This window comes from Ramlibacter monticola (assembly GCF_016722785.1).
GTDB lineage: Bacteria > Pseudomonadota > Gammaproteobacteria > Burkholderiales > Burkholderiaceae_C > Ramlibacter > Ramlibacter monticola.
The window spans coordinates 342,501-436,277 of record NZ_JAEQNE010000004.1 but is presented as its reverse complement, the minus strand read 5'-3'; the positions used below and the strand labels follow the sequence as shown (position 1 = coordinate 436,277).

General features: G+C 69.0%; 93 protein-coding genes, 1 tRNA gene and 1 pseudogene (1 of these 95 cut by a window edge). 19 read left to right on the top strand and 76 right to left on the bottom strand.

Features of this window, described 5'->3' with window-relative positions:
• Positions 1–221: 221 nt before the first annotated feature.
• Complete coding sequence (locus JJ685_RS18675; protein WP_236599100.1) at positions 222–1,643, bottom strand: wax ester/triacylglycerol synthase family O-acyltransferase; 1,422 nt, start codon at positions 1,641–1,643, stop codon at positions 222–224.
• A 57-nt stretch (positions 1,644–1,700) separates the two neighbouring features.
• On the opposite strand from JJ685_RS18675, the gene JJ685_RS18670 reads away from it, so the two are divergent.
• A complete protein-coding gene (locus tag JJ685_RS18670; protein ID WP_201675816.1) occupies positions 1,701–1,955 on the top strand; it encodes an acyl-CoA-binding protein in 255 nt (84 codons plus the stop codon).
• 177 nt (positions 1,956–2,132) lie between these two features.
• Here JJ685_RS18670 and JJ685_RS18665 read toward each other — a convergent pair whose 3' ends face one another.
• Genes JJ685_RS18665 through JJ685_RS18655 form a run of 3 tightly spaced genes read right to left on the bottom strand, consistent with a single transcriptional unit; the run spans position 2,133 to position 5,750 of the window.
• Entirely contained in the window at positions 2,133–2,603 is a 471-nt protein-coding gene (locus JJ685_RS18665) for a polyhydroxyalkanoic acid system family protein (RefSeq protein ID WP_201675815.1), read from the bottom strand.
• A complete protein-coding gene (locus JJ685_RS18660; protein WP_201675848.1) occupies positions 2,596–3,672 on the bottom strand; it encodes an aminopeptidase in 1,077 nt (358 codons plus the stop codon). Before JJ685_RS18660 ends, JJ685_RS18665 begins: the two co-directional genes overlap by 8 nt.
• 17 nt (positions 3,673–3,689) lie before the next feature.
• Positions 3,690–5,750: a molybdopterin-containing oxidoreductase family protein gene (locus tag JJ685_RS18655; protein ID WP_201675814.1), complete on the bottom strand. Its 2,061-nt coding sequence runs from the start codon at positions 5,748–5,750 to the stop codon at positions 3,690–3,692.
• Between the two features lie 135 nt (positions 5,751–5,885).
• On the opposite strand from JJ685_RS18655, the gene JJ685_RS18650 reads away from it, so the two are divergent.
• Positions 5,886–7,019, top strand: a complete 1,134-nt coding sequence (locus JJ685_RS18650; protein ID WP_201675813.1) for an ABC transporter substrate-binding protein — start codon at positions 5,886–5,888, stop codon at positions 7,017–7,019.
• Between the two features lie 4 nt (positions 7,020–7,023).
• Here JJ685_RS18650 and argE read toward each other — a convergent pair whose 3' ends face one another.
• Positions 7,024–8,193 (bottom strand): acetylornithine deacetylase, encoded by a 1,170-nt coding sequence (gene argE / locus JJ685_RS18645; protein WP_201675812.1) that lies wholly within the window; start codon positions 8,191–8,193, stop codon positions 7,024–7,026.
• Between the two features lie 79 nt (positions 8,194–8,272).
• Between argE and JJ685_RS18640 the strand changes: the two genes are divergently transcribed.
• Positions 8,273–9,469: a M20 aminoacylase family protein gene (locus JJ685_RS18640; protein ID WP_201675811.1), complete on the top strand. Its 1,197-nt coding sequence runs from the start codon at positions 8,273–8,275 to the stop codon at positions 9,467–9,469.
• Positions 9,466–10,560, top strand: a complete 1,095-nt coding sequence (locus JJ685_RS18635; protein ID WP_201675810.1) for a M14 family metallopeptidase — start codon at positions 9,466–9,468, stop codon at positions 10,558–10,560. Before JJ685_RS18640 ends, JJ685_RS18635 begins: the two co-directional genes overlap by 4 nt.
• Positions 10,561–10,564: 4 nt before the next feature.
• Here JJ685_RS18635 and JJ685_RS18630 read toward each other — a convergent pair whose 3' ends face one another.
• From JJ685_RS18630 to JJ685_RS18620, 3 genes are read right to left on the bottom strand one after another with little or no spacing between them, the layout of a single operon-like run.
• On the bottom strand, positions 10,565–11,338 hold the full coding sequence (locus tag JJ685_RS18630; protein ID WP_201675809.1) for a type III pantothenate kinase: 774 nt from the start codon (positions 11,336–11,338) through the stop codon (positions 10,565–10,567).
• Positions 11,339–11,351: 13 nt separating this feature from the next.
• Positions 11,352–12,278 carry a hypothetical protein gene (locus JJ685_RS18625; protein ID WP_201675808.1) on the bottom strand — a complete coding sequence of 309 codons (927 nt, stop codon included), beginning with the start codon at positions 12,276–12,278 and terminating at the stop codon, positions 11,352–11,354.
• A 37-nt stretch (positions 12,279–12,315) separates the two neighbouring features.
• Positions 12,316–12,984: a helix-turn-helix transcriptional regulator gene (locus JJ685_RS18620; protein WP_201675807.1), complete on the bottom strand. Its 669-nt coding sequence runs from the start codon at positions 12,982–12,984 to the stop codon at positions 12,316–12,318.
• 57 nt (positions 12,985–13,041) lie between these two features.
• On the opposite strand from JJ685_RS18620, the gene JJ685_RS18615 reads away from it, so the two are divergent.
• Positions 13,042–14,373, top strand: a complete 1,332-nt coding sequence (locus JJ685_RS18615) for a sensor histidine kinase (protein WP_236599099.1) — start codon at positions 13,042–13,044, stop codon at positions 14,371–14,373.
• Between the two features lie 27 nt (positions 14,374–14,400).
• On the top strand, positions 14,401–15,378 hold the full coding sequence (locus tag JJ685_RS18610; protein ID WP_201675806.1) for a response regulator: 978 nt from the start codon (positions 14,401–14,403) through the stop codon (positions 15,376–15,378).
• A 150-nt stretch (positions 15,379–15,528) separates the two neighbouring features.
• On the opposite strand, the gene secA is transcribed toward JJ685_RS18610, so the two are convergent.
• Positions 15,529–18,309: a preprotein translocase subunit SecA gene (gene secA, locus JJ685_RS18605; RefSeq protein WP_201675846.1), complete on the bottom strand. Its 2,781-nt coding sequence runs from the start codon at positions 18,307–18,309 to the stop codon at positions 15,529–15,531.
• Positions 18,310–18,481: 172 nt separating this feature from the next.
• On the bottom strand, positions 18,482–19,423 hold the full coding sequence (locus JJ685_RS18600) for a M23 family metallopeptidase (RefSeq protein ID WP_236599098.1): 942 nt from the start codon (positions 19,421–19,423) through the stop codon (positions 18,482–18,484).
• Between JJ685_RS18600 and JJ685_RS18595 the strand changes: the two genes are divergently transcribed.
• Positions 19,422–19,730 carry a DciA family protein gene (locus JJ685_RS18595; RefSeq protein ID WP_201675805.1) on the top strand — a complete coding sequence of 103 codons (309 nt, stop codon included), beginning with the start codon at positions 19,422–19,424 and terminating at the stop codon, positions 19,728–19,730. The genes JJ685_RS18600 and JJ685_RS18595 overlap by 2 nt on opposite strands.
• Positions 19,731–19,798: 68 nt before the next feature.
• On the opposite strand, the gene JJ685_RS18590 is transcribed toward JJ685_RS18595, so the two are convergent.
• From JJ685_RS18590 to petA, 6 genes are all read right to left on the bottom strand, one after another.
• A tRNA-Thr gene (locus JJ685_RS18590) sits at positions 19,799–19,874 on the bottom strand.
• Positions 19,875–19,896: 22 nt separating this feature from the next.
• Positions 19,897–20,391: a ClpXP protease specificity-enhancing factor gene (locus JJ685_RS18585; RefSeq protein ID WP_201675804.1), complete on the bottom strand. Its 495-nt coding sequence runs from the start codon at positions 20,389–20,391 to the stop codon at positions 19,897–19,899.
• Positions 20,392–20,426: 35 nt separating this feature from the next.
• Positions 20,427–21,038, bottom strand: coding sequence for a glutathione S-transferase N-terminal domain-containing protein (locus JJ685_RS18580; RefSeq protein WP_061500777.1), 612 nt, complete (start codon positions 21,036–21,038; stop codon positions 20,427–20,429).
• A gap of 98 nt (positions 21,039–21,136) precedes the next feature.
• Positions 21,137–21,895 carry a cytochrome c1 gene (locus tag JJ685_RS18575; RefSeq protein WP_201675803.1) on the bottom strand — a complete coding sequence of 253 codons (759 nt, stop codon included), beginning with the start codon at positions 21,893–21,895 and terminating at the stop codon, positions 21,137–21,139.
• An 18-nt stretch (positions 21,896–21,913) separates the two neighbouring features.
• Complete coding sequence (locus JJ685_RS18570) at positions 21,914–23,326, bottom strand: cytochrome b (protein WP_201675802.1); 1,413 nt, start codon at positions 23,324–23,326, stop codon at positions 21,914–21,916.
• Positions 23,327–23,331: 5 nt separating this feature from the next.
• On the bottom strand, positions 23,332–23,931 hold the full coding sequence (petA, locus tag JJ685_RS18565) for a ubiquinol-cytochrome c reductase iron-sulfur subunit (protein WP_201675801.1): 600 nt from the start codon (positions 23,929–23,931) through the stop codon (positions 23,332–23,334).
• A gap of 139 nt (positions 23,932–24,070) precedes the next feature.
• Between petA and mscL the strand changes: the two genes are divergently transcribed.
• The gene (mscL, locus tag JJ685_RS18560; protein ID WP_201675800.1) at positions 24,071–24,520 is read left to right on the top strand and encodes a large conductance mechanosensitive channel protein MscL; all 450 of its coding nucleotides are present in this window, start codon (positions 24,071–24,073) and stop codon (positions 24,518–24,520) included.
• On the opposite strand, the gene pdxA is transcribed toward mscL, so the two are convergent.
• Entirely contained in the window at positions 24,504–25,541 is a 1,038-nt protein-coding gene (gene pdxA, locus JJ685_RS18555; protein WP_408015479.1) for a 4-hydroxythreonine-4-phosphate dehydrogenase PdxA, read from the bottom strand. The two genes, mscL and pdxA, sit on opposite strands and share 17 nt — an antisense overlap.
• A gap of 91 nt (positions 25,542–25,632) precedes the next feature.
• A complete protein-coding gene (locus tag JJ685_RS18550) occupies positions 25,633–26,391 on the bottom strand; it encodes a Nif3-like dinuclear metal center hexameric protein (RefSeq protein WP_201675799.1) in 759 nt (252 codons plus the stop codon).
• An 89-nt stretch (positions 26,392–26,480) separates the two neighbouring features.
• Between JJ685_RS18550 and JJ685_RS18545 the strand changes: the two genes are divergently transcribed.
• Both JJ685_RS18545 and JJ685_RS18540 read left to right on the top strand, forming a co-directional pair.
• Entirely contained in the window at positions 26,481–27,749 is a 1,269-nt protein-coding gene (locus tag JJ685_RS18545) for a hypothetical protein (RefSeq protein WP_201675798.1), read from the top strand.
• A gap of 78 nt (positions 27,750–27,827) precedes the next feature.
• Entirely contained in the window at positions 27,828–28,994 is a 1,167-nt protein-coding gene (locus JJ685_RS18540; protein ID WP_201675797.1) for a S1C family serine protease, read from the top strand.
• Positions 28,995–29,593: 599 nt separating this feature from the next.
• Here JJ685_RS18540 and tatC read toward each other — a convergent pair.
• The 28 genes and pseudogenes from tatC to JJ685_RS18400 all read right to left on the bottom strand — a co-directional run bounded on the left by tatC (position 29,594) and on the right by JJ685_RS18400 (position 54,151).
• A complete protein-coding gene (tatC, locus tag JJ685_RS18535; RefSeq protein WP_201675796.1) occupies positions 29,594–30,388 on the bottom strand; it encodes a twin-arginine translocase subunit TatC in 795 nt (264 codons plus the stop codon).
• 42 nt (positions 30,389–30,430) lie between these two features.
• Positions 30,431–30,889 carry a Sec-independent protein translocase protein TatB gene (tatB, locus tag JJ685_RS18530; protein WP_201675795.1) on the bottom strand — a complete coding sequence of 153 codons (459 nt, stop codon included), beginning with the start codon at positions 30,887–30,889 and terminating at the stop codon, positions 30,431–30,433.
• Positions 30,890–30,902: 13 nt separating this feature from the next.
• Complete coding sequence (gene tatA / locus JJ685_RS18525; RefSeq protein WP_201675794.1) at positions 30,903–31,148, bottom strand: Sec-independent protein translocase subunit TatA; 246 nt, start codon at positions 31,146–31,148, stop codon at positions 30,903–30,905.
• An 82-nt stretch (positions 31,149–31,230) separates the two neighbouring features.
• On the bottom strand, positions 31,231–31,590 hold the full coding sequence (locus JJ685_RS18520; RefSeq protein WP_201675793.1) for a histidine triad nucleotide-binding protein: 360 nt from the start codon (positions 31,588–31,590) through the stop codon (positions 31,231–31,233).
• Between the two features lie 7 nt (positions 31,591–31,597).
• Positions 31,598–31,951 carry a DUF4870 family protein gene (locus JJ685_RS18515; protein ID WP_201675792.1) on the bottom strand — a complete coding sequence of 118 codons (354 nt, stop codon included), beginning with the start codon at positions 31,949–31,951 and terminating at the stop codon, positions 31,598–31,600.
• Positions 31,952–31,967: 16 nt separating this feature from the next.
• Positions 31,968–32,333 (bottom strand): phosphoribosyl-ATP diphosphatase, encoded by a 366-nt coding sequence (locus JJ685_RS18510; RefSeq protein ID WP_201675843.1) that lies wholly within the window; start codon positions 32,331–32,333, stop codon positions 31,968–31,970.
• 2 nt (positions 32,334–32,335) lie between these two features.
• The gene (gene hisI, locus JJ685_RS18505; RefSeq protein ID WP_201675791.1) at positions 32,336–32,728 is read right to left on the bottom strand and encodes a phosphoribosyl-AMP cyclohydrolase; all 393 of its coding nucleotides are present in this window, start codon (positions 32,726–32,728) and stop codon (positions 32,336–32,338) included.
• Positions 32,729–32,771: 43 nt separating this feature from the next.
• Complete coding sequence (gene hisF / locus JJ685_RS18500; protein WP_201675790.1) at positions 32,772–33,551, bottom strand: imidazole glycerol phosphate synthase subunit HisF; 780 nt, start codon at positions 33,549–33,551, stop codon at positions 32,772–32,774.
• Positions 33,552–33,686: 135 nt separating this feature from the next.
• Positions 33,687–34,127: pseudogene (locus JJ685_RS18495) on the bottom strand (AAA family ATPase); the annotation flags it as partial.
• A 13-nt stretch (positions 34,128–34,140) separates the two neighbouring features.
• Positions 34,141–34,887, bottom strand: coding sequence for a 1-(5-phosphoribosyl)-5-[(5-phosphoribosylamino)methylideneamino]imidazole-4-carboxamide isomerase (gene hisA, locus JJ685_RS18490; protein WP_201675788.1), 747 nt, complete (start codon positions 34,885–34,887; stop codon positions 34,141–34,143).
• A gap of 45 nt (positions 34,888–34,932) precedes the next feature.
• Positions 34,933–35,580 carry an imidazole glycerol phosphate synthase subunit HisH gene (gene hisH, locus JJ685_RS18485; RefSeq protein ID WP_330901800.1) on the bottom strand — a complete coding sequence of 216 codons (648 nt, stop codon included), beginning with the start codon at positions 35,578–35,580 and terminating at the stop codon, positions 34,933–34,935.
• A gap of 58 nt (positions 35,581–35,638) precedes the next feature.
• Entirely contained in the window at positions 35,639–36,256 is a 618-nt protein-coding gene (gene hisB, locus JJ685_RS18480) for an imidazoleglycerol-phosphate dehydratase HisB (protein ID WP_201675787.1), read from the bottom strand.
• The gene (gene hisC / locus JJ685_RS18475) at positions 36,253–37,329 is read right to left on the bottom strand and encodes a histidinol-phosphate transaminase (RefSeq protein WP_201675786.1); all 1,077 of its coding nucleotides are present in this window, start codon (positions 37,327–37,329) and stop codon (positions 36,253–36,255) included. The genes hisB and hisC overlap by 4 nt, the downstream gene beginning before the upstream one ends.
• 151 nt (positions 37,330–37,480) lie before the next feature.
• Entirely contained in the window at positions 37,481–38,800 is a 1,320-nt protein-coding gene (gene hisD, locus JJ685_RS18470) for a histidinol dehydrogenase (RefSeq protein ID WP_201675785.1), read from the bottom strand.
• A gap of 100 nt (positions 38,801–38,900) precedes the next feature.
• Positions 38,901–39,566, bottom strand: coding sequence for an ATP phosphoribosyltransferase (hisG, locus tag JJ685_RS18465; RefSeq protein WP_201675784.1), 666 nt, complete (start codon positions 39,564–39,566; stop codon positions 38,901–38,903).
• Positions 39,567–39,681: 115 nt separating this feature from the next.
• A complete protein-coding gene (murA, locus tag JJ685_RS18460; protein WP_201675783.1) occupies positions 39,682–40,947 on the bottom strand; it encodes a UDP-N-acetylglucosamine 1-carboxyvinyltransferase in 1,266 nt (421 codons plus the stop codon).
• A gap of 5 nt (positions 40,948–40,952) precedes the next feature.
• The gene (locus JJ685_RS18455; RefSeq protein WP_201675782.1) at positions 40,953–41,198 is read right to left on the bottom strand and encodes a BolA family protein; all 246 of its coding nucleotides are present in this window, start codon (positions 41,196–41,198) and stop codon (positions 40,953–40,955) included.
• A 20-nt stretch (positions 41,199–41,218) separates the two neighbouring features.
• Entirely contained in the window at positions 41,219–41,974 is a 756-nt protein-coding gene (locus tag JJ685_RS18450) for an ABC transporter permease (RefSeq protein WP_201675781.1), read from the bottom strand.
• A 157-nt stretch (positions 41,975–42,131) separates the two neighbouring features.
• Positions 42,132–43,052 carry an ABC transporter ATP-binding protein gene (locus tag JJ685_RS18445; protein ID WP_201675780.1) on the bottom strand — a complete coding sequence of 307 codons (921 nt, stop codon included), beginning with the start codon at positions 43,050–43,052 and terminating at the stop codon, positions 42,132–42,134.
• Positions 43,053–43,112: 60 nt separating this feature from the next.
• The gene (locus JJ685_RS18440) at positions 43,113–43,385 is read right to left on the bottom strand and encodes an STAS domain-containing protein (RefSeq protein WP_201675779.1); all 273 of its coding nucleotides are present in this window, start codon (positions 43,383–43,385) and stop codon (positions 43,113–43,115) included.
• Between the two features lie 5 nt (positions 43,386–43,390).
• Positions 43,391–44,041 carry an MlaC/ttg2D family ABC transporter substrate-binding protein gene (locus tag JJ685_RS18435; protein WP_201675778.1) on the bottom strand — a complete coding sequence of 217 codons (651 nt, stop codon included), beginning with the start codon at positions 44,039–44,041 and terminating at the stop codon, positions 43,391–43,393.
• A gap of 106 nt (positions 44,042–44,147) precedes the next feature.
• The gene (locus JJ685_RS18430) at positions 44,148–44,918 is read right to left on the bottom strand and encodes an MlaA family lipoprotein (RefSeq protein ID WP_201675777.1); all 771 of its coding nucleotides are present in this window, start codon (positions 44,916–44,918) and stop codon (positions 44,148–44,150) included.
• Positions 44,915–45,397, bottom strand: coding sequence for an outer membrane lipid asymmetry maintenance protein MlaD (mlaD, locus tag JJ685_RS18425; protein WP_201675776.1), 483 nt, complete (start codon positions 45,395–45,397; stop codon positions 44,915–44,917). Before mlaD ends, JJ685_RS18430 begins: the two co-directional genes overlap by 4 nt.
• A gap of 9 nt (positions 45,398–45,406) precedes the next feature.
• Positions 45,407–46,189 carry a lipid asymmetry maintenance ABC transporter permease subunit MlaE gene (gene mlaE, locus JJ685_RS18420; protein WP_201675775.1) on the bottom strand — a complete coding sequence of 261 codons (783 nt, stop codon included), beginning with the start codon at positions 46,187–46,189 and terminating at the stop codon, positions 45,407–45,409.
• Positions 46,186–47,001: an ABC transporter ATP-binding protein gene (locus JJ685_RS18415; protein ID WP_201675774.1), complete on the bottom strand. Its 816-nt coding sequence runs from the start codon at positions 46,999–47,001 to the stop codon at positions 46,186–46,188. Before JJ685_RS18415 ends, mlaE begins: the two co-directional genes overlap by 4 nt.
• A gap of 109 nt (positions 47,002–47,110) precedes the next feature.
• Positions 47,111–48,577, bottom strand: coding sequence for a glutamate synthase subunit beta (locus tag JJ685_RS18410; protein ID WP_201675773.1), 1,467 nt, complete (start codon positions 48,575–48,577; stop codon positions 47,111–47,113).
• Between the two features lie 15 nt (positions 48,578–48,592).
• Positions 48,593–53,326, bottom strand: a complete 4,734-nt coding sequence (locus JJ685_RS18405) for a glutamate synthase-related protein (RefSeq protein ID WP_201675772.1) — start codon at positions 53,324–53,326, stop codon at positions 48,593–48,595.
• A 90-nt stretch (positions 53,327–53,416) separates the two neighbouring features.
• Positions 53,417–54,151, bottom strand: coding sequence for an REP-associated tyrosine transposase (locus JJ685_RS18400; RefSeq protein WP_201675771.1), 735 nt, complete (start codon positions 54,149–54,151; stop codon positions 53,417–53,419).
• A 117-nt stretch (positions 54,152–54,268) separates the two neighbouring features.
• Between JJ685_RS18400 and JJ685_RS18395 the strand changes: the two genes are divergently transcribed.
• Entirely contained in the window at positions 54,269–54,475 is a 207-nt protein-coding gene (locus JJ685_RS18395; RefSeq protein WP_201675770.1) for a hypothetical protein, read from the top strand.
• On the opposite strand, the gene JJ685_RS18390 is transcribed toward JJ685_RS18395, so the two are convergent.
• The 13 genes from JJ685_RS18390 to JJ685_RS18330 are packed head-to-tail and all read right to left on the bottom strand — an operon-like array spanning position 54,469 to position 67,787.
• Positions 54,469–55,323, bottom strand: a complete 855-nt coding sequence (locus JJ685_RS18390) for a class I SAM-dependent methyltransferase (RefSeq protein ID WP_201675769.1) — start codon at positions 55,321–55,323, stop codon at positions 54,469–54,471. The genes JJ685_RS18395 and JJ685_RS18390 overlap by 7 nt on opposite strands.
• Positions 55,320–55,871, bottom strand: coding sequence for a DUF1415 domain-containing protein (locus JJ685_RS18385; protein WP_201675768.1), 552 nt, complete (start codon positions 55,869–55,871; stop codon positions 55,320–55,322). The genes JJ685_RS18390 and JJ685_RS18385 overlap by 4 nt, the downstream gene beginning before the upstream one ends.
• Before the next feature lie 2 nt (positions 55,872–55,873).
• On the bottom strand, positions 55,874–56,524 hold the full coding sequence (locus JJ685_RS18380; protein WP_201675767.1) for a hypothetical protein: 651 nt from the start codon (positions 56,522–56,524) through the stop codon (positions 55,874–55,876).
• An 11-nt stretch (positions 56,525–56,535) separates the two neighbouring features.
• Positions 56,536–57,765: an MFS transporter gene (locus JJ685_RS18375; protein ID WP_201675766.1), complete on the bottom strand. Its 1,230-nt coding sequence runs from the start codon at positions 57,763–57,765 to the stop codon at positions 56,536–56,538.
• Positions 57,762–58,895, bottom strand: coding sequence for a deoxyguanosinetriphosphate triphosphohydrolase (locus JJ685_RS18370; protein ID WP_201675765.1), 1,134 nt, complete (start codon positions 58,893–58,895; stop codon positions 57,762–57,764). The genes JJ685_RS18375 and JJ685_RS18370 overlap by 4 nt, the downstream gene beginning before the upstream one ends.
• A gap of 16 nt (positions 58,896–58,911) precedes the next feature.
• Positions 58,912–60,015: a 3-dehydroquinate synthase gene (aroB, locus tag JJ685_RS18365; RefSeq protein ID WP_201675764.1), complete on the bottom strand. Its 1,104-nt coding sequence runs from the start codon at positions 60,013–60,015 to the stop codon at positions 58,912–58,914.
• A gap of 9 nt (positions 60,016–60,024) precedes the next feature.
• On the bottom strand, positions 60,025–60,552 hold the full coding sequence (locus JJ685_RS18360) for a shikimate kinase (protein WP_201675841.1): 528 nt from the start codon (positions 60,550–60,552) through the stop codon (positions 60,025–60,027).
• Between the two features lie 12 nt (positions 60,553–60,564).
• Complete coding sequence (locus tag JJ685_RS18355; protein WP_201675763.1) at positions 60,565–62,580, bottom strand: Ig-like domain-containing protein; 2,016 nt, start codon at positions 62,578–62,580, stop codon at positions 60,565–60,567.
• Positions 62,581–62,634: 54 nt separating this feature from the next.
• Positions 62,635–64,755 carry a type IV pilus secretin PilQ gene (pilQ, locus tag JJ685_RS18350; protein ID WP_201675762.1) on the bottom strand — a complete coding sequence of 707 codons (2,121 nt, stop codon included), beginning with the start codon at positions 64,753–64,755 and terminating at the stop codon, positions 62,635–62,637.
• A complete protein-coding gene (locus JJ685_RS18345) occupies positions 64,752–65,294 on the bottom strand; it encodes a pilus assembly protein PilP (RefSeq protein WP_201675761.1) in 543 nt (180 codons plus the stop codon). The genes pilQ and JJ685_RS18345 overlap by 4 nt, the downstream gene beginning before the upstream one ends.
• Positions 65,291–65,968: a type IV pilus inner membrane component PilO gene (locus JJ685_RS18340; RefSeq protein ID WP_201675760.1), complete on the bottom strand. Its 678-nt coding sequence runs from the start codon at positions 65,966–65,968 to the stop codon at positions 65,291–65,293. The genes JJ685_RS18345 and JJ685_RS18340 overlap by 4 nt, the downstream gene beginning before the upstream one ends.
• A gap of 41 nt (positions 65,969–66,009) precedes the next feature.
• Positions 66,010–66,711 (bottom strand): PilN domain-containing protein, encoded by a 702-nt coding sequence (locus JJ685_RS18335; protein WP_201675759.1) that lies wholly within the window; start codon positions 66,709–66,711, stop codon positions 66,010–66,012.
• On the bottom strand, positions 66,708–67,787 hold the full coding sequence (locus tag JJ685_RS18330; RefSeq protein WP_201675758.1) for a pilus assembly protein PilM: 1,080 nt from the start codon (positions 67,785–67,787) through the stop codon (positions 66,708–66,710). Before JJ685_RS18330 ends, JJ685_RS18335 begins: the two co-directional genes overlap by 4 nt.
• 296 nt (positions 67,788–68,083) lie before the next feature.
• On the opposite strand from JJ685_RS18330, the gene JJ685_RS18325 reads away from it, so the two are divergent.
• Positions 68,084–70,561, top strand: a complete 2,478-nt coding sequence (locus tag JJ685_RS18325) for a penicillin-binding protein 1A (protein ID WP_201675757.1) — start codon at positions 68,084–68,086, stop codon at positions 70,559–70,561.
• Here the strand turns inward: JJ685_RS18325 and cyaY are convergent.
• Positions 70,551–70,886 (bottom strand): iron donor protein CyaY, encoded by a 336-nt coding sequence (cyaY, locus tag JJ685_RS18320; protein ID WP_201675756.1) that lies wholly within the window; start codon positions 70,884–70,886, stop codon positions 70,551–70,553. The two genes, JJ685_RS18325 and cyaY, sit on opposite strands and share 11 nt — an antisense overlap.
• Positions 70,887–70,898: 12 nt before the next feature.
• Here cyaY and lptM point away from each other — a divergent pair, with 12 nt between their 5' ends.
• Both lptM and lysA read left to right on the top strand, forming a co-directional pair.
• Positions 70,899–71,156, top strand: coding sequence for an LPS translocon maturation chaperone LptM (lptM, locus tag JJ685_RS18315; RefSeq protein ID WP_201675755.1), 258 nt, complete (start codon positions 70,899–70,901; stop codon positions 71,154–71,156).
• On the top strand, positions 71,153–72,430 hold the full coding sequence (lysA, locus tag JJ685_RS18310) for a diaminopimelate decarboxylase (protein ID WP_201675754.1): 1,278 nt from the start codon (positions 71,153–71,155) through the stop codon (positions 72,428–72,430). The genes lptM and lysA overlap by 4 nt, the downstream gene beginning before the upstream one ends.
• 6 nt (positions 72,431–72,436) lie before the next feature.
• Here lysA and JJ685_RS18305 read toward each other — a convergent pair whose 3' ends face one another.
• The 5 genes from JJ685_RS18305 to JJ685_RS18285 all read right to left on the bottom strand — a co-directional run bounded on the left by JJ685_RS18305 (position 72,437) and on the right by JJ685_RS18285 (position 78,399).
• Positions 72,437–73,084 (bottom strand): protein-methionine-sulfoxide reductase heme-binding subunit MsrQ, encoded by a 648-nt coding sequence (locus tag JJ685_RS18305; RefSeq protein WP_201675753.1) that lies wholly within the window; start codon positions 73,082–73,084, stop codon positions 72,437–72,439.
• A 7-nt stretch (positions 73,085–73,091) separates the two neighbouring features.
• A complete protein-coding gene (msrP, locus tag JJ685_RS18300; RefSeq protein WP_201675752.1) occupies positions 73,092–74,087 on the bottom strand; it encodes a protein-methionine-sulfoxide reductase catalytic subunit MsrP in 996 nt (331 codons plus the stop codon).
• Positions 74,088–74,157: 70 nt separating this feature from the next.
• Positions 74,158–75,477, bottom strand: a complete 1,320-nt coding sequence (gene ccsB / locus JJ685_RS18295; RefSeq protein ID WP_201675751.1) for a c-type cytochrome biogenesis protein CcsB — start codon at positions 75,475–75,477, stop codon at positions 74,158–74,160.
• Entirely contained in the window at positions 75,474–77,600 is a 2,127-nt protein-coding gene (locus JJ685_RS18290) for a cytochrome c biogenesis protein ResB (RefSeq protein ID WP_201675750.1), read from the bottom strand. Before JJ685_RS18290 ends, ccsB begins: the two co-directional genes overlap by 4 nt.
• Positions 77,601–77,691: 91 nt before the next feature.
• Positions 77,692–78,399, bottom strand: coding sequence for a c-type cytochrome (locus tag JJ685_RS18285; protein WP_201675840.1), 708 nt, complete (start codon positions 78,397–78,399; stop codon positions 77,692–77,694).
• A gap of 71 nt (positions 78,400–78,470) precedes the next feature.
• On the opposite strand from JJ685_RS18285, the gene yihA reads away from it, so the two are divergent.
• Together yihA and JJ685_RS18275 are read left to right on the top strand one after the other, a co-directional pair.
• Positions 78,471–79,148, top strand: a complete 678-nt coding sequence (gene yihA / locus JJ685_RS18280; RefSeq protein ID WP_201675749.1) for a ribosome biogenesis GTP-binding protein YihA/YsxC — start codon at positions 78,471–78,473, stop codon at positions 79,146–79,148.
• Positions 79,145–80,035, top strand: a complete 891-nt coding sequence (locus JJ685_RS18275) for an alpha/beta fold hydrolase (RefSeq protein ID WP_201675748.1) — start codon at positions 79,145–79,147, stop codon at positions 80,033–80,035. The genes yihA and JJ685_RS18275 overlap by 4 nt, the downstream gene beginning before the upstream one ends.
• Here JJ685_RS18275 and JJ685_RS18270 read toward each other — a convergent pair.
• Both JJ685_RS18270 and JJ685_RS18265 read right to left on the bottom strand, forming a co-directional pair.
• Positions 80,029–80,895: an LpxL/LpxP family acyltransferase gene (locus JJ685_RS18270; protein ID WP_201675747.1), complete on the bottom strand. Its 867-nt coding sequence runs from the start codon at positions 80,893–80,895 to the stop codon at positions 80,029–80,031. The genes JJ685_RS18275 and JJ685_RS18270 overlap by 7 nt on opposite strands.
• Positions 80,892–81,716 (bottom strand): lysophospholipid acyltransferase family protein, encoded by an 825-nt coding sequence (locus tag JJ685_RS18265; RefSeq protein WP_201675746.1) that lies wholly within the window; start codon positions 81,714–81,716, stop codon positions 80,892–80,894. The genes JJ685_RS18270 and JJ685_RS18265 overlap by 4 nt, the downstream gene beginning before the upstream one ends.
• Before the next feature lie 138 nt (positions 81,717–81,854).
• On the opposite strand from JJ685_RS18265, the gene metK reads away from it, so the two are divergent.
• Positions 81,855–83,036 (top strand): methionine adenosyltransferase, encoded by a 1,182-nt coding sequence (gene metK / locus JJ685_RS18260; protein WP_201675745.1) that lies wholly within the window; start codon positions 81,855–81,857, stop codon positions 83,034–83,036.
• Positions 83,037–83,112: 76 nt separating this feature from the next.
• Here metK and JJ685_RS18255 read toward each other — a convergent pair whose 3' ends face one another.
• The gene (locus JJ685_RS18255) at positions 83,113–83,940 is read right to left on the bottom strand and encodes a hypothetical protein (protein WP_201675744.1); all 828 of its coding nucleotides are present in this window, start codon (positions 83,938–83,940) and stop codon (positions 83,113–83,115) included.
• On the bottom strand, positions 83,937–84,428 hold the full coding sequence (locus tag JJ685_RS18250; protein WP_201675743.1) for a hypothetical protein: 492 nt from the start codon (positions 84,426–84,428) through the stop codon (positions 83,937–83,939). The genes JJ685_RS18255 and JJ685_RS18250 overlap by 4 nt, the downstream gene beginning before the upstream one ends.
• Before the next feature lie 218 nt (positions 84,429–84,646).
• Between JJ685_RS18250 and JJ685_RS18245 the strand changes: the two genes are divergently transcribed.
• Positions 84,647–85,726: a PA2169 family four-helix-bundle protein gene (locus tag JJ685_RS18245; RefSeq protein ID WP_201675742.1), complete on the top strand. Its 1,080-nt coding sequence runs from the start codon at positions 84,647–84,649 to the stop codon at positions 85,724–85,726.
• Positions 85,727–85,777: 51 nt separating this feature from the next.
• Positions 85,778–88,333 carry a DNA ligase D gene (gene ligD, locus JJ685_RS18240; RefSeq protein WP_201675741.1) on the top strand — a complete coding sequence of 852 codons (2,556 nt, stop codon included), beginning with the start codon at positions 85,778–85,780 and terminating at the stop codon, positions 88,331–88,333.
• A gap of 33 nt (positions 88,334–88,366) precedes the next feature.
• On the opposite strand, the gene JJ685_RS18235 is transcribed toward ligD, so the two are convergent.
• From JJ685_RS18235 to JJ685_RS18205, 7 genes are all read right to left on the bottom strand, one after another.
• The gene (locus JJ685_RS18235) at positions 88,367–88,810 is read right to left on the bottom strand and encodes a group I truncated hemoglobin (RefSeq protein WP_201675740.1); all 444 of its coding nucleotides are present in this window, start codon (positions 88,808–88,810) and stop codon (positions 88,367–88,369) included.
• Between the two features lie 85 nt (positions 88,811–88,895).
• Positions 88,896–89,555, bottom strand: a complete 660-nt coding sequence (locus JJ685_RS18230; RefSeq protein ID WP_201675739.1) for a hypothetical protein — start codon at positions 89,553–89,555, stop codon at positions 88,896–88,898.
• A 61-nt stretch (positions 89,556–89,616) separates the two neighbouring features.
• Positions 89,617–90,609 carry an acrylyl-CoA reductase family protein gene (locus tag JJ685_RS18225; protein WP_201675738.1) on the bottom strand — a complete coding sequence of 331 codons (993 nt, stop codon included), beginning with the start codon at positions 90,607–90,609 and terminating at the stop codon, positions 89,617–89,619.
• 73 nt (positions 90,610–90,682) lie between these two features.
• Positions 90,683–91,702: a TRAP transporter substrate-binding protein gene (locus JJ685_RS18220; protein WP_201675737.1), complete on the bottom strand. Its 1,020-nt coding sequence runs from the start codon at positions 91,700–91,702 to the stop codon at positions 90,683–90,685.
• Between the two features lie 30 nt (positions 91,703–91,732).
• The gene (locus JJ685_RS18215; protein ID WP_201675736.1) at positions 91,733–93,025 is read right to left on the bottom strand and encodes a TRAP transporter large permease; all 1,293 of its coding nucleotides are present in this window, start codon (positions 93,023–93,025) and stop codon (positions 91,733–91,735) included.
• Between the two features lie 5 nt (positions 93,026–93,030).
• A complete protein-coding gene (locus tag JJ685_RS18210; protein ID WP_201675735.1) occupies positions 93,031–93,531 on the bottom strand; it encodes a TRAP transporter small permease in 501 nt (166 codons plus the stop codon).
• Positions 93,528–93,777, bottom strand: the 3' end of a protein-coding gene (locus JJ685_RS18205; protein ID WP_236599097.1) for a gluconokinase. It continues 254 nt past the right edge of the window; 250 of the gene's 504 nt are visible here — the last part of the coding sequence; its start codon lies off the right edge, out of view; its stop codon occupies positions 93,528–93,530. Before JJ685_RS18205 ends, JJ685_RS18210 begins: the two co-directional genes overlap by 4 nt.

Sequence of the window (93,777 nt, the reverse complement as noted above, 5' to 3'; positions counted from 1 at the left end):
CGAAGGACCGCCCCGTAAGATGCACCGACTTGCCCACCGCGGCGTGCGTTCGTCGCAAGCGACGCCCGCCGCCGTGGACAAGTCTGCCGAGCGCCTCGAACACAAAAATTCGGACAGCCCCATCGCAAAAGACGCAGAAGAAAACCTCTTGAGGTTTCCTTGTCCTTTTTGCGTCCTCTGCGTAACCTCTGCGCCCTCTGCGTTCGGCTGTTGGGTTTTCCTCAGCCCTCATCCCCCCACGGCAGCATCAGCGTCACCAGCGACAGCTTCGCGAACTCCGGCTCGAAGCGGTCGATGATCTGCTGCGGGTCGGGGCACAGTTGCGTGTCGCCCATCACGCCGAACTGCACGTTGCCGCCGTAGCTCAGGATCGACACGCCCAGGCCGATGTCGCCCGATTGCGGCACCCAGAACATCATCTGCTCGATCGTGGAGCCCAGGAAGGCCAGCGGCTCGCGCGGGCCCGGTACGTTGGTCATCACCGCGGTGGTCTTGCTGCGGAAGGTGTCCATGATCGCATCCTGCGCCGGCTTGACCAGCAGGCCCGCGAGCGCCAGCACCGCGAAGGCCAGCAGCGGCTGCGTGCTGCCCTTGAGCGCGTCCATGCGCCGCCGCACTTCGTAGACCCGCTCGATGGGGTTTTCCATGCCCACAGGCAGCACCAGCGGCGCCAGGCCGAAATGGTTGCCCAGCGCGTGCCCCTGCTGCGGCGGGCGCAGGTTCACCGGCACCATCGCGCGGATCTCCACGCCTTCCACGTCCTCGCCCCTGGCCCGCAGGTACTGCCCCAGTGCGCCGGCCACGCAGCTCAGGAGGACGTCGTTGATCGAGCAGTTGAGCGCCTTGCCGATCGCCTTCACCTCGGGCAGCGGCAGCGGCGGGCACCAGGCCACGCGCTTGCTTCCCCCGGGCTTGCCCTTGAGGGACGTGGGCGAGTCGTCGGGCATCAGCAGCAGCGCCGCCGCGTCGCCCAGGAGCTGCCACGCGCCCTGCGCCAGGTCGAGCGGGCCTTTCAGGCCGGGGGACGGCCGCTGCAGCAGGTGCAGCGAGCGCACGGCGCGATCGCCCGCCGCCTCCAGCCCCTTCAGCACCAGCGCCGCCAGCGGCCTCACCAGGCTTTCGGCCAGCCATTCCTCCGCGCCGTTGGCCTCCGCGCGGCTGGCGCGTTCCGGCGGCGGCTGGCCGCCATCGACGAGGGACAGGGTCACGCCGATGAGGGCGATGCCGTCGGCGATGCAGTGGTGGATGCGGAACACGATGGCGCTGCCGCCCTCGTGGTTCTCCACCAGGTGCAACTGCCACAGGGGCCGTCCGCGGTCCAGCGGCTGCATCGCGAGCTCGCCGATGCGCCGCTGCAGCGCCGCCTGCGCGCCGCCCCGGGTGCGCGGCAGCTTCTCGCGCACCACGTGCTGCGCCACGTCCACTTCGTGCTCCACCCAGCGGGCGGAGCCGCCGTGCTCCTCGACGCGCTGGCGGAAGCGCTCGTAGGGCAGCAGGCGCTCCTGCACGCGCGCGCACAGCTCGCGCCAGCGGATCGCGGGGCGCACGGTCCACACGCCCACGATCATCATCAGGTTGCTGGCCGAATCCATCCGCAGCCACGCGGTATCGACCTTCGACATGTTCTCGCCGGCCCGCTCCATCGCGTCCTCCTCGTGTCGTCCGCCTTAAGATAACCGGATTCATCTACCGGAGCATCCATGGCCGATCTCAACGCCGATTTCGAAGCCGCCGTCGCCAATTCGAAGAAGCTGTCCGAGCGTCCCGACAACGCCACCCTGCTGAAGATCTACGGGCTGTACAAGCAGGCCACGGTGGGGGACAACACCGAGAAGAAGCCCGGCTTCGGCGACATGGTGGGGCGCGCGAAGTGGGACGCGTGGAACGGGTTCAAGGGGACGTCCAGCGACGACGCGAAGCAGCAGTACATCGACCTGATCGCATCCCTGAGCTGAGGCGCGGGGTCGTTCTTGGGTAAAACCTGACAGCCGAACGCAGGGGGCGCAAAGGATCCGCAGAGGACGCAGAAAAATACCTTCAAAGGATTTCTCTGCGTCCTTTGCGTTCCTTTGCGCCCTCTGCGTTCGCTGTCTGGTTTTAGGGCCTAGCCGACGCGCGACGCCCTACTTCGCCTACTTCGCCTTCTTCGCCGGTGCCGCCCTGGCCTTGGCGGCGGGCTTGGGGGCCGCCTTCGTCGTCGGCTTGTGCGCTTCCGCATGCGGCTTCGCATGCTTGGGAGCGTGCTTGGGCTCGTGCTTCGCGTGCTTCGCCTCGTGCTTCGCCAGCCCCTGCTCGAAGGCGTGCAGCGGGTCCTTGTGCCCCAGCAGCTGGTCCAGGTTCCGGACGATCTCCGTCTCGATCTTGTGCTTGAACACCCCCAGCAGCATGCCCAGGCGCGCGCTCAGCTCGAAGCGGTCCCCGGTCACCTTCAGCTTGCCGTGCGCGCCCGCGCGCTTGAAGCTCACCACGTCGGCCTCGCTGCCCTCGGCGTAGGTGCACTCCATGTCGAGCTTCTTCTCCGCGACTTCGGCCCAGCGGAACGCCAGCTTGCGCGCCTGTTCGAGACCGAGCGCGTGCGCGCGAACGATGTGGATGTCAGCCAACGGAAGCCTCCTTCAATTTGCGATGCCGCTCTTCCTTGGGCAGCTTGCTCAGCTCCCGGGCCGCATCATAGAACCGCTGCCAGTCGTCGCCACCGGCGTGGAACAGCGCCTCGAAGGCGGGCACCAGTTCGTCGTAGGCAGCCTGCGCGCCGAAGTAGGCGTTGTTCGCGTCGCGCACCCAGCGGTCGTAGCCGCGCCACAGGGCGGGGTCGAAGCCGGAGCGCGCCTTCAGGGCCTCGTAGTCGGCCCGGAACTGCGCCATGATCCGGCCCTTGGCGAGGCCCTTCGCATCGGGCTCGAGACCGGGCGTGTCGTACAGCTCCTTGAGCCGCTGCCGCACCCCGCGCGACAGCTCGCGGAACATGCGGCGGCGGCCGTCGAACGCGGCGTACTCCTGCCGCGCGACCTCGCCCGCCTGCGTCTGCAGCCAGCGCGTGCCGCCCAGGCGTTCCACCGCGGTTGCGAACGACTCGTTGAAGGTCGTGTCGTTCTTCGCGTACACGACCTGGTGCGCCAGCTCGTGGAAGATCAGGCGCGCGAGTTCGCCTTCCGGATAGTTCACGAAGGTATTGAGCAGCGGGTCGCCGCCGGCCCAGTTCATGAGGCCCAGCGTGGAGTACGCGGTCACGGGGTAGACGTTGACCTCGTAGCCTTCCTGCGCGAGTTCCGAGGCCTCGCCGCGCGCCTTGGCTTCGTCGTAGTAGCCGCGGTAGCCCACGCAGCCGGTGACGGGGAAGCACCAGGTCTTGAGCTCCAGCGAGTACGCCGGGGCCGCCGTCACGTTCCAGACCGCGGCGTTGCGGTGCAGGTCGGCGTAGCGCCGGTAACTCGGGTTGTCGGGCAGCTTCAGTTCGCTGACCGCGTAGGCCCGGATACGCTGCGACAGCAGCAGGCGCTCCCGCAGGCGCGGCGAGGTCTGGGCCTCGGCGACCAGTTCCTCCACCGGCCGGGCGGAGGCCATGATGTTCAGGTGGCCCATGGCCGTCTGCCAGTAGTAGCCCAGGTTCGCGCACCCGGAGAGGCACAGCGTCGCCGCCACCGCCACCCCTGCCACCGCCGCCACGCCCATCAGGATTGCCTTCTTCCTCACGCCGGCTGGACTTCGACCAGGCAGTCGTAGAACACGGGCGCGCGGCCCAGGTCCGTGAGCTTCTGGCTGGTGAGCTGGTTGACGTTGGTCCCGGCCAGGCCCAGCTTGCGCCACCAGATGCCGAGGCCGTTGACCACCCCCGGGCGGGCGCGCGGCGACACCCGGGCCTTGCACACGTATTCGCCGCGGTCGTTGAACACGCGCACCACCTGCGCGTCGCGGATGCCGCGCGCGGCCGCGTCGTGCGCGTGCATCTCGAGGACGGGTTCGCCCTCGATGTCGCGCAGGCTTTCGACGTTGACGAAGGTGGAGTTCAGGAAGTTGCGCGCCGGCGGCGAGATCATCGCCAGCGGATAGCGCGACGAGGTGCCCGCGGCTTCGTAGTTGGGCACGTGGTCCGGCAGGCCGTCCAGGCCCTGGCGGGCAAGCCGCTCGCTGAAGAACTCGCAGCGCCCCGAAGCCGTGGGAAACCCGCCTTCGGCAAAGGGCGCGGCGGGAATGTCCAGGGTGGCGAAACCCCGCTCCAGCAGGAGCCCGAAGTCGACCTGGGCGCCGAAAGCCAGCCGGCACAGGCTCTCGTCGCTCTCGCGGAACAGCGGGTCGTCGAAGCCCATGCGCGCGGCGAGCTCGCGGAACACCTGCGTGTTGGGCCGCGCCTCGCCGCACGGGGCGATCGCCGGCCGGTTCAGCAGCACGTCCGTGTGACCGTACGAGGTGTGGATGTCCCAGTGTTCGAGCTGCGTCGTGGCCGGCAGCAGGTAGTCGGCGTAGTCCGCGGTGTCGGTGCGGAACTGCTCGATGACGACGGTGAACAGGTCCTCGCGGGCGAAGCCGCGCACCACCTGCCCGGACTCCGGCGCCACCGCCACCGGATTGCTGTTGTAGACGATCACCGCCTCGACCGCCGGGCCGAAGGAGGGCGAGGCAGGATGCAGCAGTGCGTCGCCGATCTGCACCATGTTGATGGTGCGTGGCTGGCGCCCGGCCAGCAGGTCCGGCCGTTGCAGCGCCGCCCGGTCGGCGGGATAGAAGCCGCCGCTGGAAAGCAGCACGCCGCCCGCGCGGTGGCGCCACGCCCCGGTCAGCGCGGGCAGGCAGGCCACCGCCCGCACGGCGTTGCCGCCGCCGCGCACCCGCTGCATGCCGTAGTTCAGGCGGATCGCGGCCGGCTTCGTGGTGCCGTAGTCGCGCGCCAGGTCGCGGATCTGCTGCGCCGGGATGCCGCACACCGCGGCCGCGCGCTCCGGCGTCCAGCGCAGGGCGCGCTCGCGCAGCGCCTCGAATCCGAGGGTGTGGCGCTGGATGTAGTCGTGGTCCAGCCAGTCGTTCACGATCAGCTCGTGCATCAGCGCCAGCGCCAGCGCCGCGTCGGTGCCGGGCAGCAGCTGGAGGTGCTCGTGGCACTTCTCGGCCGTCTCGCTGCGGCGCGGGTCGATGCAGACCAGCTTCGCGCCCTGCCGCTTCGCTTCCTGCGCGAGGCGCCAGAAGTGCAGGTTGCTGGCGATCGAGTTGCTGCCCCAGACCAGGATCAGCTTCGCCTCGGCGAAGAACTCCACCTTCATGCCGACCTTGCCGCCCAGCGTCTGGGTCAGCGCCTCAGCGCCGGCGGAGGCGCAGATCGTGCGATCGAGCAGCGAGGCGCCGAGCCGGTGGAAGAAGCGCGCGGCGATGCTCTCGCCCTGCACCAGCCCCATGGTGCCGGCATAGCTGTAAGGCAGGATGGCCTGCGGGTCGCGCGCGGCGATCGCCTGCAGCCGCGCCGCGATGGCGTCCAGCGCCGTGTCCCAGTCCACCGGTTCGAAGCGGCCCGAACCCTTGGGACCGACGCGGCGCATCGGCTGCAGCAGGCGCTCGGGGTGGTAGACCCGCTCGGTGTAGTGCGAGACCTTGTTGCACAGGACGCCGGCGGTCTGCGCATGGTCCGGGTTGCCCTGGACGCGGACCGCCACCCCGTCCTGCACGGTGGTCAGCAGCGCGCAGGTGTCGGGGCAGTCGTGCGGGCAGGCGCCGCGCACCGGGGGCCCGGCGGTTGCGGCAGGAAGGGAGGAAGCGGCCATGGGGCAATTTTCGTGGAGCGGCGGTCGGTCCGCTCCCCCATGCTACCGACGCCCGCCGACACCTAGGGAAATGGACTAAGTCAGCAGGCGCACACTGACAGGCATTCGACAGCCGCCCGAGCACAAAATTTGACAATGCTCAACCGTCGTAACTTCCACCGGGCCCTTGCGGGCGCCGCGGCACTCGTGGCAGTGCCCGGCCTGCGCGCCCAGGGGGATCGGATCCTGCTGGCGCAGTCCGCGCCCTTCACCGGCCCGGCCGCCCAGCTCGGCATCCAGTTCCACCAGGGCGCCCGGCTCTGCTTCGACCAGATCAATGCGCAGGGCGGCGTGCACCGCCGGACCATTGAACTCGTGCGTCTCGACGACGGCTACGAGCCGGACCGCTGCGCCGAGAACACCCGCAAGCTGCTCGCGGACGATCCGCTGGCGCTGTTCGGCTACATCGGCACCCCCACCAGCCTGGCGGCCCTGCCGCTGGCGACGGCGGCGAAGACGCCCTTCTTCGCGCCCTTCACCGGCGCGATGGCGCTGCGCCAGCCCTTCAACCGCTACGCCTTCCACCTGCGCGCCTCCTACAACGACGAGACGGGGCTGATCGTCAAGCAGCTCACCTCGCTGGGCCTGAACAAGATCGCCGTGTTCTGGCAGAACGACGCCTACGGCAAGGCCGGCCTCGACGGCGTGCAGCTCGCGCTGGCGGGGCAGAACCTCAAGCCCGTGGCGCAGGCCACGGTGGAGCGCAACTCGGTCAACGTGGCGCAGGCCGTCAAGGCGCTGGTGGCGGCGCAGCCGGATGCGATCGTGCAGATCAGCGCCTACAAGTCCTGCGCGGCCTTCATCCGCGCCGCCCGCGCGGCCGGCTACGGCGGCACCTTCCACAACGTGTCCTTCGTGGGCACGCAGGCGCTGGCCGACGAACTCGGCAAGGACGGCGCCGGCGTCGTGGTGTCCCAGGTGGTGCCCTCGCCCTACAACGCGGCACGGCCGCTCGTGCGCGAGTTCGTCGACGCCGTGAAGAAGGCGGGTGGCGAGCACCACGCCAACTTCTCCAGCATGGAGGGCTACCTCGCCGCCAAGGTGTTCGCCGAGGGCCTGCGGCGCGCGGGCGCGGCCCGGCCGACGCACGACTCGCTGATCGCCGGCCTGGAGGGCCTGGGCAACGAGATGTTCGGCGGTTTCAACGTGAGCTTCTCGCCGAGCGACCACGTCGCCTCGAAGTTCGTGGAACTGTCGATGCTGACGGGCGACGGGCGGGTGCGGACCTGAGCGCCTAGGCGATCTCGCGCACCCGGGCCAGGCCTTCCATGAAGGCCTGGCAGCGCATCAGCTGCTCCAGCGTCACGTATTCGTCCGGCTGGTGCGCCTGCGCGATGCTGCCGGGGCCGCACACCACCGAGCGGATCCCGGCGTCCTTGAACAGTCCCGCCTCGGTGCCGAACGCGACCAGCGTGGTGTGCTGCTCCCCAGCCAGTCGCAGCGCCAGCCGCGTCACCGCGTCCTCGGCCGAACCGAGGAAGCTCGGGATCTCGCAGATCGTCTCGAAGCGGATGCCCGTCTCCGGCGCCACCGCCTGCATCGCCGGCTCCAGCGAACGCGCGTACGCGACCACCTGCTGCTGCATGGCCCGGGCGTCCGCCGTCGGCAGGTCGCGGAACTCGTAGCGGAACTCGGCATCGCGCGGCACCACGTTGTCGGCGATTCCGCCGTGGAACTGGCCCACGCTGGCGGTCGAGAACGGCACGTCGAAACCCTCGTAGCGCGGTTCCTCGCGCTCGAAGGCCTCCGCCATGTCGCGCACCCGACCGACCACCCGCGCCGCCAGTTCGATCGCATTCACCGACCGGGGCGTGAGCGACGAGTGCGCCTCCTTGCCGCGCACGCAGCAGCGGTAGCGGTACACCCCCTTGTGCGCGACCGCGGGCACCATGCCGGTCGGCTCGCCGACGATGCAGGCGAGTGGCGCGATGCCCGCCTCGCGCAGGTCGGCGATCAGCTCGCGCACGCCGAAGCAGCCCACCTCCTCGTCGTAGCTGAAGGCCAGGTGGATCGCGAAGGGCAGGTCGGCCTCGAGGAACAGCGGCGCATGCGTGACCGCCGTGGCGATGAAGCCTTTCATGTCGGCCGAGCCCCGGCCGTAGAGGCGGCCGTCGCGGACCACGCCCCCCAGCGGATCGACCGACCAGTCCTGCCCGTCCCACGGCACCGTGTCGGTATGCCCCGAGAGGATCAGGCCGGCAGGCTTGCCCTCGCCCAGCGTGGCGAACAGGTTGGCCTTGGTGCGCTCCGCGTTCCAGCTCAGCCGGCAGGGCACGCCGAGCCGCGCCAGCTCGTCCCGCAGGCAGTGGATGAGCGCCAGGTTGGAGTTGGCGCTCACGGTGTTGAAGCCGACCAGGGTGCGCGCCAGCTCCAGGGCGCGGGGTGTCGCGGAGGTCACAGCCATCCACCGATTGTCACGGATATCCCCCATGCACACGCGCCGCGCCCACGGCTAGACTGCACCCCTCTTTGGCAGTACTCCCATGAAGCTCCTGGATTCCATCGTCACGCAAGCCGCGTCCATCGTGGCGCTGCGCCGCGACCTGCACGCGCATCCCGAACTTTCGTTCGAGGAGGCGCGCACCTCCGACCTGGTGGCGGCCCGCCTCGCCGAATGGGGCATCCCCGTCCAGCGCGGTCTCGGCAGGACCGGCGTGGTCGGCACCATCCGCAAGGGCACGTCCACCCGCGCCGTCGGCCTGCGCGCCGACATGGACGCCCTGCCCGTGCCCGAGGCCAACACCTTCCCCCATGCCAGCCGCCACCCCGGCAAGATGCACGCCTGCGGCCACGACGGCCACACCGCCATGCTGCTCGCGGCGGCGCGCCACCTCGCGCAGCACGGCAACTTCGACGGCACGGTGCACGTGATCTTCCAGCCCGCGGAGGAAAAGGGCGCGGGCGCGCACGAGATGATCCGCGACGGGCTGTTCGAGCGCTTCCCGATGGAGGCCGTGTTCGGCATGCACAACTGGCCGGGCGGGCAGGTCGGCAGGTTCGCCGCCAGTCCCGGGCCGGTGATGGCCTCCACCAACGAGTTCCGGATCGTCGTGCGCGGCAAGGGCAGCCACGGCGCGATGCCCCACCTGGGCGTCGATCCGGTGCCGATCGCCTGCGAGATGGTGCAGGCCTTCCAGACCATCGTCACGCGCAGCCGCAAGCCGATCGATCCCGCCGTGCTCTCGGTGACCATGATCCACGCCGGCGAGGCGACCAACGTGGTGCCGGACTCCTGCGAGCTGCAGGGGACGGTGCGCACCTTCACGCTGGAGGTGCTGGACCTGATCGAGCGCCGCATGCGCCAGGTGGCCGAGCACGTCTGCGCCGCCCACGAGGCCACGTGCGAGTTCGAGTTCGTGCGCAACTATCCCCCCACGGTGAATACGCCGGCCGAGGCCGAATTCGCCCGCAGGGTGATGGCCTCCATCGTCGGCGAGGAGAACGTGCTGGTGCAGGAACCCACCATGGGCGCGGAAGACTTCGCGTACATGCTGCAGGTGAAGCCGGGCGCCTACTGCTTCATCTACAACGGCGACGGCAGCCACCGCGGCAGCGGCCACGGCATGGGCCCCTGCACGCTGCACAACCCCAGCTACGACTTCAACGACGAACTCATCCCGCTGGGCGCGACCTACTGGGTGCGGCTGGCCGAAGAGTGGCTGGCGAAGGCATCTGCATGAACCCCGGCGAGACTTTCGCCGGGACCTACGCCCAGGCGCGGGAGAACTTCCTGCGCGCCGCCACGGAGGCCGGCCTGCCGGTGGAAGCCAAGCCGCATCCCGACCCCGGCCTGCAGGGCGAGCCGCTCGCCATGGACGTGGTGCGCGACGGCCACCCGAACGCCGCCAGGCTGCTGGTCCTCACCAGCGGCTGCCACGGCGTGGAAGGTTTCTGCGGCAGCGGCGTGCAGGTGGCTGCGCTGCGCGATGCGGAGCTGCGCCAGCGGGCGCAGGAGGCCGGCGTCGCGCTCCTGTACATCCACGCACTCAATCCCTACGGCTTCTCCCACCTGGGCCGCGCCACCCACGAGAACGTGGACCTGAATCGCAACTTCCACGATTTCACCCAGCCGCTGCCGGTGAACGAGGCCTACCGGGAGCTGCACGAGCTCCTGGTCCCCGCGAGCTGGCCGCCGCCGGAGGAGAACCAGCGCGCGGTCGGCCGCTACGTCGGCGAGCGCGGCATCGCGCACTACCAGGCGGTGGTCTCGCGCGGCCAGTACGAATACCCGGACGGCCTGTTCTACGGCGGCCGCGCGCCGTGCTGGAGCAACCTCGCGCTGCGCGAGGCGCTGCGCGCCCATGGCCGGCGCGCGGGCCGCATCGCCTGGATCGACATCCACACGGGCCTGGGCCCCAGCGGCGTGGGCGAGCGCATCCTCGCCGCCCGCGACGACGCGGCGTGCATCGCGCGCGCGACGAGCTGGTGGTCGGGCGGGGGCCGCACGCCGGTCACGTCGATCTACGACGGCAGCTCGAGCTCCGCCTTCCTCACGGGCCTGATGTTCGGCGCGGCGTACGAGGAGTGCCCGCAGGCCGAATACACCGGCATGGCGCTGGAGTACGGCACGGTGCCGGTGCTGGAAACCTTCCAGGCGCTGCGCGCGGAGCAGTGGCTGCGACGCCACCCCGAGGCGCCGGCGCCGCTGGCCGAGGCGATCCGCAGGCAGGTGTTCGAGGCGTTCTACACCGACACCGACGCGTGGCGCGCGCAGGTGTGGGCGCAGGCGCGCGAGGCCCTGCTGCAGGCCGTGGCCGGGCTCTCGGCCTGAGCCTTCAGGCCGCGCCCGCTCGCGTGCCGGCGATCACCAGCAGGCCGTCGAAGATCAGGCTTTCCACCAGCTCGAACTGCTCCAGCATGTGGGGCGCCATCTTCCAGCCCGCGCCGCCCGTCATGTAGCAGGCCGGCTCGGTGCCGCAGCGGCGCCGCACGTGCTGCACCATCCGCTCGATGGCGCCGGCGATGGCGAAGGTGCCGCCGCTGGTGAGCGCATCGCTGGTGTTGGTCGGGAATTCGCGCACCTCGCCGGTGGGCACGTGCAGGCCGGCCGTGCCGCTTTCCAGCGCGCGCAGCATGATGCCGTGGCCCGGCAGGATGAAGCCGCCCAGGAAGCGCCCGTGCTGGTCCACCGCTTCCACCGTGACCGCGGTGCCGACCATGACGACCACCATGGGGCGGATGGGCCCGTTGGCCAGCATGCGGTGGCGCGCGCCGATCATGCCGACCCAGCGGTCGGCGCCCAGGCGCGTGGGATGGTCGTAGCCGTTGATCACGCCGGCCTCGGCCGCGCTCGCCACCACCCAGTGCGCGGGCACCACCCACAGCTCCTCCATCTGCTCCTCGACCCGGCGCTTGACCGCGTCGGCGGCCACGCAGCAGCCCAGCATGCGTTCGGGCGGCCCGAGCCGGGACCACTCGCCGTCGGCCAGCTTGTCGATGTTCTCGAGGAATTCCGCGCCGGTGGCGAGCGGCTGCGCGCCCTGCTGCGCATGCGCGTACAGGGCCCACTTGAGGCGTGTGTTGCCGATGTCGACGGCGAGGAAGGTCATGGGCGCGGCACTCTCATGCGGCCGCCTGCAGCGGCTCCTGCAGGGCGGCGAGTTCGTGGCCCAGGGCCTGGTCCTGCGACTGCAGGGCGTTCGCGTCGGCGGCCCCCTGGCCCAGGGCCTCGCCGAGGCGGCGCAAGCCCTGCCGGGCCGCATCCAGCTTCGCGGCGTCGGGCGGGGTTCCCGCCAGTTCGGCCAGCGCATCGAGCTGCCGGCTCGCCTCCTTCCAGCCGGCGTCCAGCTGCTGCAGCGAAGCGGCCAGCGCGGCGCGGCGCGGCGCGGCCGCCTTGCAGTGCTCCACCATCTTCACCGCGGCGGCATCCGCCGTGCGCAGGCGCTTCAGGCGCTCCACCAGCAGTTCGCAGCGGCGCGTGTCCTCCTCGATCTTCTCCAGGGCGGCGGCGTCGCCGCCTTCGGCCCCGCGCGCCTTGAGCTGGTTGCGCATGTCCTGCAGCCAGCGGGCGCCCTGGTCCATGATCTTCTGGATCGCCCGCGCCTCCACCTCGCACTCGACCACCGAGCGCTCCAGGGCCGGCGCCTGCGCCTGCAGCCGCTGCTGCAGCGCGCGCACTTCCTTCGCCAGCGCATCGCCGGCGCGCCCGCAGCGCGCGGCCTGGCCGCGGAAGGCGGCTGCGGCCTCCTTGCCCTTGCCCGTCGCGCGCGCCAGCCAGCCCTTCGGCGCCAGCAGCGAGAAATCCAGTTCGACCAGCGCGGCGGCGAGCTCCGCGCACGCCTGCCCGGCGGCCGCGTACTGCGGATCGCCCACCTGCGTTTCCAGCTGCCGCCGCAGGTCCAGCAGGCGCCGGACGTGGCCGCTGCCGGCATCCGCGGCCAGCTGGTCCAGCCACGCCGAGGGGGACGCCGCCGGCGTGGGCCGGACTTTCAGCTGCGCCAGCCTGGCGGGCGTCATCAGGGACGCGGTGCGGTCGTCGTCGTCGCTCATGGTCGCCAATATAAACCCCCGGATGAGCTACCAGGACCTACAGCGCACCGAGCCAGCAGGCGCGCTGGATGGCCGCCAGCTTGTTGTCCGCGCGCAGCTTGTTCATGGCATTGGCCAGGTGGTAGTTCACCGTCCGCTCGGAACACTGCAGCGCCTGCGAGGTCTCCCGGGCCGTGAGGCCGCGGAAGGCGAGCTCCAGGCATTCCAGCTCGCGCGGGCTGAGCATCGAGCGCGCGCCGGCGATGGAGCGCTTCACCAGCGGCCAGATGTTCAGCGCCGACCAGGCCAGCTGGGCCACCTCGGCGCGGTCGGTCAGCTCGCGCGGGCTGAACATGAAGCACTCGAAGGCGCGGCCCGCCGGCAGCGAGAACTCGACCCGCACCAGCGTCTGGTAGCCGTGCGCCATCCAGAGCAGGCGCCAGCGGCTGGTGCCCTGGGGATCGGAGCGGGCGATGGTCTGCCAGGCCACCAGCGGCGCATCGGAATCGCGCCAGCGGGCGCCGAAGTCGCGGCTTTCGGCCAGCGCCTGGGCGGCCTCGGCCACCAGCGGCGGGTGCACCGCCACCACCAGCCGGTCCTCGTTGCCGCCGAAGGGATCGGGCCCGAGCACCACCACGGCCTCGACGGAAAACGCGCGCAGCGCCGCCACCCAGTCGCTGAGGATGCCGTCGAGGCTGACACTGTCAAAGTTAGCAGGGGTCCCCATGCATCGTCATTCGTGGCACCGCCGGGCTGTGACAATATCACCATCGGACCATCTCCAATGAACGAGGACCTGCACCGGCCCAGCTTTACGCCCGCTCCGGCACGCGCAGTGCTCGAGACGGCGCGCTACCGCATGCGCCAGTGGGCGACGCGGGAGGTGCTGGCGCCCATCGCGGACTCGGTCCTGCATCCCTCGCCGTGGCGCATCCGCGCCCTGGGAGCGTGCACCCTGGTCGGGCATCCGCTGGCCTACCTGATCTGGGTCTTCTGGCTGCCCCAGCCGTACGAGAACCTGTTCCTGCGCGTCCTGATGGCGCTCTGCGGCGCCGCCCTGCTGGCCATCGGCGCCGCGACCCGGTCCCCGCCCGGCCGCGCGGCCGCGATCGGGCTGCTGGCGCTGTTCTGGCTGACCCTGCCCTGGTTCTTCACCTGGATGTACTTCTGCAACAGCGGCTCCCCCGTCTGGCTCGCCAGCATGGCCGCGATGCTGCTGGTCTACTACCAGCTCACCGACTGGCGCCTGGCCACGGTCGGGACCTCCGCCGGGATGCTGGTTGCCTGGCTGGCGTTCGCGAACTTCGGCCCCGAGGTGCGGCCGGTGGCGCCGGGCGTCGAGGCGGTCAACGGCGTGGTGCTCGCCTGCTGCTGGTTCATGGGCATCGTGCTGGGCGTCTCCACCTCCAACCTGCGCCGCGAGCAGCTCAATTCGACCCTCGACACGATGGGCATCGTCGCCCACGAGCTGCGCACGCCGCTGGCGACGATGCAGCTGATCGGCGAGGCGCTGCGCAGCGAGGCGCCGGAGCACGGCGGCGAGAACCGCGAGCGGCTGGAACAGCTGGCCGAGCGCCTGAACAACCTGGTGCGCAACATGAACCACCAGATCGACATGCAGATGACCAACGCGCGCCTCATGCGGCTGGCGGCGAACGCCGAGCGCCTGTCCGCGGCGGACCTCGTGCAGCGGGCCATCGCCAACTACCCCTTCCGCAGCTCGCGCGAGCGGCAGTGCGTGGTGGTGCGCGTGTACAGCGACTTCCACTTCCTCGGCTCGCAGAAGCTGTTCTCGCAGGTGATCGACAACCTGACCAAGAACGCGCTGCGCTCGCTCGCGGCGGCCTTCTCGGCCAGCCGGCCCGGGGACCTGCTGATCGAAATCGGCGCGCAGGGGCCGCGGGGCCGCATCGTCTTCACCGACAATGGCGTCGGCATGGAACCCGAACTGCAGGCCCGCATCTTCCAGCCCTTCTTCTCCACCGACCGGGGGACGGGGCACGGCCTCGGCCTGGCGTTCTGCCAGCGCGTGATCCAGGCCGCACAGGGTACGATCCGCGTGAAGTCCGCCCGCCACCATGGCGCGGTCTTCACGGTCGAACTGCCGGTGGCGTAGCAAAATGCGGCTCCCACGCAAGCACTCATGACTTTTCCCCTGTTCCATCGCCCCGGCACCGTGGTCTTCCTGGATGACGATCCGGACTACCTGGAGATGCTGGCACTGGTGCTGCCGCGGCAATGGCACCTGAAACTGTTCCTGCGGCCCACGGACTGCATCGCCCACCTGCTGCAGGAGCCGCCGTTCTGGGAGGCGGATGCCTGGAACCAGCAGCAGCTGATCGCGCTGTGGCGCGAGGGCAAGCCCCTGATCCCGCAGATCCTGGCCTACTGGTCGCGCTATACCGAGCGCTACGCGCTCTCGCGCGTGTGCGTGGTGGACTTCTCCATGCCGGGCATGGACGGCCTGCAGGTGCTCTCCGAGCTCGGCGACTGGCCCGGCACGCGCGTGCTGCTCACCGGGCAGGCCGACGAGCAGGTGGCCGTGCGCGCCTTCAACCGCGGCCTGATCGACCAGTTCATCCCGAAGCAGACGCAGGACATCTCGCGCCGCCTGGTCGAGGCGGTGGAGCACCTGCTCTTCACCTCGCATTCGCGCCACGCCCAGATCTGGCGCTCCACGCTGACGCAGGAACAGAGCGCCCTGCTGCGCGCGCCGGGCGTGGACAGCTGGCTGGCCGCCTTCTGCGCCCGCAACTGGGTGGAGCACGTGGTGATCGGCGCGCCCTTCGGCGTGCTGGGCATGGACGCGGCCGGCCGGATAGGCTGGCTGCAGCTGGAGACGCCGCAGGGCCTGCACGCCCTGGCCGAACTGGCTGAAGTGGCCGGGGTGCCGTCCTCCGGCGTGGACGACATCCGCAAGGGCCTGCGCCTGGCCGACATCGAGCTGCGTCAGGCCCTGTCTTCGACGCAGCCGCCGGCGCTGGTCACCGCCGTGCCGGTCGGCGAAGGCGGCGCCCTGGTCGGCGCCCTGTTCCCCGTCGAAGCCCCCAGCGGTCCGGACCCGGACAACAGCTACAGCCGCTGGCTGGCGCGCCAGGCGAAGCGGCACGTGCAGGACTAGGTTCCAGGGAAGGCACCCTGTCAGATCTGACAGGGTGCCTTGTCACGATCTCACCACATCGGGTGACAACCGGCGCATTCACTTGCGCCGCCTGCGCTCGCCAATGAAAAAGCCGGGCGGCGCCCGGCTTTCCTGCCCCTCGAAGGACGGTCAGGTCAGCTGCCCGTGGCAGTGCTTGTACTTCTTGCCGCTGCCGCAGGGGCAGGGGTCGTTGCGGCCCACGCGCGGCAGGCCGCCGGCCATGGCGGCGGCCATCGGGCGGCGCTGCGCCGCCTGCGCGGTGGCCGTGTCGAGCGTGCTCTCCACCTCGCCGGTCTCGGTCGGCGCCGTGTAGGTGACATTGGCGACGCGCTCGGCGCGCTGCTCCATCTCCTCCGTCGCTTCCTCGATCTGCTCGGAGGACTGGATCTTCACCGTCATCAGCACGCGCGAGACCTGGTTCTTCACCGCGTCGAGCATCTGGCCGAACAGCTCGAAGGCCTCGCGCTTGTACTCCTGCTTCGGCTGCTTCTGCGCGTAGCCGCGCAGGTGGATGCCCTGGCGCAGGTAGTCCAGCGCGGCCAGGTGCTCGCGCCAGTGGCTGTCGATGCTTTGCAGCAGCACCATGCGCTCGAACTGGGTGAAGTTCTCCTCGCCGACCATGTCCACCTTGGCCTTGAAGGCCTTGTGCGCCTCGGCGACCACGCGCTCCACGATGTCGTCGTCGGTGATCGCGGTCGCGGCCTCGACTTCCTGGCGCAGCGGCACCTCGATGCCCCACTCGTCGGCCAGCACCTTCTCGAGGCTGGCCAGGTCCCACTGCTCCTCCACCGATTCCGGCGGAACGTACTGGTGCACCAGGTCGGTGAAGCAGCCTTCGCGCAGCGAGGCGATCTGCGCCGACAGGTCCTTCGCGTCGAGGATGTCGTTGCGCTGCTGGTAGATCACCTTGCGCTGGTCGTTGGCGACGTCGTCGTATTCGAGCAGTTGCTTGCGGATGTCGAAGTTGCGGCCTTCGACCTTGCGCTGCGCGCTCTCGATGGAGCGGGTGACGATGCCGGCCTCGATCGCCTCGCCCTCGGGCATCTTCAGGCGGTCCATGATCGCGCGCACGCGGTCGCCCGCGAAGATGCGCATCAGCGGGTCGTCCAGCGACAGGAAGAAGCGCGAGGAGCCCGGGTCGCCCTGGCGGCCCGAGCGGCCGCGCAGCTGGTTGTCGATGCGGCGGGATTCGTGCCGCTCGGTGGCGATGATGCGCAGGCCGCCGAGGCCCACCACCAGCTCGTGGTCCTTCTGCCATTGCGCGCGCATCTCGGCGATGCGCTGCGCCTTGGCCGCGGGGTCGATGCCCTCGTCGGCCTCGAGCGCCTCGACGGCCTTCTCCACGTTGCCGCCCAGCACGATGTCGGTGCCGCGACCCGCCATGTTGGTGGCGATCGTGATCATCTTCGGCCGGCCGGCCTGCGCCACGATGTCGGCTTCGCGCGCGTGCTGCTTGGCATTGAGCACCTGGTGCGGCAGCTGCGCGCGCTCCAGCAGCTGCGAGATCACTTCCGAGTTCTCGATCGAGGTGGTGCCCACCAGCACCGGCTGGCCGCGCTCGTGGCACTCGCGGATGTCCTCGATCGCCGCGTCGTACTTCTCCTTCGTCGTCTTGTAGACGCGATCGAGCTGGTCGTCGCGGCTGCTCGGCTTGTTGGGCGGGATCACCACGGTCTCGAGGCCGTAGATCTCCTGGAATTCGTAGGCTTCCGTGTCGGCCGTGCCGGTCATGCCGGCCAGCTTGCCGTACAGGCGGAAGTAGTTCTGGAAGGTGATCGAGGCGAGCGTCTGGTTCTCGGGCTGGATGGACACGCCTTCCTTGGCCTCCACGGCCTGGTGCAGGCCGTCGCTCCAGCGCCGGCCCTGCATCAGGCGGCCGGTGAACTCGTCGACGATGATGATCTCGCCTTCCTGCACCACGTAATGCTGGTCGCGGTGGTACAGGTGGTTGGCCCGCAGCGCCGCGTTCAGGTGGTGCATCAGCGCGATGTTGGCCGGGTCGTACAGCGTCGCGCCCTCGGCGATCAGGCCCAGGTTGGTCAGCACCTTCTCGGCCTTCTCGTGTCCCATCTCGGTGAGGAACACCTGGTGCGTCTTCTCGTCCAGCGTGAAGTCGCCGGGCTTGGTGATGCCCTCGCCGGTGCGCGGGTCGGCTTCGCCCTCCTGCTTCGTGAGCAGGGGCACGACCCGGTTCATCGTGATGTACAGGTCGGTGTGGTCCTCGGCCTGGCCGCTGATGATCAGCGGCGTGCGCGCCTCGTCGATCAGGATCGAGTCCACCTCGTCGACGATGGCGTAGTTCAGGCCCCGCTGCACGCGGTCCTGCGTTTCGTACACCATGTTGTCGCGCAGGTAGTCGAAGCCGTACTCGTTGTTCGTGCCGTAGGTGATGTCCGAGTGGTAGGCGGCCTGCTTCTGGTCCTTGGGCATCTGCGGCAGGTTCACGCCGACCGAGAGGCCCAGGAAGTTGTAGAGCTTGCCCATCCACTGGGCGTCGCGGTTGGCCAGGTAGTCGTTGACCGTCACCACGTGCACGCCCTTGCCGGAGAGCGCGTTCAGGTACACCGGCAGCGTGGCGGTGAGCGTCTTGCCCTCGCCGGTGCGCATCTCGGCGATCTTGCCCTGGTGCAGCGCGATGCCGCCCATCAGCTGGACGTCGAAGTGGCGCATCTTCATGATGCGCTTGGAGCCTTCGCGCACGACCGCGAAGGCTTCCGGCAGCAGGTCGTCGAGCGTGGCGCCCTGGCCCACGCGCTCGCGGAATTCCTGGGTCTTGGCGCGGAGCTGGTCGTCCGACAGCTGTTCCAGCTTCGGTTCCAGCGCATTGATTTGCTCCACGGTGCGCCGGTACTGCTTGAGCAGGCGGTCGTTGCGGGAGCCGAAGATCTTGGTCAGGAAGTTGGTGGCCATGGGCGCGGTGGAGGTCACGGCCCGCTGCTCGCGGGAGGGACGGCGCTGTCCTTTTTTGTTCAGCAGGTTTGGGGCCGTCGCGCGCCGAATCCGGCAGCACGACAGCCAAAGCCCCGGATTTTAGCCTTCCGGGGCCTTTCTTTCTTGCGCCCCGGAGGGGCCGGGGTACCGGCTAGCGCCCGGCGACCTGGGCGGCGTGCAGGAACCGGTGCGGATCCTGCGGCACCCCCTGCACCAGAACCTCGAAATGCAGGTGCGGGCCGGTGGAGCGGCCGGTGGTGCCCACCAGGGCCAGGCGCTGGCCGCGCTTGACCAGGTCGCCCTTCTTCACCAGCAGCCTGGAGGCGTGGGCATAGCGGGTGACCAGGTCGTTGCCGTGGTCGACTTCGACCATGTTGCCGTACTGCGGATGCGTGTCGGCCGTCACTACCACGCCGCCGGCGGCCGCCACGATGGGGGTGCCGACCTCGCCCGAGAAGTCCAGCCCGGTGTGCAGCGCCTGCCGGCCGGTGAAGGGGTCGATGCGCCAGCCGAAGCGGGAGCCGATGTCGGCGCCGGGCAACGGTTGCTGCGTGGGGACCATCATCTTCTTCAGGCGCTGGTCGATCAGGCGCGATTCCATCACGGTGAGCAGGTCGGTGCGTTCGCCGGTGAGCTGCTCCAGGTCGTTCAGTGTCGCCTGCAGTTCCTCCAGCGACAGCGGCCGGCCCTCCACCAGGGCGCCGCCGCGGGCGGCGGCCAGCTTCAGGTCGGTCGGATTCACGCCGGCGAGGCCGGACACGCGCTCGCTGAGCGCCTCGACCTGCAGCATGCGGGCCTGGATCTCGCCCAGGCGCTTCGCCATGGCGTCGAGGTTCTCGCGCATGAAGCGATCGCGCTGCTCGAATTCATCGGCCACGACGAAACGGACCACCGAGCCGATCACGGGCCAGCGCTCCCGCGCGCCCTTCAGGAAGACCCAGTGGTAGAGAGCCGCCGCGATCAGCATGAGCGCCAGCGACACGGCCAGGAATGCCGCGACCATGCGCGTGCCGCTCAGGTGGATGGCGCGGCTCCTGGCGAGCCACGCGTCCGTGATAATCAACTGCACTTCTTCCCCCTCATCGTTTTTCATGATCCGCCGCCACCACCCGGTGCCCGTGCACCAGGCCGCCGAGGAAGCGCCTTCGCTGGCGCGGCTCGCGCAATTGGCGCGCGAGTCCGGCGAACGCCTCAAGGCAGTCCAGTCGTGCATCCCGGCACCCCTGCGCGCCTCCGTGCGCGCCGGCCCCATCGACGGGACCTCCTGGTGCCTGCTGGTGGACAGCAGCGCCGCCGCCGCCAAGCTCCGACAGTTGTTGCCTGTCCTTCAAGCGAGACTCAACAGCAGCGGATGTCAGGTTACTTCAATCCGGCTGAAGCTCGGAAGCCACAAGACGTAACCCGGCGCCCGCCTGTCCCGCGGCGCAAGCCGGCCGTCCGGCGGGTCTCGGGAAGGGGAGAAAGTGGCTGGTGCCGATTGTCCGAATCGAACGGACGACCTACTGTTTACAAGACAGTTGCTCTACCAACTGAGCTAAATCGGCCTGGCGAAATTCTAGGCGCGCGTCACTTCACCCGCTTGAGCGCGGGCCGCGGGCCGCTGGGCGGACGCGGGGGCTCCTCGGGGGGCGCGGAGCCGCCTTCGGGCGTCACCAGCTGCACGACCTTGCCCTCGGCGTCGGTGGCCGCGGGCACGCTGGTCAGCGGCGAGGGCCGCGTCTCCTCCGGCGGCGCGCCCGGCACCGGCACCGGAAAGGCCATGCCCTGGCCGTTCTCGCGCGCGTAGATCGCGATCACCCGGTTGACCGGGACCATGATCTCGCGCGCGGTGCCGGCGAAGCGGGCCTTGAACTCGATGAACTCGTTGCCGAGCTTCAGGGAGCTGGTGGCGTCGTAGCTGATGTTCAGGACGATCTCGCCGTTCTTCACGTACTCGCGCGGCACCTGCACCGTGTCGTCGACCAGCACCGCCACGTACGGCGTGAAGCCGTTGTCGGTGCACCATTCGTACAGGGCCCGGATCAGGTACGGGCGGGTGGAGGTCGATTCCAGGGCGTTCATGCGTGGGGCGAGGACTTCAGCCCGACAAGTATGCGCTACTTGCGCATCACCTTTTCGGAGGGCGTCAGCGCCTCGATGTAGGCCGGGCGCGAGAAGATGCGCTCGGCGTACTTCAGGAGGGGCGCGGCGTTCTTGGACAGCTCGATGCCGTAGTAGTCCAGGCGCCACAGCAGCGGCGCGATGGCGACGTCCAGCATCGAGAAGTTCTCGCCCAGCATGTACTTGTTCTTCAGGAACACCGGGGCGAGCTGGGTCAGGCGGTCGCGGATGTGCGAGCGGGCCTTCTCCAGCGCCTTCTCGTTGCTCTTGGCCGCGCGGGATTCGAGCGTGGAGACGTGCACGAACAGTTCCTTCTCGAAATTGAGCAGGAACAGGCGCACGCGGGCGCGGTCGACGGGGTCCCCGGGCATCAGCTGCGGATGCGGGAAGCGCTCGTCGATGTACTCGTTGATGATGTTCGACTCGTACAGGATGAGGTCGCGCTCGACCAGGATGGGCACCTGGCCGTACGGATTCATCACGTTGATGTCTTCCGGCTTGTTGTACAGGTCGACGTCACGGATCTCGAAATCCATGCCCTTTTCGAACAGCACGAAGCGGCAGCGATGGGAGAAGGGGCAGGTGGTTCCCGAATACAGCACCATCATTTTGAAAGTCCTCTAAAACCAAAAAGAGTGGGTGCGACAGCAGCCCACTCTACGCGAAGAACGCGCGTCCGGCCGTAGGCCGGACCGCGTTTACGCCGTTACTTGACGTCTTTCCAGAACGCCGCGTTGAGCCGCCAGAAGACGACCAGCATCAGCGCCAGGAAGAGCATGACCCAGGCGCCCACGCGCACGCGCTGGTTTTGCGCCGGCTCGGCCATCCACTGCAGGTAGCCCACCAGGTCGCCGACGGCCTGGTCGTACTGCTGCGGCGTCATGGTGCCCGGCGTCAGCTGTTTCCAGCCCTTGAAGATCTCGACTTCGTGGCCGTGGGCCGAGGTCTTCTCGTGCTGCGGCTCCCGGTCGCCCTGCAGTTCCCACAGGACGTGCGGCATGCCGACGTTGGGGAACACCAGGTTGTTCCAACCGGTGGGACGCGTGTCGTCGCGGTAGAACGAGCGCATGTACGTGTACAGGTAGTCCGCGCCCGTGCCGCCGTGGCCCGCGCGCGAACGCGCGATCAGGGTCAGGTCGGGCGGCACCGCGCCGAACCAATCCTTGGCTTCCTTCGGATCGATCGGCGACTTCATGGTCTCGCCGACCTTGTCGCTCACGAACAGCAGGTTGTCCTTGATCTGCTGCTCGGACAGGCCGATGTCCTGCAGGCGGTTGAAGCGCATGAAGGCCGCCGAGTGGCAGTTCAGGCAGTAGTTGACGAACAGCTTGGCGCCGTTCTGCAGGGCCGGCAGGTCGTTGGTGCGGCTGGGCGCCTTGTCCCAGGCGACTTCGCCGCCTTCGGAGGCCTGCGCGCCCGCGGCCACGCCGAGGGCCAGCATCAGGGTGACGATCAGTTTTTTCATGTTGCTTGCTCCCACCCGTCAGTGCGCGAAGGTGATGCGCTCGGGCACGGGCCTGAACTCGCCCAGGCGGCTCCACCAGGGCATGAGCAGGAAGAAGCCGAAGTAGTACATCGTGCCGACCTGGGCCAGCAGCGTCTTGCCCTCCGAGGGCGGCTCGATGCCCAGGTAGGCGAGGATGACGAAGAACACGACGAAGACGCCGTACAGCCAGTAGTTCCAGCGCGGGCGGTAGCGGATCGAGCGCACCGGCGCGTGGTCCAGCCAGGGCAGGAAGAACAGGATGATCACGGCGCCGCCCATCACGACCACGCCCCAGAACTTGGCGTCGAAGGTCTTGAGCAGCACGATGGCGATCGCGGCGGCCACGACGATCGCGGCCTTGGCCATGAAGGACAGCCGGCTCTTGAAGAACGCCCAGGCGGTGGCCAGCGCGATCACGATGCAGAACACGTTCACCATCGGGTCGGTGGTGGCGCGCAGCATCGAATAGAACGGCGTGAAGTACCAGACCGGCGCGATGTGCGGCGGGGTCTTCAGCGGGTCGGCCGGGATGAAGTTGTTGTACTCGAGGAAGTAGCCGCCCAGCTCCGGCGCGAAGAAGATGATCGCGCTGAACACCATCAGGAAGACGGCGACGCCGACCATGTCGTGCACGCTGTAGTACGGGTGGAAGGGGATGCCGTCCACCGAGTGGCCCTGGGCGTCCTTCGGGTAGTTCGGCGCCTTGATGTCGATGCCGTCGGGGTTGTTGGAACCCACGTCGTGCAGCGCCAGCAGGTGCGCGACCACCAGGCCGATCAGCACCAGCGGGACCGCGATCACGTGGAAGCTGAAGAAGCGGTTCAGGGTGGCGTCGGACACCACGTAGTCGCCGCGGATCATCAGGGACAGGTCGGGACCGATGAAGGGAACCGCGGAGAACAGGTTCACGATCACCTGGGCGCCCCAGTAGGACATCTGGCCCCAGGGCAGCAGGTAGCCCATGAAGGCCTCGGCCATCAGCATCAGGAAGATCGTGCAGCCGAAGATCCAGACCAGCTCGCGCGGCTTGCGGTAGCTGCCGTAGATCAGCGCCTTGAACATGTGCAGGTACACGACGACGAAGAACGCCGACGCACCGGTGGAGTGCATGTAGCGGATCAACCAGCCCCAGGGCACGTCGCGCATGATGTACTCCACCGACGCGAAGGCGAGCGCCGCGTCAGGCTTGTAGTGCATCACGAGGAAGATGCCGGTGACGATCTGGATCACCAGCACCAGCAGCGCCAGCGAGCCGAAGAAGTACCAGAAGTTGAAGTTCTTCGGAGCGTAGTACTCCGACATGTGGACCTTGTACGAGTCGTACGCGGTCGGGAAGCGGTTGCGCATCCAGTTGTCGACCTTCTGGACGACGCTGGCGTTGGGGGAGATTTCCTTGAATTCAGCAGCCATGGCGTTCAGGCACTCTTCTTGTCTTCGCCGATCAGCAGGCGCGTATCCGACAGGTACACGTGCGGGGGCACTTCGAGGTTGTCCGGCGCGGGCTTGTTCTTGAACACGCGGCCGGCGAGGTCGAAGGTGGAGCCGTGGCAGGGGCACAGGAAGCCGCCCTGCCAGTCATCGGGCAGCGAGGGCTGCGGGCCGGTCTGGAACTTGTCGGTCGGCGAGCAACCGAGGTGGGTGCAGATGCCCACGGCGATGAAGAACTCGGGCTTGATGGAGCGCCACTCGTTCTTCGCGTAGTCGGGCGTGGGGTAGGCGTTGCGCTTGGATTCCGGGTCGGCGACCTGGGCGTCCAGCTTCTTCAGGCCTTCGACCTGCTCCTTCGTGCGGCGCACGATCCACACCGGCTTGCCGCGCCATTCCACGGTCATCTTCTGGCCGGGTTGCAGGCCGGAGATGTCGACTTCGACGGGGGCGCCGGCAGCCTTGGCGCGTTCGGAGGGCTGGAAGCTGCTGACGAAGGGCACCGCAGTGAATCCTGCGCCCACCGCGCCGGCGCACCCGGACGCGATCAGCCACGTCCGTTTGCTGGCGTCCACCGTGGAGTTGCTCATGGGGTCCTCGAGATTGCTCGCTGTTTAAGGGTCAACCCGCGATTGTAGCGGACCGTGTCAAGGGTTCCGGAGCCCCCTGTAGCCTTGCGCGGGGCTTACGGCGCATACTCCCGCGCACCCAACACGAGAGGACCCACCCATGAAGCTGCTGCAGGAGTTCCGAGAGTTCGCGGTCAAGGGCAACGTGGTCGACCTGGCGGTCGGCGTGATCATCGGCGCCGCCTTCAGCAAGATCGTCGATTCGCTGGTCGGCGACGTCGTGATGCCGATCCTGGGCCGCATCGTCGGCAAGCTCGATTTCTCCAACCTGTTCATCGTGCTGGGCGACGCGCCCGCGGGAACGCCCATGACGCTGGACGGACTGAAGAAGGCGGGCGTGCCGGTGCTGGCCTGGGGCAATTTCGTCACCGTGGCGGTGAACTTCCTGATCCTCGCCTTCGTGATCTTCCTGATGGTGCGGCAGGTGAACCGGCTGCGGCGGCACATCGAGAGCCCGCCGGCCGGCGCCGCCGCGACGGAGCCGGCGCCACCGGCGGAGGACGTGCTGCTGCTGCGCGAGATCCGCGACAGCCTCAGGGTGCGGGCCTAGGCTGCGCGCCGCCCGCGAGCTGCTTCGCCATCCGGATCGCTTCCAGCAGGCTGGAGGCGTCCGCCTGCCCGGTGCCCGCGATGTCGAAGGCCGTGCCGTGGTCGGGGCTGGTGCGCACCAGCGGCAGGCCCAGGGTCACGTTCACGCCCTTTTCCACCCCCAGGTACTTCACCGGGATCAGGCCCTGGTCGTGGTACATCGCGACCACGACGTCGAACTCGCCGCGGCGGGCGCGCATGAACACGGTATCGGGGGCGAACGGGCCGTGCACCTCCATGCCCGCGGCCTGCGCGTCGCGCAGCGCCGGCACGATCACCTCGATCTCCTCGCGCCCGAACAGGCCGCCTTCGCCGGCGTGCGGATTGAGTCCGGCGACGGCGATGCGCGGCCGCCGTCCCAGCATGGCGGACAGCGCCGCATCGGCGATGCGCAGCGTCTCGCGCACGTTGGCGAAGGTGACGGCCTCGATCGCCTCGCGCAGCGAGACGTGGATGCTCACCAGGACCGTGCGCAGTTCGTCGTTGGCCAGCATCATGCGCACCGGCATGCGCTCCAGCGCCACGCCGGCGTGCGCCGCGGCCTCGGCCTGCAGCAGTTCGGTGTGGCCCGGATAGGGCAGGCCCGCGGCCGCGAGGGCTTCCTTGTGCAGCGGCGCGGTCACGAGCGCCGCCACTTCGCCACGCAGGGCGGCGCTCGCGCCCCACAGCACCGCCTCGGCGGCGAGCCGGCCGGCCCGCTCGTCCACCCGGCCCCAGGGCGGCGGTGCAGCGGCGGCGGCGCCGACCTGCAGCACCGGGATGCAGCGGGGCGGCACCTGCGCGGCGTCCTGCACGGAGTCGACGAGGGCGGTGGCGAGCGGCGGGCGCCCGCCGGCCACCGCCGCCGCGCCACGCCGGATGCAGGCGAGGTCGCCGGCGACGACGCAGCCGGCCGTGAGCTCCGGCGCCTGCGCGAACGCCCTGGCGATGATCTCCGGCCCGATGCCGGCCGGGTCGCCCATGGTGATGGCGAGGGGTTTCAAGGGTACCTCCCCCAGGCTTGCCACTTCGTGGACTGCGCCTCCCCCCTCGGCAAGCGGAGGGGGCGAGCGCCTTCGGGCGGCCGCGCGGCGCTCAAGCGGGATTCTCGATGTCGACGAACACGTGCTCGATCCCGAGCTGCCGCGCGACGTGCGCCGCCACGGCCGGCGCGCCGTAGCGCTCGGTGGCGTGGTGCCCGCAGGCGAGGAAGCTCACCCCGCACTCGCGCGCGTAGTGCGCCTGCGGCTCGGAGATCTCGCCGGTGAGGAAGGCCTCGGCGCCGGCCGCGATGGCGGCCTCGAAGTACGACTGCGCGCCGCCCGTGCACCACGCGATGCGGCGGACCGGCCCGCGCGCGCCCGGCACGCAGGTGACCGGCCGCCCGAGCGCGCCGCCCACGTGCTGCGCCAGCGCCTCGCTGTCGGCGAAAGCCGCGCCGTCGCTGCGCCCGCCGAGGAAGCCGAGGTCCTGCTCGCCAAAGCGCGCCGTGGCCTGCAGCCCCAGCTGCCGTCCGAGCTGGGCGTTGTTGCCCAGTTCCGGGTGGGCGTCGAGCGGGAGGTGGTAGGCGAGCAGGTTGATGTCGTGCGCGAGCAGCAGGGCCAGCCGCTGCTTCATCCAGCCGGTGACGCGGCCGTCCTGGCCGCGCCAGAACAGGCCGTGGTGCACGAAGATCGCGTCGGCCTGTTGCGCGACGGCCGCCTCGATCAGCGCCCGGCTGGCGGTGACGCCGGAGACGAGCCGCCGCACCGGCTCGCAGCCCTCCACCTGCAGGCCGTTGGGGCCGTAGTCCTTGAAGCGCTCCGGCTGGAGCAGGTCGTCGCAGGCTTGCAGCAGGTCTTGCCGGGTGGTCATGGGAACGGGGTCACAGGGTTCAGCCCGCATTCTGCTACGGCGCCTCCCGGGCGCCGGCGCGAACATCGCGGCTGCTGCAAGGAGGCGCGATGAACCCGCTGACGCTGATCGTGTGGTGCATGGCCCTGGGCGCGGTGGCCGCGGTGGTGCTGGCGCGCGCCGGCGACTTCCTGGCCCGCCCCGGCCGCTCGCGGCTGCGGGCGCTCGCCTGGCACGCGAGCGTGTTCCTGCTGGTCCTGCTGCTCAGCGGGGTGCTGCGCGAGGCGGCGCATCCGGCCCCCGTGCGCCTGCAACTGCTGCAGGCGCTGGCGGGCCCGCTGTGCGTGGCGATGGCCAACTTCTGGATCCACGGCTGGCTGGTCGCCGGCCGGCGCGACCGCCCCATGGCCGGCCTGCTGCGCCTGTTCGCCTTCGTGCTGCCGGTGCTGGGTGTCGCGATCCTGCGGCTGCCGCCGGAACAGCAGTTGCCCGCCGCCGCGGCGGCCTCGCTCGCCGGCAGCGCGCTGACCTGCTGGCTCACCCTCCGCGCGTGGATCTTCGGCGACCGCCTCGCGCTTCCCATGGCCGCCGGCTGCCTGCTCACCCTGCCCGCGCTGGCGGGCCTGTACGCCTTGGCGATGCACCTGGGCCAGTGGTCGGCGCTGGAGCAGGCCGGCGTCGCCCTCTGCGCCACCCTGGCCAACGCGCTGACCGGCCGCATGCTGTGGCGGCGCGAGCGCCACCTGGGACGCACCCGCGAAGCCGCCGGCGTGCCCGCGCTCGACCCGGTCACGCGCGTTCACAGCGCCGCGGCCCTGGTGAAGCGGCTGGTCGCCTCCCGCCGGCGGCGCCGCGGGAGCCGTCGCGAAGGCGCCCTGGTGGCGGTGACCGTGTTCGACGCCGGCCGGATCGCGAACCAGGTGGGCGCGGCCGGCCTCGACGAGGTCTGGATGACGCTCGCCGCGCGCCTGCAGCGCGAGGTCGGGGTGGCCAATCCCGTGGGCCGCTACTGGGACCGCTGCTTCGTGGCGGTCGTGGAGACGATCCCCACGCCGGCGTGGTTGAGCGGCTTCGGCCTGCGGCTGGCCCGCAGCCTGCGCCAGCCGATCGAAGTCACCGGCCGCGACGGCGAGCCGGAGCAGGTGCAGGTGGACGTCGGGGTCGGCGTGCTGCACCTGCGCGCCTTCCACGCGGAAGCGGAGGACGTGCTGCACGAGGTCCAGCGGCTCGCCGAGGCCGCGCGCTCCATGGCCTCCCGTGCCGCCACCAGGGACGGGGCTAGCGGTGCCCCCGTGCCGGTCGAGGAGGCCTGCTGGGGCCGGCGCCAGCGGCGCCGCGAGCGCGGCGCGCCGGCCACGCTCGCATTGCATCGCGGATAGCGCGGGCGGCCGGGATGCAGGCTGGCCCAACCGGACCGTACATCCCGCATACACTTGTGCTTTTCGCAACCAGCGAACATGCGACGCTACTGGCTCGTCTTCTCGCAGGCGGTCACCATCCTGCTGGCCGTGTATTTCGTCGTCATGACGATGAAACCGGAGTGGCTGAACCAGCGCACGGTGACGACCGGCAGCACGGGCGTGCCGCTGCAGGAGGCGCCCACGCCGCCCGGCTCGCCCGCCCCGCCCGGCAGCTTCCGGTCGGCGGCGCAGAAGGCCTCGCAGGCGGTGGTGAGCATCAACACCAGCAAGGCCGCCGAGCGGCCCTCCTCCAGCGACCCCTGGTTCCGCTTCTTCTTCGGCGAGCAGGGCTCGATCCCGCAAAGCGGCCTGGGCAGCGGCGTCATCATCAGCCCCGAGGGCTTCATCCTCACCAACAACCACGTCGTGGAAGGTGCCGCCGAAATCGAGGTGGTCCTCAACGACAGCCGCAAGGTGCGCGCCCGGGTGATCGGCACCGACCCCGAAACCGACCTCGCGATCCTCAAGGTGAACGCCGAACGCCTGCCGGTCATGACGCTCGGCAACTCCGACGCCCTGCAGGTGGGCGACCAGGTGCTGGCCATCGGCAATCCCTTCGGCGTCGGCCTCACGGTCACCAGCGGCATCGTCAGCGCGCTGGGGCGCAACCAGCTGGGCATCAACACCTTCGAGAACTTCATCCAGACGGATGCGGCGATCAACCCCGGCAACTCGGGCGGGGCGCTGGTCGACGTCAACGGCAACCTGATGGGCATCAACACGGCCATCTACTCGCGCTCGGGCGGCAGCATGGGCATCGGCTTCGCCATTCCGGTGTCCACCGCCAAGCTGGTGCTGGAAGGCATCGTGAAGGACGGCGTCGTCACCCGCGGCTGGATCGGCGTGGAGCCGGCCGACCTCTCCCCGGAGCTGATGGAAACCTTCGGCGTGAAGGCCAGGAAGGGCGTGCTGATCACCGGCGTGCTGCAGAACGGGCCGGCGGCCCAGGCGGGCGTGCGGCCGGGCGACGTGGTGATGCAGGTCGGCGGCAAGGAGGTCGCCAACGTCTCCGAGCTGCTGTCGACGGTCGCGGCGCTGAAGCCGGGCTCCGCCACGCCGTTCAAGCTGCAGCGGCGCGAAGACAGTGTGGACGTGACGGTGACGCCGGGCCGGCGTCCCAAGCCGAAGGCGCAGCCGCAGCAGCCCCTGCCACCGGTACGCTGAGCTTCAATGCCGGATCCCCGACTTCACAAGACGGCAGTCGCCGGGGCGGGTTGCCTCTGCCCCGGATCGGGACGGGACTGTCCGCCTCTGCGAATGTCCCCCGACGCGGGCTGAAGCCCGCGTCTCCTCCTTTATTTCGCCGAGTCGGACAGTCCCGTCCCGATCCTGCATTGCGCGGGCGCAGGCGCGGCGTCCCCTCAAACCGCAGCCTTCAGCGAGGAACTGCCGGCACGCAATCACGTTTGGCCCAACGCAGAACCGCGCAATGCAATGCCGTCCCGGAGGGCGGTCGAGGAGAGCGGTCGAGAAGGCCATGGCCTCCAGCGTTCGCGCCCGGCAGGGCCGGGACGGGTCGCTGTCCGACTCGGCGACATAAAGGAGGAGGCGCGGGCGCGTCCCTCGTCGGGGCCGGGGCTCTCACCCGCGCCGGGGGACAGTCGCAGAGGCGGACAGTGACCTGTCCCGGCCCGGCGAACATGCAGCCGGCCTCGACGGCGGCCGACCCCGGTCCCCGCATCGCGGCGCCGGACCTATCGCGGACAGCAGTGCGCCCCTACGGGAACGACGACCAGCGTCCCCCCCGGGATGCGCTTCGCCGTCTACTTGGTGGCGGCCTCGCCCGATTCCTCGGGCGCCCGGCTGTGCTTCACGAACAGCTTCGAGGCCCAGATCCCCAGTTCGTACAGGAAGCACATGGGAATGGCCAGTGCCAGCTGCGACACCACGTCCGGCGGGGTGATGACGGCGGCGATGATGAAGGCCAGCACCACGAAGTAGCCGCGGAATTCCTTCAGCTTCTCCACCGTGATGATCTCGAAGCGCACCAGCAGCATCACCACGATGGGGACCTGGAAGGCCAGCCCGAAGGCGAGGTAGAGCGACAGGATCGCCTCCACGTAGGAGGCGATGTCCGGGGTGGCCGCCACGCTGGCCGGGGTGAAGCCCTGGATGAAGGAAAACATGCGGTCCAGCACGAAGAACTGGACGAAGGCGATGCCGGCATACGCCAGCAGGCTGCCGAAGATGATCAGCGGCAGCGCGAACTTCTTCTCGTGGCTGTAGAGGCCGGGCGCGACGAAGGCCCAGATCTGGTACATGAGCCAGGGCAGCACCGCCAGGACGGCCACCAGCAGCAGGACCTTCAGCGGCACGAAGAAGGGCGAGAACACGCCGACGGCGATCAGCTTGGCGTCCGGCGGCATGTGGGCGCGGATCGGCCGGGCGATGAAGTCGATCAGGCCGTTGGGGCCCGGCCAGATCGCCAGCACGATGATGGCGGCGACGATGCCGTAGATGCAGTAGATCAGCCGGTCGCGCAGCTCCATGAGGTGCGCGACGAAGGGCTGCTCCGTACCGGCGAGTTCGTCTTCCTTATCGGCTTGGGGATCGGGCATGGGGGTTGGCCCGCGCCCCCTGCTCCCGGGGCGCGGCCGTGGTCAATTGAATTTCTGCGGCCGGTACCGGGCCACGCGGGCCGCGCCGGACAGCGCGCGGGTACGGGCCCCGGTGCGCGCCTTGTACCAGTGCGGGACGGCGCCCTGCTTCAGGCGCCACTTCTTCTTCGGGTGCTTGTATTCCGGAAAGGACGGCGGAGCCTCGAGCGGGGGCATGGCCGTGGAGGCCACGTCCTGCCATTGCTTCTCGAAATCGGATGCGGCGGTGGACACCGAGTTCTCGACGTCGCGGGCGGCGGATTCCACCGTCTCCTTCATCTTCCGGAGCTCGTCGAGCTCCATGGAGCGGTTCACCTCCGCCTTCACGTCGTTCACGTAGCGCTGGGCCTTGCCCAGCAGGGTGCCCACCGTCCGCGCCACGCGCGGCAGTTTCTCCGGCCCGATCACGATCAGGGCCACGGCGCCGATCAGCGCCATCTTCGAGAGGCCGAGGTCGATCACTGCCCGGGAAGGATCAGGACTTGTTGCGGGCTTCGACGTCGATGGTCGCCTTGTCGGCAGCCGGCTGCGACGACGAGGCGGTGACCTGGCTCGACGGCGGCACCGGGGTTTCCGGCTGGCTGCCGTCCTTCATGCCGTCCTTGAAGCCCTTGACGGCGCCGCCGAGGTCCTGCCCGATGTTCTTCAGCTTCTTCGTGCCGAACACGAGCACGACGATCAACAGCACGATCAGCCAGTGCCAGATGGAAAACGAACCCATGGATCTCTCCTGTCTTACTGCTCGGATTCTAGTCGCGCAGGGGAAGTTCAGCCCTTGCCCGACCGTGCGGATGCGTGTTAATTCAACCCTTCAGCCAGGGACGCGGCCCGCCGATCACGTGGAAGTGCAGGTGCGGCACCTCCTGCCCGCCGTCGTCGCCCGTGTTGCAGACCAGGCGGAAACCGCCTTCCGGGTAGGGCCGGCAGCCTTCCTGCTTCGCCAGGGCGGGAACGAGACTCATCATTTTTCCCAGCAGGGCGGCGTGCGAGGGCTCCACGTGGGCCATCGAGGGGATGTGCTGCTTCGGGATCAGCAGGAAGTGCACGGGCGCCCACGGATGGATGTCGTGGAAGACCAGGATCTCCTCGTCCTCGTAGACCTTCTTCGAGGGGATCCTGCCTGCGGCGATCTTGCAGAAGATGCAATCGGGGTCGTGCGTCATGCCGTGCTCACTGGGGGAAGCGATTGTCGTTGAAGCGCAGCCAGCCGCGCAGGAAGCGGTAGATGTACCAGGCCCCGATGAGCGTCCAGGCGATCGCGCCGGGGAAGAACAGCAGGAACCAGAGCGGCCCGGTGAGCAGGAGCCACAGCAGCGACCACCAGAAGGTGCGGATCATGTAGCTGTGGTGCGCCTCGTACAGGCGGTCCGCCTCGTCGGAGCGCTTGACGTAGTTGACGATCAGCGCGATCACCGACAGCGACCACAGCGTGAACGGCGCCACCGTGTGCAGGCCGTACAGCACGTGCATCGTGGAACGGTCGCTGCGCATGTCTTCCAGGGTCCTGAAGTCCGTCTCCGCCATGTTCTGCTCCTTCGTGCTATTCGCCGCCTTCGCGCCCGCGCACCTTGCGCATCGCCTTTTCCTCGAGTCCGCCGAGGCCTTCGCGCCGCTGCAGTTCGGCGACGACGTCGGCCGGCGTCAGCCCGTAGTGCGCCAGCGCGATCATGGAGTGGAACCAGAGGTCGGCCACCTCGCCGACCAGCTTCTTCGGGTCGCCGCCGTGGTCGGCGTCCTTGGCCGCCATGACGACCTCGGTCGCCTCCTCGCCGATCTTCTTCAGGAAGGCGTCCGGGCCCTTGTGCAGCAGGCGCGCCACGTAGCTGGATTCGGGATCGCCCCCATTGGCCGGCTTGCGGCTTTCGATGACTTCGGCCAGGCGGGCCAGGGTGTCGGTGGCAGGCATGCTCATGAGGTGTAGATGGTGGACGGGTCTTTCAAGACCGGCTCGACCGCGTGCCAGGCGCCGTCGCGCCAGACCTGGAAGAAGCAGCTGTGGCGGCCGGTGTGGCAGGCGATGGAAGGGTCGTGCCCGAGTTGCGTCACCTTCAGCAGCAGCACGTCGTTGTCGCAGTCCATGCGGATCTCGTGCACCTGCTGCACGTGGCCGGACTCCTCGCCCTTGAACCACAGCTTGCCGCGCGAGCGGCTGAAATACACGGCCCGCCCGAGTTCGGCGGTCTTCTGCAGCGCCGCGCGGTCCATCCAGGCGAACATCAGCACGTCGCCGGTCGCCGCCTCCTGCGCGATCACGGGCACGAGGCCCTGCGCGTCCCACTTGACTTCGTCCAGCCAGTTCATGGGTCTATTGTCCCCCATGGGGCGGGGCGGACCGTTCCCCGGCCTACAGCCGCACCGCGATCCCGCGCTCGGCCATCCGCGCCTTGGCCTGGGCGACCGTGTACTCGCCGTAGTGGAAGATGCTGGCGGCCAGCACCGCGTCCGCGCCGCCCTGCTGGACGCCGTCGGCCAGGTGGTCCAGGTTGCCGACCCCGCCGGAGGCGATCACCGGCACCGGCACCGCATCGGCCACCGCCCGGGTCAGTTCCAGGTCGAAGCCGGACTTGGTGCCGTCGCGGTCCATGCTGGTCAGCAGGATCTCGCCGGCGCCGCGGCCGGCCATCTCGGTGGCCCAGGCGACCGCGTCCAGGCCGGTGTTGCGGCGGCCGCCGTGGCTGTAGACGTCCCAGCCGGGGCCGCGGAGGGCGGCCTCTTCCGCGCTTCGGCGCTTGGCGTCGATGGCGACCACGATGCACTGGGCGCCATACCGGGCCGAGGCGGCGGAGATCACGTCCGGATTGGCGATCGCCGCCGAATTGAAGCTGGTCTTGTCGGCCCCGGCGTTGAGCAGCCGGCGCACGTCTTCCACCGTGCGCACGCCGCCGCCCACGGTGAGGGGGATGAACACCTGCGAGGCGACGGCCTCGATGATGTGCAGGATCAGGTCGCGGCCGTCGCTGGTGGCGGTGATGTCCAGGAAGGTCAGTTCGTCGGCGCCCTGCTCGTTGTAGCGGGCGGCGATCTCCACCGGGTCCCCGGCGTCGCGCAGCTCCACGAAGTTGACGCCCTTGACGACCCGGCCGCCGGTGACGTCCAGGCAGGGAATGATGCGTTTGGCCAGCATGGTCGGGATTCTACGAAGGCGGCGAAATGGCGTATCGAGCGTGAACCGGCAGGTTTAACGCAAAAACCGCGGAAAGCAGCAGCCAAAGCCGCGAAAGAAGACCTTTTCCAGGATGTTCTTTGCGGCTTTGGCGTCCAGCGCGGTGGACGGACGCAGCACCGGTCCGCTCCAGACGGCCTCCACCTTGATCTCGGGATCCTGCCCGAACAGGGAGCGCGGCACCGGCACGGGCAGGCCGACGTCGATGGCGTAGCCGAAGTCGGTGGGCCCCTCGCCGGCGAAGCCGAGGCGCAGGTGGACCGGCTCGTTGCGGCGCGTGCCCTGCACCTCCTGCTCGCCGCGGCACATGGCGGCGAAAATCCGCTCCGGGCCGGCCCACAGCACGGAAGGCAGCCCGCCCTCGCGGGCCAGCGAGCGCACCACGCCGCCGTGGGCCGTGTCGGCCAGCAGGCGCAATGCGCGGTACACGCTGGACTTTCCGCTGCCGTTGGGCCCCGTGATCAGGGTCAGCTGCCCCAGCGGCACCAGCAGGTGCCGCAGCGAGCGGTAGTTGGCGATGGCCAGCGTCCGCAGCACGCCGGCTCCGGGCTCAGCCGTTGCCGTTCAGTTCGTCGGCACGGGCCTGCGCCTGCGCGAAATCGAGGTCGCCGGAATAGATCGCGCGGCCGCAGATCACGCCCTCGACGCCCTCGCCCTCGACCGCGCACAGCTTCTCGATGTCGGTCATCGAGGACAGGCCGCCGGAGGCGATCACGGGGATCGACAGCGACTGGGCGAGCTTCACCGTCGCATCGATGTTGATGCCGGAGAGCATGCCGTCGCGGCCGATGTCGGTGTAGATGATGGACTCGACGCCCCAGTCCTCGAACTTGCGGGCCAGGTCGACGACCTCGTGGCCGGTGAGCTTGCTCCAGCCGTCGGTGGCGACCTTGCCGTCCTTGGCGTCGAGGCCCACGATGATGTGCCCGCCGAAGGCCGTGCACGCATCCTTCAGGAAGCCGGGGTTCTTGACCGCGGCGGTGCCGATGATCACGTAGCGCAGGCCGCCGTCGATGTACTTCTCGATCGTGTCGAGGTCGCGGATGCCGCCTCCCAGCTGCACGGGAATCTCCTCGCCCACGGCCTTGAGGATGGAACGCACGGCCGTGAAGTTCACGGGCTTGCCGGCGAACGCGCCGTTCAGGTCCACCAGGTGGAGGCGCCGGGCACCGCGCTCCAGCCAGGTCCGCGCCATGGCGGCGGGGTCCTCGCTGAAGGTGGTTGCCTGGTCCATGTCGCCCTGTTTGAGGCGTACGCAGTGGCCGTCTTTCAGGTCAATCGCAGGGATCAGGAGCATGGGGGAGTGGGAGGGCGGCCGCCGCGGGCTGCGGCGGGTGATCGGTCAGGGATTCCAGTGCAGGAAGTTGCGATAGAGCGCCAGACCCTGGTCGGCGCTTTTTTCCGGGTGGAACTGGGTCGCAAAAATGTTATCGCGGGCCACCGCACAGGTAAAGCGGCCGCCGTACTCGGATTCCCCAACGCTGTGGCGCGGGTCCGACGGACTGGCGTAGAAGGAATGGACGAAATAGAACCAGCTGCCATCCGGCACGCCCTCCCAGATCGCATGCCCCCGGGCCTGCCGCACGCGGTTCCAGCCCATTTGCGGCACCTTGTAGCGGCTGCCATCGGGCTGCCGCTGACCTTCGAGCCGAAAGCGCACGACCTCGCCATGGATCAGGCCCAGGCCGTCAGTGGGCCCTTCCTCGCTTCGATCCAGCAGCATCTGCATGCCGACGCAGACCCCGAACAGGGGCTTGGTCGCGGCGGCCTCCAGCACCGGCTCCAGCAGGCCGGACTCGCGCAGCTCGCGCATGCAATCGGGCATGGCGCCCTGCCCCGGGAGCACCACGCGTTCGGCCGCGCGCACCTCTTCCGGACGCGAGGTGATCACGGCCTGCAGCCCGCTGCCCTGGGCGACGTGCAGGACCGCCTGCGAGACGGAGCGCAGGTTGCCCATGCCGTAGTCGACGACGGCGACCGTCCTGGTCACGGGTGCACCTCCGGGGGGAGCGCTCCGGCGCGGGCGCCTTCGGGCGGCCGGGCGGCGCTCAAAGCGAGCCCTTCGTCGAAGGAATCGTGCCGGCGGCGCGCGGGTCGAGCTCCAGCGCGGAGCGCAGCGCCCGGGCGAAGGCCTTGAACACCGTCTCGCACTGGTGGTGCGCGTTCTCGCCGCGCAGGTTGTCGATGTGCAGCGTCACGAAGGCGTGGTTGGCGAAGCCCTGGAAGAATTCGTGGGCCAGCTGGGTGTCGAAGGTGCCGATCATGCCGCTCTTGAACGGCACGTTCATCACCAGGCCCGGCCGGCCCGAGAAGTCGATGACGACGCGCGACAGGGCCTCGTCCAGCGGCACGTAGGCGTGGCCGTAGCGGCGGATGCCCTTCTTGTCGCCCACCGCCTTGTAGACCGCCTGCCCCAGGGTGATGCCGACGTCTTCCACCGTGTGGTGGCCGTCGATGTGCAGGTCGCCCTTGGCGTCGATCTCCAGGTCGATCAGCCCGTGGCGGGCGATCTGGTCCAGCATGTGGTCGAAGAAGCCGATGCCGGTGGCGAGCCGGGCCTGGCCGGTGCCGTCGAGGTTGAGCCGGACGGTGATCTGGGTTTCCGCCGTGTTGCGGGTCACCTCCGCCTGCCGGAGCTGACTCATTGGACTTTCAGCGGTTCTCATAGGGTGGATCTCAGGGCGGCGAGCAGCTGGGTGTTCTCTTCGGCGGTGCCGACGGTCAGTCGCAGGCAGCCGGCCAGCAATGGGTGCATTCTAGAAACGTTCTTGACCAGCACCTTGCGCGCCTTCAGGCCCTCGAAGCTGCGCGCCGGGTCGGGCACGCGCACCAGGATCATGTTGGCGTCGCTGGGCCAGGCCTTCAGGCCCATGTCCTTCAGCGCCTCCTGCAGGCGCTCGCGCTCGCGCTTCAGGTCCGCGGCCTGGGCGGCGAACACGTCCTCGTGCTCCAGCGCGAACAGCGCGGCCTCGGCGTTCAGCACGCTCACGTTGTAGGGCGGGCGGACCTTGTCGACCTGGGCGATCAGTTCCGCGCGCCCCATCATGTAGCCGATGCGCACCCCGGCGAGGCCGAACTTGCTGAGGGTGCGCATCAGCAGCACGTGCTCGTGCTGCGCCAGGCGGTCCAGGTAGCTGCGGCTGGAGAAGGGCTGGTAGGCCTCGTCGATCACCACCAAGCCGGGCGCGGCCCGCACGATCTTCTCGATGGTGGCGTCGTCCCAGAGGTTGGCCGTGGGGTTGTTCGGGTAGGCAAGGTAGACGATCGCCGGCTGGTGCAGCGCGATTGCCTCCAGCATCGCCTTCCCATCGAGCTCGAAGTCGGGGGTGAGGTCCACGCCGACGAAGCGCAGGCCCTGCAGCTGGGCGCTCATGGCGTACATGACGAAGCCGGGCTGCGGCGCCAGGATTGTCGCGCCGGGCACGTCGCAGGCCAGCGCCAGCAGGGCGATCAGTTCGTCCGAGCCGTTGCCCAGCATCAGGGCGCAGCCGTCGGGCAGCTGCGCGTGCCTGGCCAGCGCCGTGCGCAGGTCCTCGATGCGCTCGCCGGGATAGCGGTTCAGGGCGACGGCGGCGAGGCGCTCGCCCAGTTCCTTCTGCAGGGGCGCCGGCAAGCGGTGCGGATTCTCCATCGCATCCAGCTTCACCATGCCCCTCGAATCCTGGACGGCATAGGCGTGCATGCCCTGCACGTCCTGGCGGATGCGGGCGGCGATGAGTTTTTCGAGGGAGGCGATCATGGGGAAAATCAAAACCAGGCAGCCGAACGCAGAGGGCGCAAAGATTACGCAAAGGACGCAGAAGACTCCAGAGAATACTTCAAAGGTATTTTCTGCGTCCTCTGCGGATCCTCTGCGCCCTCTGCGTTCGGCTGTTCGGTTTTCTTCGGGATCAGCGTTTCAGCCGCAGCTCCGCCGCCCGGGCATGGGCCTGGAGGCCTTCGCCGTAGGCGAGTTCGGCGGCGATGGTGCCCAGGGTCTGGGCGCCAGCTTCGCTCACCTCGATCAGGCTGCTGCGCTTCTGGAAGTCGTACACGCCCAGCGGGCTGGAAAAGCGCGCGGTGGTCGACGTGGGCAGCACGTGGTTGGGGCCCGCGCAATAGTCGCCCAGCGACTCGCTGGTGTACGCGCCCAGGAAGATCGCCCCGGCATGGCGCAGCAGCGGCTCCCACCGGTGCGGCTCGTGGCTCGCGATCTCCAGGTGCTCCGGTGCGATGCGGTTGCTGATCTCGCAGGCCTCTTCCAGGTCGCGGGTGTGGATCAGCGCGCCACGCCCGGTGAGCGACTTCGCGATGATTTCGGCGCGCGGCATCTCCGGCAGCATGCGGTCGATCGCCGCCTGCACCTGCTCGATGTAGGCCGCGTCCGGGCACAGCAGGATGCTCTGCGCCAGTTCGTCGTGCTCGGCCTGCGAGAACAGGTCCATGGCCACCCAGTCGGCCGGCGTACTGCCGTCGGCCAGCACCAGGATCTCGCTGGGCCCGGCGATCATGTCGATGCCGACCTGGCCGAACACGCGGCGCTTGGCGCTGGCGACATAGGCGTTGCCGGGGCCGGTGATCTTGTCCACGCGCGGCACGGTTTCGGTGCCGTAGGCCAGCGCGCCGACGGCCTGGGCGCCGCCGATGGTGAAGGCCCGGGTGACGCCCGCCACGTACGCCGCGGCCAGCACCAGCGGGTTCTTCTCGCCGCGCGGCGTGGGCACCACCATGACGATCTCGCCCACGCCGGCGACCTGCGCCGGGATGGCGTTCATCAGCACGGACGACGGATAGGCAGCCTTGCCGCCCGGCACGTAGATGCCGACCCGGTCCAACGGCGTGACCTTCTGCCCCAGCAGCGTGCCGTCGGCGTCGCGATAGCTCCAGCTCTCCCCGGAAGCCCTCTTCTGGGCCTCGTGGTAGGCGCGCACGCGCTGCGCTGCGGACTCGAGCGCGTCGCGCTGCTTCGCGGGCAGGCCCTCGAAGGCGGCCTTCAGTTCGGCCGGCCGCAGCAGGAAGTCCTGCACCGACTTCGCCGCGGTGCCGTCGAAGCGGTTGGTGTATTCGAGCACCGCCGCATCGCCGCGCTGCTGCACGTCGGCGAGGATGCCCGCCACGGCCTGCTCGATGCCGGCGTCGGTGTCCGCGGACCAGTGCAGGCGCGCCTTCAGCGCGGCATCGAAGCCGGCGTCGCGGGTGGCGAGGCGGAGGGGGCGGGCGACATTAGTCATCTGGGGCAGATCTTTTCGGGTGCCACCGCGGAACCGGCTTGGCCGGGCCGCTGGTGGCGCCCCCTTGAGGGGGAGGCGCCGAAGGCGCTTCGGGGGTGGGTCAATTCCGGGCAGCGACGGTCCTGGCGAAGACGTCGATCAAATGGCGGATCGGTTCCTGCTTCAGCTTCAGCGCGGCCTGGTTGACCACCAGGCGCGAGCTGATGTCCATGATGCGCTCGACCTCGACCAGGTTGTTGGCCTTCAGCGTGCCGCCCGTGGACACCAGGTCCACGATGGCGTCGGCCAGCCCGGTCAGCGGCGCCAGCTCCATGGAGCCATAGAGCTTGATCAGGTCCACGTGCACGCCCTTGGCGGCGAAGAAGTCGCGCGCGATGCTGGTGTACTTGGTGGCCACCTTCAGGCGCGCGCCCTGGCGCACGGCGGAGGCGTAGTCGAAGTCGGAGCGCACGGCCACGCTCACCCGGCACTTGGCGATGCACAGGTCCAGCGGCTGGTAGAGGCCCTGTCCCCCGTGCTCGATCAGCGTGTCCTTGCCCGTCACGCCGAGGTCGGCGCCGCCGTACTGCACGTAGGTGGGCACGTCGGTCGCCCGCACCAGCACCACCCGCAGGTCGGGGTTGGTCGTGCCGATGATCAGCTTGCGCGACTTCTCGGGGTCTTCCAGCACCTCGATCCCGGCCGCCTTCAGCAGCGGCAGGGTCTCGTCGAAGATGCGGCCCTTGGACAGGGCGAGGGTCAGGGAGGGCTTGTCCGGGGAACTCATTGGAGCCATTGCATCGAACGCCCGCAGGCGTCATTCCAGTGCCACCGCGGAACCGGCCTGGCCGGGCCGCTGGCGGCGCCCCCCTGGGCGGGAGGCGCCGCAGGCGCTTCGGGGATCATTTCACTCTTTCGATGTCCGCGCCCAGCACGCGCAGCTTGTTTTCCATCTGCTCGTAGCCGCGGTCCAGGTGGTAGATGCGGTCCACCAGCGTCTCGCCGTCGGCGACGAGGCCGGCGATCACCAGCGAGGCGGAGGCGCGCAGGTCGGTGGCCATCACCATCGCGCCCGAGAGCTTCTCCGCGCCGTGCGTGACGGCGACCTTGCCGTCCACATCGATGCGCGCGCCCATGCGCATCAGCTCGCTGACGTGCATGAAGCGGTTCTCGAAGATGGTCTCGGTGATCTTGGAGTCGCCCTCGGCGATGCAGTTCAGCGCCATGAACTGCGCCTGCATGTCGGTGGGGAAGCCGGGGTACTCGGTGGTCCGGAAGCTCTGGGCTTCGAGGCGCTTATCCGCGCTGACGCGGATCCCGTCCTTCCGCGGCTCGACCTCGGCGCCGGCGGCGCGCAGCAGGTCGATCACGGCGCCGAGGTGGTCGGCGCGGCCGTCCTTCAGCACCACGTCGCCGCCCGTGGCGGCGACCGCGCACAGGAAGGTGCCGCACTCGATGCGGTCGGCCACGACCTTGTGCGTCGCGCCGCGCAGCTTCTCGACGCCCACGATCCGGATGCGCCCGGTGCCGTGGCCTTCCACCTTGGCACCCATCGCGTTGAGCATGTCGCCGAGGTCGGTGATCTCCGGCTCCTGCGCCGGGTTCTCCAGGATCGTCTCGCCTTCGGCCAGCGCCGCGGCCATCATGAAGTTCTCGGTGCCGGTCACCGTGATCATGTCGGTGCGGATGTGCGCGCCCTTGAGCCGCTTCTGCCCGGCGGGCAGCCTCGCGATCATGTAGCCGTGCTCGATCACGATCTCGGCGCCCATCTTCTGCAGGCCCTTGATGTGCTGGTCGACCGGACGCGCGCCGATCGCGCAGCCGCCGGGCAGCGACACCGTGGCTTCGCCGAAGCGAGCGAGCAGCGGGCCGAGCGCGAGCACCGAGGCGCGCATGGTCTTCACCATCTCGTAGGGCGCTTCGGGGAAGTGCAGTTCCTTCGAGTCGATGACGACGGTGCCGTCGTTGCTGAACTCGGCCTTCGCGCCCATGTTCCGGATGAGCTTGAGCATGGTCGCCACGTCCTGCAGGCGCGGGATGTTCTGCAGCGTGACGGGCTCGTCCGTGAGCAGGGCGGCGCAGAGTTCGGGCAGGGCCGCGTTCTTGGCGCCGGAAATGCGAATCTCGCCGCGCAGCGGCCGGCCGCCGCGAATCAAGAGCTTGTCCATGGGCTTCAGGGTTGCTGTAGTGCCGCCCACTCCTGGGGCGTGAAGGTCTGCATCGACAAGGCGTGCACCTCGTCGTTCTGCATTCTCGCACCAAGGGTCGCGTACACCTTCTGGTGCCGCTGGATTCGACGCAAACCATCGAACTCGGCCGACACGATCACCGCCTGCCAGTGGCGGCCGTCGCCGTCGACCTCGAGGTGGTCGCAGGGCAGGCTGGCGGCGATGACGGAGCGCAGTTCGTCGGCGGTCATGGGGATCTCTTTCGAATGTTTCAGCCGCGGATCTTGTAGCCGATGCGCAGCAGGTGGACGGCGACGGCGCTCACGCCCAGCATGGCGCTGCCGACGATCGCCAGGCTGAGCCAGGGCGACACGTCGCTGACGCCGAAGAAGCCGTAGCGGAAGCCGTCGATCATGTAGAAGAAGGGGTTGAGGTGGCTCACGCGCTGCCAGAACTCCGGCAGCGAATGGATCGAATAGAACACGCCGGACAGGAAGGTCATCGGCATGATGATGAAGTTCTGGAAGGCCGCCATCTGGTCGAACTTCTCGGCCCACAGCCCCGCGATGAGGCCCAGCGCGCCCAGCATGCCGGCGCCCAGGAAGGCGAACACCAGGATCCACAGCGGGGCGGCGAAGCTCACCTGCGTGAACCACACGGTCACCAGGAACACGCCCAGGCCCACGCACAGGCCGCGCGCGATGGAGGAGCCGACGTAGGCGATGAACCAGCTCCAGTGCGACAGCGGCGTGAGCAGCACGAAGACCAGGTTGCCCATGATCTTGCTCTGGATCAGCGACGAGGAGCTGTTGGCGAAGGAATTCTGCAGCACGCTCATCATCACCAGGCCGGGCACCAGGAAGGCGGTGTAGCTGATGCGGTCGTAGACCTTCACGTGGTCCTGCAGCACGTGCCCGAAGATCAGCAGGTACAGCAGCGCCGTGAGCACGGGCGCGGCCACGGTCTGGAAGCTCACCTTCCAGAAGCGCAGCACTTCCTTGTACAGGAGCGTCTGCCAGCCGGTCATGGGTGGGCCTCGAAAATACAAGATACCGAACGCAGAGGGCGCAAAGGATACGCAGAGGACGCAGAAGGAACAGCCATTTTCAAGATGGCTTTCTTCTGCGCCTTCTGCGTATCTTCTGCGCCTTCTGCGTTCGGTATCTTGTTTTTCAACATCCGGATCATGCCGCCACCTCCGCCCGTCCCGCGGTCATGACGTCGAGGAACACGTCCTCCAGGTCCGCCTTGCGGATCTCGACGTCCTCCACCCGCAGGCCGGCGTGGCGGATCACGGCCAGGTGCTGCTCGATCTCGTGCGCGTCGTGCGCGGGCAGCTGCACGATGCGGCCGGTGACGCGCGCCTTGCCCTCGAATTCGCGCGGCAGCTGGCCGTCGATCTTGAAGCGCAGCACGTTGCTGGAGGCGGCCTTCAGCAGGTCGCTCGTGCGCTCCAGCGCCACCACCCTGCCGGCCTTCAGCATGGCGATGCGGCTGCACAGCGCCTCGGCTTCCTCCAGGTAGTGCGTCGTCAGCAGCACCGCATGGCCTTCGCGATTGAGCTTGGCGATGAACTGCCACAGGGTCTGGCGCAGTTCCACGTCCACGCCCGCCGTGGGCTCGTCGAGCACGATCACGGGCGGCCGGTGCACCAGGGCCTGCGCCACGAGCACCCGCCGCTTCATGCCACCCGAGAGCTGGCGCATGTTGGACGAGGCCTTGTCGGCCAGCCCCAGGTTGTGCAGCAGTTCGTCGATCCAGGCGTCGTTGTTCTTCACGCCGAAGTAGCCGGACTGGATCCGCAGCGCCTCGCGCACCGTGAAGAAGGGATCGAACACGAGTTCCTGCGGCACCACCCCCAGTTGGCGCCGCGCCGCCGCGTACTGCGCCTGCACGTCGTGGCCGCGCACCAGCACCCGGCCAGAGGTGGCGCGCACCAGGCCCGCGAGCACGCTGATCAGGGTGGTCTTGCCGGCCCCGTTGGGGCCCAGGAGACCGAAGAACTCGCCTTCCGCGATGTCGAAGCTGACGGCGTCGAGCGCCTGGAAGGGGCCGCGCGGACTGGCGTAGGTCTTGGAGACGGACTGGAAGGAGATGGCGGCCATGGGGAACCCGCCATTTTACGGGCGGCGCCCCGGCCACTGCCCCGCAGGCGCAGGGAGTGCCTAGGTGGCGGAGGGGAGCAGTTCGCCCACGCCGTACAGCGTGGCGAGCGCCCGCAGCCGCGGCTGCAGGTTTGCGACGGCGAAGCTCTTGCCCAGCGCGAGCGCCTCGCGCCGGCATTCCAGCAGCACCGCCAGCGCGGAGGAATCGAATACTCGCAGCGCCGAGGCGTCGGCGACGGCCTGCGCCGACGGGTCCGACCGCAGCGCCTGCGCCAGCATGCGGCAGCAGGCCGGGGCGGTGGCATGCGTCAGTTCGTCGGGCAGGACCAGCACCGGCTTCAGCCCTTCTTGCCGTTGGCCGTGTTGGCGCGGTTGCGCTCGGCCAGCGAGGCGATCAGGCCGTCCACGCCCTTGGCGTTGATCTCCTGCGCGAACTGGCTGCGGTAGGTCTCGACCAGCCACACGCCCAGCACGTTCAGGTTGTAGATCTTCCAGCCCGTGCCGTCGCCGGCGGTCTTCTCCAGGCGGTATTCCAGCTGGATCGGGTCCCCGCGGCCGCGGATCTCGCTGCGCACCACGACGTCGGTGTCGGTGGGTTGCGCCCGCAGCGGCTTGACCGAGACGGACTCTTCCGCCACCTGCGACAGCGCGCCCGAATACGTGCGCACCAGCAGCAGCTTGAATTCGTCCTGCAGGCGCTTGCGCTGCTCCGGCGTGGCCTGGCGCCAGGCCGGGCCGACGGCGGAAGCCGTCATGCGCTGGAAGTTCACGTTCGGCATGATCTTGCTGTCGACCACGGCCATGATCCGGTTGATGTCGCCGGACTGCACGCTCTTGTCGGTGCGGATGGTCGTCAGCACCTCGTCGGAGAGGCGCTTGATCATGACGTCGGGCGCTTCGTCGGCGGCGTGCGCGAGCGGCCAGGCGCCGGCCATGGCGGCCGCGGCGAACAGCGAGGCGGCGATACGGAACAGGGAACGTCGATTCATTGCAATCCTTTCTTGCTGCCGGGCTGGGCCCGGCCCTTGTTGGAACACGGCCGGTTCGCCGGGTTTCAGCGCATGGGGCGCTTCTGCAACAGCCTGCAACCCTACCCTAACGGGCGGGCGGGCTCCCCGGCGGGGTGGCGGGCGCATCCTGCGATTCGTCGGGCAGGGGCGGCGGGACGTCCCTATTCTCCTCGCGATCGAAGATCTCGGCCCGGCGCCGCTGCAGATAGGCGTCCCGTGTGAAGGAATATTTGTCCAGCGCCGCTTCCTCCAGCACGTTGCCCACGCGCAGGAGGTTGGAGCGTCGGTCGATCGCGCGTACGACGTAGGTCACGTCCCGCGTCGCGCTGCCGCTGATCTGGCTGACGGGATCGAAGCGGGTATCGACGGGCAGGGCCACGGTGTCGCGCAGCGTGGAGGGCCCGAAGAAGGGCAGCATCACGTACGGGCCGGCCGGGACGCCCCACCGGCCGAGGGTCTGGCCGAAGTCCTCGCGGTGCCGCTCGATGTTGAATTCGCTCGCCACGTCGAAGATGCCGAACACGCCGAACATCGTGTTGAGCTGGACGCGCGCCAGGCTTTCCTCGAACTCCGGCAGGCGCCACTGCATCAGGTTGTTGGCGGCCGACCAGACGTCGTTGAGGTTGCCGAAGAAGTTCGACACGCCCGTGCGCACCAGCGCCGGCACCTTGTCGCGGTACCAGGTGGCCGCGGGCTTCAGGAGGATGTTGTCGAGGCCTTCGTTGAAATTGTAGGCGTGCCGGTTGAAAGGCTCCCAGGGGTCGCGCGGGTTGCTTTTTCCGGCGGTGGCACACCCTGCCAGCGCCATGACGACTGCGAGGGCCAGGCCGTGCGCGGCGAGGCGTTCAAATTTCATTTCTTCGTTGTACCTGCGGTTGGGCCTTCCGCCGCCTTGTTGTAAAGGAACTGGCCGATGAGGTTCTCCAGCACCACGGCGGATTGCGTCGTCCCAATGGTATCCCCCGCGGCGAGAACCTTGTCGTCGGCGCCCGCCTCGATGCCCACATATTGCTCACCCAGCAGGCCGCTGGTGAGGATCTTCAGGGAGCTGTCCTTGGGGAATTTGTAGCGGCTCTCCATGGCCATGGTGACCCGGGCCTGGAAGGATTTGTCGTCGAACGTGATGGATTCCACGCGGCCGACGACCACGCCGGAGCTCTTGACAGCCGCCCGCGGCTTCAGGCCGCCGATGTTGTCGAACCGCGCGTCCAGCCGGTAGGTGGGCTGGAAGCTCAAGGTCAGCAGGTTGGCCGCCTGCAGAGCCAGGAACACCAGCGCGGCGGCGCCGATGAGGACGAACAGCCCCACCCAGACGTCGTTCTTGGTGCGTTCCATATCTTTCTCCTAGATGCTGAACATCATTGCGGTCAGCACGAAATCGAGGCCGAGGACGGCCAGGGAGGCCATCACGACGGTGCGCGTGGTCGCCCGCGACACGCCCTCCGGCGTCGGGTGGGCCTCGAAGCCCTGCAGCACGGCGATGAAGGTGACGGCCACGCCGAACACCAGGCTCTTGATCACGCCGTTGCCGACGTCCCTGAACACGTCCACGCCGCCTTGCATCTGGCTCCAGAAGGAGCCGGGGTCCACGCCGATCAGCACCACGCCGACGACCCAGCCGCCGATGATGCCCACCGCGTTGAACACCGCCGCCAGCAGCGGCATGGCGATCACCCCGCCCCAGAAGCGGGGCGCCAGGATGCGCTGGACCGGGTCCACCGCCATCATCTCCATGGCCGACAACTGCTCGCCGGCCTTCATCAGGCCGATCTCCGCGGTGAGCGAGGTGCCGGCACGGCCGGCGAACAGCAGCGCGGTCACCACGGGCCCGAGCTCGCGCACGAGGCTCAGGGCCACCATGAGCCCCAGTGCTTCGGAGGAGCCGTAGCGCTGCAGGACGTAGTAACCCTGGAGCGCGAGCACGAAGCCGACGAACAGGCCCGACACGCCGACGATCGCCAGCGAGTAGTTGCCCAGGAAATGCACCTGGTCGCGCAGCAGGCGGGCGCGCGCGAAGGTCGCTCCGAACAACGACAAGAGGCGCAGGAAGAGCCTTGCGGCATGGCCGACGTCGGCGACCTTGCCGCGGGTCGCGAAGCCGACGTCCGAGGGCTTCCACCAGCTCATTGCAGTCCCTCGCTGAAATCGTCGTTGACGCTGGGACCCGGGTAGTGGAAATGCACCGGCCCTTCCGACAGCGCGTTCACGAACTGGTGCACCAGCGGGTTGTCGGAGTTGCGCACTTCTTCCGGGGTGCCCTGCGCGGCGATCCTGCCGTTGGCCAGCACGATCACCTGGTCGGCGATGTGGAAGGTTTCCTCCAGGTCGTGCGAGACGACGATGCTGGTGATGCCCAGCGTGTCGTTCAGCCGCCGGATCAACTGCGCCGCGGTGCCGAGCGAGATCGGGTCGAGCCCTGCGAAGGGTTCGTCGTACATCACGAGCTCGGGATCGAGCGCGATGGCGCGGGCCAGCGCCACGCGGCGGGCCATGCCGCCGGACACCTGGCTGGGCATCAGGTCGCGCGCGCCGCGCAGGCCGACGGCGTTGAGCTTCATCAGCACGACGTCGCGCACCAGGTTCTCGGGCAGCCCCGAGTGCTCGCGCAGCGGGAAGGCGACGTTGTCGAAGACGCTCAGGTCGGTGAACAGCGCGCCGAACTGGAACAGCATGCCCATGCGGCGGCGCATCCGGTACAGGCCGTCGCGGTCCAGCCCGGGAATGGCTTCGCCGTCGAACAGCAGTTCGCCGGACCGCGGGCGGATCTGGCCGCCGATCAGGCGCAGCACCGTGGTCTTGCCGCCGCCGGACGCGCCCATGAGCGCCGTCACCTTGCCGCGCGGCACGGTGAAGCTCACGTCATCGAGGATGCGGCGCTGGTCGTAGCCGAACGTCAGGTTGCGGCATTCGACCAGCGGGCCGGATTCGTGTTGGGTCATCCGGGGGAGGTCGGGCCGGTCCACGGCCCCATGCTGAAAGCCCCGGATTATCGGTCCATTGCGGACGAGCTGCCGCCGAGGTGGCGGCAGGCGTCAGGATCCTGTCGCTTTAACGCGGCAGATCGCTGAATCCCATGAGGAATTCGTCCACGGCGCGGGCCGCCTGTCGGCCCTCGCGGATCGCCCAGACGACCAGCGATTGACCGCGGCGAATGTCGCCGGCGGCGAACACCTTGGGAACGCTCGTGGCATAGCCGCCGTGGAAATCGACGGTCGCCCGGGCGTTGCCGCGCGCGTCCTTCTCCACCCCGAAGCCCTCCAGGATGCTCTGGACGGGGCTCACGAAGCCCATGGCCAGCAGCACCAGGTCGGCCTTGTATTCCTTCTCGGTGCCGGGGATCTCGACGAACTTGCCGTCCTTCATCTCCACGTTCACCGTCTTCAGGCCCGTGACCTTGCCCTTCTCGCCGGTGAATTCCTTGGTGGCGATGGCGAACTCGCGCTCGCAGCCTTCCTCGTGGGAGGAGGAGGTGCGCAGCTTGTACGGCCAGTAGGGCCAGGTCAGTTCCTTGTTCTCCTGCTCCGGGGGCATGGGCATGAGCTCGAACTGCGTCACGCTCTTGGCGCCGTGGCGGTTGCTGGTGCCGACGCAGTCGCTGCCGGTGTCGCCGCCGCCGATCACGATGACGTGCTTGCCGTCGGCGCGGATCTGGCCCTTCACCTTGTCGCCGGCGTTGAGCTTGTTCTGCTGCGGCAGGAACTCCATGGCGAAGTGGATGCCGTCGAGATCGCGGCCCGGCACGGGCAGGTCGCGCGACTGCTCGGCGCCACCCGCGAGCACCACCGCGTCGAAGTCCTTCTGCAGCTGCTGCGGGGAGATGGTCTCCTTGGCCCAGTTGGTGACCTTGGAACCCTTGGGCAGCTCGCCGATCATGACACCGGTGCGCATCGTCACGCCTTCGGCCTCCATCTGCCCGACGCGGCGGTCGATGTGGTGCTTCTCCATCTTGAAGTCGGGGATGCCATAGCGCAGCAGGCCGCCGATGCGGTCGTTCTTCTCGAACAGCGTCACGTCGTGGCCGGCGCGCGCCAGCTGCTGCGCCGCCGCCATGCCGGCGGGGCCGGAGCCGACCACCGCGACCTTCTTGCCGGTCCGGATGCGCGGCACCCGCGGCTTCACCCAGCCGTTGTCCCAGGCCCGGTCGATGATCGCGTGCTCGATCGACTTGATGCCGACCGGGTCGTCGTTGAGGTTCAGCGTGCAGGCCGCCTCGCAGGGCGCCGGGCAGATGCGGCCGGTGAACTCCGGAAAGTTGTTGGTGGAGTCCAGGACCGTGAAGGCGTCCTGCCAGTCCTGCCGGTACACCAGGTCGTTGAAGTCCGGAATGATGTTGTTGACCGGGCAGCCCGAGTTGCAGAACGGGATGCCGCAATCCATGCAGCGCGCGCCCTGCACCTTGGCCTGCTCGTTGCTCAGGCCGATGATGAATTCCTTGTGGTGCTTCACGCGCTCGGGGACGGGCTTGTAGTCCTCCTCGACGCGCTCGAACTCCATGAAGCCGGTGACTTTACCCATGGTTCGTTTCTTCCTTTACTTCGCCGGCACCGGCTGCTGTTCGTGCTTGATCCCGACTTGGGCGTTGGTGCCCGCGCTGGCCAGCTCCACTTCGCGCTCGTACATCTCGGCGAGCGCGCGCTTGTACTCGTTCGGGAACACCTTCACGAACTTCATGCGGGCCTCGGCCCAGTTGTCCAGGAGCTCGCGGGCGCGGCGGCTGCCGGTCCAGCGGTTGTGCTCCTCGAGCAGCTTCTTCAGCAGCGCCTCGTCGGTCTGGTCGCGGTGCAGCTTGGTCTTGCCCTGGGCCGCCTGCTGTTCGGCCGTGGATCCGACGCGCTCCAGCGACACCATGGCGGTGTTGCAGCGGCTGGCGAACTTGCCGTCCTCGTCGTAGACGTAGGCGATGCCGCCCGACATGCCGGCCGCGAAGTTGCGGCCGGTCTTGCCCAGCACCACCGCCGTGCCGCCGGTCATGTATTCGCAGCCGTGGTCACCCGTGCCTTCGACGACCGCCGTGGCGCCCGAGAGGCGCACGGCGAAACGTTCGCCGGCCACGCCGCTGAAGAAGGCCTCGCCGGATGTCGCGCCGTACAGCGCGGTGTTGCCGATGATGATGTTCTTCGTGGCTTCGCCGCGGAAGTCGATGCTGGGACGCACCACGATGCGGCCGCCCGACAGGCCCTTGCCGGTGTAGTCGTTGGCATCGCCGATCAGGTACAGCGTGATGCCGCGGGCGACGAAGGCGCCGAAGGACTGGCCGCCCGTGCCTTCCAGCTGGATGCGCAGCGTGTCGTCCGGCAGGCCCTCGGGATGGTGCTTGGTCAGCTCGCCGGAGAGCATCGCGCCCACCGAGCGGTTGACGTTGCGCGCCATCTCCATGAACTGCACCTTCTCGCCGCGCTCGATGGCGGGGCGCGAGCGCTCGATCAGGATCTTGTCGAGGGCCTTCTCCAGCTTGTGGTCCTGCTCCTCGCAGTGGAAGCGCGGCACGTCGGCCGGCACCTTGGGCTGGGCGAACAGGCGGCTGAAGTCGAGGCCCCTGGCCTTCCAGTGCGACAGGCCCTTGCGCATGTCCAGCAGGTCGCTGCGGCCGACCAGCTCGTCGAACTTGCGGATGCCCAGCTGCGCCATGATCTGGCGCACTTCCTCGGCGACGAAGAAGAAGTAGTTGACGACGTGCTCGGGCTTGCCGGAGAACTTCTTGCGCAGCACCGGGTCCTGCGTGGCCACGCCCACCGGGCAGGTGTTCAGGTGGCACTTGCGCATCATGATGCAGCCCTCGACCACCAGCGGCGCGGTGGCGAAGCCGAATTCGTCGGCACCCAGCAGCGCGCCGATCACGACGTCGCGGCCGGTCTTCATCTGGCCGTCGGCCTGCACGCGGATGCGGCCGCGCAGCCGGTTCAGCACCAGGGTCTGCTGGGTCTCGGCCAGGCCGATCTCCCAGGGCGAGCCGGCATGCTTGATGGACGACCAAGGCGAGGCACCCGTGCCGCCGTCATGGCCGGCGATCACCACGTGGTCGGCCTTGCACTTGGCGACGCCCGCGGCGATGGTGCCCACGCCGACTTCCGACACCAGCTTCACCGAGACGGAGGCGTGCGTGGCGACGTTCTTCAGGTCGTGAATGAGCTGCGCCAGGTCCTCGATCGAGTAGATGTCGTGGTGCGGCGGCGGGGAGATCAGGCCCACGCCCGGCACCGAGTAGCGCAGCTTGCCGATGTACTTGGACACCTTGCCGCCCGGCAGTTGGCCGCCCTCGCCCGGCTTGGCGCCCTGCGCCATCTTGATCTGGATCTGGTCGGAGGACGCCAGGTACTCCGCAGTCACGCCGAAGCGGCCGCTGGCCACCTGCTTGATGCGAGAACGCAGCGAGTCGCCGTCCTGCAGCGGGATGTCCACCTCGACCTGCTCGCGGCCGATGATGTCGGCCATCGTCTGGCCCTTGCGGATCGGGATGCCCTTGAGCTCCTGGCGGTAGCGTGCCGGGTCCTCGCCGCCTTCGCCGGTGTTGCTCTTGCCGCCGATGCGGTTCATGGCCAGGGCGAGCGTGGAGTGGGCCTCGGTGGAGATCGAGCCGAGCGACATGGCGCCGGTGGCGAAGCGCTTGACGATCTCCTTGGCGGACTCGACCTGGTCCAGCGGGATGGCCTTGGCAGGATCGACCCGGAACTCGAACAGGCCGCGCAGCGTCATGTGGCGGCGGCTCTGGTCGTTGATCAGCTGGGCGTATTCCTTGTACGTGTTCCAGTTGTTGGCGCGCGAGGCGTGCTGCAGCTTGGCGATGGCGTCGGGCGTCCACATGTGCTCTTCGCCGCGGGTGCGCCAGGCGTACTCGCCGCCGGCGTCCAGCATGGTGGACAGCACGGGATCGTTGCCGAAGGCAGCGCGATGCAGGCGGATCGCCTCCTCGGCGATCTCGAACACGCCGATGCCTTCCACGCGGCTGGCGGTCCCGGTGAAGTACTTCTCGATCGTGTCGCTGTTGATGCCGATGGCCTCGAACAACTGGGCGCCGCAATAGGACATGTAGGTCGACACGCCCATCTTGGACATGATCTTCGACAGGCCCTTGCCGATCGCCTTGATGTAGTTGTAGATCGCCTTCTCGGGGTTCAGGTCGCCCGGCAGGTCCTTGTGGATCTCGACCAGGGTCTCCATCGCCAGGTAGGGGTGCACGGCCTCGGCGCCGTAGCCGGCCAGCACGCCGAAGTGATGCACTTCGCGGGCGGAACCCGTCTCCACTACCAGGCCGGCAGTGGTGCGCAGGCCTTCGCGGATCAGGTGCTGGTGGATCGACGACAGGGCCAGCAGCGCAGGGATGGCGATGTGCGCCGGCGACACGGCGCGGTCGCTGATGATCAGGATGTTGTGGCCGCTGCGGATCGCGTCCACCGCTTCGGCGTTCAGCGAGGCCAGCTTGGCTTCCACGCCCTCGTGGCCCCAGGCCAGCGGGTAGGTGATGTCGATCGTGTAGCTGCGGAACTTGCCGTGGGTGTGCTTCTCGATCTCGCGCAGCTTCTGCATGTCGGCGAAGTCGAGGATCGGCTGGCTCACCTCCAGCCGCATCGGCGGGTTGACCTGGTTGATGTCCAGCAGGTTCGGCTTCGGGCCGATGAAGGACACCAGCGACATCACGATCGCCTCCCGGATCGGGTCGATCGGCGGGTTGGTCACCTGGGCGAACAGCTGCTTGAAGTAGTTGAACAGGGGCTTGTTCTTGTCCGACAGCACGGCCAGCGGGCTGTCGTTGCCCATGGAGCCGACGCCCTCCTCGCCCGCGGTCGCCATCGGGGCGATCAGGAACTTGATGTCTTCCTGCGTGAAGCCGAAGGCCTGCTGGCGATCCAGCAGTTCGACGGCGGAGGCCGGCGCGTCACCCGAGGTCTCGGACAGGTCGTCGAGCTTGATGCGCAGGTTCTCGATCCACTGCTTGTAGGGCTTGGCGTTGGAGAACGAGGACTTCAGCTCCTCGTCGTCGATCATGCGGCCCTGCTCCAAGTCGATCAGGAACATCTTGCCGGGCTGCAGGCGCCACTTGCGCACGATGCGGTTCTCCGGCACCGGCAGCACGCCGGATTCGGAGGCCATGATCACCAGGTCGTCGTCGGTCACGCAGTAGCGCGAGGGACGCAGGCCGTTGCGGTCCAGCGTGGCGCCGATCTGGCGGCCGTCGGTGAACACGATGGAGGCCGGGCCGTCCCAGGGCTCCAGCATGGAGGCGTGGTACTCGTAGAAGGCCTTGCGGCGCTCGTCCATCAGCGTGTGCTGCTCCCACGGCTCGGGGATCATCATCATCACCGCGTGCGACAGCGGGTAGCCGGCCATCGTCAGCAGCTCGAGGCAGTTGTCGAAGGTGGCCGTGTCGGACTGGTCGGGGAAGCTGATGGGGTACAGCTTCTTCAGGTCGTTCTGCAGCACCGGCGAGGACATCACGCCCTCGCGCGCCTTCATCCAGTTGTAGTTGCCCTTGACCGTGTTGATCTCGCCGTTATGGGCGACGTAGCGGTAGGGGTGGGCCAGCGGCCACTCGGGGAAGGTGTTGGTGGAGAAGCGCTGGTGCACCAGGCCCAGGGCGGAGACGCAGCGCGGGTCCTGCAGGTCCTTGAAATAGACGCCGACCTGGTCGGCCAGCAGCAGGCCCTTGTAGATGATGGTCCGGCTGGAGAAGCTGGGGACGTAGTACTCCTTGGAGTGCTTCAGCTTCAGGCGCTGGATGGCGGCGCTGGCCGTCTTGCGGATCACGTAGAGCTTGCGCTCCAGGGCGTCCTGCACGATCACGTCGGCGCCGCGGCCCACGAACACCATCTTGATGATCGGTTCCTTGGCACGCACGGCCGGGGACATAGGCATCTCGCGGTCGACCGGCACCTCGCGCCAGCCGAGCAGCACCTGGCCCTCCGCCTTGATCGCGCGCTCCAGCTCCTGCTCGCAGGCCAGGCGCGACGCGTGCTCCTTGGGCAGGAAGATCATGCCGACGCCGTATTCGCCGGGCGGGGGCAGCTCGACGCCGCGCAGGCCCATCTCCTCGCGATAGAGCGCGTCGGGCAGCTGGATCAGGATGCCGGCGCCGTCGCCCATCAGCTTGTCGGCGCCGACGGCGCCGCGATGGTCCAGGTTCTCGAGGATCTTGAGCGCCTGAGTCACGATGTTGTGGCTCTTCTCGCCCTTGATGTGGGCCACGAAGCCGACGCCGCATGCGTCGTGTTCCGCGCCGGCGTAAAGGCCTTGTTCTTGAAGATGGGCGATTTCGGCAGCCGTGGTCATTGGCGCGCACCTCAGGGTATTCAGGGGAAACCCGAGGATAGTGCAGCGCAGCACCTCTTGCCAAGCAAAATAATTGGGGTCAGATTCCAATTATTCTCGGTCCGTCATCCCTTCTTCGTTAATTGGGGACAGATCATTGGTGTTCATGCGCGGCCTGCCCGCTTGCGAGCGCGTGACGCGGCGTTCGGTGCGCCGTTGCAAGTCGGCCACGTAGTCCGGCTCTCCCAGCGCCCAGCCGCGCAGGACGGAGTCCGTCAGCGCCTGCTGCTGGGCCTGCGAAACCCCGGTGCGAACCAAGTCAGCATAGGCCTGGTCGCGGGCGAAGGGCGTGTTGCCCAATTCCCAGTAGAGCGGATGCGGCGTGACGAGCCGGTCGCTGCGCCGACCGACATAGTGCTGGTGACTCGACCAGGGGTAGTCGGCCGGATCCACGACCATTCCCGCCCGCACCGGATTGAGATCGATGTAGACCATGCAGGCCAGCAGGTAGCGCTCGGCCTGGATCAGCGTGGACCGGTAGCGGCCCTCCCACAAGGTGCCGGTGCGCGCGTGCCGCAGGTTGTAGTGCCGAACGTAGCGGCGCCCGACCGCCTGCATCATCTGCGGGATGCCCTCCGCCGTCTCCGGCGTGGCGAGCAGGTGGAAGTGGTTGCTCATCAGCACATAGGCATGCAGCGCCACGTGCTGCTTGCGCGCATGTTCGTCGATCAGGCCCAGCAGCAGCTCGTAGTCCGCCTTGTCGCCGAAGATCGGCTGGCGGTTGTTGCCGCGCTGGATAATGTGGTGGGGATAACCGGGAACCGTGAGCCGGGGAAGGCGCGCCATCCGGTCATGGTAATTGGAATCTGACCCCAATTACTGGTCTGACCCCGATTGGTCGTCTGCGCTGACAAGGACCGGGCGTCGCCCCTACAGAGAATGGCGGCGAAGGAGTCTGCGCCCATGTCCTTTTCCCTTTACCTGATCGGCTTCGTCATCGTCATCGCCGGCCTCGCCTGGGGCGCGATGGTGGCAGGAGTGCCGCAAACCTACATCCTGATCGGGGCGGTGGTCCTGTTCGGGATCGGCATCCTGTCCGCGGTCAAGCGCACGCGCCCGAAGGATCCGCCCGCCCCCACCGCCGCCGGGCGCCGCACCGACGACTACTGAGACACCTCGGGCAGGCCCGGGAAGCGCCGGGCCTCCAGCCCCTGCAGTCCGAACTCCGCCAGGATGGCGCGCAGCCGTCCGGCGGAGGCGCGCCTGCGCTGCCCCGTCGAGCGCGCGAGGATCAGCTCGTTCTTCATGCTGTGCTCCCAGCCCACCAGTTCGGTGACGGTGATCTGGTAGCCCATGGCCTCCAGGTAGAGGCAGCGCAACACGTTGGTCACCTGGCTGCCCAGTTCGCGCGTGTGCAGCGGATGCCGCCACAGCTCCGCCAGCGGCGTGCGCGCCAGCGCCAGCGCCTTCTGCTCGCGCAGGACGCCGGCCAGCTCCGCCTGGCAGCACGGCACCAGCACCATGAAGCGCGCTTGCTTGCGCAGGCCGAAGGCGATTGCGTCGTCGGTGGCGGTGTCGCAGGCATGCAACGCCGTCACCACGTCGATCTTCGCCGGCAGCTGCGCGGCGTCGGCGGCTTCGGCGGCGCTCAGGTGCAGGAAGCTCATGCGCTCGAAGCCGAGCCGGCGCGCGAGTTCGCGCGACTTCTCCACCAGCTCCGCGCGCGTCTCGATGCCGTAGATGTGCCCCACCCCGCGCGGCCGGAAGAACAGGTCGTACAGCACGAAGCCGAGATAGGACTTGCCCGCGCCATGGTCGGCCAGCGTCGGGTGGCCGCCCTCGGCCGGCAACTCCAGCAGCAACTTCTCGATGAACTGGTACAGGTGGGAGACCTGCTTCAGCTTGCGCCGCGAATCCTGGTTGATCCGCCCCTCGCGCGTGACGATGTGCAGTTCCTGCAGCAGCTCGATCGACTGGTCGGGGCGCAGCCCCAGCTCCTCGCGGATGTCCTTCTTCATGCGTGCGGCCCGACGTCCAGCGCGGTCCAGCCCTCCAGGCCGAGCCGGCGCAGCGTCTCCATGTTGACTTCGTAGATCGCGGCCGCGTCCGGGAAGGCCGCGACCGCACGGTCCATGCTCTCCTCCCGCAGCAGGTGCAGCGTCGGATAGGGCGCGCGATTGCTGTAGTTGGTGACGTCGTCCTCCGCCTCCCCGGCGAAGACGAAGCGGGGATGGAAGCTGGCCACCTGGATCACGCCCTCCAGCCGGCGCTTTCGCACGATGCGCTCGGCGCGCGCGACCAGGTCGTTGAAGCCGAGGAAGTCCTCCATGCCGCGCGGGATCACCAGCAGCGTCGTGTCCCGCTCGGGCGCCGGCAGCGCCACCAGCGCCTCCAGCTCGCGCGTGAAGTCCTCCAGGACCTCCTGCGCATCCTGCGCCTCGCTCAGCGCATAGTGCACCTGGCCCTTGACGTGCACGGACTTGGCGAAGGGGCACAGGTTGAGACCGATGACGGCGCGCTCCAGCCAGCGCCGGGTGTCGGCCAGGGGGGTCGCGGCGTCGCCCATGTTCAGGCGAACGTGCTGGGCTGCCCCACGAGGCGCTTGGCCAGTTCGTCGAGCAGCTCCTGGTTGATGCGCGCGGCGGGCCAGATCGTCTGCACCACCTCGAAGCCGGCCGTGTTCAGGAGCCGGAAATGCACATGGCCCCGGTCGTGGTCCGGTGTCGCGGTGATGCTGCCGCGCGTGTGCGTGAGGTACTCGTAGCGCACCTCGCGCAGCACGTTCCTCTTCTCGGGATCGCGGATCTCGCGCCGCTCGTGCTTCACCGGTCCCATCATGAGCCGCTCTTCCACGCGCTGCATCTCGATCGGGAAATTGACGCTGACCGCGGCGGGGACCGGCTCGCCCGCCTGCGGCACGATGCGCCAGCCCACGCCGATGTAGTCGAACACTTCCTGGTTGCGCAGCCGCTTGCGGCGCGCATCCACGCGGAAGTCCACCAGCTTCATGGCAGGCCAGCGCGTCCGGCCGTCCAGCGTCAGCGCCGGGCCAGCGGGCTCGATGACGGAGAGTTGCCGCGCAAGGTCCTGCAGGTAGGGCAGGATGACCCGGCAGGCCTCCTCGGTCCGCGCCGTCGACTCGTGCAGTTGCTGGTCGTCGGAGGAACGCTTGTGCTGCAACTCCTTCGCCTGGGACTTCAGCTGGTTGAGGAAGCTCATGTAACAGGATTTTAGGGCGCGGCCTGCGATGCCGGGCCCCGACCGGTGGCGTGCCCCGCCAGGAATCGTGCAATCCCCAACGCGATGCCCATGCCGGCCAGCGCGAAGCTCGCCGTGATCCAGCCCATCACGTGCCAGCCGCCGGCCCGGGCCGCGGCCCAGGCCACCAGCGGCGGCCCGGCGAACTGGCCGAAGGCCGACCACTGCTGCAGCCAGCCGACCGTGGTGGATACGCTGCCCTCGTCCGGCGCGACCCGCACGGCCACCGAGAACAGCGTCCCCGGCACCAGGCCGCCCAGCGCCGAGAACAGCAGCACGCCCGCATAGCGGACCAGCGCAACGCCGGTGGAGCCCTCCGCGCCCCAGGGCGCGAAGGCGACGATCGCGCCCAGCGCCATCGCCGCGTAGCCGCAATGCAGCAGCACCGGCGCGCGCCAGCCCCGCTGCAGCAGGCGACCCGAGCCGATGTTGCCGATCATGTTGGCGGCGGCGGCAAGCGCGGTCGCCACCGCGACGAACGCGGTCGGCAGCCCGGCCTGCGCGTAGATGGTGGGCAGGAAGCCGATCACCGCCAGCCACTGCGCCGAATACACCGCGAAGGCGGTGGAGGCCAGCCACGGCCCGGGCGAGCGCAGCGTGCGCGAGATGCGTCCGCGCAGGCTGGCACCCGCCCCGGCGACGCGCGCGTCCGCGGCGGCGGGCACGACCAGCCACAGGCACACGGCCATCGCGCAGGAGAGGGTCGCCAGCAGCCACCACCAGCCCGGCCAGCCGCTGGCGGCGATGAAGGCCGGCCCCAGCAGCAGCGCGGCCGCCGTGCCGAAAGGCATGTACGCGCCCCACAGGCCCAGCATGCCGGCCAGCCGCGCCGGCTGCACCAGCCGGCGGATCAGCCCCGGCGCGGGCAGCGAGGCCAGCAGGAAGCCCACGCCTTCCAGCGCCCGCAGCGCCATCAGCGCCGGCGCGCTGGTCGCGGCGCCGCCGGCGAAGCTCGCCATCGACAGCAGCACCAGCCCCAGCGCCATGGTCCGGCGGGCGCCGAACGCATCGGCCAAGGCGCCCATGGCCAGCCCCAGCGTCATGCCCGCCACCTGCACCAGGGACAGCAGGAAGCCCGCCTGCACCAGCGAGATGTGCAGGCTTTCGCGCAGCACCGGCAGGGCGGGCGGGAGCTTGCCGATGTGCAGCGCGGCGCTGATGCCGGCCAGCACCACGATGAGCGCGGGGTCGGGCCGCCTCACGGTGCCAGCAGCCGCTTGCCGGTCAGCCGCTCGTGCTCGCGCAGCGCGTAGCGGTCGGTCATGCCGGCGATGTAGTCGGCCACCGCGCGCGGGGTGTCGGCGCGGGCGGCGAAGCCGGCCTGCATCTCGCCCGGCTGCGCGAGGTAGCGCGCGAACAGCTCCCGCACCACGTCCTGGGCGCGGCCGGTGGTCTCCGTGACGCGCGGATGCCGGTACAGGTTGTGGAAGAGGAAGTGCTTCAGTTCGGCCGCCTGCGCGCGCAGGCCGCCGCTGAAGGTGACGAGGGGTCCCAGCATGCGCGCCGCGTCGGCGCTGTCGGGCCGCGTCGCCGCCAGGCGTTCGCGCGTGGCGTCGATCGCGTCGTAGACCATCGCGCTGAGCATGCGGCGGATCGCTTCATAGAGGAGCCGGCGGCCCTGCAGCTGCGGGTGCTCCTGCTGCGCCCGCGCGCAGTGTTCGCCGAACTGCGGAACTTGCGCGACCTGTTCAAGCGTGATGAGGCCCGAACGCACGCCGTCGTCGATGTCGTGGGCGTTGTAGGCGATCTCGTCGGCGAGGTTGCACAGCTGCGCTTCCACGCTCGGTTGGGTGCGCTCGACGAAGCGGCGGCCGACGCCGCCCGGCTCCGCCTGTTCCAGCCGATGCGCGTTGGCGAGCGAGCAGTGCTTCAGGATGCCTTCGCGCGTCTCGAAGCACAGGTTCAGGCCGTCGAACTCGGGATAGCGCTCCTCGAGGGCGTCCACCACGCGCAGGCTTTGCAGGTTGTGCTCGAAGCCGCCGTGCGCCGCCATGCACTCGTTCAACGCATCCTGGCCCGCGTGCCCGAAAGGCGTGTGGCCCAGGTCGTGGGCGAGTGCGATCGCTTCGACCAGGTCTTCGTTCAGGCCCAGCGGCCGCGCGATGGAGCGCGCCAGCTGGGCCACCTCGATCGAATGGGTCAGCCGGGTCCGGAACAGGTCGCCCTCGTGATTGAGGAAGACCTGCGTCTTGTACACCAGCCGGCGGAACGCGGTGGAGTGCACGATCCGGTCGCGATCGCGCTGGAATTCGGTGCGCGTGGGCGGCGGCGGCTCGGGGTGCCGGCGCCCGCGCGTGGCCGCCGGGTCGCTGGCGTAGGCGGCAAGGCTCATGGACCGGGCGGCGGCGTCAGCGGGTCGACTCGGCGAGCACCTGGCGGACCAGGTCGTCGGGCGCGCCGCGCACCGCGGCCTGCCCCGGCCGCTCGATCACCACGAAGCGGACCTCGCCGGCCTCGGCCTTCTTGTCGACCCGCATCAGCGCGAGGTAGCGCTCGGCCCCGAGCGCCGGCCCGACGGTGGGCAGGCCCGCGCGCGCGATCAGGGCCGTGACGCGCTGCACGAAGGCGGCATCGACCAATCCGAGCCTGTGCGACAGCCGCAGCGCCATCACCATGCCGCAGCCCACGGCCTCGCCGTGCAGCCACTCGCCGTAGCCGAGCCCCGCCTCGATGGCGTGGCCGAAGGTGTGACCGAAATTGAGGATCGCCCGCAGGCCCGACTCGCGCTCGTCCTGCCCCACCACCTCCGCCTTGATCTCGCAGCTGCGCTTCACCGCATGCGCCAGCGCGCGCGGCTCCCGCGCCACCAGGGCGTCCACGTTCGCCTCGATCCAGTCCAGGAAGTCCAGGTCGGCGATCGGGCCGTACTTGATCACCTCCGCGAGGCCGGCGCTGAGCTCGCGCGGGGGCAGCGTCTTCAGCGTGTCGAGGTCGCAGAGCACGCGCGCCGGCTGGTAGAACGCGCCGATCATGTTCTTGCCGAGCGGATGGTTGATCGCGGTCTTGCCGCCCACCGAGGAATCGACCTGCGCCAGCAGCGTGGTCGGCACCTGCACGAAGGGCACGCCGCGCATGTAGCTCGCGGCGGCGAAGCCGGTCATGTCGCCCACCACGCCGCCGCCCAGCGCGAACAGCACCGTCCTGCGGTCGCAGCCGTGGGACAGCAGCGCATCGAAGATCAGGTTGAGGGTCGCCCAGTCCTTGTGTTCCTCGCCGTCCGGCAGCACGACCTCGAACACCGAGCGGTAGCGTGCGGCCAGCGCCGCGCGCAGCGCGCCGAGGTACAGGGGCGCCACGGTGGTGTTGGTGACGACGAGGGCGGCCGCCGCCGCGGGCAGGCCCTCCCAGCTCGCGGCGTCGGCAAGCAGGCCGGCGCCGATGCGGATCTCGTAGCTGCGCTCGCCGAGCGCGATGCGGACCTGCCGGGGGGAGTCGGAAAGCGGGGCTGGCATGCCCCGAGTTTAAGCGGCGGGCGGAAGGCCGCCGGACAGCTCCAGCTGCATCAGGATCATGTTCACCAGCCGCGGCACCGAGGGCCGGCCGGTCTCGACCTGGAAGTGGGCCGCCTCGCGGTAGAGGGGGTCGCGCTGCTCGTACAGCTCGCGCAGCTTCGCCATGGGGTCGGCCACCTGCAGCAGCGGGCGCGTGGTGTCGTGCCGCAATCGCCGGTACAGCTCCTCGGGCGAGGAGCGCAGGTAGACCACCTGGCCGGTGGCGCGCAGGCACGCGCGGTTGGCCTCGCGCAGCACGGCGCCGCCGCCGGTGGCGATCACGCAGGACGGTCCCTGCGCCAGTTCGGCGAGCACCTGCTGTTCGACGTCGCGGAAGGACGCCTCGCCTTCCCGCGCGAAGTACTCGCGGATGGAGCAGCCGAGCCGCTCCTCGATGACGTGGTCGGAATCGAAAAAAGGCAGCCCGAGCCGCCTTGCAAGTTGGCGCCCGACAGTGGTCTTGCCACTGCCGGGCATTCCGACGAGGGTGATGCTCAGGTGCGCCCCATGTCAGGGGATGATCACCGAGCCGAGCAGGGTCACGTTGCCCTTGGGCGTCGAGCTCTTCATGGACAGCTCGGCGCCGCTGCAGGTATCGCCGGGGCTGGAGCCCTTGGCGACGATCACCCGGTGGCTGGTGGCCGTCGTGGTGCTGGGCACGGTCGCGGGAATCACTTCTCGCACCACGCAGTTCGTTCCGCCGCTCACGGTGGCCGTGACGCTGGTGCCGAACGGCAGGGGGTTGCCATGCAGGTCGAACAGGTTGACGGTCACGCCCGTCGCCGACGGTGTGCCGAACACGCTGGAGTCCTCCGTCGCCGTGATGGCGAAGCTGCCGGAAAACACGATGGTCAGGCGGGCGCGCACGCGGGTCGGTCCCCAGACGCCGTCACAGGTATTCGGGACGTTCTCGATCACGCCAGTGCTGCAGGCGTTCGTGCCGATGCCGGAACCGGCCACGGAGCTGTTGCCAACCCTTTGCTCGGTCGCAGCCGGGGCGCCGTCTTCGTCCGAGTCCAGGAACGGCTGTCCCATGTCCGTGAACTGCTCTCCGGCATCGAAGCGGTTGTTGCCGTTGATGTCCACGAAGTCCTCGTCGCCATCCATGAAGGCGAGGATGCTGACCCGGCCGTCGGTCGGGCGGAAGGCCTGGCTGGCGAACTGAACCGAGCAGCCGGACTTGCCGTTGCCGTCGATGGTCAGCGTGCAGGATGCGGTGACCTGGCCGCCTTCGGAAATGAAGGACACCGGCGTGCCTTCCGGCACCGGCTGGCCGAGGCGGTCGGCGGTGCGCACGTTCAGGTTCGTGATCTCGCCGTCGAAGTCCCAGCCCTCCATGTTGAAGACGCTGGCGGATGGCGAGAAGAACTTCTGCACCGCACGGCCGGAGTTGACCGTCAGGCCCGAAGACGAGGCGGAAACCGAGGTATCGCTGGCGAGGGCAGCCGTCACGCTCAGGGGCGTGGGGAAACCACCGGACTTCACGATGACCGAGACCTCGCCGTTGGCGTCGGTCGGCACCGTCTTGGGAGCGGTCGTCTTCGTGTCGGCGAAGACGACGCCCGAGGCGATGGCCGCGGCGGACAGCGACACCTGGACATTCGTGGAGGCCCCGATGCCGCTGCCGGCGGCATCCACCACCTTGAAGCGCACCGTGGATTGCTTGTCGCCGGACGACGCCGCCGAGGTGAAGATCACAGAAGGCGTGGCGCTCTCGAACAGCACGTTCGTGGCCTGCGGGGACTGAACCGTCACCTGGGTCTGCACGGGGCTCGCACCCGGGGCGGAGGCCGTCAGCGTGGCAGTGCCGCCCAGGCAGCCGGCCGCCTGGAAGGTGGCCGAGGCCTTGCCGGTCGAATCGGTGGTTGCGGTCGCCGGGCTGAAGGTGCCGCAACTGGCTGTGAAGCCGACGGCCACCGGTGTGCTCGTCGCGGCCGTGCCGTTCACGAGCGCGTTCACCGTGACCGTGGTGTTCTGGAACGGGGTGAGCGAACTCTGCGCCGCCGCCATCTGCGCCAGCGACACGTTGGCCGGCGAAGTCTGGACGTCCAGCGAGCTGGAGACTGCGGCGCCCCCGACCGTCGCCGTGGCCGTGAGCGTGGCCGCACCGGCGCTGGTCGCGCTGGCCGGCGTGACCTGCACGGTCGCGATGCCGTTCGCGTCGGTGAGCACCTGGCCGGACGCGGGCTGGAAGGCCACGGAGCTGCCCTGGCCCGCCGAGAACGTGACGAGCTTGTTCTGGACGAGCGCGCCGCTCGCGTCCTTGACCAGGGCCTTGGCGAACACCGTGGCGCCAGCGCTCACGGCGTTGCCTGCGACGGGCGCGCCCGAGGAATTCACGAGGCTCAGCGCCAGGCTCGCGCTGTCGACGGGCGTTGACGGCGAATCGCCCGATCCTCCGCCACTGCTACCGGAGCCTCCGCTGCCCGTTCCAGGCGTGGTGCCGGGGCTTCCTCCCCCCCCTCCGCATGCGGCCAGCGCGCCGACCATGACCATCGAGGCCAGCGCCTTCATCTTCTTGTTCATCGAAACAAATCCTTCCGTCGGTACTACAGGTGAACGGGTCAAAATGTCAAAGGTTCAGCGGCCGGCAGCCTGACGGTCTGCCACCATCTTCGGCGTGATGAACACCAGCATTTCCTGCTTGGTCGCCTGGCGCTGGCGGTTCTTGAACAGGTTGCCGGCGACCGGGATGTCGCCCAGCAGCGGCACCCGCGTTTCCTGCTCGGTCTCGGTCAGCTCGAAGATGCCGCCGATCACGACCGTGCCGCCGTTCTCCACCAGCACCTGCGTCTTGATGTGCTTGGTGTTGATGGCGATGCCGGCCGCCGTGGTCTCGCCACGGCTGTCCTTGGCGATGTCGAGGTCCAGGATGATGTTGCCCTCGGGCGTGATCTGCGGCGTCACTTCCAGCTTCAGCGTGGCGCGGCGGAAGGCCACCGAGGTCGCGCCGCTGGAGGTCGCCTGCTGGTACGGGAATTCCGTGCCCTGCTCGATCAGCGCCTTGGTCTTGTCGGCCGTCACGATGCGCGGGCTGGACACCAGCTTGCCCTTGCCATCCGCTTCCAGCGCCGACAGCTCCAGGTTCAGGAAGCGGTTGGCGGCGGAGCTGAAGATCGAGATGGCGAAGGTCGAGGGCGTGAAGCCACCGACGCCGACGGCCGGCAGGTTCACGACGCTGGTATTGAGCGTCGTCAGCGCGGTGTTGCTTTCGCCCGTCGTGCCGGACACGGCGTCGTAGCTGCCGCCGAAGGCGACGCGGTTGCTGTTGTTGAGCGCATAGCCGGCGTCGCCGCCGCGCACGCCGCGCAGGTCGCTGCCGCCCAGGCGCACGCCCAGGCTCTTGCCGAAGCTGTCGGAGGCTTCGACGATGCGCGCCTCGATCAGCACCTGGCGCACCGCGATATCGAGCCGCTGCACCAGCTGCTGCACCTGTTCCAGCTTGGACGGCACGTCGGTGACGAACAGCTGGTTGGTGCGCGGCTCGGCGATCGCGCTGCCGCGGGCGCTGAGGATGCGGGAGGCGCCGCTTCCGGTGAGCTGCACGGCGACGTCGGCCGCCTTGGTGTAGTTCAGGACGAAGCCCTGCGTGCGCAGCGGCTCCAGGGTCTGGATCGCGGCCTGGGCCTCGAGCTCCAGCTTTTCCTTGGCGGCGATCTCGTCCTTCGGGGCGATCCACAGCACGTTGCCGGTGCGGCGCATGCCCAGGCCCTTGGCCTGCAGGATGATGTCCAGCGCCTGGTCCCAGGGCACGTCCTTCAGGCGCAGCGTCACGCCGCCCGTGACCGAGTCGGAGGTGACGATGTTGAAGTTCGTGAAGTCCGCGATGACCTGCAGCAGCGAGCGCACTTCGATGTTCTGGAAGTTCAGCGACAGTTTCTCACCGGTGTAGCCGGGGCCCTGCGAGAGCTTGTTCGGGTCCTGCCGCTGGGTGCGGACTTCCACCACGAACTGGTTGTCGGATTGATACGCGCTGTGCTCCCAGGCGCCGCGCGGCTCGATCACCATGCGCACGCGGTCGCCCTGCTGGAAGGTGCTCACGGCCTGGATCGGCGTGCCGAAGTCGGTCACGTCCATGCGCCGGCGCAGGCCCTCGGGCAGCGTCGACTTCAGGAATTCGACCACCAGCGACTGGCCCTGCTGGCGGATGTCCACGCCGACCTGGTTGCTGGGCAGGTCCACGACCACGCGGCCGGAGCCATCCGGGCCGCGGCGGAAGTCGAGGTCGCGGATCGGCTGCGTGTCGCGGTTGCGGCTTTCGGCAAAGGCCTGCGCCGGCGCCGAGCCGGTGCTGGCCTGCGCCACGGGGTCGAGGGTGACGATCAGCGACTTGCCGTCGATCTGCGTGCGGTAGTTGGTCGAGGCCTTCAGGTTCAGGACCAGGCGGGCGCGGTCGGGCGCCTGCACCACGTTCACGGAGCGCAGGTTGCCGACGTTGAGGTCCACCGCGCTGCGGCCCAGCCCGTTGGTTGCCCCGGGGATGTCCAGCGCGATGCGCGCCGGCGACTGGATGGCGAAGCCGGTGGGCACCGACGTGAGCGGTTCGCTGAAGTCGATCCGCACGACCTCGGCGCCGCCCTGCATGCTCCCCCGGACGTTTTCCACGACCGGCGCCGCCTGCGCGACGCCCCAGCAGGCCGAAGCCACCATCGCCGCCGCGGCCGCGAAGGCGCGCCAGCTCCATTTGCTCGTTTTCATCATTTGGACTTCTCCTGCAATTGCAGCGTCGAGGTTCTCTCGATCCATTCGCCAGCCGCGTCCTGCACCAGCTCCCTCATAACGACTTCCGTTTCCGTCACCTTCGTGATGCGTCCGTAGTTCTGCCCCAGGTAGTTGCCGGGCTTGACCTGGTACAGCAGGTTGTCGATCTTGATCAGCGCCACCGGCTGGCCGGCCTTGATCAGGCTGCCCACCATCGCCATGGAATCCAGCGGATAGGCTTCCAGCGGTTCCTTGCGCCGGCTCAGCTCGGGCTGCAGCAGCGCGGCGCTGGCCGTGCCGGCCTGCTGGGCGTCGCGCTTGAACGCCACGCTCAACTTCTGCTGGCTGAAGGGTTCAACGGCGGATTCCTGCGTGTACGCCTGCGGCGCGAAGCGCTTGGGCTCCGGGATCGGCGTCACCTGCGGCTTGGTGGCGGCGCGCTGCTCCTGCATCCATTGCTGGATTTCCTCCTGGTCGGAGTCGCTGCAGGCGGCCAGTGCGGCGGCGGCGACGAGTGCGAGCAACAGCTTGCGGGTCATTTCTTGGCTCCGCCCTTCTGGCCGGGCTTGCCGGCCGTGGCCTTGCGCTGCGCCGCCACTTCGTCGGGGTCGAGGTAGCGGAAGGTCTTGGCCGTGGCGTCCAGCACCAGGTTGTCCTTGGACTGGGAGATATCGAGGTTGTTGAGCGTCACGATGCGCGAGAGGTGCGCGATGTCCGAGGCGAAGGCGCCGATGTCGTTGTAGCGGCCCTGCACCTTCACGGAGATCGGAAGCTCCGCGTAGTACTCCCTGACGCTGACCGAGCCGGGGCGGAACAGGTCGAAGGTCAGGCTGCGGCCGAGGCCCGCCTGGTTGATGTCGGACAGCAGGGCGTCCATCTCCGCCTTGCTCGGAAGCTGCTTCTCCAGCTGCGTCACGTACTGCTGCACCTGCTCGCGCTGCTTGCGCAGGGCATCGAGGTTGACCGCCTGCGTGAGCTTCTTCTTGTAGTCCTCGCGCAGGCCGAGTTCCTTCTTCTGTTCCGCCTCGAGTTCCTCGGCGGAGGTCGTGAGCCAGGAGAACCACAGGGCCACCACGATGGCGACGATGACGGCCACGCAGACCAGCAGCTTCGGGACGAGGGGCCAGGAGCCCGGTTCGTTCGGATCGAGGCCGCGGAACTGGGAGACGATCTGTTCCTTGAGGGCGGCAGTGTCGAGGGAGGGTACGGCCATGGTTCAGACCCTGGTTGCGGTAGGCGGGAAACGAGGGGGCGTCACTTCCTGGCCGAAGCGGGAGTGACGGCGGCCACGGCGGCGCTGGGGGCGCTGGCGGCGCCCATCGGCGCGGCCACCACGCCGCTCGACGGCGCGGCGGCAGCGGCAGCGCTCGCGGCGGCCGCGGCCTTCTGCGCCTCGCTGGCGCGCAGCACCTTCACGTTGATCTTGAAGTTCGCCACCCGGCGGGTGTCCTTGGGCGGCAGCGTGACGTTGGTCGCCACGATCTCGATCAGTTCCGGCCGGGCGATCCAGGGGCTGCCCGAGCTCAGGTTGCGCAGCAGTTCCGAGACGCGCTCGTTGGACTGCGCGATGCCGGCCAGCGCCACGTTGTCGTTGACCTGCTTCATGCTGGTCAGGTAGATGCCGTCCGGCAGCAGCCGGGACAGCTCGTTGAGCAGGTGCACCGGCATGTTGCGGTCGGCCTGCAGGTCTTCCACCGCCTGCTGGCGGGCGCGCAGGGCCGCGATCTCCTCCTGCAGTGCCGCGATGTCCTTGATCTGGCTGTCCAGACGCTGGTTCTCGGTGGCCAGGATGGTGTTGCGCATCTGCTGGTTGGAGATCTGGGCGCCGTACCAGAGGTAGATGCCGCCGGCGATCACCGCACCGGCCAGCGCCGAAGCGCCCAGGCCGGCGTAGAACATCTCGCGCCGGCGCTTGCGTGCCGCCTCTCGGTGCGGCAACAGGTTGATCAGGATCACTGCAGGAACCTCCGCATCGCCAGCCCGCAGGAGGTCAGGTACGACGGCGCTTCGCGGCGCACCTTCTTCTCCCGGACGTTGTCGCCGATCTCCATGCCCTGGAAGGGATCGGCCAGGGTGCAGGGGAACGAGGTGTGGGCCATGATGGATTCGCTCAGGCCCGGCAGCGCCGCCGAGCCGCCGGCCACCATGATCTGGTCCACGCGGTTGTGCGGAGTGCTGGTGAAGAAGAACTGCAGGGCGCGGGCGACTTCCTGCGCCATGCTGTCGACGAAGGGCTTCAGCACGCCCATTTCATAGTCCTCGGGCAGTTCGCCGCTGCGCTTCTTGGTCTCGGCCTCCTCCGGCGAGAAGCCGTAGTGCCGGACGATGAGCTGGGTGAGCTGGGCGCCGCCGAAAGCCTGGTCGCGGTCGTACAGCACCTCGTCGTTGCGGATGACCTGCATGCTGGTGGTGCTGGCACCGACTTCGAACAGCGCGACCAGCTGGTCCTTGCCGGCGTCGGGCAGGCCGCCGATCAGGCGACTGGCGGCGAGGCGCGCCGCGTACGATTCGACGTCGATGATCACCGGCTTCAGGCCGGCCGCTTCGGCCAGGCCCTGGCGGTCCTGCACCTTTTCCTTGCGGGAGGCGGCGATCAGCACCTCCACGTCGCCGGCGGACGTGCTGCTCGGGCCGACGACGCAGAAGTCCAGGCTCACTTCATCCAGCGAGAAGGGGATGTACTGGTTGGCTTCGGTCTCGACCTGCACTTCCAGGTCCTGTTCGGACAGGCCGCCGGGCAGGATGATTTTCTTGGTGATCACCGCCGACGCAGGCAATGCCATGGCAACATTGCGCGTCCGGGTGCCGCTCTTCTTGATGACGCGCCGCATGGCCTCGGCGACCTCGTCGAACTTCTCGACGTTGCCGTCGTTGATCCAGCCACGCTCCAGGGGCTCGATGGCACAGCGTTCCAGGACGAAACCGCCGTCCTTCCTGAGGCCGAGCTCGACGAGCTTGACGCTGGAAGAACTGATGTCCAGCCCCAGCAGCGGGGCCGACTGGCGGCCGAACAAAGACCCGAAAGTGAACAATCCCGCCTCCTACGACGCCTTCGTGTCAAGGCGTAACGAACTTAAGATTCCACATCAATGCTAGCAGTAAGGTCCTTGTCCCAAAAGGAATTTCCCCCTCTCCACGGTTGAGCGCGTTGGGAAAACCCTACGCGATTTGCTGCGATACTGACGTGGTACGCCGGCTGTCCCCAGCCCTGTGCCGGCTGTCCTTTTCCGGCCCCCGGAAACACCGGACCGGAACCGGCTGGCAGCCTCCCGGCTCTGATGAATTGCGTTTTTAAAATGGGCGCCCCGGGACGCCCCGCTGGAGTTTTATGGCTTCCGATTCTTCTTCTGACACTCCCGGACCCGGCCCCACCTCCCGCCGCCGCCCGTTCTGGCAGCGCTTCCTGCTGAAGCTGTTCGGCTGGACCTTCGGGCTGGCGTTCGCGCTGGTGGCCGCCGTGGTCACCGTGGGGGGCGTCGCCCTGGCGGTGGCTTATCCCAACCTGCCGGACATCGGAGACCTGGCGGACTACCGCCCCAAGCTGCCGCTGCGCGTGTTTTCCGCCGACGGCGTGCTGCTGGGCGAGTTCGGCGAGGAGCGCCGCAACCTGACGCCCATCGGCGAAATTCCGCAGGTGATGAAAAATGCCGTCCTGGCGATCGAGGACGCACGCTTCTATTCGCACAACGGCGTGGACTACAAGGGCCTGATGCGGGCCGGCGTCGCCAACCTGGGACGGGCCAAGAGCCAGGGCGCCTCCACCATCACCATGCAGGTGGCCCGCAACGTCTACCTGTCGTCCGAGAAGACCTTCACCCGCAAGCTGTACGAGGTCCTCCTGACCTTCAAGCTGGAACACCTGCTGTCGAAGGACCAGATCCTCGAGATCTACATGAACCAGATCTTCCTGGGCAACCGCGCCTACGGGTTCGCGGCCGCCTCGGAGACCTATTTCGGCAAGCCGCTGAAGGAAATCACGATCGCCGAGGCGGCCATGCTGGCCGGCCTGCCCAAGGCGCCGTCGGCCTTCAACCCGGTGAGCAACCCGTCGCGGGCGCGCGCCCGCCAGCTCTACATCATCGAACGGATGGAGGAGAACGGCTTCATCACGGCCGCCGAGGCGGAAGCCGCCAAGAAGCAGGAACTGCGGGTCCGCACGGGAACGCAGACCACGGCCGTCCGCGCCGAGTACATCGCCGAGACGGTGCGCCAGCTCGTCTTTGCCCAGTACGGCGACGAAACCTACACCCGCGGCCTGAACGTCTACACGACCGTGCGCGCCCGCGAGCAGGAAGCCGCATACAAGGCGCTGCGCCAGGGGATCATGGCCTACGAGAAGCGCCAGATCTACCGCGGCCCCGAGCGCTTCGTCGACCTGCCGACCGACCCGAAGGAGGTGGACGACGCCATCGACGACGCGCTGGCCGACCACCCGGACAACGGCGACGTGCTGGCGGCGGTGGTGCTGGAAGCCACGCCCAAGAAGATCGTCGCCGTGCGCGCGAACGGCGACCACGTCGACATCGTCGGCGAGGGCCTGCGGCCGGCGCAATCGGGCCTGTCCGACAAGGCGCCGCCCAAGATCAAGATCCGGCGCGGCGCGGTCATCCGCGTGATGAAGTCCGCCAAGGACACCTGGGAGATCACCCAGCTGCCCGAGGTCGAGGGCGCCTTCGTCGCCATCGACCCTCGCGACGGCTCCATCCATGCCCTGGTGGGCGGCTTCGACTTCAACAAGAACAAGTTCAACCACGTCACCCAAGCCTGGCGGCAGCCCGGCTCCGGCTTCAAGCCCTTCATCTACTCCGCCTCGCTGGAAAAGGGCTTCACGCCCTCGACCATCGTCAACGACGGCCCCCTGTTCTTCGACGCCGGGGTGACCGGCGGCCAGCCCTGGGAGCCCAAGAACTACGACGGCAAGTTCGAAGGCCCGATGCCGCTGCACACCGCGCTGGCCAAGTCCAAGAACATGGTGTCGATCCGGATCCTGCAGGCGGTGGGCGCGCAGAGCGCGCAGGACTGGATCACCCGCTTCGGCTTCGAGGCCGAGAAGCATCCGCCCTACCTCACCATGGCCCTGGGCGCGGGCTCGGTCACGCCGATGCAGATGGCGCTGGGCTACTCGGTGTTCGCCAACGGCGGCTACCGCGTCAACCCGTGGCTGATCACCCGGATCGCCGACCAGAAGGGCAAGGCGCTGGTGGAGAGCCAGCCGCCGCTGCTGAACGAGTCGATGCGCGCGATCGATGCCCGCAACGCCTTCATGATGGATCGCCTGCTGCAGGAAGTCGCCCGGGTCGGCACGGCCGCGCGCGCCCAGCGCGAACTCAAGCGCCCGGACCTCTACGGCAAGACCGGCACGACCAACGACTCGATGGACACCTGGTTCAATGGCTTCCATCCGACGCTGGTGGCCATCGTCTGGATGGGATTCGACACGCCCCGCTCGCTGGGCGACCGCGAGACGGGCGGCGGCCTGAGCCTGCCGATCTGGATCAACTTCATGGAGACCGCCCTCAAGGGCGTGCCCGTGATGGAACCGGCCGCCCCCGAGGGCGTGGTCAACGTCGCCGGCGAGTGGTACTACGAGGAATACGCGCCGGGCGCGGGCATCCGCTCGCTGGGCCTGGCGGGTGAATCGGGCGGCGCCCCGCCGGCCAATGGCGCGCCGCGCACGGGCGGCTCCTCGGGCGAGCAGTCGCCGGGCGCCCCGGGCGACCGCAGCCTGCTCAACTCCGACGGCCAGGCGCCGCGCTCCGCGCCCAACGACGAGCGCCGCAGCATCCTGGACCTGTTCAGGAACTAGCGAAGGCGAGCGGGCGTCCCGCCTGCTCGCTGGCGTAGCGGCTCAGGTCGGCGAAGAACTCGCCGCCATGGCCCTTGGTGTCGCGCCAGCACTGGCCGTCGTAGCGGTAGTGGAAGCCGCCCGCCTTGGCGGCCATCCACACTTCCTGCAGCGGCTTCTGCAGGTTCACCACGATCTGGCTCTGGTTTGGGAAGATCAGCGTCACCATGCCGCCGACCCGCTGGTTGTCGATGTCCGCGTCGGTGCTTTCGTTGATCCGGTCGCAATCCGCCTCCACGGCCTTCAGCAGGGCCTCGGCGCGGTCGAGGTATTCGAGATCGGTCATTACAATTTCCAAATGTCAGGTGTTCTGCAAATTCTAGGAGCCGCGCAGCGGCCGTTGATCGCGCTGGGCGCGATCGCCCTGCTCGCGGCCTGCGGCCAGAGGGGCGCGCTGTACCTCCCCACGGGCGAAGCCGCCGCCGGGCGCGCCACCCTGCCCGAGGCGTTGAGGCCGGAAAGCTTGACGCCGGCGCCTTCCAGCAGCGCGATCCAGCCCACGCCGGCCGCCTCCGCGCCGCCCACGGGCACCGCCAACCCGGTGCCGCGGCCATGAGCGCGCCCCGCCTGCCTGGCGCCCCCTTCGTGCAGTACCGGGGCGAGGAACTGTTCGTCGAGGACGTGCGGCTCGCCGACCTGGCGCGCGAGCACGGCACGCCCCTGTTCGTCTATTCGCGCAACGCGATGCTTGCGGCGCTCGGCGCCTACCAGCGCGGCTTCGCCGGCCGCAAGGCGAAGATCTGCTACGCGATGAAGGCGAACTCCTCGCTGGCCATCCTGCAGGTGTTCGCGCGCGCCGGCTGCGGCTTCGACATCGTCTCGGGCGGCGAGCTCGAACGCGTGCTGGCCGCCGGCGCCAGGGGCGAGGACATCATCTTCTCGGGCGTCGGCAAGAGCCGGCGCGAGATGCGGCGCGCGCTGGAAGTCGGCATCCACTGCTTCAACGTCGAAAGCGAGGCGGAGTTGGAGGTGCTGAGCGAAGTGGCCGTCGACCTGGGCACCCGGGCGCCGGTCAGCCTGCGCGTGAACCCCGACGTCAACCCGCTCACGCACCCCTACATCTCCACCGGCCTGAAGGGCAACAAGTTCGGCATCGCCCACAAGGACGCGCTGCGCGCCTACCAGCGCGCCGCCGCCCTGCCCGGGCTGCGCGTCGTCGGCATCGACTGCCACATCGGCTCGCAGATCACGCAGGTGCTGCCCTACCTCGATGCCATGGACCGCATCCTGGACCTGGTGACGCAGATCGAGGAGGCCGGCATCCCCATCGAGCACATCGACTTCGGCGGCGGCCTGGGCATCGTCTACAACGACGAGCAGCCGCCGGCGGCCGACGCGCTGTGGCAGCGCCTGTTCCAGCGGCTGGACGCGCGCGGCTTCGGCGGGCGCCAGCTGATGATCGAGCCGGGCCGCTCGCTGGTCGGCAACGCCGGCCTGTGCGTGGCCGAGGTGCTGTACCTCAAGCCCGGCGAGCAGAAGAACTTCTGCATCATCGACGCGGCGATGAACGACCTGCCGCGCCCGGCCATGTACGAGGCGTTCCACCAGATCGTGCCGCTGGCGCGCCCCACGGCGCAGTCGCAGGTGTACGACGTGGTCGGGCCGGTGTGCGAGAGCGGCGACTGGATCGGCCGCGAGCGCAGCCTCGCGGTGCAAGCGGGCGACCTGCTGGCGGTGCTCTCCGCCGGCGCCTACTGCATGAGCATGGCCAGCAACTACAACACGCGCGGGCGCGCGGCGGAGGTGCTGGTGGACGGCGCGCAGGTGCACGTGGTGCGCGAGCGGGAGGACGTCGCGGACCAGTTGCGCAAGGAGCACCTGCTGCCCTGAGCGTGCTCAGCCGGCCGACGGCCGGCGCGTGCCGGGCGACGGGCGCGCCTGCCGCTTGCGCAGGAACTCCCGCACCCGCCATCCGAGCAGCACCGCGAGGATGGCCGCATAGACGGCGACCTCGCCGAAATTGTTCTTGGCCGCCCGCATCCAGAAGAAGTGCAGGATGCCGAGCGGCGCGATCGCGTAGACCAGCTTGTGCAGGGCCTGCCAGCGCTTCGCCCCCAGCGCCTTCACGGCGCGATTGAACGAAGTGGCCGCCAGCGGCGTGAGCAGCACGAAGCCGGCGAAGCCCACCAGGATGAAGGGGCGCTTGGCGATGTCCTTGCCGATCTCGCCGAGGTCGAAGCCCTGGTCGAACCAGCTGTAGGCCAGGAAGTGCAGCACCACGTAGAAGTAGGTGAAGAGGCCCAGCATGCGCCGGAAGCGCGCCAGCGTCGGGAGGCCCGCGACCACGCGCAGGGGCGTCACCGCCAGCGTGAGGCACAGGAAGCGCAGCGTCCAGTCGCCGGTGGAGCGCGAGAGGTATTCGGCCGGATTCGCGCCCAGGCGGTCGGCCAGGGCGCCGTAGAACAGCCACGCGAAGGGCAGCAGCCCCAGCACGAACAGGACCGGCTTGGCCGCCGGATGCAGCAGGGCGCGGGAAAGCGTCATCCGCCGTTCAGAAGTTCTTCTTCAGGTCCAGGCCCGCATAGAGCTGGCCGACCTGCGGCTCGTAGCCATTGAACATGAGCGTCTTGCGCTTCTTGGCGAACAGCCCGTCCTCCCCGATGCGCCGCTCGGTGGCCTGCGACCAGCGCGGGTGGTCCACGTTGGGGTTCACGTTGGAATAGAAGCCGTACTCGTTGGCCGCGGCCTTGTTCCACGCGGTCTTGGGCATCTGCTCGACAAAGCGGATCTTCACGATGCTCTTGCCGCTCTTGAAGCCGTACTTCCACGGCACCACCACGCGCACCGGCGCGCCGTTCTGGTTCGGCAGCACCTCGCCGTACATGCCGAAGGTGAGCAGCGTGAGCGGGTGCATGGCCTCGTCCATCCGCAGACCCTCGACATAGGGCCAGTCCAGCACGCGGGAACCGACATAGGGCATCTGCTTCGGGTCCGCCAGCGTCACGAACTCGACGAACTTCGCGCTGCCCAGCGGCTCCACCTTCTCCACCAGCTTCGCCAGCGAGTAGCCGACCCAGGGGATCACCATCGACCAGCCCTCGACGCAGCGCAGGCGGTAGATCCGCTCCTCCTGGGCCGACAGCTTCAGCAGGTCCTCCAGCGCGTACTTGCCGGGCTTCTTCACCAGCCCCTCGATCTCCACCGTCCACGGCGAGGTCTTGAGCGTGTGCGCGTGCTCGACCGGGTCGCCCTTGTCGGTGCCGAACTCGTAGTAGTTGTTGTAGCTGCTGGCGTCCTTGAATTCGGTGACCTTGTCCATCGTCACCGCGCCGGGGATCGTGGAGCGCACGGCCTGCAGCGCGGGGCGCTTGCCGGGACGCGAGACCTGCGCCAGCGCCTCGCGCTGCGCCCACTGGGCCAGCGCCGCCCCGGCGACGCCGGTGGCCATCCATTTCAGCAGCCGCCGCCGGTCCTCGTAGACGGCACGCGACGTGATCTCGCTGGCGATCGGGTGCTGGAAACCGTCGCGGCCGGTCCGGATCAGCATGCTTTCGTCTCCTTCGGTGCTACGTGCCCATTCTTGCAAGGATTCGGATTTCCTGCCGACGGCAGGGACGTCAGAGCTCGCCGTAGCTGTGGAGCCCCGACAGGAACATGTTGACGCCCAGGAAGGCGAAGGTCGTGACCGCCAGGCCGACCAGCGCCCACCAGGCCGACACCGTGCCGCGCAGGCCTTTCATCAGCCGCATGTGCAGCCAGGCCGCGTAGTTCAGCCAGACGATGAGCGCCCAGGTCTCCTTCGGGTCCCAGCTCCAGTAGCCGCCCCAGGCTTCGGCCGCCCACAGCGCACCGAGCACGGTGGCGATGGTGAAGAAGGCAAAGCCGACGGCGATGGACTTGTACATGACGTCGTCCAGCACGTGGAGCGCGGGCAGCCGCGCCGCGATGCGCCGCCGCGCCAGCAGGATGCCTCCCACGATCAGCGCGGCGACCGCGAAATAGACCGTCCAGTAGCTGCTGCTGGTCTCGACCGACTTGCGGAAGGCCATCGGCAGCACCGAGAGGAACACGCCCAGCACCCACAGCGGGGCGAGCCGCCGCCAGCGCGTCTCGGCCCCCTGCAGCTTCACGAGGTAAGCGAAGGCCACCATCGCAGCCAGCGAGAAGGTCCCGTAGCCGATGAAGTTGGCCGGCACGTGCAGCTTCATCCACCAGCTCTTGAGCGCGGGCACCAGCGGCTGGATCTCGTGCGCCTCGCGGGCCATCGAGTACCAGAACAGGAAGCCGACGGCGGCGCTCACCACCAGCATCACGAAGGCGCCGACCGCGCGGGTCTCGTACTGCTGCTCGAAGTAGAGGTAGAACGCCGTGGTCATCCAGCAGAACAGGACGAACACCTCGTAAAGGTTGCTGACCGGGATGTGGCCGATGTCCGGGCCGAGCAGGTAGCTCTCGTACCACCGCACCATCGTGCCGACCAGCGCCAGCGCGATGCCCACCCAGGCGAGGCGCGAGGCGATCGTCTCCATGGTGGCGGACTGGCCGCGCGCGAACATGCCGATCCAGTAGAACACCGTGCTCATGACGAACAGCACGCTCATCCAGAGGATGGCCGACTGGCTGGAAAGGAAGTACTTCAGCCAGAACACGCTGTCGGCCCGCGCGATGTCGCCCTGGTAGGAGGCCACGCCCAGCAGCGACAGCCCCGCGACCGCCAGCATCAGCGCGCGCAGCGGCCGCCAGAACCATCCGAGCCAGATCGCGGCGGGGAGGGACGCGAGCAGGATGGCCTTCTCGTAGACGTCCATGTGCTGCGCGTAGCGGGCGAAGGCGTAGCCGCCGCCGGCGGCCACGAGCAGGGCGAAGAGCCAGTCGACCGGGTTGCGGCGGGCGAAGAAGCCCTCGTCGAGGGTGAGGGTGGTGGTGGCGGTGTTCATGCCGTGGCTCCCAGCAGCTTGTCCTTCAGGCGTTGGAATTCGCGGTCCACGTCCAGCAGCTTGCGGTTGCTGGACAGCGCCATCCGCGCCCGCGAGCCGGCGCCGTCCGGACTCAGCCAGACCCACAGCCGGCGCTCGCGAACATACAGCATGGCGAAGACCCCCAGGATCAGCAGGGCGCAACCGAGGTACACGACGGAGCGGCCGGGCGAACGCGTCACCTGGAACACGCTGGCCTGCACCTGCCGGAAGTCCTTCAACTGGAACGCGACGGGCGCCGGGTAGGCGAAGCCGTCGTTCAGCGCCAGCACCGCCTGCGTCATGAAGGCCTGGGTGCGCTCGTTGCGCGGCAGGGGCTGCAGGCCCGCCTTCTCGCGGCTCAGTTGCGCCAGCTCCAGCAGGGTGCCATTGAGGATGCGCACCAGCACCTCGCCGGCCCGGGTCCGCTCGGCCTCCGGCACCTTCGCCTCGATGAACTCCGACACCGCCTGCAGGCCTCCGGTGCCCTGGGCCCCGTCCGGCGCGGCGCCGGCGAAAAGCCCCAGCACGCGGGCCGTCGAGGCGATCATCTGCTGCGCCATCTCCGGCTTCGCCGGGTCGGTCGCCGCCTTCGCATAGGCGCGCGCCGCGGCATCGCGCAGGGCGGGATCGGCCAGGGCCGCGCGCAGGCGCAGGTAGCCCTCGAGCGTGCCGTTCTCGTCGGCCGGCACCCGCAGGTAGCGGAAGGCCTCGTCGGGGTTGTCGCGCACGCCCAGCATGAACTGCGGCACGCCGTCGCCCAGGTCCATCGGCAGCATGTAGTTCTGGAACTCGCGCGCCTGGCCGGCCGCGTCGCGCAGCTTGTAGGTCACGGTGGGGCCGACGTTGCGCAGCAGCTTCTTCGCGCTGGTCTTGTTGGCCGCGCCCAGGCGGGCGTCGAGCGACTGGCGCAGGTCGACGCCGCGCACGTCCGCCCCGCTCGCGGAGCCGCCGGCATCGGCGAGGTTCTCCACATTCATCACCCGAAGGCCGGTAAATTCCAGCGTCATCTTCTCCGCGCCGGGCTGCCGGTTCTTCGCCAGCTCGGTCGAGGCGCCGATGGTGCCCTGGACCTCGAAGCGGTGGCGGCCGCCGTCCATGGGCAGGCCCTGCAAGGTCACCGCGGAGCCGCCGTCGTCGAAGCTGGCCTGGTAGATCTCGATGCCGCGATGGCGCACCGGGTGGTTCACTTCCACCCGCGCCGGGATCTGCTCGCCGCTGATCCGGTCGTGGATCACGATGTCGCTGGCGAACAGCTTGGGCATGCCGGTCGCGTAGTGCTCCACCACGAACTTCTTCAGCTCGATCGCGAACGGCAATTCCTGCAGCAGGATGCCGTCCGACTGGTTCAGGACCGCGGTGGAGGACTGCATCCCCTCGGCCACCATGAGGTTGCCGCGGAAGGTGGGATTGGTGGACGGCAGGCGGTGCTGCGCCGGCACGTCGGCGATCGTGCCGCCGCCCTTGTACGGCTGCTTGCCGTCCCATAGCATCTGCGCCCGCACGATCAGGTCGCCATCGAGCAGGCCGCCGAGGCACACCAGCACGATCGCGCCGTGCGCGGCCAGGTAGCCGATCTTGTTCACGCCGCCGGCCCGGGCCGCGACCATCCAGCCGGACGCGCCGCGCTGCTGCAGCCGCACCTTCCAGCCGCTCTTCGCCAGCGCCTGGCCGATGCGCCGCGCCTGCGCCTCCGGCGGGCCGGCGAGCGTGCCCTCGGCCCGGTGGTGGAAGGCCAGCAGCGCGCTCTCGCGGATGTTTTCCTTGGTGGCCTTGAGGTCGGCCAGGATCTTGGGCGTGTTCCGCGCGATGCACAGGGAGGTGCTCGCCACCAGGAACGCCAGGATCAGCAGGAACCACCAGGCTCCGTAGACGGCGTTGAGGCGGATCGCCAGGAACAGCTCGGCCCAGAACGGCCCGAACTGGTTGATGTAGTTGCCCACCGGCTCCTGCTGCTTCAGCACGGTGCCGATCACCGAGGCGATGCAGATGACCGTCAGCAGCGCGATGGCGAAGCGCATCGACGACAGCAGTTCCAGCAGCGCACGGGGCCGCGAGGTGGCGGGGGCGGGCGGCAGCGGCGGGTCGGCGGTGGTTACGTTCATCGGGAGGGAAACGACAAGGGCGGGCCCTCTCGCGAGGTGCCCGCCCTTCTTGGTTGGACTTGGCGGCGCTTAGTTCAACCGCTGGCTGGCTTCAGCGCAGGCCGGCGATGTAATCCGCCACGGCGCGGATCTCGCGGTCGTTGAGCTTGGCAGCGATCTGCGCCATCTGCGCGCTGTTCTTGCGCACGCCATCGCGGAAGGCGACCAGCTGGCCGGCCGTGTAGTCGGAATGCTGGCCGGACAGGCGCGGGTACTGCGCGGGGATGCCGGCGCCGTTGGGGCTGTGGCAGCCGGCGCAGGCGGGCAGCTGGCGGCTCTGGACGCCGCCGCGGTAGATCTTCTCGCCCAGGGAGACCAGTTCCTTGTCCTTGGCGAAGCCCGGGCTGGCCTTCTGGGCGCCGACGTAGGCCGCGATGTTCTTCATGTCGCCGTCCGTCAGCTGGGAGGCGAAGCCCTGCATGATCGGGTTGGGCCGCTTGCCGCTCTTGAACTCCTGCAGCTGCTTGACGATGTACGCCGGGTGCTGGGCGGACAGCTTCGGGTTGGCGGCGGTGCCGGAATTGCCCCCCTGGCCGTGGCAGGCGACGCAGACGGTGCCGAACTTGGCCTCGCCGGCGGCCGGATCGACCTTGCCGTTCGGGGCGGCAGCCACGGCGGCGTGCGCGGGAGCGGGTTCCGCGGCGGCAGCAGGGGCCGAGGCAGCGGGCGCCGCAGCGCTGGCGGCCGGCTGCTGGGCCCCCGACGGGAGGGCGAAAAGAGCCAGCGCGGCGGCCAGCAGCAGGGAAGCAGGCGACTTGATCACGTTTCTTGGGTTCGTTGGCGCAAAACCCCGAGATTCTACAATGCCGCCTCGTCCCCTCTTCCGCCCCTATGAACTCCCCGCCGGGCCCCAGCGCCCCTTCCACCTCCACGACGGGGCCTTCCGCGGCGCAGGCCGTCTCCTGGCTGCACACCGCCCGCTTCCTCACCACCGCGCCCCGGCTCGAACACCTGCCGGAGCTGGAGGTGCCCGAAATCGCCTTCGTGGGCCGCTCCAACGCGGGCAAGTCCACCTGCATCAACACGTTGACGCAGCAGAAGCGCCTCGCGTTCGCCTCCAAGACGCCGGGCCGCACCCAGGCGATCAACCTATTCTCCCTGGGCAAGCAGGGCGTCACCGACGCCGTGCTGGCGGACCTGCCCGGCTACGGCTATGCGGCCGTGCCCAAGCTGGACAAGCTGCGCTGGCAGCAGGTCATGGCCAACTACCTGGTCACGAGGCCCAACTTGGTCGGCGTGGTCATGATGGTCGACCCGCGCCACGGCATGACCGAACTCGACGAAATCCTGCTGGAAGTGATCCGGCCGCGGGTCGAGGCGGGATTGAAGTTCCTGGTGCTCCTCACCAAGGCGGACAAGCTCAATCGCTCGGAAGCGAACAAGGCGCTGTCGATCGCGCGCCTGCAGACGGCCGGCGGCGAGGTGAAACTGTTCTCCGCCCTGAAGAAGCAGGGCGTGGAGGAGGCCTCGCTGCTCCTCTGGCACTGGGCCCATCCGGAGACCGCATGACGATCCAGACCTGGCAGCAGGCGCTCCCCCACGGCATCACCCTCAGTTGCCGCGCCGCGGGAGAGCGCGGCCGCCCGGTCCTGATGTTCCTGCACGGCTTCCCCGAAGCGGCCTTCGTGTGGGACGAACTGCTGGAGCACTTCGCGCAGGAGGCCCACGGCGGCTACCGCTGCATCGCGCCCAACCTGCGGGGCTACGAGGCCTCCTCGCAGCCCGCCGAAGTCGCGGCCTACCGGGCGAAGTTCCTCGTGCAGGACATCGCCGCGCTGGCGCAACTCGAAGGCGCGCCGCTGGCGTGCCTCGTCGCGCACGACTGGGGCGGCGGCATCGCCTGGAACCTCGCGAACCAGCAGCCGCAACTGCTGCAGCGGCTCGCGATCGTCAACTCTCCCCATCCCGGCACCTTCCTGCGCGCCCTGCAATGCAGCGATGCGCAGAAAGAGGCCAGCGCGTACATGAACTTCCTCGTGCGGCCCGATGCCGAGGCGCTGCTGCGCGAGGACGGCTACCGCCGCCTGTTCGGCTTCTTCACGCACTGGGGGCCCGCCGGCTGGCTCACGGAGGCCCTCCAGGCCCGCTACCGCGAGGTATGGGACCGCAGCCTGACGGGCGGCCTGAACTACTATCGCGCCTCGCCGCTGCGCCCCGCGCGCGCCGACGACCCGGGGGCATCCGCCATCAGCCTGCCGCGCGGAATGCTCACGGTGGACGTTCCCACGCTGGTGCTGTGGGGCATGCAGGACACGGCCTTGCTGCCCGAGCTGGTGGACGGGCTCGAGGACTACGTCCCGCGGCTCACGGTGCAGAAGGTGCCGGACGCCTCGCACTGGATCGTCCACGAGCAGCCGCAGCTCGTGGCGCAGCGCCTCGCCGCCTTTCTTCAGTAGACCGCCCGCTCCCCCGGCGGCCGCGTCTTGAAGCGCTTGTGCACCCAGTAGTACTGGGACGGCATCCCGTCGATGTACTCCTGCAGCCGGAGGTTCATCAGCGCCGTGTCCGCTTCGAGGTCCTTCGTCGGGTAGCCCCGCCAGGCCTCGCAGACCCTCACCTCGTAGCCCTCCGGCGTGAGCCGGGTGATCAGCGGCACCACCTTGGCCTTGCCGAGGCGGGAAAAGCGCGACAGCGAAGGCACCGTGGCCGCCGGCACCCCGTAGAAGGGCACGAAGATCGATTCCTCCGGGCCGAAATTCATGTCGGGCAGCAGGTACATGACGTTGCCCGCGCGCAGCGCCGCGATCAGGTCGCGCACGCCTTCCGAGCGGCTCATGGGACGGGCGTCGCCGAAGCGGTTCCGGCCCTTGAGCACCCAGGCATCCACCACGGGATTGCTCTGCTGCGTGTAGATGCCCACGAAGGTGCGCGGCACCTGCTGCGACATGGCCGACACGCCGGCGTCGAGCCCGACGAAGTGCGGGCAGAACAGGATCGTCCCCTCCTTGCCCTCCAGTTCCCCCACTGCGCCCGTGAGCCGCACCCGGCTGCGCACGACGTCCGGAGGCGCGTGCCACAGCCAGGCGCGATCGAGGAAGGACTGCGCCACGTGGACGAACACGTCGCGCGTGGCCTGCCGCCGCTGCGCCTCCGTCCACTGGGGGAAGCACAGGCGAAGGTTGACGTCCACCACCTTGCGGCGCGACCCCACCAGGGCGTACAGCAGGACCCCGAGTGCATGGCCGAGGGCCCGCACCCACGACAGGGGCAGGTGCGCGATGGCGCGCATCAGCGCGATCCCGAGGCGGCTCATCATGCGACGACCTCCTCGCGCGGCTGCTTGTAGCGCGCGTAGCCCCACAGGTACTGGGTGGGCCCGGCGCGCACCATGCGCTCCATCTCCGCGTTGACCTGCGCGGCGGCCTCGACGGGCTCGCGCGCGAGTTCCCCGTCGAAGCGCCGCACGTGCACGTGGTAGCCGCGCCCGCCCGGCAGGCGTTCGCCCCAGACCAGCAGCAGCACGGCGCCGGTCTGCTGGACCAGGCGGGCCGGCAGGGTCATGGTGTAGGCCTCGCGGCCGAAGAACGGCGCCCAGACGCCGAGCCCCTGCGGCGGCACCTGGTCCGGCAGCAGGCCCACGGCCTCGCCGGCCTTCAGCGCCCGCAGCATCTGGCGCACGCCGGACAGGGTGGTGGGCACGGCCGTCATGTTGGGCCGGGAGCGCGAGGTGGCGACCAGCTCCCGCAGCCAGGGCTTGCGCGCCGGCCGGTAGAGCACCGTCACGGGCCCGAACTGCGCGGCGTAGGACCGGGCGGTGACCTCGAAGCAACCGAGGTGGGGGGTGAGGAAGACGATGCCGCGGCCTTCGGCGCGCAGGGCCTCGATCATCGCGGCCTGCTCCCAGTGCACAGGGGGCATGGCCCCGAACCACAGCCGGGGCGTCTCGGCCACCAGCTTGCCGGCCTCGGCGACGGCGCGCCGCACCTGGGCGAAGCCGAAGCCGCCCTGCGCGGCATTGGCCACGAAACGGCGCCGGTACGTGGGCGAGCCCAGGAAGGCGACCCAGCCCATGGCAGCCCCCAGGAAATGCAACACGGACAGGGGCCAGGCGGAGAGAATTTGGAAGAGACGTTTCACAACGGTTAAAATCGCGCTGTCGCCGAGTTATTGAACTACTTGCAGGGCGACTCTAAAGAATTCTGCTAAAGCGTTCGCCCGAGCTCCGGCAGAAGGCAACGCGCCTTCCCGCACTGGCAACCGCTGGAGTTTATTCAAATGGCGAACGACTTCCTCTTCACTTCCGAATCCGTGTCCGAAGGACACCCCGACAAGCTGGCCGACCAGGTCTCGGACGCGATCCTGGACGCGATCTTCACGCAGGACCCGCGCAGCCGCGTGGCCGCCGAAACCCTGGCCAACACGGGCCTGGTAGTCCTGGCCGGCGAGATCACCACCAACGCGCACGTCGACTACATCCAGGTCGCGCGCGACACGATCAAGCGCATCGGCTACGACAACACCGAATACGGCATCGACTACAAGGGCTGCGCGGTGATGGTCTGCTACGACAAGCAGTCCAACGACATCGCCCAGGGCGTGGACCACGCCTCCGACGACTACCTGAACACCGGCGCCGGCGACCAGGGCCTGATGTTCGGCTACGCCTGCGACGAGACGCCGGTGCTCATGCCCGCGCCGATCTACTACGCCCATCGCCTGGTGGAGCGCCAGGCCCAGCTGCGCAAGGACGGCCGCCTGCCCTTCCTGCGTCCGGACGCCAAGTCGCAGGTCACCATGCGCTACGTCGACGGCAAGCCGCACAGCATCGACACGGTCGTGCTGTCCAGCCAGCACAGCCCGGAGATGAGCGACGGCAAGCACATGAAGCCGGCCTTCGTCGAGGCGGTGGTCGAGGAGATCATCAAGCCGGTGCTGCCCAAGGAGTGGCTGAAGGAGACCCGGTACCTGATCAACCCGACCGGACGCTTCGTCATCGGCGGCCCGCAGGGCGACTGCGGCCTGACCGGCCGCAAGATCATCGTCGACACCTACGGCGGCGCCTGCCCGCACGGCGGCGGCGCCTTCTCGGGCAAGGACCCGTCGAAGGTGGACCGCTCGGCCGCCTATGCGGCGCGCTACGTGGCGAAGAACGTCGTGGCCGCCGGCCTGGCGCGCCAGTGCCAGATCCAGGTCGCGTACGCGATCGGCGTGGCCCGGCCGATGAACGTGACCGTGTACACCGAAGGCACGGGCGTGATCCCCGACCACAAGATCGCCGAGCTGGTGCACGAGCACTTCGACCTGCGCCCGAAAGGCATCATCCAGATGCTCGACCTCCTGCGCCCGATCTACTCGAAGACCGCGGCCTACGGCCACTTCGGCCGCGAGGAGCCGGAGTTCACGTGGGAGCGCACGGACAAGGCGCAGGCGCTGCGGGCAGCGGCGGGCATTCGTTGAGTTTCACGTATCCCCCGCCTGCGCGGGGGAATCAAAAAAGGGGCGCGATCGCGCCCCTTTTTTTTCTGGCCCGGGACTAGCCCCGGCCGTACTCCTGCCGCTTCATCGTCACGTACGTGCTGCGGTCCATCTCGTGCAACTGGCGCGGATAGCGTTCGGTCGCACTGAACCACCGGTCGATCCGCTGCTCCACCCGCTGGCCCGCGGGCAGGTCCATGGTGTCGAGGTACGCGTCGATCGCGAGGTAGTAGCGCATGGCGTTGCGCTCGATCGCGCCGCGCATGCCGCCCGCCGTGAAGCCCGCCTTGTTGGCGCCCGCCGTGGAAAGATAGGCCTGCATCGCGAACTTGCCGGTGCCGCCGTAGCCGTACGAATAGCTCAGGTGCAGGAAGCTGTGGCCCGCGTCCAGCGGGATCGCCTCGGCGACGATGCGGTAGTCCCGCGTGCCGAACGGCCCCTGCGCCGCGCCCAGGCGCGTCTCGAGGTAGTCGCTGCCGGAGGCGGCGCGCTGGAATCCGAGGTCGAGGCGATAGGCCTGATCCACCGGCTGGTCGTACTTGCGACCGATGCGCACGGCGAGCCGCCCGCCTCCCGCCTGGCAGGCCTTGGTGTTGAAGGGCAGCAGCATGATGTCGCACCAGGCGTTCGGGTCCTGCAGCGCCTCCTTGACCTTCTCGTAGGGGTGGTCCAGCACCGCGTAGACGTCGCCCTGCAGGGCGTTGCCGCCCTCCGAGGAGTCGATGTGCATCTGGCGGCCATAGGAGTTGCTGCGCAGGTTGCCCTGCAGCTCCGTGTACTTGTCCTTCAGGCTGCCGGCATCCGCATGCGCCGCGACGGCGGACAGGGCGAGCAGGCAGGCAGTTCCCGCGCCGGCGATCCAGCGGGCGATTCGATCGGTCGTCATGCGTGTTTCCTGTGCGGATCGGCCTCGCCCAGCGGCGCGGCGTCGGGTTGCGGGGAGCTCGTTTCGGGGGTTCCGGTCTCCGACTCTTCTTCCAGGAAGGCCTGGACGTCGAGCTGGATGCCGCCCATGAACAGCGAATGGGGAGCGACCTCGTAGAGGTAGCGGCCCCTCGGACTCAGCACCAGCCGCATGCGCAGCTTGGGGTCCTGCATGCCGTCCCACACGCGGATCAGCCGCGCCCGCACCAGGTTGTCCGGGCACTGCAGCGACTTGAGCTTGTGGTAGTTGGAGGAGAGACCGACGGCGTCCAGGTACCAGGCCGACTGCTTGTTGCGGGCCAGCAGGTTGGCGGACAGGTCGATCTCCAGCGTGAGGACGTTGGCCTCCACCTCCAGCACGAGGTTGCGGCCGAGGAGTCCCCCGTTGGCCTCGCCGTACTTGTACGTGAGGTGAAGGTGCGATGGCGTCTTGCGCAGTGAGTATTTCATGGGCGTCACCCGAAGGCACAGCGTGAGGCCGCGCGGACGGGCGCCGTGTAGGACGTTGTTGTGTCCGGCTGTGCGTGCGCTCAGCCATGGCGCGGCCGTGCGGGCGCTCGCCCGACGGCTCCTACAAGGGTTGGGGGCTCGCGACCGACGGCGTGGCTCGGCCTGCGCCCCAAGATGACCGAAAGACCTTTTCATCCACCCATTCAAAGGAGCAAACGATGGCTGCTGAAGAACGCGAAGACCGTGACCTGAACCGCGACCCGATCACCGACGAACCCGGCGCGCACCCGATCGGCACGGGCATCGGCGCCACGGGCGGTGCCGTCGCCGGCGCCGCGGCGGGCTCGATCGCGGGTCCCATCGGTGCCGCCGTGGGCGGCGTCGTGGGCGCGGTCGTCGGCGGTCTCGCCGGCCACGCTGCGGGCGAGGCGGTGAACCCGACCGCCGAGGAAGCCTTCTGGCGCGAGAACTACGACAAGGAGCCCTACCATGAGAAGGGCCACAGCTGGGACGACTACGGCCCCGCGTATCGCCTGGGCCTCTCCGGCCGCACGCGCTATGACGACCCCTGGACCTCGGTCGAGCCGCGGCTCGCGTCCGAGTGGGACAGCACCCGCGGCAACTCTTCCCTGGACTGGGAACGCGCCAGCCCCGCGGCCAGTGCCGCCTGGCGCCGCGCGGACGACCAGGCGCGCAACTACCACCAGACCGGCGGCTCGGGCACCACGGGCATGGGCCGCGCGGGCATGGGCAGTCCCGACATGGGCAACACGGGCCTGCGCGGCGCGCCCAGCGGGACCGGCGCGGCCGGCGCCGTGGGCGCCATGCAGACCGCGGGCAACAGCGACGGCGACCGCGGCGACGTGATCGACGTGCTGAAGGACCTGGTCGAGTGCTCGAAGGACGGCGAGCATGGCTTCCGCGAGTGCGCCGAGCAGGCCACCCGCCCGGACCTCAAGTCCGTGTTCATGCAGCGGGCGGAAGACTGCCGCCGCGGCGCCCAGGAGCTGAACCAGCTGCTGCGGGAATGCGGCCACGACAGCAAGGACGACGGCAGCGCGCTCGGCGCCATGCACCGCGGCTGGGTCTCGATCAAGTCCAAGCTGAGCACCTACGACGACAAGGCGGTGCTGGAAGAGTGCGAGCGCGGAGAGGACAACGCCAAGGCGCGCTACATGAAGGCGCTGCAGAAGAACCTGCCCGCCAACGTCCGCTCGGTCATCGAGCGCCAGTACCAGGGGGTGCAGCGCAACCATGACCAGATCAGGATGTTGCGGGACCAGTTCCGCGCCTCGTAAGGACAAAAGCGAAGATGATGAGGGGGCCGCGGCCCCCTCTTTCCCGTTCCGATGCCGGACCGAAACGCGCTCAAGACCTATCGCGAGAAACGCAACTTCGACGCCACGCCCGAGCCCGCCGAGGGCGGCGAGGCGGACGAGGGCGCACGCAGCTTCGTCGTCCAGAAGCACTGGGCCACGCGGCTGCACTACGACTTCCGGCTCGAACTGGACGGCACGATGAAGAGCTGGGCCGTCCCCAAGGGCCCCAGCTTCGACCCGAACGACAAGCGCATGGCGATGCCCACCGAGGACCATCCCATCGCGTACAACCGTTTCGAAGGCACCATCCCCGCCGGCAACTACGGGGCCGGCAAGGTCATCATCTGGGACAAGGGCACCTGGCATCCGCTGGAGGACCCGCACAAGGGCTGGCGCGACGGCAAGCTGAAGTTCGAGTTGCGCGGGCACAAGCTGCACGGCCACTGGACGCTGGTGCGCATGAAAGGCCGCGGCAACGGCCGCGAGGATCCCTGGCTCCTGATCAAGGAGCGCGACACCTTCGCCCGGCCCGCCACCGAGTTCAGCGTCGTCGACGAGATGCCGGACAGCGTGAAGGCCCTGGCGGACCAGCCGCAGGCCGCGGCCGCGCCGGGCGCGCGGCCCGCCGCGCCGTCCGCTTCCGGCCCGCCCGAAGGCGCGCGCCCCGCGAAACTGCCGAAGGAGCTGCAGCCGGAACTCGCGGTGCTGGTCGACGAGGCCCCGGCGGCGCCGCAAGACTGGATCTTCGAGATCAAGTTCGACGGCTACCGCATGCTCGCGCGCGCCGAAGGCGGGGCGATCGCGCTCTTCACGCGCAACGGCAACGACTGGACCTCGCGCATGCCCGGCCTGGTGGAGGCGCTGCGCAGCATGGAGCTGCCCGACGGCTGGTACGACGGCGAGATCATCATGCCGGGCGAGGACGTCCCGGCGGACTTCCAGGCGCTGCAGAGCGCCTTCGACAGCGCGCGCACGGGGCAGATCGTCTACTACCTGTTCGACCTGCCGTACTGCGCCGGCCACGACCTGCGCGAGGTGCCGCTGCTGGAGCGGCGCGCCGTGCTGCAGCGGATCGTGGAGCGCAAGCCGCATCCCAACGTGCGCTTCAGCGCCGAATTCGAGGCCAGCCCCGAGGACATGCTGGACTCGGCCTGCCGGCTCGGCCTGGAGGGCGTGATCGCCAAGCGCCGCGATTCGGCCTACGTGGGCCGGCGGTCCAGCGACTGGATCAAGCTCAAGTGCAAGCTGCGGCAGGAGTTCGTGATCGGCGGCTTCACCGACCCCAAGGGCTCGCGCACCGGCGTGGGCTCCCTGCTGCTCGGCGTCCACGAGGACGACGGAAAGCTGCGCTACGCCGGCAACGTAGGCACCGGCTTCAACGAGAAGACGCTGGCCGACCTGCGCGGCCGGTTCGATGCGATCGCGCGCGCGAGCAGCCCCTTCGACGCCGGCAGCGGGACCCCGCGCGGCGCGCACTGGGTGAAGCCGGAGCTGGTCTGCGAGGTCTCCTTTGGCGAATGGACGCGCGACGGCAAGATCCGGCACTCCGTGTTCCACGGTCTGCGCGGCGACAAGCCGGCCAGGCAGATCGGGCAAGAGCCGGTGCTGCACGAGCCGCCGCCGGACCATCCCGCGCACAAGCCGCGCAAGGCCGTGAAGAAGGCCTCGGCCGAAGCGCGGGAGGCCGCGGCCAGCACCACCCTGCCCGCCACCCTGCGCATCAGCAACCCGGACCGCGTGATCGATCCCGCCAGCGGCCTCCGGAAGATCGACCTGGTGCGCTACTACGCGCTGGTGACGCCGCTGATGATGCCGCACCTGAAGGACCGCCCCATCGCCATGGTGCGCGCGCCCGACGGCATCGAGGGGCAGCTGTTCTTCCAGAAGCACCTCGATCGCTACCGCATGGCCGGGGTGGAGTCGCTCGATCCCGCCATCTTCCCGGGCCATCCGCCCATGGTGTACATCGCGCAGCCGGAAGGGATCCTGGCCGCCGCGCAGATGAACGTGATCGAGATCCACACCTGGAACGGCGTGCGCACCGCGATCGCCAAGCCGGACCGCATGACCTTCGACATCGACCCCGGCGAAGGCGTGGCCTGGCCGCAGATCCAGGAAGCGGCGCAGCTGGTGCGCACGCTGCTGGACGAGCTTCAGCTGCCCTCCTTCCTCAAGACCAGCGGCGGCAAGGGCCTGCACCTGGTGGTGCCGCTGAAGAAGCAGTTCGACTGGGACACGGTGAAGGACTTCTCGCAGGCGGTCGTCCAGCACCTGGCGCGCACGCTGCCGGAGCGCTTCGTCGCCAAGAGCGGCGCGAAGAACCGCGTCGGCCGCATCTTCATCGACTACCTGCGCAACGGCTACGGCGCCACCACCGTGTGCGCCTGGTCGGCGCGCTCGCGGCCGGGGCTGGGCATCTCGGTTCCGGTGCGCTGGGACGAACTGCCGGCGCTCAAGAGCGGTGCGCACTGGACGGTGGGCACCGCGCACAACCGGCTGGACCAGGGCAACGCGCCCTGGGCGGATTACGAAGGCAGCCGCACCAGCCTGGCGGCGGCGATGAAGAAGCTGGGCTTCGAGCGCTGAACGCGCCGGACGCCTGCCGCCGCAGCCCCGTGCTCAGTGCCCCAGCACCGCGGGCCTGAGGCCCCCGAGCATGTTCATCACCTCGCCCTTCTCGCGGGCCGGCACCTTGAAGCGATCCAGCACCAGCGCCGTGTCCTCCGCGAGAGCGTTGAAGTCGCCGTCGGTGAGTTGCATGCCGGTGTGCGCGGAGTGCATGTCCTGGCCCTTGTAGCGGCACGGGCCGCCGCTCGCCTGGCAGAGGAAATCCACCAGCTGGCCCGCGAAGGCATCCGGGCGCGTGTGGGCGAAATGGCGGTTGATCCGGGCGTCCGCGGCAACCACGGTCCACAGCTCGCCGACCACCGCGCCGAGGGCGTCCCTGCCGCCAAGGCGTTCGTACAGGGACGGAGACGCGGACTGCGCGGCTGCGCCAGTGCAGAGGAAGGCGCCGGCGCTGGTGGCCAGCACGGCGGCGGCGATGCGGGAATGCGAAGACATGGGGGCTCCTGGGGGTAGCGCCGGGACGGATCGCCCGGTCGGCCCGCATTCTTCGCAGCTGGAGGCTTGTTGTCGGTGACCGCGGTCACCCAGTCGCCGCCACCCAGGGCAGTCGCAGCTCGATGCGCTCCTCCTGGCGCGCCAGCTGCACGCCGTCGGCCGCGGCCAGCGCCTCCAGGTCCTCCCATTCCAGCGGCCGGTAGTTGGCCTCGCCGCGGAAGCTGTTCTCGCCCTGGTTGCCGCGCACGTCCACGGCGAGGCGCACCGCGTCGCCCTCGGATGCGGCCGTGAGCACGAGGTCGGAGGGGGCGGGCAGGTGGTCGGTGCAGTGCAGGAGGGCGCCGGTCAGCAGGGTGCGCATGCCCGCGCGCCGCACCACGCCCTGCAGCTCCGGCACCTCGTTGCGCAGGGCGTAGCCGCGGAAGCTCAGGCTGGTGGCCAGCAGGGCCGCGCACTCGCGCACGGCATCGTGCACGGAGACCGTCGCCGTGTCGTCGGGCGCCAGCCAGCCGATCACGTCGACGCAGGAATTGAGCGCCGCCTTGGCGAAGCCGTTGATCTTGTTGGCGCTGTCCTGCACGTGGGCGAGATCGGGGGCGGACGCGCGCAGGCGGCGGTCCATCACCTCGTAGATCATCCCGATCGGCTGCAGGTTGACCACCAGGTGATGACGGAACGAGGGCGCGAGCCGCCGCAGCAGCGCATAGCGCGCCGCTTCGGCTGCGTGGGAAGGAACTGCCGGCATGGGTTCAGGGTATGCCAGCCCCGGGGGGGCTGTCAACGCGCCGAGGGGAGGACGGGCCCGGTCAGTCCGCGGCGCCGACGGCGATCACGTTGCGGCCCCGGATGCGGCCGGCCACCACGTCGTCGATCACGCGCGGGAGGGCGGCGAAGGGCTGCACCTGGCGGATGCGTTCGAGGTGGCGCGGGCGCAGGTCGGTCGCGAGCCGCTTCCAGAGGTGCTCGCGGGTGGGCACGTCGTTGTCCGAATTCACGCCGATCAGCCGCACGCCGCGCAGGATGAAGGGCATCACCGTGCTGGAGAACGCGATGCCGGCCGCGTTGCCGATGCTGGCGATCACGCCGTCCTTCTGGGTGGTGCGGATGATGCCGGCCAGCGGCTCGCCGCCGAGGGAGTCCACCGCGGCCTGCCACTGCGCGCTCTCCAGCGGGCGCGAACCGGTCTGGAGTCCGGAGGCCGCGATCACGCTGGCCGCGCCCAGCGCCTGCAGGTAGTCCGCCTGCTCCGGCTTGCCGGTGACGGCCACCACCTCGAAACCCAGCTGCGCCAGCAGGTCGATGGCCACGCTCGCCACGCCGCCGGTGGCGCCGTTCACCAGCACCGGGCCGCGGGAAGGCACGATCCCGTTCAGCAGCATCAGGTCCACCGCCAGAGCTGCGGTGTAGCCCGCCACGCCGATGGTCGCGGCATCCAGCGGGGTGAGGCCCGGCGGCACGTGGTTGACCCAGTCGGCCGGCACGCGCGCCCAGCCGGCGTAGCCGCCGTGATGCGACACGCCGAAGCCGTGGCTGTGCACGACGACCGCGTCGCCCTTGCGGAAGCGCGGGCTGTCCGAGGACTCCACCACGCCGGCGGCGTCGATGCCGCCGACGCAGGGAAAGCGCCGGATGATCCGGCCCTTGCCGGTGGCCGCCAGGGCGTCCTTGTAGTTCACACTCGCGTACTGCAGGCGGACCAGCACCTCGCCGGGGTCCAGCTGCGCCTGCGCCAGCTGCGTGAAGCCCGAGCGCACCGCTTCCGGCGAGCCCTCGATCAGGTAAGCCTCGAATGTGTCCATGGGCCCAGCTTACCAGCGCGCCGCGCCAATGAAAAACCGCCCCGGAGGGCGGCTTTCGCGGCGGCGAAGCGGCTTACTTGCCGGCGCGCATCTTGCCCAGCGCGTCCTGGGTCTCCTTCCAGAGATCCGGGCCCACGTTGGTGGAGATCGAGGCGTTCACGTTGGTCAGCTTGTCGCGCATGCGGTTCGCCTCGGCGGGCGACAGCTCGTTGACCTGCATGCCCTTGGCCTTCAGGTCGGCCAGCGCCTTGGCGCCTTCGTCGCGCGTGTCCTTGCGCTCGAAGTCACGGCTGGCCTTGGCGGCGTCCATCAGCACCTTCTGTTCGTCCTTGGACAGGCCGTCCCACCACTTCTTGGACACCATCACGATCCACGGGCTGTACACGTGGTTGCTGATGGTCAGGTACTTCTGCACCTCGTAGAACTTGGAGGACACGATGGTGTTGTACGGGTTCTCCTGGCCGTCGACCGTCTTGGTCTCCAGCGCGCTGAACAGCTCCGAGAAGGGCAGCGGGATCGCATTGGCGCCCAGCAGCTTGAAGGAGTCCAGGTACACCGGGTTCTGCATCACGCGCAGCTTGATGCCGTCCAGGTCTTCCATCTTGGTGACCGGACGCTTGCTGTTGGTGAGGTTGCGGAAGCCGTTCTCCCAGTAGGTCAGGCCCACCAGGCCCTTCTCCTCCAGCTTGTGCATCACCTTGGTGCCGACCGGGCCGTCCAGGACGGCGTCGGCTTCCTTGGTGTTGTTGAACAGGAAGGGCGTATCCCACAGGGCCATTTCCTTGGTGATACCCACCAGCGTGGCGGTGGAGCCCACCATCATCTCCTGGGCGCCGCCGATCAGGGCCTGCTGCATCTGGACGTCGGAGCCCAGGGCCGCGGCGCCGATGGCGCGCACCTTCATCTTGCCCTGCGAGTTCTTCTCGACCTGCTCGGCGAAGTACTTGACGGCGCGGCCCTGGTTGCTCTGCTCGTTGAGCCCGTAGCCGAAGCGGATCAGGCGCGGCTTGATGTCGGCGGCGAGGCCGGCGGTGGAGGCCAGCAGCGCACTGACGGCGGCGGCCGCGAGGACGGTACGACGAAGGAAGTTCATTTGCATCACTTTCACGGAACGAACGAAAACTCAGCGCATCCACGCGACCGGCGCGATGACGATCTGCGGGAACAAGACGAACAGGGCCAGGATGACGATGTAGACCATGAGGAAGGGGTTCACCCCCTTGATCACCTGGTGCAGCGACAGGCGGCCCACGCCGGCGACCACGTTCAGCACGGTGCCCACCGGCGGCGTGATCAGGCCGATCGCGCCGTTCAGCACGAACATGAGGCCGAAGTACACCGGGTCGATGCCGGCCTTCACCGCGATGGGCAGCATCACCGGCCCGAAGATCAGGATGGTGGGCGTGAGGTCCAGCGCGGTGCCGATCAGCACCAGCACCACCATCATCACGGCCATCAGCAGGCGCGGGCTTTCCACCAGCGGGCCCAGCCAGCCGGTCAGCACCGCGGGCAGGTCGGCCAGCGTGATCATGTAGCTCGCCACCTGCGCGCCGGCGCAGAGGAACATCACGATCGCCGTGGTCTTGGCGGCGCGCACGAGGACCGGGCCGATCTCCTGGAGCTTCATCTCGCGGTGCACGAACAGGGAGACGACCAGGGCGTAGAAGGCGGCCACCACCGCGGCTTCGGTCGGCGTGAACACGCCGGTCTTCATGCCGCCGATGATGATGATCGGCATCAGCATGGCCCAGAAGGCCTTGGCGGTGGCGTGCAGGCGCGCGCGCATCGGCAGCGGCTCGCCGGCAGGCAGGTCCATCTTGCGCAGCAGCAGCTTCCAGGCGACCAGCAGGCCCACGCCCATGATCAGGCCCGGGACGATGCCGGAGAGGAACAGCGCGGAGATCGAGGTGTTGGTCGTGACGCCATAGATCACGAAGGGCATCGACGGCGGGATGATCGGGGCGATGATGCCGCCGGAGGCGAGCAGGCCCGCCGACGTGGCGAGCGGGTAGCCCTGCCTCTTCATCATCGGCAGCAGGATGGTCGCGAGCGCCGCGGTGTCCGCCAGCGCCGAGCCGCTCATGGAGGCCATGAGCACCGCCGCGCCGATCGCGACGAAGCCCAGGCCGCCGCGGATGTGGCCGACCCAGGCCTGCGCCATGTCGATGATGCGCCTGCTGATGCCGCCGGAGTTCATCAGCTCGCCGGCCAGGATGAAGAAGGGCACCGCCAGCAGGGGGAAGCTGTCGACGCCGGCCACCAGGTTCTGCGCCAGCAGCTGCGTGTCCCAGAACCCCAGCACCCAGGCCATGCCGGCGCCGGTGAGAACGAGGGCCAGGGCCATGTTCATGCCGATGCCCATGAGCACCAGCATGCCGGCGGAAAAGACGATGAAGGCAAGGGCTTCGGGCGACATCGCGTTCACTCCACTTCCGCTTCGTGGCCCAGGTCCAGCGGTTCGCGCCGGACCAGTTCGACCAGGGCCATCACGCCGATCGCCGCCGAGGCCAGGAAGGCCGGCAGCGGCAGCAGCGCCGTGGGGTAGCCGAGCACGACCGAGGTGCTGTCCATGCCGACGATCACCTGCTGCCAGGCGCCCCAGGCCACCAGCACGCAACCCAGGAGCACCAGCAGGCGGATCAGGACCGTCATCACCGCCATCGGCACCGGCCGGTCCTTCAGCATCCCGACGAGCGAGGTGAATGCCATGTGCTCGCCGGCGGGATAGGCGGCCGTGGCGCCGATGAACACCATCCACACGAACAGCAGGCGGGAGAGCTCTTCGCTGGCGGCGATGCCGCTGCCGAAGCCGTAGCGCAGCACCACGTTGACGAACACGGCCACCGCCATCACGCCGAGGCAGGCGGCCATGAGCCAGTGGGTGATCCGCTGGAAGCGGCTGGCGGCCAGGGGTTCGTTCATTGGTTTTTCTCCGGGTGCAGCCAGGCGCCGACGCGGCGCTGCAGGGGGTCCAGGGCCTCGAGGGCGTCGACGGGCAGCACGCCCGGCTCGCCGACCGGCGATTCGAGCGTGGCGAACTGGCTGTCCACCAGGCTCGCCGAGAAGAAGTGCGAGCCGCGGCCCGCCACGCGCCGCTGCGCATCCGCGCGCGAGATTTCGAGAAAGACGAAGCGCAGCCCCGGGGCCGCGGCACGCAGGCGCTCGCGG

Bases quoted from the DNA above. Each gene is read 5' to 3' on its own strand.
- JJ685_RS18340 (WP_201675760.1), bottom strand. From the start codon at position 65,968: ATGGCCGTACCCTCCCTCGACACTGCCGCCCTCAAGGAACAGATCGTC.
- JJ685_RS18305 (WP_201675753.1), bottom strand. From the start codon at position 73,084: ATGACGCTTTCCCGCGCCCTGCTGCATCCGGCGGCCAAGCCGGTCCTG.
- cyaY (WP_201675756.1), bottom strand. From the start codon at position 70,886: ATGACCGATCTCGAATACCTCGACCGCGCCGAGGCCCTGCTGAAGGCC.
- JJ685_RS18270 (WP_201675747.1), bottom strand. From the start codon at position 80,895: ATGATGAGCCGCCTCGGGATCGCGCTGATGCGCGCCATCGCGCACCTG.
- JJ685_RS18640 (WP_201675811.1), top strand. From the start codon at position 8,273: ATGAAGCTCCTGGATTCCATCGTCACGCAAGCCGCGTCCATCGTGGCG.
- metK (WP_201675745.1), top strand. From the start codon at position 81,855: ATGGCGAACGACTTCCTCTTCACTTCCGAATCCGTGTCCGAAGGACAC.
- hisB (WP_201675787.1), bottom strand. From the start codon at position 36,256: ATGAGAACCGCTGAAAGTCCAATGAGTCAGCTCCGGCAGGCGGAGGTG.
- JJ685_RS18575 (WP_201675803.1), bottom strand. From the start codon at position 21,895: ATGAAAAAACTGATCGTCACCCTGATGCTGGCCCTCGGCGTGGCCGCG.
- JJ685_RS18650 (WP_201675813.1), top strand. From the start codon at position 5,886: ATGCTCAACCGTCGTAACTTCCACCGGGCCCTTGCGGGCGCCGCGGCA.
- tatA (WP_201675794.1), bottom strand. From the start codon at position 31,148: ATGGGTTCGTTTTCCATCTGGCACTGGCTGATCGTGCTGTTGATCGTC.
- secA (WP_201675846.1), bottom strand. From the start codon at position 18,309: ATGGCCACCAACTTCCTGACCAAGATCTTCGGCTCCCGCAACGACCGC.
- JJ685_RS18445 (WP_201675780.1), bottom strand. From the start codon at position 43,052: ATGGCCGCCATCTCCTTCCAGTCCGTCTCCAAGACCTACGCCAGTCCG.
- lptM (WP_201675755.1), top strand. From the start codon at position 70,899: ATGTCAGGTGTTCTGCAAATTCTAGGAGCCGCGCAGCGGCCGTTGATC.
- JJ685_RS18655 (WP_201675814.1), bottom strand. From the start codon at position 5,750: ATGGCCGCTTCCTCCCTTCCTGCCGCAACCGCCGGGCCCCCGGTGCGC.
- hisC (WP_201675786.1), bottom strand. From the start codon at position 37,329: ATGATCGCCTCCCTCGAAAAACTCATCGCCGCCCGCATCCGCCAGGAC.
- JJ685_RS18355 (WP_201675763.1), bottom strand. From the start codon at position 62,580: ATGAACAAGAAGATGAAGGCGCTGGCCTCGATGGTCATGGTCGGCGCG.
- JJ685_RS18220 (WP_201675737.1), bottom strand. From the start codon at position 91,702: ATGAACTTCCTTCGTCGTACCGTCCTCGCGGCCGCCGCCGTCAGTGCG.
- ligD (WP_201675741.1), top strand. From the start codon at position 85,778: ATGCCGGACCGAAACGCGCTCAAGACCTATCGCGAGAAACGCAACTTC.
- JJ685_RS18625 (WP_201675808.1), bottom strand. From the start codon at position 12,278: ATGAGCGACGACGACGACCGCACCGCGTCCCTGATGACGCCCGCCAGG.
- JJ685_RS18620 (WP_201675807.1), bottom strand. From the start codon at position 12,984: ATGGGGACCCCTGCTAACTTTGACAGTGTCAGCCTCGACGGCATCCTC.
- hisG (WP_201675784.1), bottom strand. From the start codon at position 39,566: ATGAGTTCCCCGGACAAGCCCTCCCTGACCCTCGCCCTGTCCAAGGGC.
- JJ685_RS18290 (WP_201675750.1), bottom strand. From the start codon at position 77,600: ATGAACGTAACCACCGCCGACCCGCCGCTGCCGCCCGCCCCCGCCACC.
- JJ685_RS18255 (WP_201675744.1), bottom strand. From the start codon at position 83,940: ATGACGACCGATCGAATCGCCCGCTGGATCGCCGGCGCGGGAACTGCC.
- JJ685_RS18215 (WP_201675736.1), bottom strand. From the start codon at position 93,025: ATGTCGCCCGAAGCCCTTGCCTTCATCGTCTTTTCCGCCGGCATGCTG.
- JJ685_RS18515 (WP_201675792.1), bottom strand. From the start codon at position 31,951: ATGGCGGAGACGGACTTCAGGACCCTGGAAGACATGCGCAGCGACCGT.
- JJ685_RS18235 (WP_201675740.1), bottom strand. From the start codon at position 88,810: ATGTCTTCGCATTCCCGCATCGCCGCCGCCGTGCTGGCCACCAGCGCC.
- hisI (WP_201675791.1), bottom strand. From the start codon at position 32,728: ATGAACTGGCTGGACGAAGTCAAGTGGGACGCGCAGGGCCTCGTGCCC.
- hisA (WP_201675788.1), bottom strand. From the start codon at position 34,887: ATGCTCCTGATCCCTGCGATTGACCTGAAAGACGGCCACTGCGTACGC.
- JJ685_RS18410 (WP_201675773.1), bottom strand. From the start codon at position 48,577: ATGGGTAAAGTCACCGGCTTCATGGAGTTCGAGCGCGTCGAGGAGGAC.
- JJ685_RS18415 (WP_201675774.1), bottom strand. From the start codon at position 47,001: ATGACCCAACACGAATCCGGCCCGCTGGTCGAATGCCGCAACCTGACG.
- JJ685_RS18405 (WP_201675772.1), bottom strand. From the start codon at position 53,326: ATGACCACGGCTGCCGAAATCGCCCATCTTCAAGAACAAGGCCTTTAC.
- JJ685_RS18250 (WP_201675743.1), bottom strand. From the start codon at position 84,428: ATGAAATACTCACTGCGCAAGACGCCATCGCACCTTCACCTCACGTAC.
- lysA (WP_201675754.1), top strand. From the start codon at position 71,153: ATGAGCGCGCCCCGCCTGCCTGGCGCCCCCTTCGTGCAGTACCGGGGC.
- JJ685_RS18395 (WP_201675770.1), top strand. From the start codon at position 54,269: ATGTCCTTTTCCCTTTACCTGATCGGCTTCGTCATCGTCATCGCCGGC.
- JJ685_RS18385 (WP_201675768.1), bottom strand. From the start codon at position 55,871: ATGGGCGACGCCGCGACCCCCCTGGCCGACACCCGGCGCTGGCTGGAG.
- JJ685_RS18630 (WP_201675809.1), bottom strand. From the start codon at position 11,338: ATGACCTTCCTCGCCGTCGACATCGGCAACACACGCCTCAAGTGGGCC.
- JJ685_RS18675 (WP_236599100.1), bottom strand. From the start codon at position 1,643: ATGGAGCGGGCCGGCGAGAACATGTCGAAGGTCGATACCGCGTGGCTG.
- mlaD (WP_201675776.1), bottom strand. From the start codon at position 45,397: ATGGAACGCACCAAGAACGACGTCTGGGTGGGGCTGTTCGTCCTCATC.
- JJ685_RS18545 (WP_201675798.1), top strand. From the start codon at position 26,481: ATGAACCCGCTGACGCTGATCGTGTGGTGCATGGCCCTGGGCGCGGTG.
- JJ685_RS18245 (WP_201675742.1), top strand. From the start codon at position 84,647: ATGGCTGCTGAAGAACGCGAAGACCGTGACCTGAACCGCGACCCGATC.
- JJ685_RS18230 (WP_201675739.1), bottom strand. From the start codon at position 89,555: ATGCCGGCAGTTCCTTCCCACGCAGCCGAAGCGGCGCGCTATGCGCTG.
- hisF (WP_201675790.1), bottom strand. From the start codon at position 33,551: ATGCTGGCCAAACGCATCATTCCCTGCCTGGACGTCACCGGCGGCCGG.
- JJ685_RS18635 (WP_201675810.1), top strand. From the start codon at position 9,466: ATGAACCCCGGCGAGACTTTCGCCGGGACCTACGCCCAGGCGCGGGAG.
- JJ685_RS18435 (WP_201675778.1), bottom strand. From the start codon at position 44,041: ATGAATCGACGTTCCCTGTTCCGTATCGCCGCCTCGCTGTTCGCCGCG.
- ccsB (WP_201675751.1), bottom strand. From the start codon at position 75,477: ATGAACACCGCCACCACCACCCTCACCCTCGACGAGGGCTTCTTCGCC.
- JJ685_RS18615 (WP_236599099.1), top strand. From the start codon at position 13,042: ATGAACGAGGACCTGCACCGGCCCAGCTTTACGCCCGCTCCGGCACGC.
- pilQ (WP_201675762.1), bottom strand. From the start codon at position 64,755: ATGATGAAAACGAGCAAATGGAGCTGGCGCGCCTTCGCGGCCGCGGCG.
- JJ685_RS18345 (WP_201675761.1), bottom strand. From the start codon at position 65,294: ATGACCCGCAAGCTGTTGCTCGCACTCGTCGCCGCCGCCGCACTGGCC.
- JJ685_RS18610 (WP_201675806.1), top strand. From the start codon at position 14,401: ATGACTTTTCCCCTGTTCCATCGCCCCGGCACCGTGGTCTTCCTGGAT.
- JJ685_RS18275 (WP_201675748.1), top strand. From the start codon at position 79,145: ATGACGATCCAGACCTGGCAGCAGGCGCTCCCCCACGGCATCACCCTC.
- msrP (WP_201675752.1), bottom strand. From the start codon at position 74,087: ATGCTGATCCGGACCGGCCGCGACGGTTTCCAGCACCCGATCGCCAGC.
- JJ685_RS18540 (WP_201675797.1), top strand. From the start codon at position 27,828: ATGCGACGCTACTGGCTCGTCTTCTCGCAGGCGGTCACCATCCTGCTG.
- JJ685_RS18580 (WP_061500777.1), bottom strand. From the start codon at position 21,038: ATGATGGTGCTGTATTCGGGAACCACCTGCCCCTTCTCCCATCGCTGC.
- JJ685_RS18670 (WP_201675816.1), top strand. From the start codon at position 1,701: ATGGCCGATCTCAACGCCGATTTCGAAGCCGCCGTCGCCAATTCGAAG.
- aroB (WP_201675764.1), bottom strand. From the start codon at position 60,015: ATGCCAGCCCCGCTTTCCGACTCCCCCCGGCAGGTCCGCATCGCGCTC.
- JJ685_RS18520 (WP_201675793.1), bottom strand. From the start codon at position 31,590: ATGACGCACGACCCCGATTGCATCTTCTGCAAGATCGCCGCAGGCAGG.
- yihA (WP_201675749.1), top strand. From the start codon at position 78,471: ATGAACTCCCCGCCGGGCCCCAGCGCCCCTTCCACCTCCACGACGGGG.
- hisD (WP_201675785.1), bottom strand. From the start codon at position 38,800: ATGACTAATGTCGCCCGCCCCCTCCGCCTCGCCACCCGCGACGCCGGC.
- petA (WP_201675801.1), bottom strand. From the start codon at position 23,931: ATGAGCAACTCCACGGTGGACGCCAGCAAACGGACGTGGCTGATCGCG.
- JJ685_RS18455 (WP_201675782.1), bottom strand. From the start codon at position 41,198: ATGACCGCCGACGAACTGCGCTCCGTCATCGCCGCCAGCCTGCCCTGC.
- JJ685_RS18450 (WP_201675781.1), bottom strand. From the start codon at position 41,974: ATGACCGGCTGGCAGACGCTCCTGTACAAGGAAGTGCTGCGCTTCTGG.
- JJ685_RS18370 (WP_201675765.1), bottom strand. From the start codon at position 58,895: ATGAGCCTTGCCGCCTACGCCAGCGACCCGGCGGCCACGCGCGGGCGC.
- tatC (WP_201675796.1), bottom strand. From the start codon at position 30,388: ATGCCCGATCCCCAAGCCGATAAGGAAGACGAACTCGCCGGTACGGAG.
- murA (WP_201675783.1), bottom strand. From the start codon at position 40,947: ATGGACAAGCTCTTGATTCGCGGCGGCCGGCCGCTGCGCGGCGAGATT.
- JJ685_RS18570 (WP_201675802.1), bottom strand. From the start codon at position 23,326: ATGGCTGCTGAATTCAAGGAAATCTCCCCCAACGCCAGCGTCGTCCAG.
- JJ685_RS18585 (WP_201675804.1), bottom strand. From the start codon at position 20,391: ATGAACGCCCTGGAATCGACCTCCACCCGCCCGTACCTGATCCGGGCC.
- JJ685_RS18400 (WP_201675771.1), bottom strand. From the start codon at position 54,151: ATGGCGCGCCTTCCCCGGCTCACGGTTCCCGGTTATCCCCACCACATT.
- argE (WP_201675812.1), bottom strand. From the start codon at position 8,193: ATGGCTGTGACCTCCGCGACACCCCGCGCCCTGGAGCTGGCGCGCACC.
- JJ685_RS18390 (WP_201675769.1), bottom strand. From the start codon at position 55,323: ATGAAGAAGGACATCCGCGAGGAGCTGGGGCTGCGCCCCGACCAGTCG.
- JJ685_RS18595 (WP_201675805.1), top strand. From the start codon at position 19,422: ATGATCCGCCGCCACCACCCGGTGCCCGTGCACCAGGCCGCCGAGGAA.
- JJ685_RS18380 (WP_201675767.1), bottom strand. From the start codon at position 56,524: ATGAGCTTCCTCAACCAGCTGAAGTCCCAGGCGAAGGAGTTGCAGCAC.
- JJ685_RS18430 (WP_201675777.1), bottom strand. From the start codon at position 44,918: ATGAAATTTGAACGCCTCGCCGCGCACGGCCTGGCCCTCGCAGTCGTC.
- mlaE (WP_201675775.1), bottom strand. From the start codon at position 46,189: ATGAGCTGGTGGAAGCCCTCGGACGTCGGCTTCGCGACCCGCGGCAAG.
- JJ685_RS18225 (WP_201675738.1), bottom strand. From the start codon at position 90,609: ATGGACACATTCGAGGCTTACCTGATCGAGGGCTCGCCGGAAGCGGTG.
- JJ685_RS18510 (WP_201675843.1), bottom strand. From the start codon at position 32,333: ATGCCTGCCACCGACACCCTGGCCCGCCTGGCCGAAGTCATCGAAAGC.
- JJ685_RS18600 (WP_236599098.1), bottom strand. From the start codon at position 19,423: ATGAAAAACGATGAGGGGGAAGAAGTGCAGTTGATTATCACGGACGCG.
- JJ685_RS18325 (WP_201675757.1), top strand. From the start codon at position 68,084: ATGGCTTCCGATTCTTCTTCTGACACTCCCGGACCCGGCCCCACCTCC.
- JJ685_RS18210 (WP_201675735.1), bottom strand. From the start codon at position 93,531: ATGAACGAACCCCTGGCCGCCAGCCGCTTCCAGCGGATCACCCACTGG.
- JJ685_RS18550 (WP_201675799.1), bottom strand. From the start codon at position 26,391: ATGACCACCCGGCAAGACCTGCTGCAAGCCTGCGACGACCTGCTCCAG.
- JJ685_RS18660 (WP_201675848.1), bottom strand. From the start codon at position 3,672: ATGGGCGTGGCGGCGGTGGCAGGGGTGGCGGTGGCGGCGACGCTGTGC.
- mscL (WP_201675800.1), top strand. From the start codon at position 24,071: ATGAAGCTGCTGCAGGAGTTCCGAGAGTTCGCGGTCAAGGGCAACGTG.